Genomic DNA, 113,242 nt, shown 5'->3' on the forward strand with positions numbered 1-113,242 from the left:
GCGGCCGCCGGAACCCGCCCCGCCCTCCCGCCGTCCCCGCCCATTTATATCCCAGTGCGCGGTCTCGCAGTGTATGACGACGCTCGCCTCGGTCCTCGGCGTGACGACCGTCGCCGGGGTCGCGACCGGGATCGGGGCCCTCCCCGTCTTCTTCCGGCATCGCGTGACACACCGGATCTACGACGGTGCCCTCGGGCTGGCGGCCGGGCTGATGGTCGCCGCCAGCGTGTTCGGCCTCGTGATCCCCGGCATGGAGGAGGGGACGCTCCGCGCGGTGATGGCGGGGGTGCTCCTCGGCGGGGCGACGCTGCTTGGCGGGAACTACCTCATTCCGCACCTCCACGCGGAGTACCGGGCGTGGTTCGTCGAGGGCGGCGCGACCGCAGACGACGCCGCGGTCATGGAGCCGCCGACCGGGGACTCTGTCGCCGAGGGTGTCGCCACCCGGGGCTCCGCCGCCGAGGGAGGCGACGCGGAGCCGGAATCGGTCGACGAGGACGCCGGGACGCTCGCCGAGCGCGAGTCCTCGCTCCGGAAGGCGCTGCTCATCGGCGGGGCGATCACCCTCCACAACGCCCCCGAGGGGCTGGCGATCGGCGTCGCGTTCGCCTCCGGGCTGGAGGAGGTCGCGCTGTTGCTCGCGGTCGTCATCGGCCTTCAGAACGTGCCCGACGGGTTCGCGTTCGCGGTGCCGATGGCGGAGACCGGGATGTCGAACCTCCGGGTGGTCTGGTACACGACCCTCTCGGGAGTGGTCCCGCAGGTCGTCGCCGCGGTCTTCGGCTTCTCGCTCGTGTCGGTCGGGGCCGGACTGTTCCCGGTGTCGTCGGGGTTCGCCGCGGGCGCGATGCTCGCGGTCGTCTTCCGCGAGCTGATCCCATCTTCGCACGGGCACGGGCACGCCGATGCCGCGACCGGCGCGTTCCTCGTCGGCTTCGTCCTGCTCGTCGTCGTCGACGCCGTCGTCGTGGTGTGAGCGGGCGCCGGACGCTGGAAGCGCACGACCGCGGCACAGGCCCGGGTGCGGGCGTCGGTCGCTACTCGTTGCGCGGGCTACTCGGGTGGTAATCGGTGTCGTACTGTCCCGGGTTGCCGTCGACGCGGTCCGGGTTGATCCGGCCGCCGAGCAGCATGAAGTCGAGCACCGTACAGTACAGCATCGCCTCGACGACGGGGACGGCCCGCGGCGGGAGGACGGGGTCGTGGCGGCCGACGACCTGGACCTCCTTCTCCTCGCCGGTCTCCCAGTCGGCCGAGCGCTGCTTCTTCGGGATCGAGGTCGGCGCGTGCCACGTCGCCTCGCCGTAGATCGGCTCGCCCGTGGTGATCCCGCCCTGGAGGCCGCCGTGGTCGTTGCCCACGGGGACGGGGTCGCCCTCCTCGCTCTCGACGTGGTCGAACGACTCGCCGTCGTCGAACGTCCAGTCCTCGTTGCGCTCGCTGCCCGCCACGTGCGTTGCGTCCTTCCCCAGCCCGTACTCGACGCCGGTGGTCGCCGGGATGGAGAACATCGCCTGCCCGAGGCGGGCGGGGAAGCTGTCGAAGCGCGGCGATCCGAGCCCCCGGGGGACGCCCCGGCACTCGAAGTAGATCGAACCGCCGATCGAGTCGCCCTCCTCCTGGTACTCCTCGATCAGCTCCTGCATCTCCGCGGCCGCCTCGGGGTCGGCGCAGCGCACGTCGTTCTCCTCGCTGTGTTCGAGGATCTGCCCGAAGCTCACCGGGGCGGCCTCGATGTCGCCGATGCGATTGACGTGCGCTTTGATCTCGACGTCGTGGTCAGAGGCGTCGAGCACCTGTTCGGCGACCGCGCCGGCCGCGACCCAGTTCACCGTCTCGCGCGCCGAGGAGCGCCCGCCGCCGCCCCAGTTGCGTGTGCCGAACTTCGCGGAGTAGGTGTAGTCGCCGTGCGAGGGGCGCGGCGCGGTGACGAACGGCTCGTACTTCCCCGAGCGGGCGTCCTTGTTCTGGATCACCATTCCGATCGGGGTGCCCGTGGTGTAGCCGTCCTGGACGCCGGAGTTGACGACGACCTCGTCGGGCTCGCCCCGCGAGGTGGTGATCATCGACTGGCCCGGCTTGCGCCGGTCGAGCTGCGCCTGAATCGCCTCCTCGTCGAGCTCGACGCCCGCTGGCACGCCGGAGACGGTGACGCCCATCGCGTCGCCGTGGCTCTCGCCGTAGGTCGTCAGCTGGAAGAGTCGGCCGAACCGGTTCCCGTTCATACCGGTACGTGTGGCCGGGGGCTTATAGGGGTTGCAATCCGCGCAACGAGCGGCGCTCGCCCGGACTTCGAGACGACGCGCCGACCGGCGCGCGACCGACGGCGGTATGTAAGGGGAACGCGTTGGTGGGTGCGTGCGCGACCGCTTCACCTCCGACCTCGGCGTGTACGCCCTTTCGGGGCTGTTCTCGCTCGTCGTCTTCGCCCTCGCGCTCGGCATCCTCTCGCGGACGCTCCCCGGCGGGCTCGCGAGCCGCCAGCTCGGGGGACTGATCGTCGGCTACCTGCTGTTCGTCGGCGTGTACACGACGGCGTGGTTCATCTACACCGGGATCGACAGCCGCGAAGAGGTCTGACCGTCGAGTCGCCGCCGCCCGCGGAGCCCCGCCTCCGACCGAGTCGGATCCGCCTGCCGAACCGTTTTCACGTCGCCGCGAGACGGGGCGGGTATGAGTTGGGACACCATCGCCTTCGACGTCGACGACCGCGGAGTCGCGACGATCACCGTCGACCGACCGGAGCAGCTCAACGCGCTCACCGCCGAGACGCTCGAAGCGATCGAGGACGCGCTCGACGAGGCCGCCGAGCGCGACGCTCGCGTCCTCGTGATCGCCGGTGCGGGCGACGAGGCGTTCGTCGCGGGCGCGGACATCTCGCACATGGTCGACCTCTCGACGCCCGAGGCGCAGGCGTACGCCGAGCTTGGCCACCGCGTCGCGGACGCGATCGAGACGTTCCCCGCGCCGACGATCGCCGCCGTCGACGGTTACGCCTTCGGCGGCGGGTGCGAGCTCGCCCTGGCCTGTGACCTGCGGGTCGCCGCCGAGAGCGCCGTCCTCGGGCAGACCGAGATCGATCTGGGGATCATCCCCGGCTGGGGCGGCACGCAGCGGCTCCCGGCGCTCGTCGGCGACGAGGTCGCCCGCCGGCTGATCTTCCTCGGCGAGCGCATCGACGCGACCGAGGCGGCCGAGGTCGGGTTCGTCGGCGAGGTCGTCGCGGACGACGACTTCGAAGACCGGATCGACGACCTGGCCGGCGAGCTGGCAGCGAAGCCGACGACCGCGCTGCGCGCGGCGAAGGAGGCGCTGAACGCGGCCGGCGAGGGGTCGGCGGCGACCGGGCTCGCCTTGGAGCGCCGTGCGTGGGCCGGCCTCTTCGGGACGCACGATCAGCGCGAGGGGATGACGGCTTTCTTGGAGAAGCGCGATCCGGAGTTCGAATAACGCGGTAGCGGATCGCTGTCGGTGCTGTGCCGAGGTGTGGTGGCGCGCGCCGTCGAGCGGCTGCCCTCGGCGGCCGCGAGAAGCGCGTGCGAGGGACGCCGCGAACCGCCAACAGGCCGTGAGCGGCAGCGAGGCGCGACGCCTCTGGCAGCCGGCGGCGTGGCCGCCGGCGACGAGGCCGGGGAGCCGTGAGGTGCGGTCGCTGTGCGGGGCGGGACTCGAAGGGGCGGGCGCGAGGCGGGCGCAGGCGACAGAAGGACCGCAGGCCGGGAGCGAGTGACACGAGCGACTGACCGAGGACCGCAGCGAGCGTGCGCCCGCCTCGCGGCCGGGGGTTCGGTGGTGATCGTGTCGATCAGCTGCTTATAAATGATGTTGTCGTACGGCCTCGGAGCCGGGGTTTCGAGCCGATCCGGCGTTGGGTCTCGACCGCGTCTCGCCCGCGGAGAGTCGTCGTGCGATCGACTCACACCGCGATCCCGCAACCGCCACGCTTTATTAATCCGGCCGAGTACCCGCGACATGGACCAGTTGCGGCAGTCGCTCCTCGACGCGCCGATCATCGAGAAAGGCGAGTACCAGTACTTCGTCCACCCGATCAGTGACGGCGTCCCCATGCTCGAACCGGAGCTGCTCCGGGAGATCGTCATCCGGATCATCCGGAAGGCGGAGCTGGAGAACGTCGACAAGATCGTCACCCCCGCGGCGATGGGGATCCACATCTCCACCGCGCTCTCGCTGATGACCGACATCCCGCTCGTCGTCATCCGGAAGCGCCAGTACGGCCTCGACGGCGAGGTCCCGCTGTTCCAGGAGACCGGCTACTCCGAGTCGGAGATGTACATCAACGACGTGGAGGAGGGCGACCGCGTCCTCGTCCTCGATGACGTGCTCTCGACCGGCGGCACGATGAAGGCCATCCTCGACGCGCTCACCGACGAGGTCGGCGCGGACGTCGTCGACGTCGTCGCCGTGATCAAGAAGGCGGGCGAGAACGAGCTCGACGAGACCGACTACAACGTGAAGACGCTGATCAACGTCACCGTCGAGGACGGCGAGGTCGTCGTCGTCGACGCGCAGGGCGACGAATAGGTCGGTAACTGTCGACCCGGGGGGACCACCTCGAAGTTTCTACTCGCAGGTTTATTAGTAGTCGACGACGGACCGGCGGTTAACACCTCCAGAGCCCCGCCCGGCACCGCACCGCGCCTCACGCCTCCCCAGCCCCGTCGGGCGCGTCTGTCGGACTCCCTTCGGTCGTCCTCGTCGCGCCAGCGACTCCCTCGCACGCGCTTCTCGCGGCCGCCGAGGGCGGCCGCTCGACGGCGCGCGCCGGCCGAGACTGTGACGTTTGCTTATAAACCCGACGCCGCCCTTTGGCGCTGCCGGGCGCGGGCGTCTTTTATATCGAGGTCCTCAATGGCGGACTACACATGACTGACGCGTTGTTCGTCGTGAGCGAGGAGGGGTACTGGGCCGAGGAGTGTATCGAGCCGCTGACGACGCTCGAATCGGAGGGCGTCGACGTGACCGTCGCGACGCCGTCGGGGTCGCCCCCGGTCGTCGACGAGCGCTCGCTCGACCCCGAGGCCGCGGGCGGCGAGGAGCGAGTCGCGGAGCTCCGCGAGGTCGACGAGGAGCACCCCGAACTGAACGATCCGGAACCGATCGCGACCGTCGACGCCGACGGCTACGAGGCGGTCGTCTTCCCCGGCGGCCACGGCACCGTCTGGGACGTGAACCAAGACCGGCACGCCCGGCAGTTGCTGCTCGACGCGGTCGCTGGCGACGACGGCGTCGCCCTCGTCGTCTGTCACGCCGTCGGCATCCTCGCGTTCACGCGCGAGGCCGACGGGACGCCGCTCGTCGAGGGGCGCGCCGTCACTGGCTTCCCGAACGACTGGGAGGACGGGATCGTCGACGACCACGACGTGATGCCGGACGGCCGGAAGCTCCCGTACTGGGTCGAAGACGAGGTCCGGCTGGCGGGCGCGGAGTGGGACGCCGAACTCGACGCCGACACCAGCGTCACCGTCGACGGCGACCTGATCACGGCCCGCGGCCCGGGCTCGTCGGCCGAGGCGGCGGAGACGCTGCTCGGCGAGCTCTGAGCGTGCCCGATGCGATCACGCCGAGCCGAGCCGGTCGGTGTCGGCCAGCGACACCGCGACGAACGCGGCGGCGCTCGCGATGACGCCGGGGACGACCGGGTCGACCGCGGTCAGCGATCCGAGCCTGTCGACCGTCCACACTTCGGTGAGGACCTGCCACGCCGTTGCGGTGACGAACCCGACCACGACGCCGGCGAAGGCCCCGTCGCCCGTGGCCGCGTCCCAGTGAAGCCCGCCGAGGACGGGAACGAACAGGGTCGACCCGAGCACGGACGTGTAGAGCGCGACGATGAGCTGGACCACCCCGCCTAACGGACCGGGGTTGACGGCGAGAGCGGCGGGGACGACCGCCGCGCCGACGGTCGCGATCCGGCTGACTCGCCGCACGCGCGCCGGCGTCGGCTCCGGGACGAGGCCCAGGGCCGGCAGCGTCCGCTCGTAGATGTCGTGGGCCACGGCCGCCGACGTGACCAGCAGCACCGAGTCGACGGTGCTGAGCACCGCCGCGACGACCGCACCGAGCAGCAGCAGCCCCACCGCGGGACCGAACAGGTCGAGCGCGAGCCGGACGACGGACGCGTCCGGGTCGGCCAGGCCGGGGAACCGGACGCGCGCGAGCAGCCCCAGCGTCAGGATACACACGGCGATGACGGCCTGGATCGCGATGGAGATCGGGATCGCCCGCTTGACCGTCTCCGGGTCTCGCATGGCGTAGACCCGCGAGAGTTCGTACGGGGCCACCGCGATACCGAACCCGAACGACAGCGCCAGCCCGGTCGTGAGCGCTGGCGCCGAGGTGCCCGACAGCAACGCCGGGTCGATAGCCGCAGCCGCGTCGATGAGCGCCCTCGCGCCCCCAGTCTCGGCGACTCCGACGACGGCCGCCGCCGCGACGCCGAGGAGGAGGGCCGTGACCTGAACCGCGTCCGAATAGATGCTCAGCCGCATCCCACCGACGAGCGTGTACGAGAGCGCGACTGCGGCGAACACCGCGATGCCGAGGACCCGCGGCACTCCGAAGACGGCGTCGAGGATGACCGCCCCGGCGACGTACTGGGCGGTCGTGTACACGAGGTAGATGACGCTGACGAGGGCCGCGGTCGTCCCGCCGACCACCTCGTTGTCGCCGTCGAAGCGCGCCGAGAGGAACTCCGAGACGGTGATCCCGCCGCGGGCGCGCAGGTGCGGCCCCACGAACAGCAGCGACGCGACCCAGCCGGCCCAGATGCCGAGCCACACCAGGCCGAAGCTCACGCCCACGGCGTAGTGGATCCCGATCGTGCCGATGAGCGTCCCCGCGCTGACCTGCGTCGCGGTCAACGACATTGCACCGAACACGCCCCCGATCCGGCGGTCGGCCGCGTAGAACGACTCGGCGTTCGACGCGTCGGCCTCGCTGTGCGCCTCCGAGGAACCGATCACGCTACCAACCTGCCCGAGCGAACGAATAAGCGATGTCCTCAGTTTCGCGGCAAAAGCATCCGATATTATATACAACAGTTATTATGCGATCGCGTCTCGTGTGAACGCATGTCTATGGCCGACCGGCCGCCGATACGCGTCCTCTGCGTGGACGACGAGCCGGGGTTCGCGACGCTCACCGCGGACATCTTGGACCAACAGCACGATGACATCAGGGCCGTCGGCGTCACCTCCGCCGAGGCGGCGCTGGACCGGCTCGACGAGTCGACGTTCGACTGCGTGGTCAGCGACTACGACATGCCCGACGTCGACGGCCTCGAACTGCTCGACGCCGTGCGCGAGCGCTACCCGTCGAAGCCGTTCATCCTGTTCACCGGGCGCGGCAGCGAGGCCATCGCGAGCGAGGCGATCTCGTCCGGCGTCTCCGACTACCTCCAGAAGAGCGGCGGCCAAGAGCAGTACGAGCTCTTGGCGAACCGGATCCGAACGTGCGTCACGCGGCTCAGGGAACGACGGGACCGCGAGCGCGTCGAGGACTGGTACTCGCAGCTGTTCGAACAGCGGCTGATCGGCGCGGGGCTGTCACAGGACCGGAGCTTCGAGCTGGCGAACCGCCGCCTCGCCGAGATGCTCGGGATGCGGCGCGACGAACTCGTGGGCGAGCCGGTGTCGTCGATCGTCGCCCCGCACGATCGGGACCGAGTGGTCCGGGCGATCCGACGGCGAGAGTCCGGCGACGACGACCGCGTCAGATACACGATCGACCTCCTAGCGGCGGACGGCTCCACGTTTCAGGCGACGGTGGTCGGGAGCCGCGTCACCTACCGGGGCGAGCCCGCGATCCTCGGGCTCATCCAACCGACCGGCGCGGACGAGGCGGCGGCCTCGCAGGCGGTCCGCGGCCGCATCGAGGCCGCGAGCCGGATCCTCTCGCGCCCGCCGTCGGAACTGGACGCGCCGCTCCTGTCGACCGCGAACACGCACCTCGCCGAGGTCCTCGGAGCGCTCGACACCGGCGACTCGTCGCCGACTACCCCCGATCCGACCCGCCCCGTACAGCTCTCCGACGCCGTCGGCGAAGCGGTGTCACAGGCCGGCCTCTCGGCGACGGCGACCGTGACGGTGGACCCGGACGGGCCCATCGACCGCGACCGCGGGACCGTCGTCCTCGCCGTCCGGAACATCCTCCAAGCCGCGCTCGACGAGGCGGTCGACGCGGTCGCAGTCGACGCGCGAACGACGGCCGACGGCTTCCGAGTGCTCGTCCGCGACCCGCGGTCCGAGTCCGCCGAGGAGTGCTGCGTCGCCGAACTACCGTTCGACGTCGGCCTCGCCGGCGACGCGATGTACGGGATCGACCTCTTCATGCGGCGGATCCCGGGTGGCGTTCGCTGCGACGCGGTCGTCGCGGAGGGGTGAGTCGCCGGGCGACCGCTCAGCGGATCACGAACGCAGGCTCTTCGATCCGTTCGCTCTTACACTCGGGGCACCGTGACGGCTCGTTGACCGGATCGTCGAAGCCGTCGAACCCGCACTCGCGACAGGTCGGCGGCGCGACGAGAAACTCCTCGTCGGCCCCGCCGTCCCTTTCTTCGGATCCGCTCTCGTCGGTAACGGACCGCGAGACGTGTTCGAGGTGTTCGTACACCGTCGGCGTCGGCAGCGACAGCGTCGCCGCGAGGTCGCTCGCGGTCCGCGGTTCCTCACGGAGGGCGTCGGCGATCCGCTGGCGAGTCGTCTCCATACCCGACGTTCGACACGGGCGAGTAAAACCGCCCGGTCGGCGTCCGACGCCGACACGGGCACAAGAGGTATGTCACCGGAGTGAGAGCGGGAGAGTATGAAAGCCGTCGTACTCGCGGGTGGCTACGCGACCAGGCTCTGGCCGATCACCGAACACCGGCCGAAAATGTTCCTCCCGGTCGGGGAAAACACCGTCATCGACGAGATATTCGAGGACTTGGAGGCCGACGACCGGGTCGACGAGGTGTTCGTCTCGACGAACGAGCGCTTCGCCGACACCTTCGCGGAGTACCTCGACGACAGCCCCTTCGAGAAGCCGACGCTCTCGGTCGAGGAGACGGTCGAGGAAGACGAGAAGTTCGGCGTCGTGGGAGCGCTCGAACAGCTCGTCGAGCGGGAGTCGGTCGACGACGATCTGATCGTCGTCGCCGGCGACAACATGATCAGCTTCGATCTGGGCGACTTCGCCGACTTCTTCGAGGACAAGGGAACGCCGACGCTGGCGGCCTACGACGTGGGCGACCGCGAGCGCGCGAAGTCGTACGGCCTCGTCCAGCTGGACGGCGACGAGGTGGTCGACTTCCAGGAAAAGCCCGACGACCCGGAGTCGACGCTCGTCTCCATCGCCTGCTACGCATTCCCCGCCGAGACGCTCCCGAAGCTCACCACCTACCTCGAAGACGGTGAGAACCCCGACGAGCCCGGCTGGTTCCTCCAGTGGCTCCAAGAGCGCGGGGCGGTCAACGCGTACACCTTCGACGGCGCGTGGTTCGACATCGGCACCGCCGACAGCTACCTCGACGCGGTCGAGTACGCGCTCGACGGCGGGACGCTCGTCGACGACGACGCGACCGTCGAGGGGAGCGACCTGGGCGACGTGGTCCACGTGATGGGCGGCGCGACGGTGACCGACTCGACGCTCGACCGCGCCGTCGTCTTCGGGGACGCGACGATCACCGACTCCGAGGTCCGCAACTCCGTGATCGACACGGGCGCCACCCTGGAGGGAGTCGACCTCTCTGGCGCGCTGATCGGCTCGCACACCTCCATCACCAAGGGCGACGAGTTCTGACCGCTTCGGGGCGACCGCCGTCTCAGTCGTCGACGCCGGCCTGCGCGTGCGTGTGGTGATAGCAGTCGAACGCGGGGTCGCTGCCGTCGGTCGCGGGGTAGAAACAGACCCGTTGGTAGCGCTCGTTGTCGAGCAGGTTCGCCACGAACCCGCCGGTGTGTCGGGAGACCGAGTCGTACGGGTCGCCGCAGGCGGGACAGTTCGCCGGCGGATCCTCGGGAACGTACATGCGGCGCGGTGGTCGGAAGTACGTCCCCGAGCCGGAAAACGACCGCGCCGAGCGGCGGCGGTCGGAGCGGCTCAGGACCCGTTCGAGGAGTCGCCGCTCCCGCCCTCGACGCCGAGCGCGTCGAACAGCTTCCGCCGGACCGCCTCCTCGGTGAGGTGGAGGAGCGTGTCGCGCTTGTCGCCGCTCGCCTCGATGCCGGTGAAGATCCCGAGCGGGATCTCGAGCGACCCCTGCGTGGAGTGGCCGGCGGCGTCGCCCATCTCCGAGAACGCCTCGTCGAGCACGTTGCCGATGTTCAGCCGGATGTCCTTCGAACGCGCCGCGAGGTAGATCTTCTCGTCCGCGATGCCCAACACGGCCGTCGTCGTGATCCCCTCTAGGTTGAGGAGGTGTTGCGCGGCCTGCGCGAGCGCCTCGCGGTCGCGGATGAACCCGGCCGTCGAGAAGAGGTGGCTCCCCTGGACCTCGCGGTTCTGGATCGCCTCCGCGAGCACGTCCAGCGTCTCCGGACTCATCGACGGCGACTCCACCTGTTCGAGCGTGTCGTGGTTCGCGAACGGGTGGAGGTACGCCGCCGCGGTCAGGTCGGCGGGCGTCGTGTCCCGCTTGAAATCCAGCGTCTCGGCGCGGATACCGTAGAGGAGCGCGGTCGCGACCGCCTCCGAGGGCGACTGGTCGAACTCTTGGAGGTACTTCGTGAGGATCGTCGACGTCGAAGAGACGTTGGTCCGCACGTCGACGAAACGGGCGTCGAACGGCACCTCGGCCTCCAAGTGGTCGAGGTAGATGTCGACCGACACGTCGAGATCGAGGTCCTCGGCGGCGGCCTTCGCGAGGTCGACGGCCGCGATCGTCTCGTACTCGGAGAGCGGCGAGGCCTCGCCGCGGGCGAGCAGGTCGATCCCGAGGAGGTTGACGAACGCCCGGTTCTCTTGGTGGCCCACGTCGCCGGAGTAGATGATGTCGGCGTCGACGCCGAACGCCTCCGCGATCGCCTGGAGCGCGGTCGCGGACGCAATCGAGTCCGGCTCGGGGTTGTCGTGCGTGAGGATGGCCATCCGGTCGCCGCCGTCTTCGATGATCTCCGCTAGCTGGCGGGCCATGTACTCCAGCTCGCCGGTCTCCAGCGACTGGAGGGCACTGTCGGCGATCACCGTCGAGGGGTTGATCACCACGTCCGCGCCGCGCTCGCGCAGCTCGTCCTCGCTGACGGGGTCGGAGGCCCGGGCCACGAGGTAGTGGTCGCCGCCGGTCTCTCTGACCGCCGAGACGGCGGCCTTGTTCGCTTCCACGTCGCTGGCGAGGATCAACACGATGTCGCGGTCGGCGAGCTCGTCGACGACGTCCGGCTCGGCGATGTCTTGGACGCGCGCGTTGAGGTCCTGGTCGCGGAGCGCCTCGACGCGGCTCTCGTCGCGGTCGAGGATGAGGACGTCCTTCCCGCGCTCGGTCAGTTCCTCCGCGACGGCGTGACCGACGCTTCCACAGCCGAGGATGGCGTACCGGGTCCGCGCGGATCCGGATGCCCCACTACTCATTGGAGGGATTTCCGCGGCACGACACTTAACGAGTGCGCTCTCGGCGTCGTCCCCCGGCCACGAGGTCGCCGAGTCCGGCGGCTTCGCTCCCGAGAGACGCGGTCGGGTCCGAACGCGATACCGTCGCTTTCGTGCGATTGTACCGGCGTCCGCCGAGCGCCGACGGGGTCGAATGAAAAGGCCTTTTAGCGTGACCCGGGTACGAACTTGTGAGGGCCGGTAGCTCAGTTAGGGAGAGCGACGGACTCTTAATCCGTCGGTCGCGTGTTCAAATCGCGCCCGGCCCGCTTCTCATAACGGTTCACCGTCTACTGACGAGTTCCCGCGTTGTGCCGCCGTCTCGAAAGGCGGAATCACGAACGGGGTAGAACGCCAGATCGGCGCCATCGAGGTGGCCGACGGCTCGGAGAACTAGCCGAGGGGGAAGAGTCGTGCCGAGACGGTTGATACGAACGTTGAATGGACGGCTCTGCCCGTCGACGGGACTCCTGGCGGACCGCACGGACAAACGGACGAGGGATCGAGCGCCACAGGACCGGCACTCGATTCCGGCCCGCGGGGTGGCCGGAGTCAGACTGCGTGTGACACTCCTCACCCGTCTGGGAACTCAACGCCCGTGAACGCGAAGCGAGCGCCGCCCTCGGCGCTCTGCTCGACGCCTATCTCCCACCCGTGAGCGGTGGCGATCTGCTTGACGATGGTCAGTCCGAGGCCCGCGCCCCCTTCGCCCGTGGTGACTCCGTCTTCGAACAGTCGGTCGCGAAGGTCGTCTCGAATCCCCGCGCCGGTGTCTTCGACGTAGAACCCGTTCGGAATGGCTCCGACCCGCACGGTCACGTCCTCGCCGCCGTGTTCGACCGAGTTGCGGAACAGGTTTTCCAAGATCTGTCGTAATCGGCTCTCGTCGGCGGAAATGGCTATCTCTGTCTCGACGCGCAGCGACGCGTCGCCCGTGTCGACGCTCCCCCACGCCGACCGGCTGACCGCTTCGAGATTCGCGGGGGCGACTTCGTCGATCCGGTCGCCCGCCTTCGTCAACGAAACGAGGTCGGTGATCAGGGCCTCCATGCGAGTGAGGGCGGCGTCCGCCGTTTCGAGGTGTTCGCTGTCGGACTCCCTGCGGGCGAGTTCGATCCGCCCTTTCGCGACGTTCACCGGGTTTCGGAGGTCGTGACTGGCGACGTCGACGAACTGATCCAGCTGCTCGTTCCGCATCGTCAGGCGCTCGTTCGCCCGTTCGAGTTCGGAGACCGTCTCCGCGAGCTCCTCGTTCGTACGACGAAGCCGCGCCGCGTACACGCCGATGACCGTGCCGAGCGCCGCGCCGACGCTCAGCGATCCGGTCATCGAGAGCAGGATCGACGAGTCCGCTCGGGAGGCCATCTCCCCGAACCAGGCTCCGAGAATCACGAACGCGAGAAATCCGGTGACAGTCCATTTCAACACCGTCCGCTGGCTCGTCGCGGCGACCCCGTCCGATCGGAGCCGCCCGTACGACACCAATCCGACTCCGATGAGCATCGGAACCGCGGCCTGGAGTGCGAGTATCCCAAAGTCGACGTCCACGAGCACACTCATCACCCCTGTTACGACGATGATCGCCGCCCCCACGATAACGACGGGATTCATCTGAGTGTCGGGAGCCATTTTCGGATGTATTCCAGTATGCGATATTTAAATAATTTCGATATGTACGAGAGCCCTCGGCGCTCCGAGCGCCGGTCGAGGCCGTGATCGAGGGTCGAAACGAGCCCATGTGGCGCACTTATCCGGGCATTCAGCACGGCAGCGACCGAACAGATTATCCCGGCTACCCGCGCTGTGTTCGACGAAACACCCAGAAATAATCAATATAACGTCATTTCATCGAGGCTGACCTCCGGCGCGCGGAGCGGTCGGTCGAGACGGCCGTCTCGCTCGTCGAGGACCTCACGACCGTCCACCCGTTCTTCGTCGAGCCGAGGCGGCTCTCCGAGTCGATGCGCGAGTCGAGCGCCGCGCCGACGGAGCGCGATGAGTGACGCCACGCCGCGGCCGGTCGGGCGGTCGCGCCGAGCGGCCCGCGGTGGGTGATTCCCGTTGCGCTTCTCGCCTCGTCGGTCGTCGTCTGCGAGGCGAACAAGACCCGGGCCGACCTCTCCGGGCTCTGGCTCGACGAGTACGCCCCCGCCGAGGGCTGACGACCGCCCAGTTCGCCGAGGCGTTCGACGGCGGGGTCGCGGTCCTCGTGCCGGACGAGTCGCTCGGCGACGGGGCGGCCGAGGAGATACTGGAACGGTCGCGGTCGGAGGCGTCGCACTGTCGCGTGCTCTGCGTCAGGGAGCGGTCGGCCCCGGACGCGGAGGCGCCGTACGGCCGCGACATCGAACGCCCGGTGTTCGAGGCGGACCTCGTCGACACCGTCGAGACGCTGTTCCACCGGGCCGACTACCACCTGCTCTTGGACCAGTACTACCGGACCACCGTGCTTATCTCGGCGTACGAGTGGCGGGACGGCGGCGATCCGACGGACGACGGCCGGTACGACCGACTCGTCGGCCGGACCGAGCGCTTCCGGAAGTAGCTGACTCGGCTGCGACGACGGATGAGCGGCGAGGACGTTCGCGCCGGCGCCGAGGGGATCGCGGTCGGCGACGGCGACGGCGTCGCCGAGGAGGAGTCCGTCGAGAGCAAGTACCGCCCCGACGAGTGCGCCCGGCGCGGGAGCGACTGGACCGAACGGGTCGACGGCGAACGGGCGGCGGTGAAGACCGGCGCGTACGTGTGGCGGTGCGAGCGCTGCGGCCACGTGGACATGCGGGCGGGCGCGAACCACCGACGCGTCACCTCCTCCAACCGCTGAGGCGGTCGGCGAGCAGTTCGTTCAACCGCCCCTGCGCCGCTCGCCGCGGCGTGGGTGATTTATGTGCTTCGCCGACGACGACGCTGCGTACATGTCGAGTCTCGACGACGCGGCGGCGGTGATAACGGGAGCGAGTTCGGGAATCGGTGAGGCGACGGCGCACGCGCTCGCCGAGCGCGGGGCGAACGTCGTCCTCGTGGCGCGGCGGCGCGAGGCGCTCGAATCGGTCGCGGACGACGTGCGGTCCGAGCACGGCGTCGAGGCCGTGGTCGCGGACGGCGACGTGCGCGACCCAGCGACCTCGCAAGCGGCGGTCGAGGCCGCGGTCGACGAGTTCGGCGACCTCGACGTGGCCGTCGTCAACGCGGGCGTCGCCCGCGGGAGCGACGTGGCGACGATGACCGACGAGGAGTACTCGGTGATGCAGGAGACGAACGTCGACGGCGCGTTCTTCCTCACGCGCGCGGCGCTCCCGCACCTCACGGAGAGCGAGGGGAGCCTGATCGCGGTCGGCAGCTTCGCCGGGGAGTACCCGCGGTCGTTCAACCCCGTGTACGCCGCGACGAAGTGGTGGGTCCGCGGGTTCGCGCACAGCGTCGCGGCGCAGGTCGGCGACGAGGGCGTGGCCGTCTCCGTGGTCAACCCCTCGGAGGTCCGGACGGAGTTCGGGAGCGAGGACGGCGAGCCGTTCGAGGAGCGGTTCGAGCCCGGGAGCGTCACCGAGCCCGAGGAGGTGGCTGAGGCGATCGCCTTCGCCGCGTCGCGGCCCGGCTCGACGGCCCAGGAGATCGACCTCTTCCGGCGCGACAAGTTCGCCGACGCGCTGTAGCCGCCCCGGTCCGGGCGGACGAGCCGTCGAGCGTCGGGCCCCGGCCTTCGAACCGTAACCCCTTTTGAATCACCGGACGGCGGACGCGTGTGAGCAACGCGACGGACGGACCGAAGCGATCGCAGTTCTGGGCGCTGTACCTCACTCGGTTCGCGGAGGGGTTCGGCTTCATCACGTTGCTGACGCTTCTGCCGACGTACATCAACGCCTTGGACCCGCAGGCGGTCACCGTGTTGGGCGTCACGGTCTCGGCCGGCTTCGTCATCGGGATGTACACCACCGGGTTCACGCTCGCGCAGACGGCCGCGGTGGTCCCGCTCGCGTGGGCCGGCGACCGGTTCGACAAGCGGCGCGTCCTCCTCGCCGTTCTCGTGGCCGGTGCGGGCGTGTACGCGCTGTTCCCGCTGGTCGACTCCTCGGCCACGTTCGTCGCCGTGCGCGCGCTTCAGGGGTTCGTCGTCACCGGCGCGGGGCTGATGACGCTCTCGCTCGTCGGCCAGATAGCCGAAGCGGGCACCCGGGCAGACAAGATCGGGAAGGCGAACGCCGCCTCGTTCGCCGCCTCGATACTCGGCTCGCTCGGCGCGGGCGCCATCTACGACGCCGTCGGCTTCGGGCCCGTCTTCGGGGTCATCACGGCGCTGATGGTGGCCGCGTGGCTCGTCACGTGGGGCGTGCTCGACGACGACCCGACGCGGATCGAGGGGTTCCCCTTCACCGACCTCGCGGTCAACCGCAAGCTCCTGACGATATCGACGTTCCGGGCGCAGTACGCCTTCGCGGTGACGATGGTCCGGACGTGGGTTCCCATCTACGCGGGGACGGCGGTCGGCGGCGGGGGGCTCGCGGTCGGGGCGACCGCGGTGGCGGTGACGGTCACCGCCGAGAAGGCGACCAACATGGTCGGGCAACTGTTCACGGGTCGGCTCTCAGACGCCTACGGGCGGTCGCTGTTCGTGTTCGGCGGCGGCGGAGCCTACGGGGTGATCGCGATGGCGATCCCGTTCTCGGCGCCGATCGGTGCCGCCCTCGGTAGCGGCGTCACGGTCCCCGTACTGGGCGCGCTCCCGCCGGCGTACCTTCCGCTCGTCTGCCTCTCGGGACTCCTCGGCGTCGCCGACTCGTTCCGGGAGCCGGCCAGCATGGCGCTGTTCGCCGACGAGGGGACCGACGACGGCGGCGTCGCCTCCAGTTTCGGCATCCGAGAGCTGGTGTGGCGGCCGGGGTCGGTGGCCGGCCCTCTCATCGCCGGCTGGCTCATGGTCGAGGTGAGCATGGCGTCCGTCTTCTACGTCGGCGGCGCGTTCGCGGTCACCGGCGTCCTCGCGTTCCTCGCGATCCTCGCGCGGGACCACGGTCGCGCGGCGCTGACGACGTGGTAGGACCGCGTGCGGCCCGCACACCGAGCGGCCACGTCCGCTTACCGCTTCCGCAGCGCGGCGCGGTAGTGCGGGCCGTCGCCGGAGCCCTCGCGGTCGACCGCGTCCACGACCCAGTCGGTCCCGACGGCGGCCTCGCGGAGTCGGTCCGGCGAGAACAGCCGGAAGTGGAGCGTCGGGTCCGTCTCCCCGTCGTACCGGAACCACATGAGGCGGTGCGCGAGCCCCGGCGTCGGGTCCGCGCGGTAGCCGAACAGGTCCGCCGCCTCGGAGTGCTCGGGATCGTAGCAGTCGACCACCGCGGTCGCGTCGGGCGTCGTCACGAACGCGAGGTCGCTGAGGAACGCCGAGAGCCCGCGCATCGACCCCGCCAGCCCGATCTGCGTCCCGATCGCGAGCGCCGACGCGAATCGGTCGCGCTCGAACGACTCGCGGAGGGCGAACATGTCGCCCTCCCTCGCGTCGGCGACGCCGCGGTTCCGCATTGTCTCGACGAGCGCCGGGCTGGCTTCGACGGCCACCGTCTCGAACCGCTCCTGAAACCGCAGCGCGTGGCGGCCAGCGCCGGCGCCGAGGTCGACCAGCGGGCACTCCAGCCGGGACGCTAGCCACGACCCCGCCTCGTCGTCGGGGTCGAACTCGGTGAAATAGAACGCCTCGATCGGATGTTCGCGGACCGCCTCGCCGTCTCCCTGGTAGAGCGGCTCCGTCCGGTCGCCACGGTTGTGGTCGCGGAGCGCGCGTCCGAAGGCGTCGGCCATACGCCGGACTGTCCGCTCACGGTGAAAAGCGGTCCGTGATATCGTCACGCAGTGACGCACCGGGTCGCACCTCGTGTCCGCCGGCGACGGGACCGGACGCAGTTGACCGTTCAGTCGTCGCCCTCGGCAGCCGACCCGCCGGTCGAGTCGGCGACCCGCTTCGTCTCGCTGTCCACGCTGATCCCCTCCCAGTCGTCGTCGGTGTGGAACCCCTCGCGCTCCTTCGCGCCGGGGGCGACGCGCATGAACTCGGCGCGCTCCCGGGCGCCTTCGAGCGTGTGCCCGCCGCAGTACGAGAGGCCCGAACGAATCCCCTGGCAGAACTCCTCGGCGACCGTCCCCACCGGGCCCTTGAAGGGCGTCAGCGCCTCGACGCCCTCGTCGGCGCCCACGTTCGCGCCTTTGTCGTCCCGGTCCTCGGCGGCGGCGGTCGTCGCCATCCCGCGCGACCGCTTGTACCGCGTCCCGTCGACCTCGACGACCGCCCCCGGGGCCTCCGCCGTCCCGGCGAAGAGGCTCCCGAGCATCACCGTGTCGGCCCCCGCCATCAGCGCCTTCGCCGCGTCGCCGGAGGTCCGAATGCCGCCGTCGGCGCAGATCGTCACGTCGAGGTCCGCGGCCGCGGTCGCGCAGTCGTCGACCGCGGTGAGCTGTGGGACGCCGGCCCCGGCGACCTTCCGCGTCGTACAGTGCGAACCCGGCCCGATGCCGACCTTCACGCAGTCGGCCCCGGCCGCCGCGAGGTCCTCGACGCCCGCCGGCGTGGCGACGTTGCCGGCGACGAGGTCCGTCTCCGGGAACTCCGCCGCGATCTCCTCGACGGCCGCGATCGTCCGGTCGAGGTGGCCGTGCGCGACGTCGACGACGATCGCGTCCACGCCGGCGTCGACCAGCGCGGCGCTGCGAGCGAGGTGGTCCTCGTTGATGCCGACCGCGGCCGCGACCCGCTCGCCGGCCGCGGCCACCCGCTCGACCTGCGCCGACTGCTCGTCGACGGTGAGGAAGCGGTGGAGGACGCCGAGCCCGCCGGCCCGCGAGAGCTCGATCGCCAGTTCGGCCTCCGTGACGGTGTCCATCGCCGCCGAGACCAGCGGGGTCTCCAGTTCGACGTTCGGCGTGAACCGCGTCGACAGGTCCACGTCGCTCCGGCTGTCGACGGGCGACCGCTGCGGGACGAGCAGCACGTCCCCGTAGCTCAGCCCGGTTCGTAGATCGTTCATACCCTTAGCGGGACGGGGGACGGACGGTAAAAAACCTCTCGATAGCCGGAGCGGGCGCGGTCGCGCTGCCGCGACGCGTCAGTACCCCTGCTCGGCCAGGGCGCCCTCGAGCGCCGCGAGGACGTACTCGACGTTCTTCGGGCGGGCAGAGTGCCCCATACAGCCGATGCGCCAGATGTCGCCCTCCAGGTCCCCGAGCCCGGAGGCGATCTCCAGGTCGTACTCGTCGAGCAGGCGGTCGATGACGGCGGCGTCGTCGACCCCGTCGGGCACCCGGACCGCGTTCAGACTTGGGAGCCAGTACTCGTCGGGAGCGTTCATTTCGAGGCCCAGATCGCGGAGCCCTACCTTCAGGTCGCCGGCGACCTCGCGGTGACGCGTCCACCGCTCTTCGATCCCCTCCTCGGCGACGAGGCGGAGCGCCTCGCGGAGCGCGTACACGTTCGTGATCGGCGCGGTGTGGTGGTACGCGCGCTCGTCGCCCCAGTACCCCTCCAACAGCGAGAGGTCGAGGTACCACGAGCGGGCCGGCTCCTCGCGGTCGAGCACCTTGTCCATCGCGCGGTCGTTGAGCGTGAGTGGGCTCGCCCCCGGCGGACACGAGAGGCACTTCTGCGGGCCGGAGTAGGCGGCGTCGACGCCCCACTCGTCGACGCGCATCTCGACGCCGCCGAGCGAGGTGACGCAGTCCGCGATCACGAACGCGTCGTGAGCGTGCGCGATGTCGGTCAGTTCGGAGACGTTCGGCTGGCGGACGCCCGTCGACGTCTCCGCGTGGACGAACCCGAACACGTCCGGCTGGTGTTCGTTGAAGGCGCGCTCGACGTCGACGGGGTCGAGGGGCTCGCCCCACGGGGCGTCCACCTCGACGACCTCGCCGCCCGCGCGCTCGGCCATCGACTTCATCCGGCCGCCGAAGTAGCCGTTCGTCGGTACCAGCATCGTGTCGCCCGGCTCGACGAGGTTGCCGATGGCGGCCTCCATCGACGCCGACCCGGTCCCGGAGACCGGGATCGTCCACTGGTTGTCGGTCCGGAACGTGTAGCGCAACAGCTCCTGGACCTCGTCCATGATCTCGACGAACGACGGGTCGAGGTGGCCGACGAGCGGCGTGCTCATCGCCTTGAGGACGCGCGGGTGGACGTCGCTCGGACCGGGGCCCATCAGCGTGCGGTCCGGCGGCGTCAGCTCCCCCACGTCGGGCGCTTTCTCGTCGACGCCGCGTTCGGCGTATCGCTCTGACATGCGCTTGAGTCCAGCCAGCGGTGACAAAAACCCGACGGAACGCGCGGGCTCGCCGACGCAGTGACGGCCGACGACGACGGCCGGCCGCTATCGCTGCGCCGCGAGCGGGTGCCCGGCCGATCGAAGTCGCCGCACCGCGAACGGGCGCCCGGCCGATCGAACTCCGTCGACCCGCGCAGACGCTCGGTGGTCCGGGGCGGTGACCACCGGTACCTAAATCCCCGTGACGCGTATGACGCGACATGAGCGACCGCGCGGGCGAATCGAGCGCAGACCAGGACCTCCAGACCGTCATCGACCGGATGGCCGACGGGTTCTTCGCCCTCGACGCGGACTGGAGAGTCACGTACGCCAACGAGGAGGGACGGCGGATCCTGCGGGCCGCGATGCGCGACGACGCGGTCGATCCGAGCGAGACGGTTGTGGGGTGTCACCTGTGGGACTCGATCCCGAATTCGACCGGGACGGAGTTCTACGAGCGGTACCACCACGCCATGGACGTCCAAGAGTCCGTCTCGTTCGACTCGTACTACGAACCGCTGGGCGTCTGGTTCGACGTGCGCGTGTTCCCCTCCGACGAGGGGCTCTCGGTGTACCTCCGGGACATCACCGAGCGACGCGACCTAGAGCGGCGCCAGCGGGAGAGCCTCCGGGCCATCCAGCGCCTCTACGCGGTCTCCTCGGACCAGGACCGCACCTTCGAGGAGAAGGTCGAGGCAATACTGACGCTCGGCTGCGAGTACCTCGACGTGCCGAACGGCTTCCTCACCCGGATCGAGGACGGCACCCAGCACGTCGAGATATCGCACGCGGAACACCCGCTGCTACAGGCCGGCGAGACCTGCCCCCTCGACGAGGCGTACTGTAAGCGGACCATCGAGCGCGACCGGCTGTTGACAGTCGTCGACGCCTCCGAGAACGGGTGGAACGACGACTCGGCCTACGAGACGTTCGGCCTCGAGACGTACATCGGCGGACAGGTCGAGATCGACGGCGAGCAGTACGGGACGCTCTGCTTCGCCGCGACCACGCCGCGCGGCGAGCCGTTCACGGACACGCAGCGGACGTTCGTCGAACTGCTGACGCGGTGGGTGAGCTACGAACTGGAGCGACAGCACGCGGCGGAGCAGCTCGAACGCGAACGCGACCGGCTCGACGAGTTCGCCAGCGTCGTGAGCCACGACCTCCGGAACCCGCTCACGGCCGCCCGGGGTCGGCTGGACCTCCTCGCCGAGGAGTCCGACAGCGACCACATCGCCCCGATCGAGCGGTCGCTCTCACGGATGGAGACGCTCATCGACGACCTGCTGGCGCTCGCGCGCGAGGGGAGCGACGTCGAGGACCCGGACCCGGTCGACCTCGCGGCGCTCGCGACCGACGCGTGGAAGACGAGCGACAGTCGGGGCGGGACGCTCCGCGTCGCGCTCGACGACTCTGAAGTCCTCGCCGACGAGGCGCGGCTGCGACAGCTGTTCGAGAACCTGTTCCGGAACGCCGTGGAACACGGCGGCGAGGACGTGACGGTCACCGTCGGACCGCTCGCGGACGGCGCCGGGTTCTACGTGGCCGACGACGGAGAAGGGATCCCCGAAGCGGAGCGGGACCAGGTGTTCGAGACCGGCTACACGACGACGACGGACGGGACGGGGTTCGGGCTGAACATCGTCGCCGAGATCGCCGACGCGCACGGCTGGGCGGTGCGAGTGACGGCGTCCGAGGCGGACGGCGCCCGGTTCGAGATCACCGGCGTCGAGGCCGCCTGAGCCGTTCGGTCACTCGGCGTCGACGAAGTCCGGCTCCGTCCGCTTCTCCGCGCGCTCGTCGACGAGGTGGTCGACGAACGTGTCGAGGTCGACGTCGCCGCGCTGGTTCTCGAAGCGGTCGCGCACCGAGACCGTGCCCGCCTCCTGCTCGTCGTCGCCGACGATGACCATGTACGGGAGGCGGTCGTCGTGACCCGCGCGGATCTTGCGGCCGACGGTCCAGTCGCGGTCCTCGACCTCGACGCGGAAGCCCGCGTCTTCCAGCTCGTTCTTCACGCGGTGGGCGTAGCCCAGCGTCTCGTCGGAGACGGGGAGGATCCGAACCTGCTCCGGCGCGAGCCACAGCGGGAAGTTCCCGTCGAAGTGCTCGATCAGCACCATGAAGAACCGCTCGTAGCTCCCGTACAGCGCCCGGTGGATCATCACCGGCTGGTGCTCCTCGTTGTCCTCGCCCGTGTAGGTCAGGTCGAACCGGTCGGGCATGTTGAAGTCGAGCTGGACGGTCGGACCGTCCCAGACGCGGCCGAGAGCGTCCTCGAAGCCGAAGTCGATCTTCGGGCCGTAGAACGCGCCGTCGCCGGGCTCGATGTCGTAGTCGTAGCCGCCCGATTCGAGCACGTCGCGGAGCTGCTCCTCGGCGGACTCCCAGATCTCGTCGCCGCCGACGGACTTGTCGGGGCGGGTCGCTAAGGCGACCTCGACCTCCAGATCGAGCGTCTCCACGACCTCGAAGATCATCTCGATCACCGACTCGATCTCCTGCCGGATCTGGTCGGGGCGGACGAACAGGTGGCCGTCGTCGATGGTGAACGACCAGACGCGCGAGAGGCCCGACAGCTCGCCGCGCTGCTCTTTCCGGTACACCTTCCCGTTCTCGAAGTAGCGCTGGGGGAGGTCGCGGTACGACCAGTTCTGCTGGTCGAAGATCGTCGCGTGGCCCGGGCAGTTCATCGGCTTCAGGCCGTACTCCTCGTCGTTCACGTCGAGGAGGAACATGTCGTCCTTGTAGTTCTCGTAGTGGCCGGACTGCTTCCACAGCTCCGTCCGGAACACGTGCGGCGTCTCGACCTCCTCGTACCCCTTCTCGCGGTTGAGCTCGTTCGCGAAGTCGGACAGCTCGCGCAGCACCGTCTTCCCCGGCGGGTGGTACAGCGGCAGGCCGGGGCCGGTCACCGTCGGGATCGAGAAGAGGTTCATCTCCTGCCCGATCTTTCGGTGGTCGCGCTCTTGGGCCTCCTCGCGGAGTTCGAGGTACTCTTCGAGGTCGGACTCGCTCGCGAACGCGGTGCCGTACACGCGCGTCAGCGTGTCGTTCTCCTCGTCGCCGCGCCAGTAGGCGGCCGACACCTCGAGCAGCGTCGCCGCGCCGATCTCGCCGGTCGACTCGACGTGGGGGCCCTGACAGAGGTCCTGCCAGTCGTCCTGGACGTAGAAGGTGACCTCCTCGCCGTCGGCCTCCTCGTCGAGTATCTGGCGTTTGTACTCGTTGTCGGCGTAGATCTCTTTCGCCTCCTCGCGCGAGCGGACCTCGCGCTCGATGTCGTAGTCGGCGGCGATTATCTCGTCCATCTCCGCCTCGACGGCGGCCAGGTCGTCCTCGTCGACGTCCACGTCGGTCACGTCGTAGTAGAAGCCGTCGTCGGTCGGCGGGCCGATCGTCAGCGTCGCCTCCGGGTGGAGCCGCTGGAGCGCCTGCGCGAACACGTGGGCCGCGGAATGGCGCAACACCGTGAGGTACTCGTCGGACTGGTCGGTAACGATCTCGATCCGCGCGCCGTCGTGGACCGCCGCGTGCTTCTCGACGAGTTCGCCGTCGATCTTCCCCGCGACGGTGTCGCGACCGAGCCCGGGGCCGATCTCGAAGGCGACGTCCTCGACTGTCGAGCCCGCCGGAACGGTGAGTTCTGATCCGTCCGGCAGGACGACCGTCACCTCGGCCTCCGCATCGGTCTCGCTCATACAGTGTCGGAACCGGACGACCGTCATAAGTGTGTTCGATCCGCGGCGCCGAGCGTCACGGTCGACCGGACATCGTTCGCCGCTCGCCGCCAGATCCCGGCAAGTCACGCCGCCGCTCTGGAGCCCCGGATCGGGAGCGAGCGATGGCAACACACAAATCACCCGGCAACGTTTGCCGCCCTATGACCAGTCATCGGGAGCCCCTGTCGTCGGTGTTGGAGGCGATCGGGGAGACGCCGCTCGTCGAGGTCCACGACGCGCCGACCGCGGTGCCGGTGTACGCCAAGCTGGAGTCGTTCAACCCGGGAGCGAGCATCAAGGACCGCATCGGGAGGTACATGCTCGAACGCATGCTGGAGCGGGGCGACCTCGGCGAGGGCGGCACCGTGGTCGAGCCGACCGCCGGCAACACCGGGATCGGGCTCGCGGTCGCCGCCAAGCAGCTGGGGTTAAACGCCGTCTTCGTCGTTCCCGAGCGCTTCTCGGTGGAGAAACAGCAGCTCATGCGCGCGCTCGGCGCCGAGGTGGTGAACACGCCGAGCGAGGACGGGATGGGGCTCGCGATCGACCGCGCCCACGAGATCGCGGCGGAGCTCGACGACGCGGTCGTCCCCCAACAGTTCTCGAACCCGCTCAACGCCGAGGCACACTACGAGACGACCGCCCCCGAGATCGACGAGGCCCTCGACGGCGAGGTCGGCGCGGTCGTCGCCGGCTGCGGCACGGGCGGGACGCTGATGGGGATCGCCCGCTACTTCCGCGAGGCCGACCCGGACACCCACGTCGTCGCGGTCGAGCCGGCCGGCTCCGCGTACCGCGAGTTCCTCGGCGAAGACGTCGACCACGAGGCGTACAAGACCGAGGGGATCGGCACCCACGACACCGGACGCAACGAGCTGTTCGACCCGGACCTCGTCGACGAGATCCAAGCGATAGACGACCGCGACGTCCACGAGGAGATGGGCCGGCTCGCGAGCGAGGAGGGCCACCTCGTCGCCTCCTCGTCGGCCGCGAACGCGATCGCGGCGAAGCGGGTCGCGCGGGAGATCCGCGACGGCAAGATAGACGCCCCGCACGACGCGGTCGTCACCGTCTTCCCCGACTCCTCCGAGCGCTACCTCTCGAAGGGCGTCTACCGGTCCTTCGAGGAGTGGGAGGGGTAGGTGGCGGAGCGGCGCGACGCCGCCCAGACACCGGCCGGTACCGCGGCCGCCGCCCGGTCCGTTATCCGCGCAGCCGACCGTGTTCGACCTTGAGACAGCGGTCCTGAACGACGTCGATCCCGTCCTCCTCCGCGGCCGCGGCCGCCTCGTCGTGGCTGATCCCGAGTTGGAGCCACAGCGTCCCGGCGTCGCCGCGCGACGCGTGTCGCTCGCGGACGGCCTCGGCGATCTCCGGGACCTCCTCGCTCGGCCGGAACACGTCAACGATGTCGATCTCTTCTTCCACGTCGCCGACCGCGTCGTACGCCGGTTCGCCGAGCACCTCGTCCGCGAACGGATTCACCGGGATCACGCGGTACCCCCGGTCCTGAAGATACGCGGGCACGTCGTGCGCGGCCTTCCCGGGCGTCGTCGAACAGCCGACGACGGCGATCGTCTCTGCGTCGAGCAGGCGGTCGAGTCCGGCGTCGTCCGTGACGGGCATGGTCGACGATTCGATCGCCATGCGATTAAACGGATCCCTAGCCGCTGTGAAGAGAAGCGTGGTCGTCGGCTCCCGGTCAGGGGAGTCGGATCTCGGGGTCGCCGTCCTCGGGGACGGTGACGATGCCGTCGAACAGCTGTTTGAGCGTGTTCATCGCCTGGTCGTCGTGGGCGGTCGAGTCGATGCTGTACAGTCCCAGTCCGTCGACGCTCTGGACGCGGCCCGTGAACACGTGGAGGAACCGGAACACCGTCTGGAGGTCCGAGTACATCAGCAGCGTCGACAGCGAGTGGACCATCACGCGGTTCTGATCGATACCGCGGTCGCCGAACGCCTGGAGGAACTCGGAGAGCTTGATCCCGATCCCGGTCATGTCTACCGGCGAGGAGGCGTACTTGATACGGTCGGACTCGCGGGTCTCGCCCCCCTGCTGGCGGGTGACGCAGTCGACGACCGCGACGGGCTTCCCCTCGTAGGGCGTCCGCTCCTCGTAGTCGCGGAGCACCCGATCGGCGCCGTCCTTGGTGGTGACGACGATGGCCCCCTCGTCGCGATCGGTCCCTGCGGCGAGGACGTCCATCATGATCGACCGCTTCCCGCTGAGCGGCGGGCCGGTCAACAGAATGTTGGTCCCGGGATCGACCTCGGCGTCGAAATGCGGCGTCAGCTCATACATGGACGCACCTCGGGGGCGGCGACGTCGGCGCGATCCACTCGTTCGGCCGCGAGGCCGTGCGACCAAGACACATCTACTACCTGAACATGCCCGCTCCGAATAATATTCTTTTTGATCGGCCCCTGCGACGCGACGGCGCGTCTCGATCGGGCCGTGGACCCGATCGGACGGCGAATGCGGCCGCCAGTGGGGGGCCGAACGCCGCCGGACCGTGGAAATCTATCACGCAGGCGAATCGACCGATCGGCGACGCCGGGCCGGAACCGACGGACTGCGCGGCGCCGGTTTCGAATCGCGGGACTTAACACGCTCTCGGAAGTAAGCCGACGTGAGGGCGCTTAGCTCAGTTTGGACAGAGTGCTTGGCTTCGGACCAAGTTGCCACGGGTTCAAATCCTGTAGCGCCCACTCACTCGCGGTCCGTTGCCGAACTAGTCCCAACTCTACTGTAGAGTCTCGGATCGAATGATGGGTGTAGAGAGCTTGCCGGATTCATCCCGCGGCTAAAGGCGCGGGTATTCTCCTTGCGTTTTATACACTGGCGTCACTCGCTTACCGTTCCGATCGGTTGCCGGTTACTAGAGACGGTGCGGAGCGCACACGAGACTCACAATTTCGGCCGCCGCTCGCGAGCTCGGTGTCGAGTAGCGACGGGAACCGGACTCAGTCGGCTTCGAGGTGCTCTCGTCGCGTTCGCCAATGAGGGAGACTCGACCGCGATCGTGATACGACTGTCCCCCTGCGGGTCGTAGCGGTCCACGAGCCCCGCGTCCTCAAGCTTCGGAAGCCGTCGATCGATCGTCTGATCGGAGTCGAATACGTCGCACAACGGCGCCTCCGGATGCTTCCGGACTCGGCGAACCGATCGGCGTCCCCGCTATCTTTTTGTGACTCGTCCGGCTCCCCATAGTCGTGCCTATTCGGAGCGCGAAAGACGCGGCGTCGCTCTACGCGGAGGTCCGGGACTACGACCTCGTCGTGACGCCCGACGCCCCGCTCGCGAGCGCGATCAACCGCCGCCTCGACCGCCCGCACTTCGGAACGTTCGCGACCACGCCGCGCCGCCTCGCGGCCGGTCGCCGCGAGCAGGCGGAGGACCGCCGGGCGTTCCTCGAGATCGTCCGACAGACCGACCACGACTGGAAGGCGGTCGCGTACGCCGTCGGGAACGTCCTCCAGTGTTGGGAACACACCGGCCGGCTCGGCGCGGTCTTAGAGTACGACGCCTACGTCGACGACGCGACCCGCGAGGTCGTCGAAGTCATGCGGACGCTGCGGACGACCTCGAAGCGGCTCACGGAGTACGCGATCGACGACGGGGGGTCCGTCGCCGTCGTCGGGTACGACCAGCTGACCGAACTGGAGCGCGGCGTCCTCCCGGAGGCGTTCGATCGCGTCGACCTCTTCAGCGGGGAGGCGTTCGATCCCCCGCCCTTCCACGTCTTCGAGTCGGCGACCGACATCGTCGCCGCGCTCCGCGATACGATCACGACGCACAATGCGGACCGCGTCGCCGTCGTCCTCGACGGCGGCGGGAAGTACTCCTCGCTCGTCGAGTCCGCGTTCGAGGCCGCGGGCATCCCCTTCTACGGCGGGCCGGGGTTCGCGGACGACCCGCACCACCGGACGTTCGTCCGGCTCCTCCGGCTCTGTTTCCGGGGGAGCGACGCGACCGTCGGCGACGCCGCCCCGATCCTCGCGCAACTGGGGATGGACGTCCCGACCGCGGACCGGGAGCGGCGGTTGGCGGCCGTCGACCACCCCGCCACGGAGTGGCTGCGGACGTTCCGCGACGGCGTCGGCGACCGGACGTTCGCGGCGGCGCTCGACGCCTACGCGACCGAGGCCGGCGTCGAACTGGACCGGCTCGACGAGGAGCTGCGGAACCTGGGGCTCGCCGACGCGCAAGTGACCGCCGGCGCGGTCGACCGGCTCGCCTACTACCTCCAGACCTACGAGGTCCCCGTCGACAGGGAGAACGAGGGCGTCCTCCTCGCCGACGCGAAGTCCTCCGCGTACGTCGACCGCCCGGTCGTCTTCCACCTCGGAATGGGAGAGGAGTGGACGCACTCGGCGCCCCAGCGGCCGTGGGTGGACACCGAGACCCAGTTCGCGCGCTACGTCGGCGACTTCCAGCGCCTGCTCCAGAGCGGCGACCGACGGTACTACCTCGTTCAGGACGCGGCCGGCGGGGAGCCGGTCACTCCGTGCCTGTACCTCGGCGACCTCCTCGACGAGGAGTTCGAGCGGTTCAGCGACCTCGACTCGGTCGAACACCGGCCGCGACCGCGGTCGACGGGCGCGGGCTTCGACCGTGAACCGACCGGAGTGGACCCCGAGACGGTCGGGACGGTCAGCCAGTCGACCCTGAATAGCTACGTCAACAGCCCCCGGGACTACCTCTTCGGGCGGCTCCTCGACACTCCGGATCGGGAACGGTTCGTCGAGGGGACCCTCTTCCACGACTTCGCGGAGTTCTACGTGAACCACCCCGAAGCGGTCGCCGCGGCCGACACCGACGCCCTCGTCGACGCCATGCTCGCGGAGACCGAGGCGTTCGCCTCGGCCGCCGACGAGCCCCTCCGCCGCCGGAAGTACCGCATCGGACTGGAGCTGATCGCGGAGTATCTCGACGAGGAGGGGCCGGAGTCGGACGACTTCCTCACGGCGGCGTCGGGGTGGGGAACCAATTTCTTCGCGGAACACTTCGACGAGCCGGTCGACTCGCCGCTCACCGAGCGCTGGTTCGAGGACGATGCCCTCGGCGTGAAGGGGAAGATCGACCTCGTGCGGGCGCCGACCGCGCTGCTCGATTACAAGAGCGGACGCAAGAAGCGCACCGCACAGGTCGTCGGCGACGCGGCGGTCGACCCGCCGGCGGACGCGCCGAACTTTCAGGCGGCGCTGTACCTGACGTACTACCGGTCGGTCCGTCCGAATGAGCGGCTGGAGTTCACGTTCTTCCACTTCCTCGAGCCGATGGCCGACGTGATCGCGGGCGACGCCGACCTCGGCGACGCGCTCACGACGGTCACCTACCACCCGGTCGCCTTCGACGAGTACGTCGGCTCCCGGGATGCGTACGAGCGGCTCCTCGACGGCTACACCGACTGTCGGGAGACGTTCGAGGACCTCGGCTACTCGGCCTACGAGCAGGTTGTGGCCCCGCTGACGTTCCCCGAGACGACCGACAAGGGCGAACTCCGCGACTCCGAGTTCGCCGAGCGGTTCACCGCCGCGGTCGACGCGGAAACGTCCGCGGCCGTCGACGCCGAGAAGGGCGCGGACCAGGCGATCCGAGAGCTCAACGGCGCCCGCAGGCGGGCCTTCTTCCGCGAGGACCTCGACGCCTTCGAGGCGTTCGTCGACGAGCGCCTCGACGAACTCAACGCCCGGCGCGCCGGCGAGGAGCGGTTCCCGGTCGACGGGCTCGCCGGCGAGCCGAACTACCGGCGCGTGGACAACCGCGACCTGCTGTTGGAGGGGGACCGATGAGCGAGCCGACGCCGAACGAGGCCCAGCGGGAGCTCATCGAGAGCACGGCGGGGACGCACCTGGTCGACGCCGGTCCCGGGACGGGGAAGACGTTCGCCGTCACCCGGCGCTACGGACGGATCGTCGACCGGCCGGACGTGGAACCGGACGACGTGCTGCTGGCGACGTTCACGCGGAGCGCCGCGACCGAGATGCGAGAGCGGATCGTCGACCACAGCGCGTACGGCCTGCGGGAGCTGGCCGACGCCCCGATCCGGACGTTCCACTCGCACTGCCACGAACTGCTTCAGGAGCACGGGTACGCCGCGCCGACACACCTCGGCCTCGACGAGCGGATCACGGGGTCGACGCGGATCCTCGAAGACGAGCTGATCGAGGCCGAGCGGTTCCGCGAGTTCTTCGGCGGCTTCCGCGACGACCACCCGGAACACGCGGCGTTTTACCGCGCGCTCGCCGAACCGGGCGAGCTGCTCGACCTGATCGGAGAGCTCGCGTCGAAGGGGATCTTCCCCACTGCCGACGGGTGGTATCGGGGCGGCGAATCATACCTCGACGGCGACTTCGAGGCGTTCAGAGCGCGGTTCGACGCGGCGAACCGACCCCGGAACGACGGCCGGAAACAGTCGGCGCTGCGCGAGGACCTGAGCGACTTCGGCCGCCACAAGACGTACCGCTCGGACGCCCCGTCGAAGTCGGAGCTGCGCGGCGGCCGCGGGACGAAGCGCCTCGACGACGACGTGGCGCGCGCGGTCTTCGACGAGGACCGCGACGGGCTCAAGACGTTCGTCCGCGACGTGTACTTCGAGTACCTGCGATTTGCGCTGCGCCGCAACTACCTATCCTTCAGCTTCCTCCAGCTGTTCGCGTTCGTCCTCCTCTGCGAGGACGAGCGCGCCCGCGAGGCGGCGCAGTTCGAGTACGTCATGGTCGACGAGTTTCAGGACACGAGTGAGCTCCAGTTCAAGCTCGCGCTGCTTCTGTCCGGGACCGAGAACTTCTGCGCCGTCGGCGACTGGAAGCAGAGCATCTACTCGTTCCAGTACGCGGACGTGCGCAACGTCACCGAGTTCGAAGCGCGGCTGGAGCGGTTCGCCGCCGAACTCAACGACGACGCCGACCGGGTCCCGTTCGACGCGACCGACCCGACCCGGATCGAACTGCGGGAGAACTACCGGTCGACGGCGTCGGTCATCGACCTCTCGGAGCGGGCGATCGCGGCGCCGGCTGCGAGCGGAGATACCGTCGCGGTCGACCCCGACGACGTCGTCGGGCTCTCCTCGAACGCTCCCTTCGACAACACGGTCGTCGAGGGAATCCGCCACGAGGACGAACACGAGGCGGTCCTCTCGAAGGTTCAGGCGATCGTCGGCAACGACGACTACGCCGTCGAGGGGGCGGACGGCGAACCGCGACCGCCGGAGTACGGGGATATCGCGGTGTTCACCCGGACCCGGGACTACGGGCGGGAACTCCTCGCCGCCGCCGGCGAGTACGACTTCCCGATGGCCTACGACGGCGGGATCGAACTGTTCCGGACGGATCCGGCGAAACTGCTGCTCGCGTGGCTTCGGATCCTCGAAACCGACGCCGACCGCGGCTGGGCGGTGGTCCTCGAACGGGCCGGGTACGCGTTCGACGAGATCGGTCGCTTCCTGGAGACGGGGTCGTACCCTGACGACCCGGCGGCGTTCCGCGACGGGCTCCACGATCTGGAGTCGGTCGGCGCGGTCGCCCGCCGCGTCCTCGACCGCTACGGCTTCGCGGGCGACGCGGCGGATGTGCTCCTCCACACGGTCCAGTCGGTCCACGACGCGACGACGGCGACTCGCGGCGAGCTGATCCGGTTCATGGAGCGCGGCGTCGAGACCGGCAGCACGGTCGACGTCGCCGCGTCCGCGGGCGACGACGCGGTGACCGTCCAGACGATTCACGCCGCGAAGGGGTTGGAGTATCCGATCGTCGTCATGGCGAACATGAACGCGGGGCGCTTCCCGCCTCGAGCCGGCGGATCGAGCGTCATCGAGTACCGGGACCCGGTGGGGCTCCGACAGCAGAAGGTGTACTCGGCGGAGCGGGCCCACCCGCACGTGTACGACAACTGGCGGCACGACGTGATCCGGCGCTGCCTACCGCGGGCGTACGACGAGGAACGCCGGCTGCTCTACGTCGCGGTCACGCGCGCGGAGAGCCACGTCGTGTTCGCGGCCGGCGAGGACCCGAACACGTTCCTCGAGGAGCTTCCCGTCGCCGTCGAAGAGATCGAACCAGCGGTCGAGTCGCTCGACCGCGAGGAGCCCGCCGATGCGGAACTGCCGTTCTCGGTGACGGCGCCTGACGGCCCGATCGGTCACAGCCCACACTCGCTGATGGACGAGACCGTGTTCGAGGCGGCGGACGAGCGGTCGGAGGCGGGCGCCGAGGCGGCGCCCGAGACTCGCGGCATGGACTTCGGCTCTCGGGTCCACGACTTTGCGGAGGCGTACGCGCTCGGCGACGACGTGACGCCGTCGAACGACCACGAGCGGCGAGTCGTCGACCTACTCGACGGGCTGTCGGGAGAGCGGTACGTCGAGGAGCCGGTGACGCTCCCGCTCGAGGTCGACGGCCGCCGCGTCACGGTCTCGGGGATCGCGGACCTCGTTCACGTGACCGACGACCGGGTCGCGGTCGTCGATTACAAGACGGACTCGACGCGGCGCGCGCGGGCGGAGTACCGGAAGCAGCTCAGCGTCTACTACCACGTCCTCGACGAGTGGTTCGCCGAGAAAGCGGTCGAAACGAGCCTGTTCTACACGAGCGATGGGACGCGCGAGCGGGTCGAGCCACTCGCCGTCGAGGAGCTGCGCGCGCTCGTTCGAGCGACCGAGTCGCCGTCCGGGTGAGGCCCCGACCGGTCCGACTGGCGCTCCCGACTTGCTCCCTCGCTGGCGCCACCCGAGGTGAGTGACCGTCTCGCGCCGGCTCCGTGACGGGGTGGAATTTTTGTCGACGCGAACCGGACGACGCGTATGGCGCTCCCCGAGGCAGGACCGACCCGCGCCGGCGTCGACGACCGCGACCGCTCCGGAACACCGGGGGCGCCCCCGTGAGCGCCGGCGGCGACGACGCGGACGCAGAGGCGGATTCCGGGGCGCTGGACGGGTTTCGGCGACTCTTCGCGCTGGAGCGCGACGTGTTCGTGCTGTCGATCGCGATGTTCGCGTTCAGCTTGGGGTTCCAGATGACGAACCGGTACCTCCCGGAGTACATGGTCGCGCTCGGGGCGTCCGGGTTCGTCGTCGGGCTCTTCGGCACGTTCGGCAACGTTATCTCGGCGATCTACCCGTACCCGGGCGGCGCCGTCTCGGACCGTATCGGCTCGCGGTACGCGCTCACCCTCTTCGGGCTGCTGTCGACGCTCGGCTTCCTCGTCTGGCTGGTCGCGCCCGGGGTCGGCCCGATCGCGGTGGGCGGACTCATCGTGGAGCCGTGGGTCTGGATCTTCGTCGGACTGGTCCTCGCGCAGGCGTGGAAGTCGTTCGGGCTCGGCGCGACGTTCGCCGTCGTGAAGCAGGCGACCGACCCCTCGCGACTGGCCGCCGGGTTCGCCAGCACGGAGACGTTCCGGCGGACGGCGTTCCTCGTCGGACCCGTGCTGGCCGCCGTCCTCATCGGACTCCGCGCGGAGTTCACCGTCAGCTTCCAGTTCGTCCTCGCGGTCGCGGTCGCCTTCGGCGTCCTCGGCACGCTCGTCCAGCACGTCCTCTACGACGCGAGCGGCGACTCCTTCGGCGACTCGTTCGCGGGGCTCGACCGGGTCCGGCGCGACCTGCGGGAGATGCCGGCGCCGCTCCGGCCGCTGCTCGTCGGCGACACGCTCGTCCGGTTCGCGAACGGGATGGTGTACGTGTTCTTCGTCCTCGTCGTCACGCAGTTCTTCCAAGTCGGCCTCGACGCGACCGTCGCGCTGGGCGGGTTCGCGTACGACGTGGACCTCTCGCCGCAGGCGTTCTTCGGCTACCTCCTCGGCGTCGAGATGCTCGTCGCGCTGTTGATCATGGTCCCCGCTTCGCGGCTCGCGGAGCGCATCGGCCTCAAGCCGGTCGTCGCGGTCGGGTTCGCGGTGTACGCCCTCTTCCCGGTCGTACTGATCTACGCGCCGGCCCTCGCGGGGTCGGCGCTGCCACTGTCGGCCGTGATGATCGCCGTCTTCGCGTTCTCGGGGCTGCGGTTCGCGGGCCTGCCGTCGCACAAGGCGCTCATCGTCGGCCCGGCGGAGCAGGGGGCCGGCGGCCGCGTCACCGGGACGTACTACCTCCTCCGGAACACGGTCGTGATCCCGAGCGCGGCGGTCGGGGGGTACCTGTGGGACTTCGTCAGCCCCGAGGTCGCGTTCACCGTCGCGGCCGTCGTCGGGCTCGTCGGCACCGGCTACTTCCTCGCGTTCGGCAAGGAGTTCGAGGCGTACGCGTGAAGCGAGACGCCCCGGATCGGGAACCGGGCGCGGGCGGCCATCGACCCCGGTGCGGGCGACCACAGACCCCGGCGCCGGACCCCGCCCGGTGGCTCGGGTGGCCGGCTCGCGTAGGTTTATTGGAGCGGCGACGCTCGTCGATCCCATGCCGACACCGTACGGCGAGTGGCCGTCGCCGGTCGCCCCGGAGGACGTCGCCGCCGACGTCAGGTCGTTCGCGTCCGTCGTGACCGACGGAGACCACGTCTACTGGATCGAACGCCGCCCGTCCGAGGGCGGTCGCGGCGTCGTCTGTCGCGCCCCGGTCGACGACCGCGGCGCCGATCCGACAGAAGTGACGTCGGAGGAACTCGACGTGCGCACGCTCGTCCACCAGTACGGGGGCGGCGACGTGCTCGTCGCGGACGGGACGGTGCTCGCGGCGAGCATGGACGACCAGCGGCTCTACCGACTGCCCGCGGACGGGAGCGCTGCCGGGGGCGACGCGGAACCGACCCCGGTCACGCCGGAGCCGCCGGAGCCGATGGCCCACCGTTACGCCGACATGCGGCTCGCTCCGGACGGGGAGACGGTCTATGCCGTCCGCGAGCGTCACGTCGGACCCGGCACCGACGAGGAGCCCCAGAACGAGCTGGTCCGCTTCCCGCTGTCACCCGACCCGGCTCCGGAGACCGGCATCTCGGACCCGGTCGTCGTCGCGGACGGGCACGACTTTTACGCGGCGCCGCGGCCGGCCCCGGGCGGGGACCGGATCGCGTACCTGCGGTGGGATCACCCGAACATGCCGTGGGATGGGACCGAACTCGTCGTCGGCGCGGTCAACGAGACGGGCGACATCCGCGACGAGCGCGTCGTCGCGGGCGGCGCCGACGAGTCGGTCGTCTCGCCGAAGTGGTCGCCCGACGGCGTCCTCCACGCGGCGGCCGACCCCACCGGCTGGTGGAACCTCTATCGGTTCCCGGTCGCGTCCGGGACCGAGGAGGGGGAGCGCGGAGCCGGCGTCGCGCTCCCGACGACATCGGACGCGGAGGTCCTCCGCGAGATGCCGGCGGCGTTCGGCGTGCCGATGTGGACCCTCGGCGTGTCGACGTTCGCGTTCCTCGGCGACGGGCGGATCGCCACGCTGGTCACCGAGGGCGGCGACCCGAGCCTGCGCCTGCTCGATCCGGAGACGGGCGACCTCGTCGACCCGGGCCTCCCGTACAGCTCCTTCCGTCCGGCCTCGGTCCGGTCCGACGGCGACCGTGTCGTCTTCGCCGGTCACCGGACGGACGCGCCGAGCGCGGTCGTCGCGTGGCGACCGGGGTCGGCGGGGACCGGAGCAACTCGGCTCCGCGAGTCGACGGAGGACGCGCTCGACGCCGCGTACGTCTCGGAGCCGGAGTCGATCGCCTTCCCGACCGGCGACGCGGTCGGCGCCGACGACGCGACCGCGTACGGCCACTACTACCCGCCCCATAACCCCGATGTCGAAGCGCCGGCCGACGCGGCACCGCCGCTCCTCGTCAGGGTCCACGGCGGGCCGACGAGTCGGTCCGAGGCGTCGCTGTCGTCGACGGTCCAGTTCTGGACGACCCGCGGCGTCGGGGTACTCACAGTGAACTACCGGGGATCGACGGGGTACGGCCGCGCCTTCCGCGAGTCGCTGAAGGGGGAGTGGGGCGTTCGCGACGTCCTCGACTGCGTCAACGCCGCACGGTACGCCGCCGACGAGGGGTTCGCCGACCCGGACCGGCTGGCGATCTCGGGCGGGAGCGCGGGCGGGTTCGCGGTACTCGCCGCGCTCGCGTTCCACGACACGTTCGACGCGGGCGCGAGCTACTACGGCGTCGCCGACCTCCGCGCGCTGGCTGCGGAGACCCACAAGTTCGAGTCGCGCTACCTCGACGGGCTCGTCGGCCCGCTCCCCGAGGCCGACGACGTCTACGAGGCGCGGTCGCCGGTCGCGCACGCCGAGGGGATCACCGCGCCGCTGCTGCTGTTACAGGGCGGCGAGGACGAGGTGGTCCCGCCCGCGCAGGCCGAGGCGATGATCGACGCCCTCGTCGCGAACGAGACGCCGTACGCGTACGTGGAGTTCCCGGAGGAGCGCCACGGGTTCCGCGACGCCGACAACGTCGCCCGGGCGCACGCCGCCGAACTCGCGTTCTACGGCGCGGCGTTCGACTTCGACCCGGCCGGCAGTGTCGCCGACCTCGACCTCCTCGTCGGCGAACGGCCGGAGTGAGTCGCCGGCGACGCCGGGATCAGTCGGCGGATTCGGACCGCCCCCCGTCGGCCCCTCGCTGGCGCTCGGGCAGCGGTCCGTCGTAGCCGTCCGGGACGTACGGGCAGAGTGGGTCGCTGTCGGTCGGATCGCCCGTGACGGCGTAGGCTCGCGACCGACTCCCGCCGCAGACGTGGCGGAACTCGCAGGCGCCGCACTTCCCCGAGAAGCCGTCCGGGTCGCGGAGCGACTCGAAGAGGTCGGCGTTCCGGTAGACGTCGACGGCCGACCGCTCGCGGACGTTCCCCGCCGACTCGGGCAGGAACCCGGACGGGTACACCTCACCGGTGTGGCCGACGAACGCGAAGCCGCGCCCGGCCGTGATCCCGCCCCGTCGGTCGGCCCCCGCGTCGGCGCTGCCGGCCTCGGCGCGCTGGATCCCGACACGCCGGTAGAACGGGGCCTCAGTGGTCTTGACGCCGAACCGCTCCTCCTCCGACACCTCGTGGAGCCACGCCATCGCCGCCTCGGCGCGCTCGGGGGAGACCGGGTCGAGGACGCGGCCGCGACCCACCGGAACGAGGAAGAAGACGCTCCAGAGGACGGCGCCGAGGTCGCGGACGCGGTCGCGGATCGCGGGGAGGTCCTCGACCGTGTCCGCGCAGACGGTAGTGTTGATTTGGAGCGGGATCCCGGCGTCGCGGGCGGCGCGCGCGGCCGCGACGGTGTCCGCGAAGCTCTCCTCGCCGCGGAACGCGTCGTGGCGCTCGCGGGTCGACCCGTCGAGGCTGAGCGCCATGCGGGCGATCCCCGCGTCGCCGAGGTCGCTGACGCGCTCGGGCGTGAGCGACCGGGTTCCGCTCGGCGTGATCGTCATCCGGAGGCCGAGGTCGTCGCCGTGCGCGACCAGCTCCGTGAGGTCGTCGCGCGCGAGCGGGTCGCCCCCGGAGAGGACGACCAGCTGTCCGTCGCCGAACGCGGCGGCGTCCGCCAGCAGCCGCTTCCCCTCAGCGGTCGTCAGCCCGTCGGGGTGTCGCTGCGGCCGCGCGTTAGCCCGGCAGTGGCGGCACGCGAGCCCGCAGGCCTGCGTGACCTCCCAAACGAGGACCAGCGGCCGCCGGTCCGTGTCGAGGTCGTCGAACATCGCTCACGTCCGGCTACGACCCGGACCCGTTTGGGGTCGTTCCCGAACGTGTTCACCGGACGTAACGGCGAGCGACGGCGGGAGGGACGAGTCGGATCGACAACTGCGATGCGGGATTTAAATACACGTGAGCGACCCCGACAATCGATTATAGATGACAGAGTGGTCGGCGCGTGCCTGCGCGCGGCCGCCGCAGGCGGCCGCGAGGAGCACGCGCGAGGGAGTCGGCCGACCGAAGGGAGGGCGACGAGGCTGGGGAGGCGTGAGGCTGCGGCGCTGTGCGGTCGGGTGGGACTCAAAGGGGCAGTCGCCGGCGGCTTCGCCGCCTGCTGCCAGTGGCGCGTCGCGCCACGCTGCCGCGAGGGCGAAGCCTGACGACGCACGCACCGCAGTGAGTGGAGCGAACGAGCGAAGAGCGCAGCGAGCCATGCGAGCCGTCGCGGTCGGGATTTGTGTCATTCGTCGTTGGAATACCGCCATGGTTGTTCGTACTGTACTCGACTGAGCGAGCGATAACCCTGCTCACGAGCCCCGGGGTCTGGATCGCCTGTGCCGCGATTTGGACGGTTATGTCACTCTCACGCGTACTGGCGGATTCGAAGTAACTCAGGTCGCGTCGCCTTCGCCGGACCGCTCCCTCGCGTCGGTCTGATCGCCCTCCCCCGCTCGCTCGTCCGAAACGGTCCACTCGCCCTCGCCCGACCAGATCGCCGTGACGACCGCGGTGGGCGCGTCGGTCCCGACCGCGGCGTAGGCGTACCAGTGGTCGTCGAGCCGCGGGAAGAGGGACTGCGGCGTTCGGTCGTTGTACTGGACCAACACGTCATGACCGCCGAGCGGCTCGGCGCGTTCGAGCGTCTCGCGCAAGGTTGCGGCGGCGCGAGGTCCCGCACGTCGAGCCCTCCACCGCCGCCGATTCGTCGGGCCTGGAACTCATATCCGGTGGTACGGACCCGATCTCTGGGTCCGTTCCGCCGAACATGTTCCGACGCCGACCGCGGAGCCGAAGCTACTTCCACGCCGGCGTCGAAGCCTCCGGCATGGCACAGGCACGTCTCCGCGTGACGATCCCGGACGGTCCGTGGGTCGGCGAGGTCTCGCGTGAGTTCCCCGAGGCGCGGTTCCAGGTGTTGACCGCGACGCCGGACGACGGCGCGGGGTTCGCGCTGGTCCGGATCACCGCGGACGAAACGGACCCGATCCTCGACGCGATCGACGACCACGAGACGATCACCCACTCGTCGGTGATGGCCGCGGACGACGGGATGGTCACCGTTCAGGTCGAGGCGCTCGTCCCCCTGCTACAGACGGTCGCCCGCCGGGCGGGCGTCCCCATCGAGATGCCGGTCGAGATCCGCGACGGCGTCGCGCGCGTCGACGTGACGGGCAATCACGAGCGCGTCGCGGAGTTCGGCGACGCCCTCCGCGACGTGGGCGCGGCGTTCGAGGTCGAGTACGTCCAACAGCGGATCAACCCCGGCGGGTCGCTCACGGAGCGCCAGCGCGAGGTCCTCTTCGAGGCGGTCGACCGCGGCTACTACGACGTGCCCCGAGAGACGACGCTCACCGAGGTGGCTGACCATGTCGGCATCGCGAAGTCCACGTGTAGCGAGGTGCTCCAGCGCGTCGAGCGCACGATCGTCCGGGAGTTCGTCGACGACCTCCCGCGCCGCCCCCTCGACTTCGAATCGCCGGAGGAGGACGGTATCGAGCGGATCCAGTAGCGGCGATCGAAAAAGTCCGACCGGTCGCCGCGCCCGGTCTCGCCTCGCGCCAGAGCCGACGGCGACGGACCAACCGCGCCGCGACGGCGGCTTGGACCACGCACCACGCGACGAGCGACGCCGCCAGCGTGACCGTCGAGAGCCCGCTCCCGGCGAGGGCGGCGGTGAACCCGCCGCCGGTGGTCGTCCCGAGCCCGCTCAACACGAACACCCGGAAGGACTCACCGGATTCGACAGCACCAGCGCCGACAGCGCGGCGTCCGGCGGCTCGGTCGCCGCGACGGTTCCGAGCGCGAGCAGGTCGTGGACCAGCACGAACCAGACACACACCAGCAGCGCCGCGCCGAGACCGGATTCCGCCTCCGGACGCGAGCGGTCAGCCCCTCAGGCGAGCCACAGCAGGCGCACGTTGCTCGCGGTGAGGTACGTCCCCGTGAGCGTGAGCAGCACCGGCGGGAAGTAGTAGAGGAGCCCGTCGCCCTCGCGCGCGCCCTCGACGCTGATCCAGAGCATCACGAGGTAGACGGCGATCTTCAGCGCGACGAGCCCGGAGAGCCCGAACGACTCCAGGGCGAACCGCACGACCGGGTTCGCCTCCTCGATCGTCGGGACGTACCGGAGGAAGGCGACGGTCGACACGATGTCGCCGACGCCGTACGTCGCCGTCGCCGCGATCCACAGCCAGTAGAACTCGTTGGGGCGCCGGCGGTAGGCGAGGCGACGCCGAGACCGATCGCGGGATCGAACCACGGGCGAAACTGTCGGGCGGCGAACGTGAATGTGCCGATCCGCTGGGGCCGGCGCGCGCTTTGCGGACGGAGACCGACCGGCGTCCGGCCGACTTAATAGGGATCGCGCCGTCTCGGCGGCCGTGACGGGGCCGTCGACCCGCGACGAGAAGCTGGAGCTCGGCGTCGAGCTGCTGGCGCACCTCGAACGCGAGGAGCTCGACCTCGCCGCGGCGGTCGACCGGATCGAGACGATCACGACGAGCCCGGCGCTCACCCGCGACATCCTCGACGCCGCGGAGAAGCGCGGCGTCATCGACCGCGAGGGCGCTCGGCTCCGGGTCAACACCGGCGGCGCCTACGTCGAGTACGAGCGCCAGGTCGTCGCGCGCGAGGGCGACTTCGAGTGTCGGCGCTGCGGCGCCTCGGTCTCGACGGGCCACTTCGTCGAACTTGACGCGGGCGAACTCGGCCCGTTCGGCTCCTCGTGCGTCCGCAAGGTTACGGGCCGCGAGTCGGAGTCGGCGTCGGACGCGGCGTGAGGGCGGCGCCGAGAGCGGCCTCCGGCCGGTCGAGCGTCCACCGCGCTCTCCCGCCGCCCGAGCGTCGACCGAACTCGCCGGAGTATTTACGTCCGCGCCCGAAGCGACGGTAATGACCGCGCCGAACCGGAACGCCCTGTGGGCGAACGCGCTCGTCGACGAGCTCGTCGCCGCGGGCGTCGACGCCGTCGTCGCCTCGCCGGGCAGCCGCTCGACGCCGCTGACCGTCGCCGCCGCGGGCCACGAGGATCTCCGCGTGTTCTCGCAGCTCGACGAGCGCTCCGCCGCGTACTTCGCGCTCGGGCGCGCCCGTCGGACCGGCCGCGTGACGCCGCTGATCTGTACCTCCGGCACCGCCGCCGCCAACTACCACCCGGCCGTGATGGAGGCGAGCGAGGCCTGCGTCCCGCTGCTCGCGCTCACCGCCGACCGGCCGCCCGAACTGCGCGACTCCGGCGCGAACCAGACCGCGGATCAAGAGAAGCTGTACGGCGACGCGGTTCGATTTTATAAAGACCTCCCAGAGCCGGCCGCAAACGACCGGGCCCTCCGGTCGCTGCGCACGACGGTCGCCCGCGCCGTCGCGACGGCCGAAAGGGCCGACCCGGGCCCGGTCCACCTCAACGTCCCGTTTAAGAGGCCGCTGGAGCCGACGCCGGTCCCGGGCGACGTGCCCGACGACCTGCCGGAGGCGGCCGAGCGCGGGCGCGACGGCCCCTACGTCGACGTGACTCACGGGGCCCCCGAACCGGGCGACGACAAACTCCGGGCGCTCGCGACCGCGCTCGGGGAGGCGGACCGCGGCCTGATCGTCGCCGGCCCCGCCGACCCGCCGGGGATCGACCCGGAGTCGGTCACGGCGCTCGCGCACGCCACCGGGTTCCCCGTGCTGGCCGACCCACTTTCCGGACTCCGGTACGGCGGTCACACGCGCGTCGCGCCCGTGATCGGCGCCTACGACGCGTACCTCTCGGCCGACCTCGCGGACGGCGGAAGCGACGCGGGCGACGCCGCCGCGGCGGGCGACGCGTGGGCCGACCCCGACCTCGTCCTTCGGTTGGGTGCCTCGCCGACCTCCAAGCGGCTCCGGAAGTACCTCGCCGCGACCGGCGCCGACCAGTACCAGGTTGACCCCGCCGGCCGCTGGCGCGAGGCCGAGTTCGCCGCGACCGACCTCGTCGTCGCCGAGCCGAGCCGGCTCTGCGCCCGACTCTCGCGGCTCGTCGGCGGCGGGAGCGGAGACCAAGGCTGGCGCGCGCAGTGGGAGGAGGCCGACCGGGTCGCGGAAGCGGTTCACGCCCGCGAGGCCGACGCGCTTGACGGCGAGGGGGGCGGCGAGGAAGACGCGGAGCCCGCTGCCGACGAGGGTGACGCCGGGTTCCACGAAGGGGACGCGCTCCGCGCGGTCGCCGGGGCGCTCCCCGATCCGGCGACGCTGTTCGTCTCCAACTCGATGCCCGTCCGCGACCTCGACCGGTTCGTCGGGCCGACGACCGCGAACGTCACCGCGCTCGGTAACCGCGGCGTCTCCGGCATCGACGGGATCGTCTCCAGCGCGCTCGGCGCGGGGAGCGGGACGACCGACGACCTCACGCTCGTCGTCGGCGACCTCGCCCTCTACCACGACTCGAACGGGCTGCTCGCGGTCGACCGGTGCGACGTCGACGTCACGGTCGTCGCGGTCAACAACGACGGCGGCGGCATCTTTCACAAGCTCCCGATCGAGGAGTTCGAGCCGCCGTTCACCGAGTCGTTCAAGACGCCGCACGGGCTCGACTTCGGGTCGCTTGCGGAGCTCCACGGCCTCGAACACGTCCGGATCGATGCCCGGCCCGACGCGCACGCCGACCGCGGCGACACCCCTGCGGAGCGCGCGGATGTCGTCGGTGAGGACCTCGCCGCCGCCGTCAGCCGGGCCCACGAGGCGACGGGCTCGCACCTGATCGAGGTCGACACGGACGCGGAGGCCAGCCACCGGACGCGCGAGCGCTTGGCGGCCGCGGTCGACGCCGCGGTCCACGGCGGCGCGGCGGGCGAGGCGGACGAGTAGGGTCAGGGGCGCGTCGAGATCGGCCCGTCGCCGCGGCTCTCGCCGAGCGCGACCCCGGCGTACGCGACGACCGCGAACTGGATCCCGACGCCGAGGCTCGCGCCGAGGGCGAAGACGGCGGTGGCGACCGGGCCGCGCTCCGGACCGAGGTACCAGAGGACGGCGGCCGAGCCGAGCAGGAACGCGGCGGTCGCGCTCGCGCCCGTCGCCAGCGCGGTCGACGCCGCGGAGGCGTCCGCGTCGCGCAGTCCTGCGAGGAAAGCGACGCCGAACAGGAGCCCGTACACCAGCAAAAACGCCGTGAACCGGGCGCTCAGGAGGTACGTCGAGAGCGCCTCGGTCGACGGCAGCGAGACCGACGACTCGAGCAGTATCGGCGCGAGGCGCCTGATGCCGCTGACCGCGAGCGCGACGACCGCGGCGACGACGGGGGGGAGGGCTGCCGTGCGCATGCCCGAGAGGCGACGCCGAGTTCACTTATAAAATCCGATTCGAGGGGGTATCGGGCCCGACGAAGCTCATAAGCCTCGGCTTCGCGTACCGCTCGGCGTGCAGGTCGTCGGCTACGAGACGGACGTCGCGCGCGACTCGGCCGAGTCGGGGGCGGACGGCGCTCAGACGGTCGAGACGAGCGGCCCGATCGGCGGCGGACTCTACGTCGCGAGCGGCGGGAGCGTCGAGTACGTGGACGCGAGCCCGGGCACCGAACTCGCGTTCGGGCTCGGCGAGCGCCGCTGCGCGGGAACGGTCCACGATGGCGACCACGTCGCCTGCGACGCCGCGGACGTGCCGTACTGCGACGACCACTCGGGGGTCTGGGTGTGTGCCCGGTGTACCGGGACGTGTCTGAAAGACGAGATGGACTGCCACGAGACGCACGCGATGTACCTCGCGGCGTTCGCGCCGGACGTACTGAAGGTCGGCGTCACCCGCGAGTGGCGGCTCGGGACCCGCCTCCGGGAGCAGGGCGCGGACCGCGCGGCCCACATCCGGACGTTCCCGAACGGCCGGATCGCGCGCGAGGTCGAGGCGGAACTGGCCGCTGGGGACGACCTCGTCGACCGCGTCCGCGTCCCGACGAAGCTCGACGGGTTCGGGCGCGCGGTCGACGAGGCGGCGTGGGAGGCGCTCCTCGACCGGTTCGATCCGATAGCGCGGTTCGACTTCGACTACGGGCTCGGCCTCGACGACCGGCCCGTCGCCGAGACGATGGCGGCGGGGACCGTCCGCGGCTGGAAGGGGCGGGTGATCGTACTCGACCGCGGCGGCTCCACGTACGCCGTCGACGCGCGCGACCTCGTCGGCTACGAGCTGACCGACGCCGTCCCGGAGCGCGAACTCCAGTCCAGCCTCGGGGCGTTCGGCGGATGACGGGCGGCGCTCTCGCGGTCCTCTTCGGCGACCCGTTCGCGGTGATGAACACGGTCGGGCTCGTCGCGTTCGCGCTGGTCGGCGCGAGCAAGGCGGTCCGCGAGGAGTTCGACCTCTTCGGCGTCGCCGTCGTCGGGCTGGCGATGGCGTTCGCCGGCGGCGTCACCCGCGACCTCCTCGTCGCGCGCGTCCCCCTCGCGCTGCGCTCGCCGACGGAGATACTCCTAGGACTGATCGGCGTCGCCCTCGCCGTCGGGCTGAGCGCGTGGCTCGCCTCGCCCGACGAGCACCCGGTGACGGTCGTCGCGGACGCGGTCGGGCTCGCCGCGTTCGCCACCGCCGGCGCCATCGTCGCGACGGACGCCGGGGTGTCCGCGTTCGGCGTCGTCGCCGTCGCGACGATAAACGCCGTCGGCGGCGGCGCGCTCGCCGACATCCTCCTCGACCGCTCGCCGTTCATCCTCTTCGAAGACTTCTATGCGAGCTGCGCCGTGTTGGGCGGCGCGACGTACTGGGCCGTCGGCACGCTCGGCGGGCCCGCGGGACTGGCCGCTGCGGCGTGCGCGGCGGTGACGGTCGGCCTCCGACTCGTCGCCGTCGCCCGCGGCTGGCGGCTCCCGACAGCGAAGCGGTTCGGCGATCGCTTCGCCGACTGATCGATTCGGGGGGCGGGCCGCACAACGGGCCGAGCCCGAAGCGATCCGCCCCCTCAGCGTCCGAGCCCGTCGACCGAGACGACGCGGCGGACGCCGAGGTACGCCGCCGCGGCGATGGCGGCGTACGCAACCACGAGGACGCCCGTCGTCGCGCCCGCGCTGTCGATCGCCAATCTGGCGACCGCGTTCGCGGGGCCGCCCGCCATCGCCGTCGCGCCGCCGAACAGCACGAGGACCGCGACCGAGTAGAGCAGCTGCGCCGCCCGCCGGTCGGGCGCGACCGCCGCGATGCCCACCGCGACGGCGACGACCAGCGTCGTCAGCGCGGTCATCAGCGCCAAGATCGGGCCGACGTTCGCGACCGCGGTGCCGTTCGCCTCCAACAGCAGGAGCCACAGCAGCGCCTGCGCGGGGGCGATCCCGATCGCCGCGGCCGCCTTCCCGTCGACGATCTCGGCGAGCGTCACGGGCGCGACCCGGAGCAGCTCCATGGTCCCTTGATCCAACTCCTCGGTGATCGAGTCGACGACGAGCGAGCCCGAGATGAACACCGGGAGGAAGACTAAGAGCGGGATCAACACGGTGTAAGTGAAGGTGAAGTACGGGCTAGTGTCGCTCCGGTCGGGCAGGGGCAGCGGCGACTCCTCCAGGTACGAGGCGCGGCGCTCACGCTCGTTCAGCTCGTAGGTTCGCAGCAGCTCGCGCAGCTGTACCACGATCACGGTCGTCTCAACGGTGGCGTCCGGGGCGGTGACGGCGGCGGACACCCGTCCCGACTCCGTGCGAGTTGCGACCACCACCGCGTCGGCCGCGTTCCGCTCGAAGGCGCTTCGCGCGGCGTCAGCGTCGTCGTAGGGCGTGACCGAGGCGCCGGGGACCTCGCTCGCGGCGCGCTCTAGGTCGTCGACCGCGTCGCCCGCGGCCGCGACTTCGATCTGCGCGCCGTCGAGCGCGCCCGGGTCGTACATCGAGACGAGCCCGACGACGAGGAACGACGAGAACGCGGCGATGAACAGCTGGATCCCGATCGCCAACAGGATCGTCTTCTCGGCGCGGAGCCCCGCGAGCTCCCGGCCGGCGATCGTCACGCGGCTATCCAAGGCTCACCACCCCGACGTTGTACGCGGCGTGCCCCAGCGTGGCCAGCGTCAGCGCCAGGGCGTAGGCGGTCCGGCCCCTCCTCGCGCCGAGGCTGGCCGCACTCGTCGCGGTCACGTGGAGGACGAGCGGGGCGAAGAACAGCGCCACGAGCGCGATCGGCGGCAGCCCGGAGAGCCCGGCCACGTCGGCGAACGCGGCGCGGCCGAGGAAGAGCTCGGTGAGCCCGACCGCTTGGACGACCGCCGTGGCCTTCTCCGCGAGGAAGAAGCCGGTCCCGGACGCGACGCCGACCGCGAGCGCGACGCGGTCGCTCCGCTCGAAGACGCCGCGCTCGAACCCGGCGTACAGGGCGACGCTCTTCGCGACCTCCTCGATGAACGCGATCGTCACGAGCAACACCGGGATCGACACGGTGACCGGCAGCGCGAACAGCACCGCGACGGCCAGAAGCTCCGCGACGAACACGAAGGGAATCGTACAGGCGGTGAGGAACGCGACCGAACCGAGCGCGCGGAGCCGCTCGCGGTCGAAGAGCGCGCCCCCGACGCCGCCGGGTCCGCCGCCGGTCCGCACCGCCGAGAGCCGGACCGCGAGCGCGTCGAGGAATTTCCGCGTCACGGGCTTCTGGGAGAACATGTCCTCCTCGCGGTAGACGCCGAGCCCGAGGCCGAAAAGCAGAGTCGCCCCGACCGCCATCGGCGCGGTCGAAAAGAGAACTTGGCCCGCCGACACCGCCTCGCCCTGAAGGTCGAAGACAACGAGGGTCAGTGGCGAGACGAGCGCGACGGGCGTCACGTTCGTGAAGATGGCCGGGACGAACGCGTAGGTCGTCAGGAGGACGCTCACGCCAACCGTGACGAAGGTGAGTTCCTTGAACGACCGCGCGAACATCGCGCCGACGAAGGTGGCCCCGAGGAACGTCGCCGCGACGGGCGCCACCGCCACCACGGAGAGCGGTCCGCCGCCGATCACGAGCGCGATGAGGGTCGTGACGACCGCGGCGGCCGCCGCGTACGGAAGCGTCTTGCCCGCGACGATCTCCGCCGGCGCGAGCGGCGTGACGAGCAGTGGTTCTCCGCGACGGTTCGTCCGCTCGTCGAGGATAGAGGAGCCGTACGCCTGTATCAGGAAGTTTATCGGTACGAGGAAGGCGAACGCCAAGAGCAGCGAGGTGAACGGGAACGGCGGCGTGATCGAGGCGGGCGAACCGGTCGTGTCCGCGCCGAACGCCCCGCCGCCGATCGACGGGATCGCGAAGCCGCCCTCCCCGTCCGATCCCGTCTCGCCGCCATCAGAGCCCGGGTCGGCGGTTCCGCCCGCTCCCGAGTCGGGAGCGGACCCGCCGCCGGACTCCCCGTCGGTCGACGCGTCTCCGGAGGAACCGTCGCCCGAGTCGGCCCCACCGGAGTCGCCGGCGGAGTCCCCGTCCGACCCGGAACCGCTCGTCTCCGTGCCGTCGCCGTCCGTTCCGCCGTCGGCCGCGGTGCCGCCGTCGTCCCCGTCGCTCGCGCTGCCGCCGCCCGGATCGCCCGTCCGACTGCCGTCGCTCCCGCCGAGCGTCGCGCCGTCGTCGAACCCGGTCGTCCTGCCGACGTACCGGAGCGTAACGGTGACCGGGAACGCCGCGGTCCGGTTCGGCTCGGCGCGCAGCAGCCGCTCGTTGTGCGCCTCGACCGCCTCGCGAACCGACGCGGCGGCCGCCTCGCCCTTCCGCGTGTCGGTCGCGCGGACGACGACCGAGTCGACGTCCGCCGGATCGATCGCCCCGTCGTCGACGGAACCGGGCCGCACCACGGTCACCACCACCGCGTCGGCGGAGTCGCCGAGCGACGCGGTCTCGGCCGGGACCGGTCGCAGCGACGCTTCCTCCTCGATCGCCTCCGCGTACGGCGAGCCGGCGTCGACGCCGACCCGGTACACGTCTTGGTCGACGTCGAGGCCGGCAACGCCGGTGGCCACGCCAACCCCGACGACGCCGCCGGCGACGAGAAGCAGGGCGACGCCCGCGGCGAGCGTCCGGCGGTCGACGCCGCCGGACGCCCGCGCCGACTCCCACTTGGCGACGCGAAGCACTCGGCGGCCGGCGACGGCGAGCCGTCGACCGAGGCGACGCAGCCGGTCGGTCACTCGGTGGCCTCCGTCGCGGTCGCCGCCGTCTCCCGCTCTGCTCCGTCGGTCGATCGGTCGTTTTCCGGCCCGTCAGGCTCTTGCCCGTCGACCTCGCCGTCGTCGAGCCCGTCGCCGGTGTAGCGGCCGGGCATCGGCCGGCCGACGATGTCGAGGAACACGTCCTCCAAGCTCGGCTCGCGGCTCCGGATGTCGACGACCTCACCGCCGGCGTCGGCGGCAGCCTCGCGGACGGCCGCGACCGCGTCCATGCTCGGGACCGCCGTGCGGTACCGGTCGCCGACCTCCTCGGGCGTCGCGTCGAGGTCGTCGAGGGGCGGCGTCGCGGTCGGCTCGACGTCAGTGAACACGCGGTAGGTCGTCTCGCCGTGTCGCTCGCGGATCCCGTCGACGCTCCCGCGGGCGACGATCCGCCCCTCGTTCATCACCACGACGCGGTCGCAGACCGACTCGACGTGGTAGAGGTTGTGCGCGGAGAAGACGACGGTCTTCCCCGTCTCGCGGAGTTCGCGGGTGAACGCCAGCACGGAGTTGGTCGTCACCGGGTCGAGCCCGGACGCGGGCTCGTCGTACACCAGCACGTCCGGGTCGTTGACCAGCGAGCGCGCGATTGCGACCTTGCGTTTCATTCCCTTCGAGACGTCGCCGAGGCGACGCTCCCGGTGGTCGAGTTCCAGCCGGTCGAGCGCGGCCTCGATCCGCTCGTCGGCGACCTCTCGGGGCACGTCGTAGAGGTCGGCGAAGAAGCGGAGGTACGACCGCGCGGTCATCTCCTCGTACAGCGGCGAATCCTCGGGCAGGAACCCGAGGTGGCGACGCATCTCGGGGTCCGAGGCGTCGAACCCGGCGACGGTCACCTCGCCGTCGGTCGGTTCGACGAGACCGGCGATCACCTTCAGCGTCGTCGTCTTGCCGGCCCCGTTCGGGCCGACGATCCCGAACACCTCGCCGTCGTCGACGGAGAAGTCGCTGTCGACGACGGCCGCGAAGTCACCGTAGGTCTTCCGCAGCCCCGACACCTCGATCATGCCTGCGCCTCCGCCGGCGCGTGGGTTAAAGCCACGCCCGCGGTTATCGGCCCCGAGAACGCGGCGACGGCGAGGACACCGGAGGGCGAGCGAGCGCGACGAACGACGGTCGGCCGAGCCCCCGACTCCGTTCGGTAGCCGATCGCTCCGTCCGGTAGTCCGTCACTCCGTGTAAGGTTTCTCGACGTTCCCGTCGCCGCTGATGTACGCGTTCATCCGACGGGTGATCCCGTCGAACAGCGTACTGAGCGGCGAGAGGACGCGCTCAACGAGTCGGACCGGCGACGAAGACCGGGACGGGCCGGCCCGACGAGAGAAAACGGTCGACTCGCGCTACTCTTCTTCCTCTTCCTCGACCGGTCCTCGCCCTCGTTCCCAGACCGCGTCCGCGGAGGTGTCGTTCGGTGCTGTGTGCGAGACGTCTTTCATCGTGTCGCGATCGCTTGCCATATTGACTCCCAATACCCCGGACCTCTGTATTAACCCTTCGTGGAAAGAGATAATGAGTCCTCATACCATATAAGGTATTAATATGGCTCTGTGCCACGATAGCGCAAAAAGTGGACGAATTGCGTATTGCCTCTGTTTTATGCCCCAGGTATCGGATGTGCGTTCGGATCTGAGCGGAGGATCACAGCGATGAGGGACGCCGCCGCCGGAGGACGCGACGTGTTGGGAGATTCCGATCGCGACAGCGAAACCGCGGTGGTCCGAGAGGGGACGACGCTCGCGGTCGGCCGCGACATCGACGCCCCGCCTGAGCGGACCGCGACGGCGCTCCGCGACACGCGACGGTGGCCCGACTGGAGCCCGTCTGTGGGGGGCGTGGAGAGCACCGATCGGTACGTCGAGACCGGGACGACCGGACGGGTCCGGGTCGCGGACGCTTGGGTTCCGTTCCGGGTGACGGCCGCGACGCGCCTCCGCTGGGACTGGCGGGTCGCCGGGGTTCCGGCCACGGGCCACCGGGTCGACCGCTATCCGGAGGATCCGGGTCGGTGTCGAGCGGTGATCGAAGTCCCGCTCGTCGCGGCCCCGTACGTTCCCGTCTGCCGACGCGCGCTCGACAAGTTCGCAGCGCTCGTCGAGGGAGAGTGATCCGGGCGGCGCCCGTGCCTCAGTTCTCGTAACCCGCTTCGAAGGGGTCGATGACCTCGCCGCCGGGGTCGTCCTCGTCGCGGGTGACTCCCGGCCCTCGCGTCGCGAGTTCAAAGACGAGCCCGTCGGGGTCGGTGAAGTAGACGCTCTTGAAGTAGGTCCGGTCTTTCACCTCGGAGACGCGGACGTCGTGGGCCTCGAGGTGTTCCCTCCACTCGCGGAGCGTCGCCTCGTCCTCGACGCCGAACGCGAAGTGGTGGCTCGCGCCCGGGCCGGGCGTCCCCTGCGAGTTCGGGTACTCGAAGTAGGTGACGTTGGTGCCCGGCTCGCCCTCCGGAGTCGACGAGAAGTAGTAGTGCGGCGTCCCGGGGTCGTCGTAGTTCTGCGTCCGCTTGACCGTGTGCCAGCCGAGCACGTCCTCGTAGAACGCCGCGGTCTCCTCGATGTCGGTACAGATGTTCGTGACGTGGTGGAGTCCCGTCGTCGGCGGCGCGTCGGTCATGGTCCGCGTGATCGGTCGTCGGGAGAGTAGTTAGTCGTACTGGGGGTTCGAAACGCGGATACGCCAGTCGCCGGACGATTCGGTTGGGGGTCGGCTCGGTCAGTCGGTTCGAACGGCGCTCAGAACAGCCCGACGCCGACCGCGTACGGCCACGCGGCCCCGCCGACGGCGAGCAACGCCAGCGCGGCGCCGGCGCCGTAGACGTTCTTCAGGAAGCTCGTCATCTCATTCTGCCGCTCTTCGGGGTCGTCCACCGACCAGAAGTCGTGCATCGTCACGGCGGAGACGAGGAGGAAGAACGCGAGCGAGCCCCCGGCGAGGACCGGGAACGCGCCCGCGGCGACGGCGAGTCCGCCGAGGACGAGGACGGCGCCCGAGGCGATCACCGAGAACTGCGGCGCGGGGAGGCCCTTGAACTCGGCGTAGCCGGCCATCGTCTCGAGGTCCATGAAGTGGTTGAGCCCCATGAACGCGAGCGTCGCGCCGAACAGGATCCGGCCGAGCAGGAAGAGTTCGCCCGCGAGGGGTGTGTCGAACTGGAGCGGTAACGTCGCGGTTTCAGCTAACATCGTGTAACCTGCTATACGGACGTAACCTATTTATCGCTTCCCGGACAATAGAGTTAGTAGGTAACACCGATGTCATCACAGGACCTTTCCGCGGCGGAGTCGGCGGAGACGGCGGATTCGGGGGCTGAAGCGGCTGGCGAGGCGACGGCGCCCGAGACCCCATGCCCCGTCATCGACTCCATCGAACAGATCGGCTCGCAGTGGCGGCTCGTCGTCCTCCACGAGCTGTTGAACGGCGAGGCGCGGTTCAACGAGCTCAAGCGCGAGACCGACGCGAACGCCCGGACGCTCTCGCGCGTGCTCGACGACCTCCAAGAGACGGGCTTCGTCGACCGCCGGTTAGAGGAGGACGCGCCGGTGGCGACGTACTACAGCCTGACCGCGAAAGGCGAGTCGCTCGCCCCCGTCTTCGAGGAGATCGACGAGTGGGCCCAGGAGTGGCTCGCCGAGTGCGACGCGTAAGCGTGCGTTAGCAGGAGTGGATTTCGTTTATAAACAGACATCCGTTCCCAGGCTGTTTGTTTATAAACTACCAACAGCGAATCGTCGATGAAGGCCTCCAAAGCCCCAGCCGCGAGGGCGGCGCAGGCGACGCAAGCACCGCAGGGAGCGAGCAGCGCGAGCGACCGAGGAGCGCAGCGAGCGTGCGCCGCCCTCGCGACTGCCCCTTTGAGTCCCGCCCCGTACAGCACCGCAGCCTCACACCTCCCCAGCCTCGTCGGCCGGCCTCCGCTTCGCTCCGGCCCGCCGACTCCCTCGCGCGTGCTCCTCGCGTCCGTTGGACGCTCGGAGGCACGCGCCACCGCCTCACAAATCGATGAGCGGCGCTGGCAGGCCCATCGGTTTGTAACTCGTGCCGCCGCGTCGCGCAGCCGCTGCGTCGCTCTCACACGTACTTTCGCGCGAACGCGTACAGGTCCGGGATGATGTACGCTACCCCGCCCACCGCGAGAGCGATCACGAGCGGGACCCCCCATGGGGTGTACCCGTCAAGTCGTATCGACCACCTGAGCAGCCCGGCGGCCTCCACGAGCGGCGGCACGAGGTACACGCTCGCACCGACCGCCGCGGCCGCCGGCGCGTGGACCGCCGAGACCCGATAGCCGTAGGCGCTGCCGGCGATGAGGGCGAGGCCGAGAGCGATCACGAAGGCGGCGTAGATGAGCGCGCCGAACCCGCCGAGCGGACCCGGTCCGTAGAGCGTGAACTCGTAGACGCGCTCGTCCGCGAACACGTAGTACAGGCCTCCCTCCTCGGGAGCCTCCTCGATGTCGATCCCGGTGTCTCCCGGAGCGACGTCCAACCCCGAGGGAACCGGTTTCGAGATCGAGACGCTGCCGTCGTCGGAGTCCGCCGCCACCGTGAAGAAGCGCTGTCCCCGTTCGGAGAGGTCCTCGTATTCGAAGGCGAACCCCTCGCAGTCGGCGAACGCGACGCTGACGTCTCCGGAGTCGGCGTCGTCCGTCGGGAAGAAACACGCCAGTTCGCCGCCGTCCCTGACGAAGTTCCAAGCCCCCGACCGGAACTCGGACGGGAGGTCGTCGACGGCGACCTCGTCGCGATCGCCGGCAGCCTTGACGGAGGCTTCACCGCGATCAGAGCCGGCGTCGACGACGTCCCGCGCCGCCCCGGAGAGGTCCGCGTAGCGGTGGACTTCGCTGTCCGTTCGATCCACCGAGTACGTAACCGGGGCCGGGTCCGTCGCGCCCGCGACAGCGCCGGTGACGACCCCGACTCCGACGACGAACAGGCAGAGGGCCGCGAGGAGTTCGGGTGACGGGCGATTCATCACCTGTTCCGATCCTCCGACGGCGTATGTGTTTTGTGTGACCTCGATTCGGCGACGGCGCTCCCGGCGCGGGCAAAAGGTGCTTCGCCGCCGAAACGCACACCATTCTCCGGCGCGTATGTGACACCGTGTACGCCGGACTGAAGAACACCCCCTGTTGCCTGTGCGGCCGGGACGACACCCACACCCGGATCGCCGTGCCGCCGCGGGCGCTCCGGCTCATGGAGAACGGCGAGCCGATCGCGTGGCGCGACGTGGTCGGCACCGTGACGCTCCGCTTCTGCGCCGACGACTGGGACCTCGTGAGCGACCTCGCCGTCGAGATGGACGCGCACCCGCTCTCGCGGTGTAACGCGGCGCACGTCTCCCTCGACCTCCGCGAGGACCACGAGGCGCTGCTGTCGGCGACGAAGGCCGAGACGGACCAGACGGAACTGGAGACGCGACTGGCATCCGAGGCCGAGGCGACGCTCGATGCGGTCGACGATCCCTACACAGAGGAGCGCGACGTGGTCGAGGCGATCGTGGTGTTGCGCGCGTTAGAGGAGCTCGGCGTCCGGGAACCCCCCGGCGACGCCGCCGCGCTGGCGCGCGACGACTGAGACGGTCGGGCGGCGCCGACGCCCGCTCACCGCCTGACCTCGAACCCGTCTTCCCCCTCCGGCCCGCCGTACTCGGCGTCCACGTCGTCGACCTCGGCGGCCCGGCTCCCGGTCTCACACCACGCCACCATGTCGCGAACGGCTCCCTCCGGACCCTCGAAGACGGCCTCGACCCGGCCGTCGTCGAGGTTCCGCACCCAGCCGTCGACGCCCTTCTCGCGGGCGGCGTCGCGGGTGCTCGCCCGGTAGTAGACGCCTTGGACGCGGCCCGAGACGAACACGTGCGCTCGAACGCGGTCGGTCATCGGTCGGTGGTGCGGCGCGCTGCCTGTTAAACGACCCGCCCGCGACCGACCGGCCGCCGACCGACCCGCGCCCGCAACCGACGCCTACTAACTCCCGCGCGCCGACGTGGGCGACATGGACCTGTTCGGAACCGCCGGGATCCGCGGCGGCGTCGAGGACCGCGTCACCCCGTCGCTCGCGCTCGCCGTCGGGCGGGCCGTGGGCGCCGAGATCCGATCGCGTACCGACGATTCGACCGCCGCGTCGACGCCCGAGCCGACGGTCGTCCTCGCCCGCGACGGGCGGGTGACCGGCCCGGCGCTCGCGGCCGCGATGGAGGCCGGTCTCTCCGCCGGCGGCGTCGCCGTCCGCCGCGCCGGGCAGCTCCCGACCCCGGCGCTCGCGTACGCCTCGCGGGGGCGCTACGGCGTGATGCTCACCGCGTCCCACAATCCGCCGACGGACAACGGGATCAAGCTGTTCCGCGACGGGACGGAGTTCGACCGCGACGCGGAGCGCGCCGTCGAGTCGCGGGTCGCCGACGAGGAGCCGGTCGCTCCGTGGGACGAGTGGACCGAGCCGACTCGAACCGACCCGCTCGGCGACTACCTCGCCGCCGTCCGCGAGTACGCCGCGGGGTTCGGCGCGCCCCTCGACGGGCTCCGGGTCGCGGTCGACTGCGGAAACGGGATGAGCGCGCCCGCGACGCCGACCGTCCTCCGCGAACTCGGCGCCGACGTGGTCACGCTCAACGGGAACGTCGACGGCCACTTCCCCGGCCGCGGGAGCAAGCCGACCCCGGAGACGCTCGCCGACCTGCGCGCGTTCGTCGCCGACGCCAACGAGGGCGTCGAGGACCCCGGACGGCCGGCCGACGACGGGAGGGGAGCGGGAGGCGACGGCGACGCGGACGAGACCGAGGGGTTCGCCTTCGGTATCGGTCACGACGGCGACGCCGACCGGATCGTGATCGTCGACGCGGACGGCGAGGTCGTCCACGAGGACACGGTGCTCGCGGTGCTCGCGGAGCGGTACACCCGCGCGAGCGACGCCGCTGACCCCGTCGTCGTGACGACGCCGAACGCCTCCGGTCGGATCGACGAACGCGTCCGCGACGCCGGCGGGCGCGTCGAGCGCGTCCGGCTCGGCGCGCTCCACGAGGGGATCGCCGCGGTCCGGGAGGACGCCAGCGCGGCCGGCGCCCTCGGTGAGGCCGGCACGGTCGGCGAGGCGGGCGCCGCGGGAGAGGTGGGCGCTGACACGCGCGTCGTCTTCGCGGCCGAACCGTGGAAGCACATCCACGTCGCGTTCGGCGGCTGGATCGACGGCGTGACCTCCGCGGCGGTGCTCGCGCGCCTCGTCGCCGACGAGGGGCTCGACGCGCTCCGCGGCCCGGTGACCGAGCGCCCGTACCGAAAGGTGAGCGTGGCCTGTCCCGACGACGCGAAGGAGCCGGCGATGGACCGGTTGGCGACGGCGTTGCCGGACGCGTTCCCCGACGCCGCGGTGGACACCGACCACGGCGTCCGCCTGGAGTTCGACGACGCCTCGTGGACGCTGGTTCGGCCCTCCGGCACCGAGCCGTACGTCCGCGTGTACGCCGAGAGCGACGATGTCGACGCCCTCGTCGCCGAGGTCGAAGCCGTGGTCGAGGACGCGGTCGCGGACGCGTAGGGCCGGCCGGTCCGACCGCCGACGCCCCGTCGCGGACGCGTCGGCGACCCCGCGTCACCCCGTTCGGAACCGTGAGAGATTCGGGTTCGTGGATCAGACGGCGGCGATCGGGCGACTGATACCCCGGAATCGGGCCGCTTCTCTCCACGAACGTGCCACCTCGACACCGCGAGAACGACGAATTTATGCCGCGTTCCGACGGGGGTACGAGTGAGATGGCATCCGACTTCGATCGGCGGCGGTTCATCAAGGCGGCAAGCGCAGCGGGCCTCGTCGGCCTCGCCGGGTGTAGCGGCGGCCCGAGCGGTGACGGGGGCGACGGGGGCGACGGCGACGTGCCGGCGCGGATCGGCATCGTCTATTCCGACGGCGGACTGGGGGACAACTCGTTCAACGACGCGGCCCAGCAGGGGATCTTCCAGGCGGAAGAGGAGTTCGGCATCGCGTACGACGAGTCGGAGCCCGACGGCGCCGGCGAGTTCGAGCAGTTCCAGCAGCAGTACGCCGGCTCGACCGACCCGGCCTACGACCTGGTCTGTACGATCGGGTTCAATCAGGGCGACTCGCTCTCGCAGACCGCGCCCGAGTACCCCGACCAGGACTTCATGATCGTCGACACCGTCGTCGACGAACCGAACGTCGCGAACTACCTGTTCCGCGAGCACGAGGGCTCGTTCCTGATGGGCGTGCTCGCCGGCCGCCTGACCGAGACCGAGTTCTCGGCCGGCGCCGGCGAGACGGACCCGGACTCGACGACCGTCGGGTTCGTCGGCGGCGTCGACAGCCCCGTCATCCGCCGGTTCCAGGCCGGGTTCGAGGCCGGCGTCGACTACGCGACCGACAACGTCGACGTCACCACGAGCTACGTCGGCAGCTACGCCGACCCCACCGGCGGGCAGGAGGCGGCGCTGTCGATGTACCAGAGCGGCGCGGACGTCGTCTACCACGCCTCGGGCGCGACGGGCGTCGGCGTGTTCCAAGCCGCACAGGAGGAGGGGCGGTTCGCCTTCGGCGTCGACCAGGACCAGTCGGTCTCCAACGAGTCGTTCTCGGACGTCATCCTGGCGTCGATGGTGAAACGCGTCGACACCGCGGTGTACGAGTCGATCTCGAACGTCATCGACGACAATCACCAGGGCGGGTCGACCACCGCGCTCGGCTTGGAGTCCAACGGCGTCGAGTGCGTCTACGGGCAGGAGATCGGCGACCAGGTCCCAGACGAGATCGCGACCGCCGTGGCCGACGCGCGCGACGAGATCATCGCCGGGAACATCGAGGTCCCGGAGACGACGAGCAACTGAACGCGGCGCCGCCGACTCGGAACCGAACCCCGCCGGCGGAATTTTTTTGCTTCCGGTCGGGCGACGGAGTGTCCCTCGTTCCGGTTGGACGACGAACAGGACCGGGCGCAGTAGCTCGGAATCCGGGCGCTTTTAGGCTCCGGCGCGGAGTTACGGGTGAATGAACCCGGCGGTCCACTTGGACGGTATCACGAAGCGATTCCCCGGGGTCGTCGCGAACGACGACGTCGATCTCGCGGTGGAGCGCGGGAGCGTCCACGCCCTCCTCGGCGAGAACGGGGCCGGCAAGACCACGCTGATGAACGTCCTGTACGGTCTCTACCGGCCGACCGAGGGGACCGTCCGGCTCGACGGCGAGCCGCGGTCGTTCGACTCGCCGCGGGACGCGATCGACGCGGGCGTCGGCATGATCCACCAACACTTCATGCTCGTCGACCCGATGACGGTGTGGGAGAACGTCGTCTTAGGCAACGAGCCGACGACTTGGGGCGGACTCCGCGTCGACAGGGAGGCGGCGCGGGAGGCCGTCGTCGAACTGAGCGAGCGGTACGGCTTCGACGTGGACCCGGACGCGACGATCGCGGACATCTCGGTCGGAGAGCAGCAGCGCGTCGAGATCCTGAAGGCGCTGTACCGCGGCGCCGAGGTGCTCATCATGGACGAGCCGACCGCGGTGCTGACGCCGCAGGAGGTCGAGGAGCTGTACGGCGTCTTCGAAGAGCTCACCGAACAGGGGAAGACGATCATCTTCATCTCGCACAAGCTTGGCGAGGCGCTGTCGGCGGCCGACGACATCACCGTCCTCCGCGACGGGGTCAACGTGGGCACCGTCGCCGCGGCCGACGTGACGCGCGAGGAGCTCGCGGAGATGATGGTCGGCCGGGAGGTGCTGATGGACCCCGCCACGTCGCCCCGAGAGACGGGCGAGCGCGTGCTGGAGGTGACCGACCTGTGCGTCGAGGACGACCGGGGCGTCGAGGCGGTCTCGAACCTGTCATTCGAGCTCCGGGGCGGGGAGATCCTGGGGATCGCGGGCGTCGACGGCAACGGACAGTCACAGCTCGCCGAGGCGATCACGGGTCTGCGCGAGACGGCGTCCGGGGAGATCCGCTACCGCGGCGAGTCGATGGTCGGGCAGACCCGCCGCGACCGGATCGACCGCGGGATGGCGTTCATCCCCGAAGACCGACAGGAGCGCGGCCTGGTGATGTCATACGACCTCACCGAAAACGGGGTCCTGGGGAGCCAACACGACCCGCCGTTCGCGCGCGGCGGACGGCTCGACTGGGGCGCGGCGCAGGACCACGCCGAGTCCGTCATCGAGCAGTACGACGTCCGGCCGCCGGACGCCGACGCGGAGGCCGAGTCGCTGTCGGGAGGGAACCAGCAGAAGTTCATCGTCGGGCGGGAGTTCGAGCGCGACCCTGAGCTGGTCGTCGCCGCCCACCCCACCCGCGGCGTCGACATCGGCTCCACGGAGTTCCTCCACGACCGGCTGCTCGAACTGCGCGCCGAGGGGAAGGCGGTCCTGCTCGTCTCCTCGAAGCTCGACGAGGTACAGGGGCTCTCCGACCGGCTCGCGGTAATTCACGAAGGAGAGTTCACCGGAGTCGTCGACCCCGCGACCGTGACCGAAGAGGAGATCGGGCTGCTGATGGCGGGCGAGTCGCTCGACGACGACTCGGTCGAACGGGCGGCGATCCACGACGCCGGCGGCGCGCCGGACGAGGTCGACGGCGGGGCGGCCGACGACGAGGGGGTGGACGCGTGAGCGATTCGGCGCCCGACGGGGACCGTACGGAGTCCCTCCTCGCCCGCGTGGTCGCCCCGTTCGTCGACCGGAGCGTCGCCGAGCGGCTCGTCATCAGCGTCGCCGCGATCCTCCTCTCGATCGTCGTCGGCTTCGCGCTCGTGCTCGTCTCCGGCCGGATCGCGCAGTGTTCGACCGCGGCGTGGACGATGCCGCTCACCGGGATCGGCTTCTGTTACGACCCGATCGAGGTGTACGTCGTGCTGTTCAACGGCGCGCTCGGGTACCCGTTCGCCGTCGGCGACCCCGGGCTGTTCAACCCCGCGTGGACGCCGTTCAACCTCTCGTTCGGTCTGACGCTCTCGGAGACGACGCTCCTGATCTTCACCGGGCTCTCCGTCGCCGTCGCCTTCCGCGCCGGCCTGTTCAACATCGGCACGCAGGGGCAGCTCGTCGTCGGGGCGCTCTCGACCGCCCTCTCGGTCCTCGCGCTCGCGCCCCTGCTCCCGGCCGGCCCGGTCGCCGGTGCCGTGCTGATCGTCGTCGGGACCGCGGCGGGCGCGGTCGGCGGCGGACTCTGGGGCGCGATACCCGGCGCGCTCAAGGCGTACGCCGACGCCAACGAGGTGATCACGACGATCATGCTCAACTTCGTCGCCGCGAACGTCGCGTACGTGCTCGTGTTGGAGGTGTTCCGCGCCGAGGGCTCCTCGGTGGTCGCCACCCGCTACGTCCCAGAATACGCGCAGTTCCCGTCGGTGCTATTCCCCCCGTCCACCGACTTCGCGCTGCTCGCGCTGGCAGGGGGCATCGCCTTCATCGGCGCGCTCTACTACTTCGTCGAGCACACGTCGCTCGGGTACGACCTCCGGACGAGTGGCGTCCAGGCGGCCGCGGCCGAGTACGGCGGTGTGAACGCGAAGCTCACGACCGTGCGGGCGATGACGTTGTCCGGCGCGCTCGGCGGTATCGGCGGCGCGGTGTGGGTGCTGATGTCCGAGGGGCGGTGGATGGCCTCGATCCCGGACCTCGGCTTCGACGGGATCACCGTCTCGATCCTGGCCGGGAACAACCCGATCGGCGTGCTGCCGGCGGCGTTCCTCTTCGGGGTCCTGAAGGGCGGCGCCTTGGAGATCGGCTTCCGGACCGACGTTCCCACGGAGCTCGTCGCCGTGCTGCGCGGGCTCATCATCCTGTTCGTCGCGATGCCGGAGTTCTTCCGGATGATCGGTCGATACACCGGCGTCGGGGGGACTGCCGGCGGCCCGGGCGGCGCGGCGTCGGCGGAGTCAGATGCCTCCGCCGGCGGCGACGGGGGTGAAGCCGATGCGTAACCCGCTCTCGCCGGCGTCGCTCCTCGAAGGCGCGAGCGAGTCGGGGTACGTCCGTTCGCTTATGGCCGGCACCGTCGGAGTGCTCGCGCTGCTCGGCGTGTCCGGGCTCGCGTTCCCCGACTCCGTGGCGGGCGACCTCGCGGGCATCGTCTTCTCGACGAGTACCGCCACGTCGACGGCGCGGCTCGCGGCGCCCATCGTGCTCGCCGGACTCGGCGGCATCTTCGCCGAGAAGTCCGGCGTCATCAACATTGGCCTAGAGGGGCTCCTCATCATCTCGGCGTTCGTGTCGGTGTACGCCGCGTCGGTCGTCGGCGTGGGCAACGCCGTCCTCGGCGTCCCGGCGCTCGCGATCGCGTTCCTCGCCGGCATCGCGGCGTCGACGTTCCTGTCGGCGGTGTTCGCGGTGGTCTGTATCGAGTTCAAGGCCGACCAGATCATCGCCGGGCTGGCCGTCTGGCTCATCGCGTTGGGGCTCGCGCCGTTCCTGTCGACCGTGTTCTTCGGCGGCGTCAACACGCCGAACCTCGGCGTGAGCGTCGGCTGGCAGTACTCGGCGACGATGGTGGTTTTCGCGACCGCCGGCTCGTGGTGGCTGTTGAACAAGACCGCGTTCGGCAAACACCTCCGCGCGGCGGGCGAGAACCCGAAGGCGCTCGACACGGTCGGCGTCTCCGTCTCGAAGGTGCGCTACGCCGGGGTGCTGCTCTCGGGCGTCCTCTCCGGAGTGGGCGGCTCGGCGCTGGCGCTGTCCATCGGGCAGTTCGTCGGCTCCGGCGAGACGATGGTCCAGGGCAAGGGGTTCATCGCCATCGTCGCGTACCTGTTCGGCAACTACAATCCGCTCGGGACGCTCGGCGCGGGCGCGCTGTTCGCCGGCCTCGACGCGATACAGATCCGGCTCCAGCAGCTCGGGTACGCGATCCCGGACACGCTGGTCCAGACCATCCCGTACGTCGTCGTGATCGTCGTCCTCACGCTGGTCGGCCGGACGCAGATCCCCGAGGCCGCGGGCGAACACTACGAGACCGAGGAGTAGCTCGCGCCCGCTGACGACCTCCCGGGTCCGGACGGTCAGTCCGACGCCTCGGTCTCCTCGGTCGGCGAGGGCAGTCGCAGGTCGGCGAACGCCTCGGTGTCGCCGATCCCCGTGACGATCTTGACCTCGTCGGTGATCGGGACGCCGACGCAGGAGAGGCGGGCGTTCGCCCCGCGGATCTGCTCATTGGAGAGGATCGACTGCCCCGGCATCGCCACGTCGCCCTTCACCACGACCACGGCGCAGTTGGAGCAGGCGCCGCCGCGGCAGGCGTACGGCCACGACCGGCCGCCGCGCTCCGCCGCTTCCAGGATCGACTCGCCGGGCTCGACGAGGAAGCGGCCGTACTCCGGGAGGTCGAGGTCGGCGTTTGCGGCCTTCTCGAAGAGGTCCTCATCGTCGAGCGACCAGCCGTGCTCGGTCAGCGCGTCGCGGTCGAGGTGATAGACGGTAGACGGCGACCCGGTGCGGACCGGTTCGACCGACCCCTCCGCGTACCGCCGAACCACGTCGGCCGCCTCGCCGACCGGCTCGTCGCCGAGGTCGTCGAACCAATCGCGGACCGTCGCGGGCGCGAGGTTCGACTCCGCGGCGACCGCCCCGATGTCGACCCCTTCGAGCCGGGCGACCGTCGAGACGAGCCCCGGCGAGTCGAGGGCCGTGATCGTCTCCTCGACCCACTCCTCGGAGCGGTCGTACCACGAAGCGAGTTCGGCCGTGCCGATACCTCGGTCGTACGCGACGGCGGTCATCAGCGCCGCGGTCGCCTCCGCCGACCGGACCTCCGAGAGCCACGCCCGGAGCCGGTCGGCGTCGACCCGTTCGAGTTGCCCCATGTCCGTATCGTTCGTTTCGAGGCCGTTAAACGACGAGCCTGAACAGTTAGGCTCCGGACGCGCCCCGGCTCGCCCCGGCCATCGCGAAATTCGTCGGCGCGCGGCCGACCGAAACGGGAGCAAAGAGTTTTGCCCGGCGCACGACACGGTCCGGTAATGGATATCGACGAGTACGACGTCGTCGTGGCGGGGGCCGGGACCGCCGGCTGCTACGCCGCCGCGACGATCGCGAACGAGGGGCTCGACGTCGTCATCGTGGAGCGGAAGGACGCCGAGGAGGCCGGCCACATCGCCTGCGGCGACGCCCTGAAGGGCGCCGACGCCTTCCCCGAAGCGATCCCGAAGGACCGACTCGAACCCGCGTTCACGAACACCGGCGTCGACCACGGTCGCTTCGAGATCCCGCAGGAGGACACGGTCCTAGAGATCCCCGTCCCCGGCGAGCTCGCCGTCATCGATCGCTGGGAGTACGGCCGCCAGCTCATCTCCGGGGCCGAGGACGCGGGCGTCGACTTCCACTACGACACCGTCATCAACGACGTGAGACAGAACGAGAGCGGCCGCGTCACCGGTATCCACGCGGTGCGGAAGGGCGACCCGCGGACGTACGAGGCGGACGTCGTGATCGACGGTGCCGGGTCGCTCTCGCTGCTCCAAGACAAGGCGGACTTCGAGGAGACGACCTTCGACACGAACGTCCGGTACTCGCAGTTCTGCTCGGCGTACCGCGAGATCGTCGACGTGCCGGAGCCGGTGGAGTGGGACGACGCGCTGGTGTTCAAGGCGACCGACCGCGCGGCGGGCTACCTCTGGTACTTCCCGCGGACCGCGACGGAGATCAACGCCGGCCTCGGCTTCCAGATGACGGAGGAGCCGATGAAGCTCGTCGAGTCGCTGAAGAAGGACCTCCGCGACCGCCCCGAGTTCGAGGGCGCGGAGGTCCGCGACAAACTGGGCGCCGCCCTGCCCACCCGACGCCCCTACGACTCGGCGGTCGCGCCGGGGTACATGGCGGTCGGCGACGCGGCGGGTCACGTGAACCCGACGACCGGAGGGGGAATCGCCGGCGCGGCGTACGCGGGCAAGTACGCCGGCGAGCAGGCCGTGAAGGCCGTCTCGGACGACGACGTGAGCGAGGAGAACCTCTGGCGGTACAACACCCGCGTGATGGACCACTTCGGCGGCCGGTACGCCGGCCTCGACGTTTACAACGTCCTCGCGACTTCGGTCGACGTGGACAACCTCATGGGGCTGCTCGCGTCGCTGCCGGGCGAGAAGCTCGCGGAGGCGCTGTACGAGGGGTCGACCTCGATGTCCTTCGGGCTGAAGCTGAAGGCCGCGGTCAAGTCGTTCGGCTACTGGGGGACGATCCGGAACTTCTACCAGACGAAGTCGCTGGCGGACGAACTGATCGGCCACTACGAGGAGTACCCGACGAGCCCCGCCGCGATGGCGAACTGGACCCGCCAGCGCGACGACATCATGGACCGCGTCTACGAGACGACCGGCGCCGACGCGAAGTACTGAGGCCGTGAGCGGCTACCGGCTCACTACCGTCGAGACGGTGCGCGAGCAGGGCTCGTGGGCGTTCACGGCTCGTGAGGGCGACGAGGACCGCGAGGTGTTCCTCGTGCCGTGCGCGGACGAGTCGGATGAGCGCGACGACGAGGACCCACCGGTGCGTGCGTGGATCAACCGCTGTACCCACGAGGACCAGCGGCTTCACCGCGAGGCGGTGGGCGCCGTCACCCGCGGCGGCTCCGTCGTCTGTCCGAAGCACGGCTCGGCGTTCGACGCGTGCGACGGCGGCTGCGACAACGGCGAGGCGGCGGGCACGACGCTCCGATCGGTGGACGTGACCGTCCGCGACGGCGCGGTGTTCCTGACCGACGACGACCTCAGCTACCTCCGCGAGGGGTTGCCGGACGAGGACGACGACGGCGCGGGGCCGTCGTCGAGCTCGCACCTCACCTTCTGAACGGGGCGAGATTCGGCGGACCGGCGACGTCTACGGCTGCGCCTCCGCGACTCGCCGGATCGCGCCGGCGATCACGTCGATGCCGAGCGACAGGTCGTCCTCGACCACGTCGAAGTCGGTGGTGTGGTGCCCGCCCGGGTGGTCGGTGCCGACGCCGAGGTAGCAGGCGAGCCCGCCCTGATCTTGGACGCGGTTCATCAGGTACGTAGCGTCCTCGGAGCCGCCGAGGTCGTCGCTGTCGACGACGTTCGTGACGCCCTCGACGTCGCCCGCGGACTCCCGGACGAGGGCGGCGAGCGCGTCGTCGCTCGTCGCGCTGGGCGCCTCGCCGAGCGTCGACACCTCGACCTCGCAGTCGTGCATCGCCGCGGCGGAGTCGAGGATGCGGTCGGCGTGGTCGGACATGTACTCGGCGAGCTCCGTCGTCTGTCCGCGGAGCTCGCCCTCGATGTGCGACTCCTCGGGGATGATGTTCGTCGCGGTGCCGCCGCCGACGAGCCCAGCGTTCACGCGCGTGGGGCCGTCGGCGTGCCGCGGGATGGCGTAGAGGTTCTGGACCGCCGCCGCCATCGCCTGAACCGAGTTCCGACCCTGCTCGGGGCGCGCGCCGGCGTGCGCGGGCTCGCCGGAGAACTCCGCGAGGAAGTGCCGCACCGCGAGGAATCCCTCGACGCCGCAGACGACCTCGCCGGACGGGTGATCGAGGCCGACGTGGACCGCGTAGAGGTAGTCGACGTCGTCGAGGTGGCCCGACTCGGCCATCGGCTTCCCGCCGGCGACCTGCTCCTCGCCCGGCTGGAAGAACACCTTGAGCGTGCCGGAGAAGTCGGAGTCGAGGACGGCGTCGAGCGCGCCGAGCCCCATCGTCGCGTGGGCGTCGTGGCCGCAGGCGTGCATGAACCCCTCGTGCTCGGAGCGGAACCCCTCGGCGGCCGGGACGTGCTCGGCCGACTCAGACTCCGTGATCGGGAGCGCGTCGATGTCGACCCGCAGGCCGATCACGGGGCCGTCGCCGCGCTCGACGACCGCGACGCAGCCGGTGTAGCCGCCCGAGAGCCGGTCAAGGATATCCGGGTCAGCGCCCGCCTCGCGCGCCTGCTCCTCCCACTCCGAAAGCTCCTCGTCGCCGGGGACGTTCAGTCGCTCGTCGGTCGCCAGCGCGTCCGGGCCGACGTGGAGCTCCGTCAGGTCCCGCTCGCGGAGGGCCTCGACGATGCGGGCGGTGGTGTAGAACTCGCGCCACGCGGGCTCGGGGTGGCGGTGGAGGTCGCGGCGGAACGCGCGGTACTCGTCGTCTTCGAGAACGCTCATACCCGTGGGTGGCCCGGGGACAGGTTAAAACGTCGGCTGCCGGAGAGCGACGGGGACCGCATCGGAGCCGACCGCGGGCGGCTCACTCCTCGGCCGTCCCCATCCGCTCAGAGTAGTCCCACGCGTGGATCCGCTCCGGTTCGATCCGGATCTCGACCTCCTCGCGCTCGGATCGCAGGAGCCGGTCGGCGGTCGGGTTGTCCGTGCCGCCGAGGTACTTCGTCAGGAGCGACCGCAGGAGCCGCTTCCCATCGTCGGGTCGGACCGTCGCCCGGCCGCGGCCGCGGACCCCCTTGTACGGCGGGTCGTTCGTCGACACGTCGAAAGAGACGCTGTCGTCGTGGTCGACGAACTCGACCAGATCGGCGTTCGCGCTCGTCGCACAGCGGATCGCGCCGGGCGGCCGCGCCGCGCCGTCGCCGTCGTCTCCACCGTCGGCGCTCCCCCCGTCCGGGTCCCACGCGAACCACAGCGAGACGATCCACGGACGGTCGCCCGGGGTACGGCAGCCGAGGCGGACAGGGACGGACGCGGCGGCGAGGAACTCGTCGACGCGGTCGCGGTCCCACGGGCCGGTCGGGTCCATACCGATCCCACGCCCGCGCCCCGCCTAACAGTTGCGCCGCCCGGACTCGATCGAGGTCGGCGGCCGAACCACTCGGAGCCCGGCGGCTCCGGAACACAAGAGAATTGACGGTCCCCCCGCGAGAGGTGGTATGACCGACTACTTCGAGGTCCACGAGCGCGACGGCGCCGCCCGGCTCGGGGAGGTCCGCCTCGCCGAGCCCGTGTCCACGCCGGCGCTGGCGGACCCGTTCCTCGACGACGCCGGAAGTCTTTGGGCCGGTGACCGCGAGGTCCCAGACGGCGACGAGACCGCGCTGACGGTGCTTCCCCACAGGGCGTTCCCCGCGGGGACCCGCGACGAGGTGCGCGAGTCGTTCGCGGTCGACCACCCCGGCGTCGCGTTCCCCTCGGCCGCGGTCGTCGACAGTCGGAGCGCCCGCGACCTCGGCGCCGACGCGTACCTGCTCTCGGACGCGCAGGGGTTCGTCGGCCACGGCGAGGCGTTCCGGGACGCGATCCTCCGCGCGAAGTCGGCGCTGCCGCCGGACGCCGCGCTCGGCCTCTCCGGCGTCGCGACCCCGCGGAACGTCGCGCTCCTCGCGTACGCCGGCGCCGACCTCGTCGACGCGACGCGCGCCCGGACGAAGGGGACGCAGGGGATGTACCTCACCGCCGACGCGGAACACTTCCTCGAAGACTTGGAGGAGCTCCCCTGCGCCTGCCCGGCCTGCGCGAAACCCCGGAGCGAGTTCACCCGGGACGACTGCGCCGACCACAACGCCAACGCGCTGCGGGCCGAGCTTCGGCGGGTCCGCGAGCGGATCCGGAGCGGCCGCCTGCGCGATTACATCGAGGCGCAGGCCCGCCACGAGGGGTGGCTCACGGCCGCGTTCCGCGAGTTCGACGACCAGTGGGGGTACTTGGAGGAGCGGACGCCGCTCATGCGCGACGCGGAGGTGACGGCGGCGTCGGCGGAGACGCTCGACCGCGTCGAGATCCGTCGGTTCGCCGACCGCGTCACGAGCCGCTACCGGAACCGGTTCACCGACCAGCCGCTCGTGTTGGTCCCCTGCTCGGCGACGAAGCCGTACAGCGACTCCCAGAGTCACCGCCAGTTCCACGACGCGATCAAGTGGCGCGGCCACACCGTCTCGATTACCTCCCCTATCGGCGTGGTGCCGCAGGAGCTCGAGACGACCTACCCCGCTCAACACTACGACTCGGTCGTCACGGGCGACTGGAGCGAGGACGAGATCGAGTTCGTCGCGGAGGTCCTCCGGCGGTATCTCGAACGCAACGACTACTCGCGCGTCGTCGCGCACGTCCCCGAGGACGGGTACCGCGAGATCTGCGAGCGCGTGGAGAGCGACCCCGCGATCGACGCCGACTTCGAGTACACCTGCGTCGACCACCCGACGACCGACGAGTCGCTCGGCGAACTGAACGCCGCCCTCCAGGGCGAGCCGGCGTACAGCAAGCGGGAGCGCGAGCACAACACGGTTCGCGCCATCGCCGACTACCTGCTCGGCGACGGCGCGGGCGACGACCTGTTCGGCGGTCTCGGCGCGAGCGGCGGAGGCGACCGATACGGCGGCGAGGCCGACGTCCGCACGACCGGCCGCTACCCCAAGCTCCAGGTGTGGGGCGACGAGCCCGACGCCGGCCGCGAGGGCGAGCCGGGCGAACAGCTCGCGACGATGGTCCCGCAGTACGGCACGCTCTCGTTCACCCTCGCCGGCGCGCGCCGCTGGGTCGAGAGCGACGCGCCGACGAAGCGGGTGGAGATCGATCAGTTCGTCCCGCGTGGCTCCGTGCTCGCGCCGGGCGTCGTCGACGCGGACGACGATATTCGGGTCGGCGACGAGGTCGTCATCGAGGGGCCGAAGGCGTTCGCGGTCGGCCGCGCGGCGATGTCTGGCCCAGAAATGGCGGGATCGACCCGCGGCGTCGCCGTCGAGGTGCGGCACGGAGAGGAGAAGTAACTGGACGGCTCCGGTGGACTCCTCGGCGGACGATCGCCTTCAGTTGTCGCGCCGGACCCGGAGCCCGTTTCGATGTCGGCCCGCTACGACTCGGGAGCGCTCCGCGAGAAGCCCCCCGAACTATCGGCGTTGCGAGCGGTTCACTCGTCGGCCTCGGATCCCTCCGCGCCGCCGAGTTCGGACAGTTCGGTTTCCAATTCCTCGGAGTCTTCGAGGAGCAACCCCGTCCCGCCCGCGGCGATCATACCGACGCCGATCGCACGGAGCTGCCGGAGGTACGCCGGCTTCGCTTCGAGCTCCGACGCGTTGTCGAAGTTCTTCCCGATCATCTTCTTGCTGAGCCTGACGCTCGCCCGCGGGAAGAGCGCGGTGACGACCCCTTGGACGAGTATCATTGCGGACCCGAATAGACGGCCTTTCTCACAGCCTTTCATACACGGTAGTACGTCTCGCCGCCGGATAACTATTGCCCCTAACACGCAATACCGCCACGTCAGTTTTCTTTAGATGCGCATTTCCAGCTACTTCCCCCGTATATATTGTGAACTATTTACAACACTATGTTTATCCGTAGGGCGCCTGTATACGACCTATGACGAGAGACGCTGAGGCGGCGGACCGATGTGGTGGAACCGCCGTCGCTGCGACCGCGAAGCAGCGCCCGACAGACTCGCCGCTCGGAGCCGACACCCCGTCGCGCGTCGGGCCGTCCCCGGACGGGAGGTCGGCATGACCGCACGGAATCCGATAGCCGCTCGGACGCTCGCCGTCCGCGGGGCCGGGACGTTCCTGATCGGGGTCGCCGTCAATCTCGCTCTCGGGTGGATCGCGTTGACCGGGGGTCTCGTGGCGTCGACGGAGTTCTTCCGGTACCCCCCGATCGTCGTCTGGACGCTGTTGGGAACGATCGGTGCGGCCGTTATCTACGGGGCGCTCACGCGTTTCTCCGCGACGCCGGACCGGACGTTCGTCCGCGTCGCCGTCGCCGCGCTCGTCTTGTCGTTCGTCCCCGATGTCGGCCTGCTCGTCGCCGTCGAGGGCGTGACGACGAGCGAGGCCGTCGCGCTGATGGCGCTTCACGTCCCGCCGGCGATCACCGCGATGATCGCGCTCCCGAACACTCCGTTCGGGCGTTAGCCAGCTTCCGGAGTTTACACCTTCGCGAGGCCGGCCGAACCCGCACTCCTCAGTCGTCGGCGGTCGCCTCGGGTCGGTACGCCTCGCTGATCTTCTTCCACTTCCCCGACCGGAACCGGAGGTAGTTGATCGCGGCGGGGATCGTCGTCTCGGCCATGAACGCGAAGTAGAGTCCCCACAGCCCGATCGCCGGGAGCGCCACCTCGGGGACCGTGAGACCGACGAGCGGGAGCTCGATCGCGGGTGTCGCGTCGTGTGCGCCGACGTACGCGAGCGGGATCGACACGCAGAACATCCCGAGGAACTGGCTCGCGAAGGGGATCTTCGTGTCGCCGGCGGCGTCGAGGGGGCCGGCCGCCCCGCCGGAGACGCCTTGGAAGATCACCGCGGCGCAGGCCGCGTACACGAGGTTGACGGCGATCGGTATCTCCGGGCTGTCGGGCGACTCGGCGAACAGCGAGACGATGTCGGTGGCGAAAACGGCGATCAGCACCGCGGAGACGGCGTACGTCGCCACCGAGAAGCGGATGATGTCGCGGGCGTACGCCTCCGCTTCGTCCGGGCGCTCGACGCCGAGCTCCTGCCCGACGAGGCTGGAGGAGGCGAGGCCGAACCCCCAGCCGGGCGTGTTCATGATCCCCCAGATGCGGCGGGCGATGACGAACGCGGCCACGGTGTTTTCCCCGAACACGTCGAGGATGGCGAGCATCGGGAACTCGGCGGCCGTCCACACGAGGTTGCGCGCCCCGACCGGGACGCCGATCTCGACGAGGTCGCGGAGCATGCCGGGGTTCAGGTACGAGCCGGTCGGTTCGATCGCGACCGGGAACTCGCCGATGAGGGGGGCTCTCCCGCGCACGAGGCCGACGGTGAAGCCGCCGACCGCGAGCACGTTCGAGAGGACGGTGCCGACCGCGGCCCCCTCGACGCCCCAGCCGAACCCGAAGATGAACAGCGCGCTGAGGGCGATGTTCGCGACCGCGCCGCCGGCCCGGACCTGCATCGCGGTGTAGGCGTCGTCGCAGCCGACGAGGATGCGGCTCCCGACGAGGTTGAGCGCGGCGAACGGGACGCCGAGGCCGACGACGCGGAGGTAGTCCGCGCCGTATGCGATCGCCGCCTCGTTGCTGCTCAACACGTCGATGAGCGCGGGGGCGAACAGCCAGAACGCCGCGCTGACCGGCAGCGTGATCGCCACCGCGAGGAGGACGCTGGAGCGCACCGCGTCCCCCAGTTCGCCGAACGCCTCGGCGCTGTACCGCTGGGAGACCAAGGCGATCGTGCCGCCGGCGACGCCGCCGCCGAACGCGAACGCGAGCCCCCAGTAGGGCCCCGCGAAGCCGACGCCGGCGACGGCGCTCGTGCCGACCGCGACGCCGACCATCGCGACGTCGACCGCGTTCTTCGACATCCGGGCGATCCCGGTGACGATCCGGGGCCACGCGAGGTCGGTGGTCCGCACCACGCGGTGACGGTCGATCAGCCCGGCCCTCGCGAGGGCGAAGCCGATGTAGAGGATCAGCGCGCGGAAGGGGTTCGGCAGCCGAGAGATCAGCTCGCGGAGGGAGTTCGGAAGGCGAGACACGGCAGATGCCCGCCTTTTCCGCTGGCGGCTAAAGGAGTTTCGTCACGCGGCAGGGGGTTCCGGATCGAGCGGGGGTCGCGGGCCGAGCCGTCGCCCGATCAGGCGCCCGAGACGAGGTAGACGGCCGCGGCGGCGAAGACGATCCCGAGCCCCTTCCGAGCCGTGAACGACTCACCGAGGAAGAGGAAGCCGATCACCGACGAGAAGACGAGGAACATCGCGAAGATGGGCGTCACGACGCTCACCGGACCCGCGGAGAGCGAACGGTACAGTGCGAGGATCCCGATACCGAGGAACACGCCCGCGGCGAGCACGTGCGCCAGCTTCGGCGAGGCGAGGTGGCCGGTGAACTCCTGTCCGGTGTACGCGATCACGCCGAGCGCCATGGCGACGAGCAGCGTGTTCGAGACGACGACGGCGACGTCGCTCGGGATCGCGTTCGGACCGGTCGTGGCGACGCGCATCAGCGGCGAGACGAGCGCGTACGCACCCATGGCGAGCAGCGCGTACGGGAGGTAGGTCGTGGCCGTAGCGTCCATACCACGGGGTCACCGCCCGGAGGCAAGTGCCTATCGACCCGCGTTCGGCGGCGGCCCCAGCGGGGCCGACTCGTCGGCCGACCGCGAGTCGTCGGGAACGTCGCCTTCGCGGTCGGCGTCCGAACCGCCCCGGTCGTGAACCGGGACGCAGACTGTCACCGCCGTCCCCCTCGGCTCGCGCTCCGCGAACGATATCCGGCCGCCGAGGTGGTCGACGCCCCACTTGACGATCCACAGGCCGATCCCGCTCCCGTGGCGCAGCGGCGTCTCGGTGCCGCGGTCCAACACGCCGTACTCCGCGGGGTCGATGCCGGGACCGTCGTCCGCGACGGTGACCTCGACCCAGCCGTCCTCGACGAGGGCGTCGATCCGGGCCCACGGCTCGTCCGCGTCGTTGTGTCGGACCGCGTTCGAACAGAGGTTCTCCAAGACGACCCGCAGCACCACCGACACCGAGACGGACGGCACCGTTCCGACCTCGATCCGCGCGTCGGGATCGATCTCCCGCGCGTCGGCGACGGACGTGCGTCGTGGGGTATCGATCTACACTTACCCACGCCGTGAGGCGTTAACAAAACGCGAGCGCTCGCGGTATCAGCGGGCTCGGTCGAACGACGCGGGCACCTTCGGGGTTCAGTACGCTTTTGACACGAGCGGCCGATAACTCGCGTATGGACGGAACCTTCGATCACGTGATGATCCGCGTCGAGGACTTAGAGGAGAGCCTCGACTGGTACCAGACCCACCTGAACTACGAGGAGAAGGGCCGCTGGGAGGCCGACACCTTCACCAACGTCTTCCTCGGTCCCGAGGACGTTCACGAGGACGGCGCGCTCCTCGAACTCACGTACAACCACGACGGCCGGAGCTACGAGCTCGGCGACGCGTGGGGTCACATCGCGGTTCGCGTCCCCGAGGACGCGCTCCAGGAGTCGTACGACCAGCTGATGTCGGAGGGCGTCGACGACTACCGCGACCCCGAGTCCTGCGGGAACCGCTACGCGTTCGTGAAGGACCCGGACGGCCACGAGATCGAGATCGTCAAGCGCGACCACGGCGCGAAGTGGAGCATCGACCACACGATGGTCCGCGTCGAGGACGCCGACGAGGCGCTCGGCTACTGGACCCGCAAGTTCGAGTACACCGAGTACCCCGGCCGCTGGGAGGCCGACACCTTCTCGAACTACTTCGTGGCGCCCGAGGACGCGCCGGAGGAGGCGATGAAGCTCGAACTCACCTACAACTACGACGGCCGGGAGTACACGATGGGCGACGCGTGGGGCCACGTCGCGGTCCGCGTCGACGACCTCGACGACGCGTGGGACGCGCTGATGACCCGCGAGGCCCCCGACTACCGCGACCCCGCCTCCTGTGACCACAACTACGCGTTCACGAAGGACCAGGACGGCCACGAGGTCGAACTGGTCACGCGGGACTGAGTCCGCCGCCGTCCGACTCCGTTTCTCCTCCGCGGTCGCCGTCAGTCTGCCGACTCGACCCCGGTGATCTCGAAGCGCGCCCCCCCGGCCTCGCTCTCGACGGCCCGCACCGACCAGCCGTGCGCGTCGGCCACCTGCTCGACGATCCGCAACCCGAATCCGGTCCCCGACTGCGATGTGGAGTAGCCGGCGTCGAACACCGTCCCGCGCAGGTCCGGGTCGATCCCCGGGCCGTCGTCGGCCACGTAGAAACCGTCCGGCAGCGATCCGACCGTGACGGTCAGGTCCTCGCCGCCGTGTTCTATCGCGTTCCGGATCAGGTTCTCTAACAGCTGTTTGAGTCGCCCCTCGTCCGCGACCACCGTCCCCTCGACTTCGGTGCGCAGCGTCGCGTCGCTGGTGTCGACGGTCCGCCAGCAGGCGCCGACGACCCGTGCGATGTCGACCGGCTCGGCGTCGGTCACAGGGTCGCCCTCGCGCGCGAGCGTGAGGAGGTCGTCGATCAGCGCGGTCATCCGGTCGTGGGCGCGCTCGACCGCCGCCAGGTGTTCGCTGTCACACTCCTCGCGCGCGAGTTCGGTCCGGCCCCGCGCGACTTCGAGCGGGTTCCGGAGGTCGTGTGACACGACGCCGGCGAACTCCTCTAGTCGGTCGTTCTGCCGCTCCAACTCCGCAGTCCGATCCGCGAGGCGACGGGTGCGCGCCTCGGCCTGGAACGCCGTCTCGGCCGCGGTCGCCAGGATTCCGGCGAGGTACTCGTCGACGCTGCCGAGCATGCCCGGCTCCGTCTCGCCGATCGATATCGTCCCGAACTCGCCGATCGGAACGATGAGCAGGCTCCGGAGCGGCGTGTCGACGTCGAGCGCGTCGGTCGTCCGGATGTCGTCGAACTTCCGGAGCTCGCCCGCCTCGAACGCCGCCCAGTTGAGGCTCCCGCCGTCCGGCGTGAACGTCTCCCGCTCGGGCAACACCTCCGTCGCGCGGTCGGAGACGGCGACCGGGACCAGCCCGCCGGCCGCCTCGTCGTAGAGCCGGACGGTAACGATCGAGAACTCCAGGACGTCGGTGGCGGCCGCGACGGCCTGCTCGGCGATCGCTTCCCGCGACTCCGCGCGGACGAGCGTCCGCGTGGCGCCGTGGAGCCGCTCGACGCGGCTCTCGCGCTCGATCCGGTCGAGCGCCGCTTCGAGGTGGTCGGTGAGGATCTCCGCCACGAGGACGTCGGTGTCGGTGAACTCGTGCGGGTCCGGGGAGGAGACGACGAACAGCCCGTGGTCGCCGATCGGGCCCAACACGAGGCTCTCCGCCGGCGAGGGCTCGTCCAACCGATCGGACGACGAGAGCTCGTCGATGACGACCGACCCCTCGCCGCGGAAGGCGCCCCACGCCAGCGCCGCGCGCGATCCTGCCGGCGCGTCGCGGTCGTACGACGGCTGCTCTTCGAACAGCATCGGCACAGAGTCGCCGAGCGCGGCCGGCTGGAGGCTCTCGCCGTCCTCCGAGAGCAGGTGGATCCCGCTCAACCCGGCGTCGATCAGGTCGTCGACCGCCTCGACCGCCAGCTCGGCCGCCTCGTCGGTGGTTCGCGTGTAGTTGAGCTCCCGCGTCCACTCCCGGAGGCTCGCGAGCGTCCGCTCGCGCTCCTTCCGCTCGGAGATGTCGCGCGTGGTGACGACGTACCCCTCGATGCCGTCCGTCTCGATCCGGTCGCTGCCGACGGACTCGAGCCAGCGGTAGCCGCCGTCGGTCGTTCGGAACCGGTACTCGGCGGTCGGGGGGTCCCCGTCGCCCTCGAGCGCGCCGAGCGCCTCACTCACGGCATCTCGATCCTCCGGGTGGATGTACTCCAGCGCCCGCTCGCCGAGGAGGTCCGACGGCGCGTAGCCGATCACGCTTTCGCACGACGGACTCAGGTACCGGAATCGCCAGTCGCTCGACAGCACCGTGACCACGTCGCCGGCGTGTTCGATGAACGCCCGGTGTCGCTCGCGCTCGCTGTCGTCGCGGACCACGCCGACGAACCGCCGCTCGCCGTCCGCGGTGAACTCACCGTACGAGATGGAGACGGGGACCTCGTGGCCGTCGCGGTGGAGCGCGTTGAACCGGACGTCTGACCAGTCGACGCTCCGCTCGCCGTCGGCGAGATACCGATCGACCGCCTCGAGGTGGTCGTCGCGGTGTCGTTCGGGTATCAGCGTCGTGAGCGGTTCACCCTCCAGATCGGCCGGTTCGTACCCGAACATCGGCTCGACGGCGGCGTTCGCGAACCGGATCACGCCGTCGGTGTCGACCGACAGGATCGCGTCCGACGCCCCTTTTGCGACCGCGCGGAACTGTCCGACGGCCTGCTCGGCCTCCCGCTCGGCCCGCCGCTGCTCGACGGCCTCGACGATCCGGTCCGCCAGCCGCTCGCACTGCTCCGTGTCGCCGGACTTCCGCATGTAGTCGGTGACGCCCGCGGATATCGCCTCGCTCGCGACCGCCTCGCTCCCCCCTCCGGTGAACAGGATGAAGGGAAGGTCCGGGTCGCGCTCACGGACCTCGTCGAGGAGATCGAGGCCGTCTCGACCGGACAACTCGTAGTCGGAGACGATACACTCCACGTCGCGCTCCGACAGCGTCTCGAGTCCGGCGGCCGCGTCGGGCGCCGTCTCGACCGCGATCCGGTCTCGCTCCTCCCGTAAGAACGACGCGACGACCGCACGCAGGTCCGGGTCGTCGTCGACGAGCAGGACCGGGATGCGGTCGGTCATACACTCGGATTACTTACCATTCGGGTATAACGGTTTTGCCCCGCAGGCGTCGAGCGGTCGGCTCCGTCCGAGCGGTCAGCGGTCGCCGGCCGCGATCGCCCGGGGCTCCCGAACCGGTCCGTCAGCCCGCCGCTCGCGGCTCACTCGTCTTCGGCCGGGGTCTCACCGGCGGCCGGACGGAAGGCGACCAGCCGCTCGCCGTCGGTGGCCCGCTCGCCGATATCGACCGTCACCGCGTCGCCGATCGCGACCGCCGGGGCGGCGTCGTCTCCGTCTCGCTCCGCGTCGCCGTCGCGGACCACGCCGGTGAGCCGCGTCGGGCCGAAGTCGACCACCGCGGTCGCGTACGGCGCGTCGTCGGCGAAGCGCGGCGAGGGGACGTGGACGACGCTGTACGTCTCGACGGTCCCCGTCTCGTCGAGGGGCTCCCGCGAGAGTTCGGGGGAGCCGCACTCGGGACACACCCGCCGCGGGGGAAGGGAACCGTGCCCCTCCGGGCAGACGACCGCGAACCCGTCCCCGTCTGCGAGCGCGTCGAGCCACTCGGCGTACTCTCGGTCCGTCGGCGACGAGGCGTCCGCCGCGTCCGCGCCGTCGTCGCTCATTCCGCCACCTCCAGCACGTGGACGACCGCGCTCGCGACGGTCCCGCCCGCATTGTGCGCGACGCCGACCTCGGCGTCCGGAACGTGGTCGCTGTTGGGGTGGTCGCCCCGCAGTAGGCGGGTCAGCTCCGCGATCTGCGAGCCGCCGGTCGCGCCGACCGGGTGGCCCTTCGCTTTCAGGCCGCCGGAGAGGTTCACCGGGAGGTCGCCGTCGGCGGTCGTGACGCCCTCTCGGGCCGCCGCGATCCCCTCACCCGGCTCGAACAGTCCGAGCGACTCCAGCGCCAGCACCTCGGCGATGGTGAAGCAGTCGTGGACCTCCGCGACGTCGACCGCGTCGGCACCGATGTCGGCGTCGGCGTAGGCCGCGTCGGCCGCGTCGTCCGCGGCGGGCGTCCGCGCGAGGCTGTCGCGGTCGCCGAGCGCCATCCGGTCGGTCCCCTGTCCGGTCCCCGTCACCGCGACCGGCGCGTCGAGGTCGCGGTCGGCCGCGTACTCCTCGGAGACGAGCACGAGCGCGCTCGCGCCGTCGGTGATCGGACAGGCGTCGTACAGGTGGAGCGGCTCCGCGACCGGCGGGGCGTCCATCGCCTCGTCGACGGACACCTCCTTCCGGTACTGGGCGTACTCGTTCGGCACCGCGTTGGCGTGGTTCTTCGACGCGACGTGCGCGAGGTCCTCGCGGGTCCCGCCGTAGGCGTCGAAGTACGCGTTCGCCATGAGCGCGTACGCGCCGGGGAACGTCACGCCCGACCGGACCTCGAATAGGTCGTCGGCGGCGATGGCGAGCCCCTCCGTCACCTCGTCGGTCGGGAGGTTCGTCATCCGTTCCATTCCGCCCGCGAGGACCACGTCGGCGTCACCGGCCGCCACCGTCCGGACCGCCTCGCGGACCGCGACCCCGGCCGACGCGCAGGCCGACTCGTAGCGCGTCGCCGGGCAGCGGACCCCGGCGGCCTCGGCCATCAGCGGCGCTTGGTGGCCCTGGTGCTCGGCGAGCGAGCCCATGAAGTTCCCGTAGTTCAGCTCCTCGACGTCGGACCGAGCCACTGCGGCGTCCTCGAACGCCCGGAGCGCGGCCTCCGCGAACAGATCGCGGCCGGTCCGTTCAGGGTGGCTGCCGAAGGGTGTGAGCCCGACACCGGCGACGCGTACCTCAGACATACACGAACGATGATCGGGGATGCGGTTTAGCTCTGCCGGAAGCGGGAGTCCCGGTCGGCGGACGGCGGAGCAGCGCGTGGGCGAGGAAGAGAAAAATTGCCGGACTGCGTCGAGGGTCTGCCCGCGCTCAGCCGATGTACCGGAGGTCGTCGTCCGGCACCGCCGGCCCCTCCTGCATCTCACGGATCTTGCCGACGACCTCCTCCATCTCCTCGGCGCGGTCCTCGAGGCTCTCGTAGTCGACGCGCAGATCGAGGACGGCTTCGAGGACCTCCAGCACGGCCCGCGCGCTCTTCGGGTCGACGAGGTAGCCGCTCGTCTCGCCCATCAGGCACGTGGCGTCGAAGCCGCGGCGACCGCCGAGCCCCAGCACGAGGCCGGAGACGCCGACGATGCCGCCGGCCGGTTCGTCCGCGCGGAACTCGACGCCCGCGTCCTCCAGGTCGGCGGTGAGGTCGCCGTCGGAGACCGCGCCGAGGACGGTGTACTCCTCGACGAGTTCGCCGGTCGGGACGCCCCCGAGGGCGAACGCGCGCTCGGCGCCGAACTCCGCGGCGACGTCGAGGAACGTCGAGGTGAGCCGGTAGTGGCCCGCGTTCGACCCGGCTTGGTGGTCGCCGGTCAGCACGAGCAGGTCGGCGCCGTCCGTCTCGACGGCGTGGAACTCCGCGCAGGTCAGCTCCGCGACCCCCTCGTCGTCGACGCTCACCTGCGGGGGGAACTCCGTGGCGTACACCCGGCGGACCAACTCCCCGTCGAACTCCTCTAAGATGTGTTCGGCCGCCAGCTTCCCCACGTGGCCGACGCCCGGCAGCCCCTCGATCAACACCGGGTCGTCCAGCTCCGGCGTCGCGACCTCGTCGATCTCGATGTCCTCCATGTCCCGTCCGTCCGGGCGGCGGTCACAAGAGCGTGGCTATTCGCGCGTCGGTACCGTCCTCGCGACCGACCGAGGGGTCACTCCGTCCGTCGTCGCGCCCGCCGCCGGTACTCGCCGTACGGGTCCTCCGGCCCGAACGGGGCCGGCGCGCTGTTCTCGGTGGGACCGTCGCACTCCGGGCAGCGATCGCCGAGCGCGTACACCGGTCGGTCGTGGACGCGCTCCCAGTTCGCGCAGACGCGGATATCTGATTTCACGGATAGAAGGGTCGTGTTACGGGAAAACGGTCGTGTCCTCGGCCGATCGGCGCTACTCGTCGTCTTCGCGGCGCTCGCGGTGGAACTCGCCGGCGCCGCCGGCGGCCTCGATCGACTCGCGGGCGCGCTCGGCGGCGGCCTCAAGCTGCGACTCCGCCGTCTTGTAGTTCGGCGCGCGGACCTTGATCCGGTACTCTGGTGAGCCGACGTAGCCGACGTCGAGGTCGACACCGTCCGGGATCTCGCCGTTCCCCTCGGCCGCCGCGAGGGCGTCGCGCACGTCGTCGACGCCGTCGGGGGCCGCGGACTCGAGGTCGACGTACCCGGTCACGTCGACGTACGGGACGGAGACGTTGTTGCGGGCGGCCGTGACGATCGCGTCGACGGTGTCGCCGTCGACGTCGACGTCGTCGAGCGCCTCGTCGCCGCTGATCGCGGCCGCCTCGAAGGCGTCGTAGAGGCTCTCGTACTCCGCGAGGAGGGCGTTCGCGACCGTCGTGTAGCGGTCGTCGTCGACGTCCTCGCCGAGCGCGATCAGCATCCAGTTGTCGGCCTTCTGGGCGTTCTTCCAGTCTTGGATCGTCTCCTTGCGCTGGTGTTCGTTGACGTCTTTGATCGAGAGGTCGATCTGGTTCGACGACTCGTCGATCTCCAACACCTTCGCCACGACCGTCTGTCCCTCGCGGACGTGGTCGCGGACGTTCTTGATCCAGCCGGAGGCGACCTCGCTGATGTGGCAGAGGCCGCGCTTGTCCTCGTACTCGTCGAGGTCGACGAACACGCCGAAGTCGGCTATCTCGTCGACTTCGCCAACCACTAGTTCGCCGGGTTCGGGCCAGCCGCTGTACTTCATGACGGAGATGCGAGGCGGTTACCGCGCCTCAACGGTTTCGACGATCTCGCCGTGAAGCTCGGCCTCACCGCCGGTCGGGGTCGCGAGGGTCGTGCCGCAGACCGCACACGACACCGTGGAGGAGGCCTTGCCGAAGACGACCTGTTCGTTCTCGCAGTCGCCGCAGGCGACGCGGTGGAAGTCTCCCGCCATGCTTACTCCTGGAACGTGAGACGGCCGGCGCGCCATCCCTCGCGCATGTGAGCCTTCCCGCAGTCGCCGCAGCGGTACTTCAGGTGGGTCTTCTTCGTCGGCTTGTCGCCGCCGGGCACCTTCGAGTACCCGCCGGCGTTGCCGATGGTCGCGAGCGCGCGGCGTCGCTGCCGAGCGTCGCGTTTCATTCCGGTCGCGCGACCCGATCGAACCTTCTCCACCTCGTGTTCGTGGTGGGAGTCACAGTGGGGGCAGTACGTGTTGAAGCGGCGTGGCATTTCCATGGATATCGACCTTGAAACGCGGTTCGTCGCCGACGCTTAAAACGGGTTTGGTCTGGGGCGCCGGCGAGGCGCCGCCCCTGACCGAGCGTCCGATGCGCCGCTCAGTCCGCCCACTCCGCCACCGCGCGCACCGGCGACCCGTCGGCGCCGCGAAGGCGGAGCGGGAAGGCGTACAGCCGAAACCCCGACGGGAGGCCGTCGAGCGCGCGGAGGTTCTCGACGATCGGGAGCGAGTCGCCCAAGAGCGCGTCGTGAGCGGGGGTCCCGTCCGGCTCGTTCCGTTCGGACGACCGCGCGTCGGCCGCGCCGCTCGCCGCCGGCGTCGGATCCGGTCCGAAGGTGTCGAGGCCGACCCCGACGCCCGCGGCCCGACAGCGCTCGACGGCCGCCGCGGTGAGGTACGGGTGGTCGCGGTACCGGTCGCTCCCCCAGTGAGACGCCCAGCCGGTGCGGAGGACGAGGAGGTCGACGCCGGGGTCGAGGTCGCTCGGCTCGGGCAGCACCTCGGGCGGAATCGCCGCTCGCGGTTGCAGCGGTCGAAGGTCGACGAGGCGCGCGTCGAAGACGAACCGACCGACCGGCTGGTCGTCGATCGCCTCCCCCTCGGGGAGCGTGTGGCGAGGCGCGTCGACGTGGGTTCCCGCGTGGGTGCCGGTCCGGAGTTCGCTCGTCGCGTACCCGTCGGCCTCGTGGGTCGCGTCGGGCGCGAGCGTCACGTCGGGGTCGCCCGGGTACGTCGGCATCCCCGTCTCGGTCGGTCGCGAGAGGTCGCGGAACACGGTCGGCGGTCGGACCGCGGCGCGGTTAAGTCGGTCGCCGTCAGTGCCCCCGACACGACGGGGTCGGCCCGCCGTCGTCCGCGGGGTTCCGCGGCCCGAACGTATTTCCTGCGCCCGCCGCTGGGTGGTTCCATGTCGGAACTGCCGCTCGACGCCTACTACGACCTGACCCAGATCGGCGAGGTCGCCGTCTCACCGGCGGGCGACCGCGTCGCCTTCACCGCGACCGAGTACGACCAGGCCGCGGACGAGGCGGTCTCCTCGCTGTTCGTCGTCCCGACCGACGGCTCCCGCGAGCCCCACCGCATGACGAGCGCGTCGGGCGCCGCCTCGCCGACGTGGGGACCCGACGGCGACCGCCTCGCGTTCGTGGCCGCCCGCGATCGCGACGCCGAGAAGCGGGTCGGCTGGCGGGACCGCGACGATGAGGACGCGGGCGACGCGGAGGGCGACGCGAGCGAGGACGACGCGGACGACGAATCGGCCGACGGTGAGGGCGAGAACCACCTCGGCAGCGACGACGAGCCCAAGCCGCAGGTGTGGATCTTCGACCTCGCCCTCGGCGGCGACGCGCGACAGGTGACCGAGCGCGACGAGGGCGTCGCCGGGTTCGACTGGTCGCCCGACGGCGACCGACTGGTGATCGAGTCGCGCGACCCGACCGACGAGGAGTCCGAGTACCTCGACCAGGTCCGCGAGGAGGGCGGCCCGATCGAGACGACCCGCCTTCAGCACAAGGTGAACGGCGCCGGGTGGACCGACGACGTGACGCGGTACCTCTTCGTCGTCGACCTCGACGACCCCGAGACCGACCCCCGGCGGCTCGACGACGCGCACGGCGGCGGCGCGTTCGAGGACGTCGCCGGCATGGACCCGACGTGGGGGCCGGGCGACCGGATCGCGTTCACCTCCTGTCGGCTCGACCGCCCCGACGACACCACCGTCCGCGATCTCTACGCGGTGTCGGCCGACGGGGGCGACGCGGAGCGGCTCACGGGCGGCGACCTCGCCCACGGCGCGCCCGCGTGGCACCCGGACGGCGACCGGATCGCGACGACCGCGAGCGACCCGGACGACCCGCCCGCGCCGGCGGAGGTGTACCTCGTCGACGCCGCCGAGGGGGAAGGCGACGACCCGGATGCCGACGACCGCGACGCCCCGACCTCGGTCACTGCCGCTCTCGACCGGACGATCGCCCGCGGCGGCGGGGTCGAGTGGGTCGACGGGTCGATCTACACCCGGATCGCCGACGAGAGCCACACCCGGTTGGTCCGCGTCGAGACCGACGGCAGCGCGGAGCGCGTCTTCGAGGCGCAGGGCCGCGACCGGGCCATGGTCGGGTTCGACGTCGCCGACTACGGGGCGACCGCGGTGACGGTCCTTTCTGAGCCGGAGTCCGGGACCGACCTGTACGCGGTCGACGTCACCGACCTCGACGCGGCCGCCGAACCCGACTCCCTTCGCCGCCTCACGAGCGTCAACGAGTCGCTGACCGACGAGTTCCCGATGCCGGAGGCCCGCCGCGTCGAGTGGGAGTCTGACGGCTGGACGCTCGACGGCGTGCTCTACCACGGCCCCGACGTGGATCCGGACGACGGCGACCACCCGCTGGTGGTGGCGATCCACGGCGGCCCGATGTCGTACGACGAGCCGGTGTTCAGCTTCGGCCACGCCGCCCTGACGAGCCGAGGGTACCTCGTGTTCCGGCCGAACTACCGCGGCGGTACCTCCCGCGGCCGGGAGTTCACCGCGGAACTGAGCGGAAAGTGGGGCACCGCAGAGGTCGACGACATCGCGGCGGGCGTCGAGTCGCTCGCGGACCGCGGGTGGGTCGACCCGGACCGCGTGTTCGGCCACGGCTTCTCGTACGGCGGCATCGCGCAGGGGTTCCTCGTCACGCAGGAGCCGGACCTGTTCACCGCCGCGGCGCCGGAGCACGGCATCTACGACCTCCGTTCGGCGTTCGGCACGGACGACACCCACGTCTGGCTGGAGGCGGAGTTCGGGCTCCCGTGGGAGGACCCCGAGGCGTACGCGTCGTCGACGGCAATGTTGGACGCCGGGAACATCGAGACCCCGCTGCTCGTGATGACCGGCGGCGAGGACTGGCGGTGTCCGCCCTCCCAGTCGGAGCAGCTGTACGTCGCCGCCCGCAAGCAGGGGGTCGACGCGGAGCTGGTCGTCTACCCCGACGAGCACCACAACATCGGTGACCCGGACCGCGCGATCCACCGGCTAGAGAAGATTCTCGGCTGGTACGAGACGCACGACCCGGCGATCGAGGCGGCGGACTGAATCGCGGCGGCTCCCTCCGGCGGAACCGCTCTCAGTGTTCGACGAACTCGACGAGGACGCCGCCGGTGGACCGCGGGTGGCAGAACGCGACCTCGTGGCCCCACGCCCCCGGGCGCGGTTCCTCGTCGACGAGGTCGATACCGAGGTCGCGCGCGTGGTCGAGCGCCGCCGGCAGGTCGTCGACCGCGAGCGCGACGTGGTGAACTCCCGGTCCCTCGCGGTCGAGATACTCCGCGATCGTCCCGCCAGCGTCCGGTTCGAGCAGCTCGAAGTACCCACCACCGTCGAGTTCGAGAAAGACGATCCGCATGTCGTCGAACGTCTCCTCGTGGGCGACCGGGGCGTCGAGCAGGCCGCCGAACAGGTCGGCTAAGTCGGTCGCGTCGCGGGTCGCGACGCCGACGTGGTCGAAGCGCATACGGTTCAGTTCCGGCGGCGTCGACTTATAATGACCGCGCGGTTCCCGGTCGCCCTGCCCCTATCCCAAGGTTTGGGTGCGTCCCTGCCGTACCCCGTATCATCACCCAGCCGTGAGCGACTCAGAGACAGGCGGCTCGACGGAGCAGATGACCTCGCGGAACATCCTCGGGTCGCTGCTCAAAAGCGGGCTCCACGAGATGAACCGCGAACGGTCCGGGCTCCTCCTCTCGGGACTGTCCGCCGGGCTCGACATCGGGTTCGGACCGCTGATGATGGCAGTCGTGTTGACGCTTTCTCCGGGGACCTTCGGCGATCTGACGACGGAGCTCCTGTTGGCGTCAGTCTACTCCGTCGGCTTCATGTTCGTGATACTGGGGCGCTCGGAGCTCTTCACCGAACACACGACGCTGGCGGTCATCCCGGTGATCGATCGGCAGGCCTCGGTCCGCCAGCTTGGCCGGCTCTGGGGACTGGTGTACGCGGGGAACATCGTCGGCGGGCTGCTGTTCACGCTGCTCGTGACGCTGCTGATGCCGGAACTCGGCGTCGTCGACCCGACTTCCTTCGAGACGATCGCGTTGAAGCTGGTCGACCACGACCTCCCGTGGCTGTTCGTCGGCGGCGTCTTCGCCGGGTGGCTCATGGGGCTGCTGGCGTGGCTCGTCGCGGCGGCGCAGGACACGACCGCTCGGATCCTCCTCGTGTTGATAGTCACCGGAACAATCGGTCTGCTCCACCTCCCGCACTCGATCGCGGGCAACGTCGAGGTACTGTTCGGGCTGATCGTCTCCTCGGCGATCACTCCGATGGACTACGTCGCGTTCCTCGCGCTGGCGACGGTCGGGAACGCCGTCGGCGGCGCGGTGTTCGTCGCGCTGCTGAAGTACGGTCACGTCGTCCGCGGCGCGGACTGAAAACGCCCGGACAGGGGCGACCGCGGATCGTCTCCGACCTCACCGCCCCGGCTTGTACTCCCCGAACTCGTCGCGGAGCACGTCCGATATCTCCTGGACCGTCGCGTACGCCTTCACGGCGTCGACGACGTGCGGCATCACGTTCTCCGTCCCCTGTGCGGCCTCGCGCAGTCCGGCGAGCGCCTCGTCGACCGCGTCGTCGTCGCGCTCGTCCTTGACCCCCTTCAGGCGGTCCCGCTGGTTCTGCTCCTGATCGGGGTCGACCTCTTCTAAGTCCATCTCGGGCTCCTCGTCGACCTCGAACTCGTTGACGCCGACGATGATCCGTTCGCCCTCCTCGATCTCCTGCTGGCGCTCGAAGGCCACGTCCTGAATCTGGCGCTGGACCCAGCCGCTCTCGACGGCCTCCAGCATGCCGCCGCGTCGGTCGACCTCCTCGAGGATCTCGAACGCCTCCTCCTCGATCCCGTCGGTGAGGTCCTCGACGTAGTACGAGCCGGCGAGCGGGTCGATCGTGTCGGCGGCGCCCGACTCGTGCGCGAGGATCTGCTGGGTGCGGAGCGCGGTGCGGACGGACTTCTCCGTCGGCAGCGCGAGCGCCTCGTCCTTCCCGTTCGTGTGGAGGCTCTGGGTGCCGCCGAGGACCGCGGCCAGCGCCTGATAGGAGACGCGGACGACGTTGTTCTCGATCTGCTGGGCGGTGAGCGTCGAGCCGCCGGTCTGGGTGTGGAACTTCAGCTGCTTCGACTTGGGGTTCTCCGCGCCGAACCGCTCGTCCATGATCTTCGCCCACATCCGGCGGGCGGCGCGGAACTTCGCGGCCTCCTCGAAGATGTTGTTGTGGGCGTTGAAGAAGAAGGAGAGCTGCGGGGCGAACTCGTCGACGTCGAGCCCGGCGTCGAGGGCCGCCTCGACGTACTCGATCCCGTCGCCGAGGGTGAAGGCGATCTCTTGGGCCGCGGTCGACCCCGCCTCGCGGATGTGGTACCCCGAGATGGATATCGTGTTGAACTTCGGGGTCTCCGCCGCGCAGAACTCGAAGATGTCCGTGATCAGCCGCATCGACTCCTTCGGCGGGTAGATGTAGAGGTTCCGCGCGATGTACTCCTTCATGATGTCGTTCTGGATCGTCCCGCGGAGCTGCTCGCGCGGGACGCCCTGCTTGTCCCCCATCGCGACGTACATCGCGAGCAGCACCGCGGCGGGCGCGTTGATCGTCATCGACGTGGACACCTCGTCGAGGGGGATCGAGTCGAAGACGGTCTCGAAGTCGTCGAGGGTGTCGATGGCGACGCCGGAGCGCCCGACCTCCCCCTCGGCCATCGCGGCGTCGGAGTCGTACCCCATCTGCGTCGGGAGGTCGAACGCCATCGACAGCCCCGACGAGCCCTCGTCGATGAGGTAGCGGAACCGCTCGTTCGTCTCCGCCGCGGTGCCCATCCCGGCGTACTGGCGCATCGTCCAGAGCCGCCCGCGGTGCATCGTCGAGTAGACGCCGCGGGTGTACGGCTCCTCTCCGGGGTAACCGAGGTCCTCGCGGTAGTCCAGGTCGACGTCCGCCGGCGTGTACAGCGGATCGACCTCCTGCCCGCCGGTGTCGGTGGTGAACGTCTCCTCGCGCTCGCCGAACCGGTCGACCGTCTCGCCGTAGGTGCCCGCCTCCCACGACTCCTTGCCCTCCCGGATCTCGGCGAGTTCCTCAGGGTCGTACATTACTAAATCGGTCGACCGAACGGGACTTAACAGTTTTCAGGGACGGGCGGGCGCGGGCCGCGCGACCGGCGGCGCCACGGCACCCCGTCCTCGCGGGGGCGATTTAAGTATCCCGCGTTCGACACGGCCGCATGGACGTACTCACGGACCCCGCGCGCCGCTTCCTCGCCGCGACCGCGCCGGACCACACCGCGGTCCAAGCGGAGATGGCCGACCTCGCCGACGAGTGGGGGTTCCCGATCATCGGTCCCGAGGCGGGGGCGGTCCTCCGGCTGCTCGCGCGGCTGACGGACGCCGACCGCGTCTTCGAGTTCGGCTCCGGCTTCGGCTACTCGGCAACGTGGTTCCTCCGCGGCGGCGCCGAGAGCGTGGTCTGTACCGAGTTCGACGCCGACGAGGCCGAGCGCGGCGTCGCGTTCGCCGCCGACCACGGCTACGCCGACGGCGTCACCTTCGAGGTCGGCGACGCGATGGAGACGGTCGACCGCTACGACGGGCCCTTCGACGTGGTCCTCATCGACCACCAGAAGGGCCGGTACGCCGACGCCTACCGGACCGTCCTGCCGAAAGTCCGGTCCGGGGGCGTGATCGTCGCCGACAACATCGCCCGGGGGCCCATCGACTTCGAGACCCTCGTCGCACACTTCGAGGCGGGCGAGCCGCTGCCGGACGACGCCGTCGACGGAGCGACGCGCGGCATCGGCGAGTACGTGGGGACCGTCCGCTCCGACGACGCGGTGGAGACGGCGATCCTCCCCGTCGGCTCCGGAATCGCCGTTTCGACGGTCGTTCGATGAGATCGAACGGAACGGTCATCATATCGAGTTACATATATTACTCCGGGTGTGCGGACCGTACGGGACCGACGGGACGGCGGGGCGAACGCACCGTCACCGGTTCGCGTACTCGTCGGCGCCGGCGCTGCTCCCCGCTGGCTCCGGTATCTCCGTTTCGGCGGTTATTCGGTGAAACCGAACGAAACGGTTATCATGTCGAATAGAAAACATCAGTCCGGATGAGCGGAGCGAACAGAGCCGACGGGACGGCCGGAGCGAAAGCGGCGTCGCCGGTCCGCGTGCTCGTCGTCGACGGGGGACTGGGATTCGCAGAGGCGGCCGCCTCGCGGCTCGAGTCGCGCGACGACCGGATCGAGGTGCGAACGGCGGTCGACGCCGACGCGGCGCTCGACGCACTGTCCACGGCGACGTTCGACTGCGTGGTGTCCGGCTACGAACTGGCGGAGACCGACGGGGTCGACCTGCTCGAAACGGTCCGTGACAGACACGGCGACGTGCCCTTCGTCCTGTTCACCGGATCGGGGTCCGAAGCGGTCGCCAGTGAGGCGATCTCCGCCGGGGTCGACGAGTACGTCAGGCGGAGCGAGCCCGCCGACCAGTACGCGCGGCTCGCGGGCGCGGTGACCGAACTCGTCTCGGAGACGCGGGACGACCGTCGGCTCGCCACGCACTTGGAGCACACCAGCGACGCCTTCTGCGAACTCGACGCCGAGTGGCGGCTGACGTACCTCAACGGGCGGGCCGCCGAGTTCATCGAGCGCGACCCGGATGAGGTGCTCGGCGAGCGGATCTGGGACCTGTTCCCGGAGATCGTCGGCACCGACGCCGAGACGGCGCTGCGCGAGGTCGCCGAGACCGGCGAGGGGAAGCGGTTCGAATACCACGTCGACCGGCTCGGCGCGGACCTCGTGGTGAACGCGTACCCGGCCCCCGGCGGGCGGGCGCTGTACTTCCGCGACGTGACCGAGCGGCGAGAGCGGGAGCGAGAGCTCCGCGAGCTCTCCGAGCGCCTTCAGCTGGCCGTGGAAGGCGCCGACATTGGCGTCTGGGACTGGAACGTCCGGACGGACGAGGTCCGGTTCGACGAGCGGTGGGCGGCGATACTGGGGCACGAGCGCGACGAGTTGGCGTTCGAGCTCGGCACTTGGGAAGAGCGGGTTCACCCCGACGACATCGACGCCGCGTGGAGCGCCATCGAGGCTCACTTCGCCGGCGAGTCGGACCTCTACCAGTCGGACTACCGGATGCGGACGGAGTCGGGCGACTGGAAGTGGATCCGCGACCGCGGTCGTGTCGTCGAGTGGACCGACGACGGCGAGCCCCGGCGGGCCGTCGGGATCCACATCGACGTCACCGACGAGAAGGAGCGCGAACGCGACCTCGAACGGTACCGGCGGATCGTCGACGAGCTGCCCGAGTCCGTCTGTACATACGACGCGAACGGCCGGTTCGCCCTCGTCAACGACCACCTCGCCGAGGTGTACGACGCCGCTCCGGAGGGGCTCGCCGGCGAGCCGAGTCGCCTCGTTGAGCGTGTTCGAGCGGCGAGCGACGGGGACCCGTGGCGGGCGCTCGTCGAGGGTGACCGCGACTCGCTGACCGGGACGACGGAAGTCGACTTGCCGACGAAGTCGGACGCCATCGTCGACTACGACTTCAGCCGGCTGGTCATCGACGGCGAGCTCGACGGCGTCCTCGGCATCTCTCGGGACGTGACCGAGCAGCGACGGCGCCAGCGCCGGCTCGAACGCACCTCGGCGCGCCTCGAAGCGCTGTTCGAGGGGTCTCCCGACATGATCGACATCCACGACGAGGGGGGAGAGATCGTCGACGCCAACCGGGAGATGACCCGAGAGCTGGGGTACGACCGCGACGAGGTCGTCGGGATGGACGTATGGGAGGTCGACGCGGAGCTGGAGCCCGACGAAGGGATACGGCTCTGGCAGGGGTTGGAGATGGACGAGACGGTGCGGCTGGAGACGACGTTCACCCGCGCGGACGGGTCGACGTTCCCCGTCGAGGTCCACGTGCGACGCATCGACGTTCGGGGGGAAGACCGGTTCCTCGCGAGCAGCCGGGACATCTCCGAGCGGAAGGCGTACGAGCGCCGGATCGAACGGGAGAACGAGCGGCTCGACGAGTTTGCGAGCATCGTCTCACACGACCTCCGGAACCCCCTCAACGTCCTCTCGGGGTACCTGCGTCTCGCCCGCGAGACCGGGGACGACTCGTACTTCGACCGGTGCGAGCGCGCGCTCGACGAGATGGAGCGACTCATCGAGGACGTCCTGACGCTCGCCAAACAGGGCGAGGCGGTCGGCTCGTTCGAGCCCGTCCACCTGGGCGAGCTGGCCGCCCGGTACAGCGACGACGCGTTCGGGTCGGCCGAGGGCGAGGACCCCTTCGGCGGCGACGAGACGGAGGGAGAGCCTCGCGTCACGGTCGCGGTCGAGGCCGACGGCGAGATCTGCGCCGACTCCGGGCGGGTCGGCCAGCTGCTCGGGAACCTGTTCCGCAACGCCGACGAACACGGCGGGGACCGCGTCGTCGTCGGCGACCTCCCGGACGGGTTCTACGTCGCGGACGACGGCCCCGGGATCGACGCGGACCGCCGCGACGAGGTGTTCGAGAGCGGCTACACGACTTCGGAGACCGGCACCGGGTTCGGGCTCTCCATCGTCCAGCGCATCGCCGAGGCGCACGGCTGGGAGGTCACGGTGACGGAGGGGGAACGCGGCGGCGCTCGGTTCGAGTTCACCGGCGTCGACCGGCCGGAGTCGCCCGCGGAGACCGCCGAGTCGTCGGGCTGAGCGTACGGCGCGGGAAAGAGAAGACCGCGTTGACCCGGCTCAGAACGCGCCGGTGTAGACGCTGACGTCGGCGTTCAGCTCCTCGCGGAGAGCGCTGTGAACGTGGCAGATACCCTCGGCGCGCTCGGCGATGTCCGCGGCGGTCTCGTCGTCGAGGTCGGCCTCGACGTGGACGTCGAAGGCGATCGACTCGAGGTCGTCGTGGTCGTCCAGCTCGGCGCTGGCGTCGATCTGGATCTGCCCGAGCTCCTCCTCGCCGCGCTGGCTGCCGCCGACGCGGAACGCCGGGAGGTAACAGGAGGCGTACGTGGCGACGAGCGTCGCGTTCGGGTTCGGTCCCGTCTCGTCGGTCGCGTCGATCTGGAGGTCGAACTCGCCGACCTGACTCGTGCTGGCGTATCCGGACTCGGAAACTGTGGATGTCTCGATGTCTGCCATAGTCGTCTCGCAGTTCGGACTCGCGGGGATAAAAGTTACCGCCATCGGCACGCCGACACCGCCGCGACCCGTCGCCGAGGGCGGCGGACCGGCCTCAGTCGTCTTCTGACGCGTCGGACCCCAGTCCCGTCGCCCCCCGGAGGTCGGCCTCGATCGCCTCCAGCGTCCGGCCGTTCGTCTCGGGCACGACGCGGTAGGTGAAAAGCAGCGCGACGAGGCTACACGCGCCGAACAGCCAGAACGTCATCGGCGTGCCGATCCCGTCGAGCAGCACGGGGAACGAGAGCGCCACCACGAGGTTCGCGAGCCAGTTGGCGACGGTCACCAACCCCATCGCGCTCCCCCGGACGGCGAGCGGATAGATTTCGGAGATCAGCAGCCAGAACACCGGACCGAGCCCGATGGCGAAGAACGCGACGAACGAGACCAGCGTCAGCGTCGCCAGCCACCCCATTCCGCCGGTCGGGTCCGCGAACTGGAAGACAAGGCCGGCGACGGTGAGCGACCCGATCATCCCACCGGTCCCGACGAGCAGGAGGGGCCGCCGCCCGACGCGGTCGACGAGGAGGATCGCGACGACGGTCATGACGACGTTGACCGTCCCGATGGCGACCGAGGCGAGGATCGACTGCGAGCTGCCGAGCGCGGTCGACTCCAGTATCGTCGGCGCGTAGTACATCACGGCGTTGATCCCGGTGACCTGTTGGAAGACTGCGAGCCCGAGGCCGACGATCAGCGCCGGGCGCATCCACGGGCTGAGCAGGTCGCGGACCCCGTTCCCGGACTGGGCCTCGACGGTCGCTTCGATCTCCGACAGCTCCGACTCGATATCCCCGTCGCGCGTGCGACGGAGGACGGCGCGAGCCTCGTCGGTCCGGCCCCGCTCGTAGAGCCACCGCGGGCTCTCCGGCATCCGGGACATCCCCGCGGCGAGCACGAGGGCGGGGACCATCCCCGCGCCGAGCATGATCCGCCACGATCCGGAGCCGGAGAAGGCGTAGTTGACGAAGTACGACGAGAGGATCCCCACGGTGACCATCAGCTGGTTCAGCGAGGTGAGCCCCCCGCGGACGGCGGGGGGCGCAATCTCGGAGATGTACAGCGGGCCGACGATCGACGCGAACCCGATGGCGATCCCGTCGATCATCCGCCCCGCGACGAGCACCTCGACGGTGGGCGCGACCGCCATGAGGAACGAGCCGAGGAAGAACACCCCGGCCGACAGCAGGATAAAGCGCTTGCGGCCGATTCGGTCGGACAGCTGCCCGCCGACGGCCGCGCCGGCCGCCGCGCCGACCATCGCGCCGCTGACCACGATCCCCTCCACCAAGGGACTCAGCTCAAAGGCGGTGTCGATGAAGAGGATGGCTCCGGAGATGATCCCCGTGTCGAACCCGAACAGGAGTCCGTTGAGCGCCGCGAGCGCGGAGACGATGTACACGAACCGTCCCCCGTCTCCGCGTATCGCGGCCCGCATATCGGCGGTTGACATGGTGTACCGATCCGGCGCTAATCATCTTTTATTTAGAAGACTTCTGATTTATTATTAATTTACGTATATCCAATATATTTCTGTCAGCGGAGCGCGACGAAATCTACCACTGGGACGGCTTATATTTATTCGGATCCGAATAGTATCTTATTACCGGTCCGCCCGGCAGTCGGGACTCGACGCGTGACAGTGGTACGCCGAACGCGGGCTCGAAACGGTGCCTCGCGCGGCCCTCGCGCTCCGCGGACGCGTCGTCGTTTCGCGAAAAGAGCCCGGTCGGAGCCCCGTCGCCGTGGGCACGGGACGCCCCTCGCGCTACTCCAGCGTGTACGTCTCGTCGCCGTCCAGGACGACGGGCTCGGCGGCGGCCCCCGCCGCCTTCACCTCGCTGACGAACTCCTGCGTCTCGATCTCGATCGGGCCGAACGAGTCGTAGTGCATCGGGAAGACGACGTCGGCGCCGACCCAGTCGGCGGCGATTCCCGCGCCGGCGGGCCCCATGGTGAAGTGGTCGCCGGCGGGCAAGGCGGCGGCGTCCGGCTCGAGGTACGGCGCGATCACGTCGACCATCTCGGACATCAGGCCCGTGTCGCCGGCGTGATAGAAGGTGGTACAGTCCGGGTCGGACTCCTGGGTCGGCTTCTTGTCGCCCACGACGAAGCCGGTCGGCATGCCGCCGGCGTAGTCCGGGTCGTTCTCGATGCCGTTCGAGTGGTCCGCCCGGACCATCGTCACCCACGCGTCGCCGCACTCGACGGTGCCGCCGATGTTCATCCCCCCGGCCGGCACGGTGTTCTCGAGGCCGAAGTTCTCTTGGACGTAGGCGGTCAGCTCCGGGGTGGCGACCACGGTGGCGTCCTCGAACTCGGCCGCGTCGGCGATGTGGTCCGCGTGGCCGTGGGTCAAGAGCAGGTAATCGGGGTCGAGGTCCGCGGGATCGACGTCGGTCTTCGGGTTGTCGAAGAACGGGTCGATGAGCAGCTCCGTGTCGTCGACGACGACGTGCCACGTGGAGTGGCCGTGCCAGGTGAGTTCCATGGTCCGTTCGATGCGTCTCGGCGAACGGTAATAAAACTCGACGCTGCGGATCCCAATCGGCGCGCGATAGAGAGCGGGGCCACGGCGAACCGGTCCGCACCGCGACCGGCGGTGTCTGTTCGTCTCGTCTTCGCAGTTTTTCCGCAGACTGATCAGTTCGAGCGGCGGCCTGCGCAATATCTTCCCGCGAATACAGCCTTAACAATCGGATCGTCCTACGACGCCCGTGACAGTGGAGCCTCGACATGGCGGGTGAGCCGACCGACGAACGCGTCGAGGACGGCTCGAATGACGGCCGATATCGTCACCTCATCGAACACGTTCAGGACGCGGTCGTTGAGTTCACGCTCGCCGACGGAAAGCCAACGGTCAGCGACGTCAATCGGGCGTTCGTCGACGTCTTCGGCTACGAGGCCGACGACATTCGCGGCGAGTCGCTCAACGAGTGGGTCGTCCCCGACTGGAAGCTCGCGGAGGCGAGGGAGTTGGACACGAACACCGCCTCCGGCGCGATCAACTACCAGCAGGTGACCCGTGAGACCGCGACCGGCCTCCGCGAGTTCCTCTACCGGGGTATCCCGTACGCGACCGGCGACGCGGACGACGACACCCCCGACGGCGGCTTCGCGGTCTACACCGACCTCACGGAGGTGTCCAGAAACGAGCGGCGGCTGGAGGTGTTGAACCGGATCCTCCGGCACAACCTCCGTAACAACGCAAACGTCGTCGCCGGCCACACGACGCGGTTGCTGGCCCAACTGGAGGATCGACGCGGCGAGACGGTCGACGTGGCGGCCACGATCGAGCGCGCCGCCCACGAGCTCGAACAGCTGGCCGACGAGGCCAACCACATCCGTCAGGTCCTCGAACATCCGACCGACGAGGTGGCCGACATCGACCCCGAACCGACGGTGCGCGCCGTCGTCGACGACCACCGAGAGCGGACGCCGAGCGCCGACATCGAGATCGAGACCGGCGAGACGGGTCGGGTGATGGCCGACAGCCGGCTCCGGTACGCGGTCGACAGCCTCGTCGACAACGCGATCGAGCACAATCCGAGCCCGGAGCCCCGGGTCCGTCTCCGGATAACGAGCGCGGAGGGCCTCTCGGGCGCGGCGTCCGGGGAGTGGGTCGTGATCCACGTCGAGGACGACGGCCCCCAGATCCCGGCCGACGAGCGGGACGTGATCCGCGACGGATCGGCGATAACGCCGACGCACCACGGAAGCGGGCTCGGGCTCTGGCTCGCTGAGCTGACCGTCGAGACGTTCGGCGGAGAGCTCTCGTTCGGCGCGAGCGACCTCGGCGGGAACGACGTGTCGATCCGGCTCCGCCGGCGGTGAGGAGAGGAGTTAACACGCCTCCGCGCGAACCAACTGTCGATGCCCTCCAAGCGGACCGACGCCCCGCCGCCGACCGACCGGTGTCACGAGTGTGCTCAGGCGGTTCCGGCCGGGGCGAGCTTCTGCCCCGACTGCGGCGCCGACCTCGACGGCCCCGCCGCGTACTGCGCCGAGTGCGGCGAGGCGTTCGACGAGGACGACCGGTTCTGCTCGAACTGCGGCGCGTCGCGGTCGGGCGACGGGTCCGCCCCGGCCGCGTCAGAGAGCCGGACCGACGCGGCCGAGCGCCCGAGCGATGCGGAACGCGCCTCTCGCTCGGAGCCGTCCCCGGGCGAGAGCGAGCGCGCCTTCAGGCGCCGCGTTCAGGACCACCTCGACGCCGGGTGGGACGTGGAGCGGGACGACGGCGACCGCGTCGTCCTCGTCGACAGGGGGATCGGCTCCGTCGGCGTCCACATCCTCCTGTTCATCTTCACCAGCGGCATCGGCAACCTGCTGTACGGCTGGTGGCACTACTCCAAGCTGGCCGAACGGCGCCGACTCGTCCGCGGCGACGAGACGACCGCGCGCGCCCCGTCGAGCGTCGACGGTGGCGGCGGTCGGGTCGAGACCGCCTCCGCGTACGTCCTGACCGCGCTGCTGCTGCTGATCGGCGGTTGGATCGCGTTCCTCTCGGTCGAGTCTGGCTCCCCGCCGGCCGCGCTGATCGGCCTCGCGTTCGCGGGGCTCGGCCTCGGCGTCGCTCCGCCAGTCCGCCGACGGCTCGACCGCCGCCACGGGATCACGCGGTTCGGTCGGCAGCGGACGGTCGACCACCGGATCGTCCGACCGCCCGAGTCCGTCGACGATCCCTGCGTGGTCTGCGGGCAAGAGTTCGACCGCGGACTCGTCAGGCGGCGCCGCGACGAGACGCTCGTCGCCGGCGTCCCCGTCCGCACCCACTCGGTCCGCCACAACCACTACTGCGTCGACTGCGCGCGCTCGGAGGTGTTCGGCGACCGCGTCGACTCGCCGTCGCTCGGCGGCCTCGCCGACGAGAGGGTCGCGGTCGACGACGAGGCCGCGGACGGCGGCGCGGGCCGTCCCGCGGACGACGCCGTGGGCGACGGTTCGAGCGCGGAGTCAGCGACTGACTCGGTCCGCGAGTCGGCTGACTCCGCCGAGTGAGTCGGGGCCCCTCCGCCGCGGTCGTCGCTTCCTTCGATGGGTCGTCGCTTGCCCCTCCGCGAACGCTTTTCGGGCGGCCGCCCGTTTGGCCTCGTATGTACCACGTACGGTTCCGCGATCCGGCCGGATCGATCCGCGACGGCGAGTACGACCCGGCGACCGACACGGTCGCCTTCGGCGGCGAGGCGTACGCGCTCTCGGACCCCGCGATCGACGTGCTCGCGCCGAGCGAGCCCTCGAAGATCGTCTGTATCGGCCGCAACTACGCCGACCACGCGGAAGAGCTCGGGAACGACGTGCCCGACCGCCCGCTGCTCTTCCTCAAGCCGCCGAACGCGGTGGCGAGCCACGGCGACACCGTGACCGTCCCGGCCGGCAAAGACCGGATCGACTGGGAGGCGGAGTTCGCGGTCGTGGTCGGCGAGCAGTGTAAGGCGGTCGACGCCGCCGACGCCATGGAGGTCGTCGCGGGGTTCACCTGTATGAACGACGTGTCGAACCGCGACGACCAGAACCGCGAGCAGAACTGGGTGCGCGGGAAGGCGTTCGACGGCGCCGCGCCGCTCGGCCCGGTCCTCGCGACGCCCGACGAGGTTCCCGCCGACGCGAGCGTCGAGCTCCGCGTCAACGGCGAGACGAAGCAGTCGAGCGACCGCGAGCACATGATCTTCGACGTGCCGACGCTGATCGAGGAGATCACGACGTACCTCACGCTCGAGCCCGGCGACGTCATCGCCACTGGCACGCCGGAGGGGGTCGGCGCCCTCTCTGGCGGGGACACGGTGGAGATCGAGATCGAGGGCGTCGGCACGCTCGAACACGACGTTCGCGTCCCCTGAACGCCCGGACCGACCGACCTGTCCGGCCGTTCCTGTAGCTCGGTACCACACCTCGTTTCCGGTGAACGCTTATATGCCAGCCCCCGGAGTCGGAGGTATGGAGACCAGTTCGTTCGTCGCCGAACCTTGACGGCACCGTCGCGGCGCGATCCGACGCCGGCCGGCCCCGTCGGACGCGGGACAACCGGTCCGAATCGGATCGACCGATCGGACGCGCCGCCGAGACCGCACGCGGAGCGGAGACGCTCCCCTCTCCGGGCCGACGCGAGCGCCCGACCGAATGTCACGAGACGACGACGCGACGAACGAACGCGACGAATCGAGCGGACCGAGCACAACCGAGACCGACGCCGCACACAGCGATGCGACCCGAGCGATAGTCGCGGCGCGGTCCGAGGACGACCCGCCAGACACAACGGAGATCCGCGAGCTGGCCGCTGCGGCCGGCTACGCGGTGGTCGGCGAGGTCACCCAGCGACGGCGCGAGGACCCGACCTACGACCTCGGGCGCGGGAAGGCGGAGGAGCTGATGCGGCTCGCGGCCGACGCCGACGCCGAGGCCGTCATCTACGACGGCAGCCTGTCGCCGGGACAGACGTTCTCACTCGGCGACCTGCTGCCGACCGGGACAGCGGTCGTCGACCGCCCGCGATTGGCCTTGGAGCTGTTCGCCGACGCCGCCGACTCGCGGGCCGCCGACCGACAGCTGGAGCTGGCGCGGCTCCGCTACGAGCTGCCGAGACTCCGGGAAGCGGTCGCCCGCGACGCGAGCGAGGACGTGCGCCTCCGGCCGGAGGGCGACAGCCGCGTCCTCGACGTCGAGAAGCGGATCGAGTCGGCCGAGCGCGCGCTCGACGAGATCGCCGACGACCGCGCGGCGCGCAGGGCGGAGCGCCGCGACGCCGGGTTCGACCTGATCGCCCTCGCGGGCTACACCAACGCCGGGAAGTCGACGCTGGCGCGGCGGCTCGCGGACGAGGTCGACGACCCCGATTTCGGTGCCGAGGCCTCGGATCGGCCCGCAGCGCGCGCCGACACGGCCGCGGGGGACCCGGCGGACGACGCCGGTGCGCTCGCGGTCGCCGACCGCCCGTTCGAGACGCTCTCGACGACCACGCGCCGCGCGACCGTCGCCGGACGGCGCACCCTGCTCACGGACACCGTCGGGTTCCTCGACGGGCTGCCGCACGAGGCGGTGCGCTCGTTCCGCGCCACCATCGACGCGGTCCGGGCCGCCGACTGCGCGCTGCTCGTCGTGGACGCGAGCGACGCCCCCGCGGCCCTCCGTCGGAAGCTCAGCGCGTCGCTGTCGGCGATCGAAGCGACCGACGGCCCGGTCGTCCCCGTCTTGTCGAAGGTCGACGAGGTCGATGCCGACGGGCTCGCGTCCGCCGTCGAGGCGTACGAAACCGTCGTCGCCGAACTCGGCCCGCGGGACGCGCCCGTCGCCGACGCGCTCCGGTCGCCGGTTCCGGTGAGCGTCCGGGACGAGTCGGGGCTCGGCGACCTCGCGGACGCGGTGGCGGACGCGCTGCCGACGGCGACGGCGACCGTCGAGGTCCAGAACGGCGGGGACGCGCAGGCCGCGCTCTCGTGGGCGTACGACCGAGAGGTGGTCGCGGGCGTCGAGTACGGCGGCGAGACGATGGCCGTCGACCTGGCGGGACGGCCCGACGTCGTCGCCGAGGCGGAGCGGCGGCTGCGCGGCGCGGGTTCGCCCCCGTGAGCGCTCCCGACACCGACCCGGGAGCGCCGTGACCGGCGTCCGTCAAGACCACCCTTAAGCCCGACCGCCCCCGACCTCCGGGCATGCGACCACGGGATCTCTCCGATCACTCGCCGTACGTGCCCGGGCGGGGCGTCGAGGAGGTCGCCCGCGAGCGCGGGATCGACCCCGACGACCTCATCAAGCTCTCCTCGAACGAGAACCCGCACGGCCCGAGCCCGGCGGCCGTCGAGGCCATTCGCGACCACGCCGACCGCGTGAACCAGTACCCGAAGTCCTCGCACACGGACCTCACCGCGAAGATCGCCGAGAAGTGGGGCGTCGACGACGAGCAGGTGTGGGTCTCGCCCGGCGCCGACGGCTCGATCGACTACCTCTCTCGGGCCGCGCTGGAGCCGGGCGACGAGGTGTTGGTGCCGAGCCCCGGCTTCGCGTACTACGCGATGTCCTCGCGGTACCACCACGGCGAGGTGACCGAGTACGAGCTCTCGACCGCCGACGGCTTCGCACAGGACGCGGAGACGGTGCTGTCCGCCTACGGGGGCGAGCGCATCGTCTACGTCACCTCGCCGCACAACCCCTCTGGCTCGACGATGCCGCTCGACGAGGTCGAGGCGATCGCCGACGCGACCGCGCCGGAGACGCTGGTCGTCGTCGACGAGGCGTACGGGGAGTTCTCGGACGTCGACAGCGCGATCCCGCTCGCCGACGAGCGCGACGACGTGGCGGTCCTGCGCACCTTCTCGAAGGCGTACGGGCTCGCCGGGCTCCGGATCGGGTACAGCGTCGTCCCCGAGGCGTGGGGCGAGGCGTACGCCCGCGTCAACACGCCGTTCGCGGCCAACGAGCTGGCGTGCCGGGCCGCCCTCGCCGCGCTCGACGACGAGGACCACGTCGAGCAGTCGATCGAGTCCGCCCGCTGGGCCCGCGAGTACATCGCGGACGAGCTCGACGCGCCCACCGTCGACTCCGCGGGGAACTTCGTCCTCGCCGCGGTGGGCGACGGCGAGCGCGTCGCGGAGGCGGCTCAAGAGCGCGGCGTGATCATCCGCGACTGTACCTCGTTCGGGCTCCCCGAGCACGTCCGTATCTCGACGGGGACCCGCGAGGAGACCCGCGAGGCGGTCGAACTGCTCAACGAGACGCTGGCCGACCTCGACCTCGGTGTTCGGGCGTGACGGCGGGGGCCGACGACGCCGACGCCACCCCTGACCGCGACCGCGCCGACCGCGTCGCCGTCACGGGCACGCCCGGGACCGGGAAGACGACCGCGACGGCGCTGCTCGAAGGGGAGTACGACGTGATCCACCTCAACGACCGGATCAAGTCCGACGACGACCTCTGGACCGAGCGCGACGACGAGCGCGACACGCTCGTCGCCGACCTCGACGCGGTCCGCGAGGACCTCGGCGGCTGGTCCGGGGTCCTCGACTCGCACCTCGCGCACCGGTTCGCTGTCGACCGCGTCGTCGTGTTGCGCTGTCACCCCGAAACGGTCAAGTCCCGACTCGAGGCGCGCGGCGAGACGGCCGAGACGGCGGCCGAGAACGCCGAGAGCGAGGCGCTCGACGTGATCCTCTCGGAGGCGGTGGCCGAACACGGCGCGGAGAACGTCTACGAGGTGGACGCCACCGACCGCGACCCCGAGGCGGTCGCCGATGCGATCCGGGCAGCGATCGAGGGGGAGCGCGAGCCGAGCGCCGGCACCGTGGACTTCATCGATTATATATGAGCCGGCCGCGAGCGTCGAGACGGTAGATGACCCTCGACCAGTACCGCTCCGTGGCCGACCGGCTGCTCGGCCCGTGGGTGTCCGCGGCCGACAGGCTCGGCCTCTCGCCCGACCAGGTGAGCGTGATCGCCTTCCTCGTCGCGGTCGGGGCCGCCGCGGCCTTCGCCGCCGGGTCGACGCCGCTGTACGCGGCCGGCGCGCTACTCGTCCTCCTCAACGGCTGGCTCGACCTCGTCGACGGCGCCCTCGCGCGCCACCAGGAGATCGCCTCCGACGGCGGGGACTTCCTCGACCACGTCCTCGACCGCTACGCCGACGTGGCGGTCATCGGCGGGCTCACGGCCGGCGTGGAGGCGTACGCGCTGGGCTTCGCCGCCGTCACGGGCGTCCTGCTCACCTCGTACCTCGGCACGCAGATCCAGGCGGTCGGGATCGGCCGCGAGTACGGCGGCCTCCTCGGCCGGGCCGACCGGCTCGCGCTGATGGGCGTCGTGGGCGTCGTCGCCGCGGTCTACTCGGCGCCGATCCTCGCCGGACTGAACGTCGTCGGCCTGCTGCTCGCGCTGTTCGCCGTCGTCGGTCACCTGACCGCGGTCCAGCGGTTCCTCGGCGCGTGGAGCGACCTGTAGCCGCTCGCGGTTCCCTCCCCCGGTCCGGTCCTGCCCAAGAGCGGCGCCTGAGCAGATGTTCGGATCGGCGGCGGCGATGGGTTCTCAGCCGTTCTCGCCCGCCCGTGAGCGCAGTTCCGACCCCCGCGCGTGGACGTCGTCGACGGCGTCGCGGACGATCGACTCGTCGACGTCGAACGCCCGGGCGGCGTACGCCACCGACAGCCTGACGGCGAGACACGTCATCCGGACCTCCTCGTCGGCTCGGACGACCGAGGGCGGGGTACCCCGTCTGCCGGTCTGTCTCTCGTCGAACCCGCCGGCGATAGCGTACAGATCGGCGTACAGCCGGGCCGCCTGCGGGAGGTTGGACGGCGCGATGCGCCCGTCGGGGCCGTCGAAGTGGTACGCGTCGGGGCGGACACGCTCCTCGCGGACGATCCGATGGCCGTCGTCGTACGTTTCGATGATCGTCTCGGCCGAGTCGCTCACTGGAACCAGCCTCTCCGAACGCCTCGCGAAACGAGGGAACAATTTAAAAGCGTCCGGTCGATACGGGAGGTATGCCCACTTTCGAGCTGAACCTCTCGGACGACGTGTACGCGGAGTTTCAGCAGCTGGCCGATGAGGAGTTCGTTTCCGAGGAGCAGGCCGCCGAGGACCTCATCGCGTCCGGCATCGAGGCGTACAACGTGAGCGTCGTCGACGACGATCCCCGCGACGAGATGCTCGACGGCGCCGAGAACAACATGTTCGACACCGCCGAAGACCCCGGAAGCATCGAAGACGACCGGCTGTAAGGGTCGTCTCGACGCCTGACCCGGCTTCTTCCTAGAAACGCACCACGCCGACAGCGAGCGGCGTCCGGCGGACTACGGCCGCCGCGTGTGAGTCAGAAGCGGGAACTCCGTGCGAACGGTGAGCCGAAGGTCCCCGGCCAGCGGTCGCGCCTCGGCGGGCGCTTCGCTCTCGTCGATCAGGAGGCCGCCGCTCTCGGAGAGTCCGACGAACAGCACGTCGCCGACCGAGAGCGGCTCCGAAAGCCTGCTGCTGGCGCTCCCCCGTTCGTCTCGCAGACGAATACGTGCGTCTCGGGACACGTCGTCGCCGCCCGTCATCTCCACCCGGAACGCGGTGCCGTCGTCGGTGAACGCGACGTCGAACCGGACGCCCTGCTCTCGCGCCGCGTCCGCCCAGTCGGGCTCGTCCACGCTCGTGTCGCCGACCGCGGTTATCGCGGCCGTAACGTCGAACGCGATCGTTTCGCCGCCCTGGAGCTCCGTCTGATCGTACTCCAGCTGGCTCACGAATCCGGACTCGCTGACCGTTATCGAAGCGTCGAACTCCCGCATCTCCCCGAAGCTGAGTCGCTCCGAGTAGCCGACCGACTCGTAGACGACCCCCAAGCCGCCCGCGGTCTCGACCAGTTCCGTCGCCGCTCCCCACTCCACCTCGGAGATGTACCGCCTGAACTCGCTCAGCCCGGTCACCTCGTCCGTCGGCGGTGCGCGCTCGTCCACCCTGTAGGCCTGCTCGAACCCGGACTCCATCCTGACGTACGCCACGTCCTCGTCGGCCGGCGACCAGACACGCTCGGTCTCCCCGTTCTCCGTTACCTCACGCGAGACGGCGTTGTCGTCGAACTTGCTCGTCTGCGTCTGGGAGAACTCGTTGTCGTCGAACACGTCGGTGCGCTCCCCCTCGTGCGTCAACGACCCCGCCTCGACCAGGGTCGATTCGTGCGTGCCGAACAGCGTCGCTCCGTCGACACCGTCCTGACGTGCCCCGTCCGGGTAGTCGAAATCGTCCAGTGTCGGCGCCGCGTCTTCGGTGCTTTCCGTCTGATTCTCCGAGCCGTTGTCGTCCCCGTCGTCCCCGTCGGACGCTTCCTCGGACCCGTTCGGCGGCGCCGACTCGTCGGGGGTCGAACCGCTACAGCCCGCAAGTGGAAGAGAGACGGCCGCCGCGCTGGTGAGAACGTATCGCCTGTTCATATGTGGTCTACGGTACCCTCCAGACACGTACGTAAATACGTGCTGACTTGTTTTGTATATTATATTCTGGCTGGCGTTCGAATCGGGGTTCAGTCGACCGAATCTGTGTGTAGTAACTCTACAACAGGCATGTAACTGACATACCTGCGGCGAGTCAGTACCCCAAGCCAAACAGCCGGTTCGCCGACAGCGTGGCCAGCCCGAGCGCCATCACGCAGGCGAGCAGCCCGAACGCGACTGGCCACCCCGCGGCGTCGGAGACGGCGCCGACGACGACGCTGCCGGAGGCCCCCGTGACCATGTACGCCGTCCGGACCAGCCCGAACCCGGCGCCGCGCTCGGCGTCGGAGAGGAGGTCCATGAACCGCGACTGTACCGGCGCGCCCCACGACATCGCGAGGCCGACGAGGCCGACGCCCGCGACCGTGACCGGCAGCCCCAGGTCGAGCGTCGCAGTCGCGACGAGGGCCCCGTACCCGACGACGCCGGCGCTCATGGTCACCATCGCGGTGGCGTCGCGGCCGATCCGGTCGGATATCGACCCGGTGACCGGCTGTGTTCCCCCGTGGACGAGGAAGTACGCCGAGAACAAAAGCGCCGACAGCGCGCTCGATAAGCCGGTCCCGACCTCGAGGAACGTCGGCAGGAAGGATGCGGTCGCCTGCCACGTGAACGCGCCCATCGTCGCCAGCGCCGTCGTGTAGAGGATCTCGGGCCGCGAGAGCAGCTCGGCGAGCGGACCGAACGCGAACCGCTCGCCCATCGGCTGGTCGGGGCGGAGCGGTTCGGTCGGCCGGACCCGCCACGCGAACAGCGCGAACACGGGGACCGCGACGGCAGCGCCGAGGAGGACCCCGGCGCGCCACCCGTACCGCGATCCGACGAGCGCGGCCGCCGGCGGCGCGGCGAGTCCCGCGAGCGGTCCCCCGGCCACGTGGACGCCGATGGCGCGGCCGGTGTCGTCGAACTGCCGCGTGAGGAACGTCGTCGCGACCGAGTAGTGGAGCCCCGCCCCGACGCCGAGAACGGCCGCGAACAGTCCGAACGCGAGCATCGAGGGCGAGGCGGCGAGGAGCACCGACGCGATCGCGGTGGCCCCCACCGCGGTGAGGATGACGCGGCGCTCGCCGTAGCGATCGCCGAGGACGCCGGAGGGGAACTGCGCCAGCGCGTAGGTGAGCCACATGCCGCTGAGCGCGAGCCCGACGGTGCCGTTGGTGACGCCGAACTGCGTCGTGATCTCCGGGACCAGCGGGCTGACGACCAGCCGCGCCACCATGGTGCCGGTGAACGCGAGCGTACAGAGCGCGAGCGCCGTCTGTTCGTACCGCCAGTTCACGGTCGCCGTACCGGACACGGGTCAAAGCGGCTTCCGATCGCGGTCAGACGAACCGGAGCCTCTCCGGCCGGACCGCCCGAGAGCTCACTCGGCCGCGAACCGGATCGGGTAGTCGGTGAGGTTCTCGTAGCCGTCCTCGGTGACGACGACGAGGTCCTCGATCCGGACGCCGCCCACGTCGGGGTCGTAGAGGCCGGGCTCGACGGTGATCACGTGGCCCGGCTCCAGCTCTCCGCCGCCGCTCGCGAGCCGCGGCGACTCGTGGACGTCGAGACCGATGCCGTGCCCCGTCGAGTGGATGAACCCGGTCTCCGTCTCCGGGTCGGTGCGGAAGGTCGGCTCGCCGGCCTCCTCGTACACCTCGCAGGCGGCGGCGTGGACGTCTTCCCCGGTCGCGCCCGGCTCGACCGCGTCGAGCGCGGCGTCGAGGGCGCGCTCGGTGAGTTCGTACCACTCGCGGAGGGTCTCGTTCGGCTCGCCGACGCAGAACGTCCGCGTCATGTCGGCGTTGTACTTCGTCGCCTTCGACCGGGGGAAGATGTCGACGATGATCGCCTCGTCCGCCCGGAGCGGGCCCGAGCCGCGGTCGTGGGGGTCCGCGGCCTGCGCGCCGCCGGCGACGATCGTCTCGTCGAGCGCGCAGCCGTGCCGCAGGAGGGTGACCTCGATCTCCTCGGTCACCCGCTCGCTGGTGAGCGGCTCGCCGTCGCGGAGCAGGACGCCCGTCTCCGCGTCGTCGCTCTCGGTCGCCACGTCCGCGCCGGCGATCAGGTCCTCGGCGGCGCGCATCGCCGCCTCGTTCGCCGCCTGGGCCTCGCGGATCGCCTCGATCTCGTCGTCGGTCTTGACCGCCCGGACTTCCCGGAGCCGGTCGTCGGTGTCGACGGTCACCGCCACGCCGCGCTCCCGGAGGGCGTCGGCGGTACCGACCGGGGCGCGGGGCGGCATCGAGACGGACTCGACGCCCTTGTCGCGGACGAACGCGGCGTACATGTCGTTTCGCGCCTCGCGCCCGCCGTACTCGTAGTCGTAGTCGGCGTGGCGCTCGACGCCGTCGGCCGTCGCCTCCTTCTTCGCCCGCCCGTACTCCAGGCCGCCGACGAGGACGTGGACCGCTCCGTCGGCGTACAGCGTGAGGAACGGGTCGGGCCCGGTGAACCCGGAGAGGTACAGCTGGTTGGCGTCCTCCTGCGAGGCGTCAATCAGGTAGCCGTCCGTCTCGAGGTCGGCGAGGCGGTCGTCGAGCCGCGGTCGGTTCATACGTGCCCCTGTTCGGGGAAGGGCAAAGCGGTTGTCCTCTCGGAACCGGCGAGACGGTGAGGGGCCTCGACGACCCGCGACAAAGCATATGCCCGCCAAGCCGGAACGACCGGGGCGTGATGTCGACGGACCGACGAACTACCCTCCTCTCGCTCGTACACCTCCCGTCCGGCTGGCTGCCGGTCGCCGTCGCCTGCGGGAGCGCTGCGGCGCTGCTCGGACTGGCGCTCACCTGGATCGGGCTCGCGGTCGCCGGCGTCTCGCCGGGGGAGTCCGAGGTCGCCCGGTGGATGGTCGGCGGCCCGATATCCGCGGTCGAGGGGTCGATCTGGTTCCTCCTCGACGCCCACTGGGTCCGGGTCCGGACGGGACCCGGGCTGTCGAACCACGTCATCTTCGGGCATCCGCTGATACAGGCCGACGCCGCGCTGTGGCCGCTCCGCGCGGTCCCGCTGACCTTCGCTCTCGGCGCCGCGGCCGCCGTCCGATACCTCGGTATCGACGACCTGCTCGCCGGCGCCGTGACCGGCATGGGCGCGACCCTCGGATACCTCCCGACGATGCTCGCGCTGCGGGCGGTCTCTCGGGTGCCGTTGACGCGTCACGCGACCGACGGGACGGTGCCGATCTCCGACGCGGACGGGATACCTGTGACGGAGGCGGCCGGCGTCACCGCCGGTCCGGACTTCGCCGCGACAGTGCTACTGGTGACCGGACTGGGCGTCGTCGTCGGCCATCTCGTCGGTGCGAGCGCGACCTTCGCGACCGGGGACTGACGGCCGGATCGGTCGCCGCGAACGCCGTCCCGTCACCGCGAAACGCCTATATACTATATCCCGGGGAGAGTCCGTCTGTTTCGCTCGTGACGTGGTTTCGCAGGAGGCATCTCGAATACCGAATCTTACAGGGTTGTACACTCCGTTTTCGGGCGTGTCTCAGAGGGACCAACCACACAAACATTTAAGTATTTGGCTCACTTACCCGAAGGTGAGGAAAACACCGAGATCCGTCTCTCGGTTTCGTTGTTCCCTCCACGTACCAAACCAATGAGCGAGAACCTTCGAACGTACACGACAGAGACGGCCGACGACGAGCGCGAAACCGAGTCGGAGAGCCAAGAGGAGGAACTGCGGTGTCCCGAGTGCGGCGGTCAGCTAGCGACGGACACGGAACACGGCGAGACCGTCTGCGTCGACTGCGGACTGGTCGTCGAAGAGGACGAGATCGACCGCGGGCCGGAGTGGCGCGCGTTCGACTCCAAGGAGAAGGACAACAAGTCCCGCGTCGGTGCCCCGACGACGAACATGATGCACGACAAGGGGCTCTCGACGAACATCGGCTGGCAGGACAAGGACGCTTACGGTAAGTCGCTGTCCAGCCGCCAGCGCGAGAAGATGCAGCGGCTGCGGACGTGGAACGAGCGGTTCCGCACCCGCGACTCCAAGGAGCGCAACCTCAAGCAGGCGCTCGGCGAGATCGACCGCATGGCCAGCGCCCTCGGCCTCCCCGACAACGTCCGCGAGACCGCGAGCGTCATCTACCGCCGCGCGCTCGACGAGGACCTGCTTCCCGGCCGCTCCATCGAGGGCGTCTCGACGGCCTCGCTGTACGCCGCAGCCCGGCAGGCCGGGACGCCGCGGAGCCTCGACGAGATCGCGGGCGTCTCCCGCGTCGAGAAGGACGAGATCGCTCGGACGTACCGCTACGTCGTCCGCGAGCTGAAGCTGGAGATCCAGCCCGCCGACCCCGAGAGCTACGTCCCGCGGTTCGCCTCCGACCTCGGCCTCTCCGACGAGGCCGAGCGCCGCGCCCGCAGCCTGCTCGACACGGCGAAGGAGCAAGGGATCCACTCCGGCAAATCGCCGGTCGGGCTCGCCGCCGCCGCCGTCTACGCCGCCTCGCTGCTGGTCAACGAGAAGGTGACCCAGAGCGAGGTCAGCGAGGTCGCGAACATCAGCGAGGTCACCATCCGGAACCGGTACCACGAGCTCCTCGAGGCCGAGGACTCCGTCGCGCTGAACTGAGCCGCTTTTCTGCCCGCCGCCGCGTCGGTCGCCCTCCGTCCGGGTCGAAACCGCGAAGGTGACGCGTCGCCACCCGCACGTATGGAGACGACCCGCCACTTCACGGCGACGACGTACATCGTCAACGACGGCGCGACGGCGCTTCACGACCACGAGCGGCTCGGCATCCGGCTGCCGCCCGGCGGCCACGTCGACCGCGACGAGCTCCCGCACGAGGCCGCTCGCCGCGAGGTCCGCGAGGAGACGGGGCTGACGCCGGAGCTGGTCGCCGCCGAGTCGCAGATCACGGGCCCGAACACCCGCGGGCTCCCGGAGCCGGCCCACCTCATGCTCCACGACATCAACGTCCACGAGGACGGGTCGGTGGGCCACCAGCACGTCGATCACCTCTACTACGCCCGCGTCGGCTCCCGAGAGATCGCTCCCGTCGGCGACGACGAGGTCGACCCGGACCAGTGGCGCTGGTACACCCGGTCTGAACTCGCGGCGAGCGACCTCCCGGAGGACGTCGTCGACCTCGGTCGGGAGGCGATCGCCGCCGTCGACGAGGGGTGAGCGGGACGGGCCGTCGAGAGCGCTCTCGGGGCCGCCGCCGTCGGCCGGTCGGAGCGGTGGAGCGGGGCGTCAGACGGCCGTCTCACGCTCCGGAAGGTATTTGAGTCGGTGTTGGCGACGTAAACGCAAGGATGGACGCACAGCGAAGGGAAGCGATCGCCGAGTGGGACGAGCGCTCGTTTTCCGACGGGCTCGCGGGGCTCGGGCGGATCGTCGACGACGGGTTCTCCGGCGCCGCGACCGACGGGGTCGGGTGGGTGTTCCTCGTCGACGGGCGCGTCGTCGGCGTGGTCGACGCGACGCTCGACGCCTTCGCCGACGCCTCGGGGACCGTCTACCGGGCCCCCGACGACGCGCTCCCGGTGCTCTTCGCGATGCAGGAGCTCGGCGGCGAGCCGCGGGCGAAGTACTACACCAATGACACGCCGCTCAAGGAGGCGGACCGGAAGCTCTCGCAGGGCGGATTCACCGGCTACATCGAGCTGTCGGAGAACGTCCTCTCCGGCGACTACTACGTCGCGTACACCGGCGGCGAGTCGATGGCCGCCGCGTACGTCGGCAACGCGCGCCGGCTGGAGACGGGGGACGACGCCTTCGAACTCGCCGCGGACGAGGTCGGCATCTACACCGTGTACGAGGTCGATCTCGACGTCCGCCCGCTCCCGGACGACGCGGGGACGGCGGACGCTACGGACGACGGGACGACCGACGAGACGGAAGACGCGGGGAGCGACCCCGACTCGAGGGGCGACGACGGGAGGGACGCGCCGGGCGGAGCCGATGAAGCTTCCCCCGCGGACGCCGTTGATCCCGCGCCGAACACCGGGCGGGACGACGGCTCGGCGGCCCGGCCCCGAGACGACCCGACGACCGCCGCTCGCGACTCAGATTCGGACGGGCCCGACGCGGCCGAAGCGGGCGGTGAAGCGACGACGGGGGAGGGCGAAGAGTCGCCCGACGCGGTACAGATAGGAGCCGCCGACGCCGCGGAGATAGACGCCGCGGAGACGGACGTCGAGGCGGCGGGGGTGGCGGACCGCGAGCGCCGGCCACCGACCGAAGCGACCGGAGACGGTGCTTCGCGGGACACCCGGGGAACGCCGGACGCGGGAGACGCATCGAACGCCGAGGGCGCGTCGGGCACCGGGAACGCGTCGAGCGACGAGGACGTCTTCTCGGAGGAGGCCGAGTGGCGGGAGCAGAAGTCCATCCCGGCGCTCGACCCGTCGGAGGCTGGCGACGAACCCCGCGGGGCCGACGAGCGTCCCGACCCGCCGTCGCAGCGTTCTCGTTCGGCGGCCGACCCCGGGCGGGCCGAGCGGAGCGGATCGAACGCGAACGGCGGGTCGCCGTCGCCGCGCTCCACCGAGCGGTCCGCGTCGACGCCGTCGGCGGTCTCGAAGCGCGACGCCCGCGACGCGACGGGCGACGCGAGCCCGGAGCGGCTTCGGAAGCTCGAGGCGGCCCTCGAGGAGACGGAGACGAAGCGCCAGTCGCTGGCCGACGAACGCGACCGGCTGGCGGCCGAGCGCGACGAGGTCGCGACCGAACGCGACGAGTTGGTCGACGAGGTCGAGCGGCTCGAGTCCGAGGTCGGCGACCTCCGGGAGGAGCGCGACCGGCTCCGCCGCGAGCTCTCCGAGGCGAAGGACCGGCTCCCGGACGCCGAGCGGACGCTCACCCCCGCGAAGGCGCGCAGCGGAACGAACCTGTTCATCAGGTACGAATCGAAGGAGGGCGCGACGCTGGCGGACGCCCACGACGGGAGCGTCGACCGCGAGGCCCTCCGCGAGAACCTCCGGGTCGAACACCACACCAGCTTCGAGACGGAGGGCCTCGCCGTCGACGGGCGGCCGTTCGAGGAGTTCCTCGGGGACACCATCGAGTACGGCTTCACCCGCTGGCTCGTCGAGGACCTCCCGTTCGAGGTCCGCGGTACCGGGAACGAGGGGACGCTTCGGGACCTCTACGACGCGCTCCCGGACATCGACCGCGCCGAGATCGGCGGGGCAGTGTCGGTCGAACTCCGCGAGGGCGGCGAGGAGGTCCGCGAGCAGCGGTCGTTCGACCTCGTGTTGCGCGATCGCATGGGGCACCCGCTGTTCGTCGCCGACCTGAACGACAGCCGGGACCCGACGCCCGAGGGGACGCTGGAGTCGCTCGTCGAGAACGGGCGCGACATCGCCGCCTCCAACCAGACGTTCGCCGGGGCGTTCGCGGTGACTGAGAGCTTCTTCGAGCCCGGGGCCTTAGAGACCGCGAGCGATGCGGTCGGCGGCGGCCTGTTCAGCCGGTCCAAGCGGGCGAGCTTCGTGAAGCTCTCGCGCAAGCAGGGGTTCCACCTGTGCCTCGTCGAGGCGCGCGACGGCGGGTTCCACATGACGGTCCCGGACCTGTAGTCGGTCCGACCGCCGCGGCTCGCGAGCGCGGGCTGAGAGAGAAAACGCGGCACCTACGTCGGCGGGCCAAATCGGAATCGCAGTCAGTTCTGGAGTTCCGCGGCGTCGTCGATCCGCATCGACCCCAGCTTATCAACGGTCTCGTCGAGCTTCTCGTCGAGTTCGTCGACGAACTCGTGGGTCCGCTCCGTGGTGATCGCTCCCTGGCTGGACGGCTCGATGAGGTTCTCCTCTTCGAGGACGCGCAGCGAGTATCGGACCTTGTGGTGCGGGTACCCAGTCTCGTTCGACATCTTCACGATGCCGATCGGCTCGTTCTCGATGACCATCCGCAGGACTTGGAGGTGACGTTCCAGCATGTCTACCTCTTTCTCTAGTCGATCTATCATGCCACATGTTAACTTGTCATGCCCCCGTTTAAAAGTTGCTGTCGGCGACCGCGGTCACCCTGTCAGATCGCACCCTTTGACGTGGCAGTAATTAACGTGTTCGATTGCGGCGCAGCGCGCGGCTCGGACGCGGCGCGCCCGATCGCGACGGAGACCGCGAGAGTGAGTACAGGTCCGGAAACTGGGAAGATACACGAACGAGCCTATTTCCTGTGAGCCGTTTATTCAGTGATCCTCATTCGTGGTTATGTCGCAGTCACAGACCGTAATCGGTTTTACCCCCCGCCGGGAATCGGCAGGTCGTATGACACTCACCATCGTCGGCTCCCAACTCGGCGACGAGGGCAAAGGCGCGCTCGTCGACCGGTGGGGAGGGGACGCGGACGTCGTAGTCCGTTATCAGGGCGGCGACAACGCCGGCCACACCGTCGTCGAAGGCGGCGCGGAGTACAAACTCTCGTTGGTTCCCAGCGGCGCGGTCCGGGGGACCGTCGGTATCCTCGGCAACGGCTGCGTCGTCAACCCGAAGACGCTGTTCGCCGAGATCGACAACCTGCGCGAGCAGGGGCTCGACCCCGACGTGCGCGTCGCCCGCCGGGCGCACGTGATCATGCCGTACCACCGTGTGCTGGACGGGATCGAGGAGGAGGTAAAAGCCGACGACGACGCCGGCGACGCGGTCGGCACGACCGGTCGCGGTATCGGCCCCACCTACGAGGATAAGGCCGGCCGCCGCGGGATCCGGGTCGCGGACCTGCTCGACCCCGAGACCCTTCGCGAGAAGCTCGAGTACGCGGTCCCGCAGAAGCGCGCGCTCGTCGAGGACGTGTACGGGCTCGACCTCGACAGCGAGGCGCAACGCGCCTCTGGCAGCCGGACGCAGTCCGGCGACGACGACAGCGATGACGACCGCGCGGCCGCCTTCGACGTCGACGCCCTCCACGAGGAGTTCGCCGCGATCGGCGAGCGCCTCGCCGACGAGGGGATGACCGTCAACTGTTCCGACTACCTTCACCGCCGTCACGAGGCGGGCGACGAGATCCTCTTCGAGGGCGCGCAGGGGACGCACATCGACGTCGACCACGGGAACTACCCGTTCGTCACCTCGTCGAACCCGACCGCGGGCGGCGCGGCCGTCGGCTCCGGGCTCGGCGTCACGACGGTCGGCGACGGCGAGGTCGTGGGCATCGTGAAGGCGTACCTCTCGCGCGTCGGCGAGGGGCCGCTCCCGACCGAACTCGACGGCGACGCCGACGAGGAGGCGCTCGCCGACGAGATCCGCGAGAAGGGCGGCGAGTTCGGCACGGTCACCGGCCGCCCACGCCGGATCGGCTGGCTCGACCTGCCGATGCTCCGTCACGCCGCGCGCGTCTCCGGGTTCACCGGGGTCGCGGTCAACCACGTCGACGTGCTCGCCGGGCTCGACGAGCTGAAGGTGTGTACCGGCTACGAGCTCGACGGAGAGACGCTCGACACCGTCCCCACCACGACCGACCGGTGGGAGCGCTGCGAGCCGGTATACGAGACGCTCGACACGTGGGCGCCGTTCGACTCCTCGGCGGTCGCCGAGGCGGGCTACGATGCGCTCCCCGAGGCGGCCCGCGACTACCTGGAGTTCGTCGCCGACGAGATCGACACGCCGGTCTACGCCGTCGGCGTCGGCCCCGACCGCGAGGAGACGGTCGAACTGACGAACCCGTTCGACGAATAGGAACTCGCCCGTCTACCGTCGGATTTCGGGCCTATTCCCGCGGATCTATCGCGTTCAGCGCGGCCATGTCTTCCGCCGTCAGCGACAGGTCCGCGGCCGCGAGGTTGGATTCGAGGTGGTCGACGCTCGACGTGCCCGGGATCGGGAGCGTCACGTCGGAGTGATCGAGGAGCCACGCGAGCGCAACCTGCCGCGGCGTGGCGTCGCGTCGCGCCGCGACCTCGTCGAGCGCGTCGGCGGACTCGTCGTCGTCGACCGCGTACATCGGGCCCCACGGGATGAAGCCCACGCCGCGGCCCTCGCAAGCGCGCAGCACGGCCTCGTCGTCGCGGTGGCCGACGTTGTACCGGTTCTGGACGGTCGCGATGTCGACGATGTCCGTCGCGGTCTCCAGCTGCTCGGCGGTGACGTTGGAGAGCCCGACGTGCGCGATCTGCCCGGCATCTTTCATCTCCGCGAACGCGTGGACCGACTCCGCGAAGTCGGTGTCCGGGTCCGGGCGGTGGAACTGGTAGAGGTCGATCGTGTCGGTGCCGAGGCGGTCGAGGCTACACAGGACCTGGTTCTTGAGGAAGTCCGGGTCGCCGTGGGGGAGCCAGTCGCCCTCGCGGTTGCGGAGCAGCCCGGCCTTCGAGGCGATCACCACGTCGTCGGGATCGCCGATCGCCTCGCGGATGAGCCGCTCGGAGACGCCCGGGCCGTAGGAGTCCGCGGTGTCGACGAAGTCGACGCCGAGGTCCACTGCCCGCCGGAGCACGTCCCTCGCGTCTTCCTCGTCGGCGGGCCGGCCGATGACGTCCTCGCCGGTGACCCGCATCGCGCCGAAACCGAGTCGGTCGACCGTGAACGCCCCGCCGATGTCGAACGTGTCGCGTCCGCCGCTGGTGTCGGAAGCCATGGTCCGTCCGTCTCGCGCCACGCTGAAAGCGGTAGGGGTGGCGGAAGGGGACGCGACGAACGGGCGCGGCGCGGCGCGCCGCCGCCCGTCTTGCGCCCGTCGCTACTCATAAACCGCCCCCGAGTAATCGTAGGGTATGGACGCCGAGCGCGAGGTACTCGACGTGTTGGCGCGGAACGCCCGCGAGGACATCGACGACATCGCGGCCCAGACGGGCCTCGACGCGGCGGCGGTAGCTGACGCGATCGACGCGCTGGAGGGCGACGGCGTCGTCCACGGCTACCAAGCCGTGGTCGACTGGGACCGCGTCGAGGAGGGGAAGATCCGCGCCGTCGTCGAGATCAACGTGGAACTCGACCGCGAGACGGGGTACGAGCAGGTCGCGGACCGGATCGCGAAGTTCCCCGCCGTCGACGCCTTACACCTGGTCTCGGGCGACTACGACTTCGCCGTCGAGGTGCTCGGCGAGAACATGCAGGACGTCTCCGAGTTCATCTCCGAGCAGGTCGCGCCGATGCCGGCGGTCACCCAGACCGTGACCCACTACATCATGGAGACGTACAAGGACGGCGGGATCCGGTTCGAGGACGGGGACGACGACGACCGCCTCTCCGTGTCGCCATGAGGATCTCGGACCGCGCGCGCACCCTCCCGGAGTCGGGGATCCGGAAGTTCTTCGAACTCGCTGAGGCGCGCGACGACGTGATCTCGCTGGGGGTCGGCGAGCCCGACTTCTCGGCGCCGTGGGCCGCCCGCACCGCCGCGATCGACTCGCTCGAACGCGGGAAAACGTCCTACACCGCGAACCGCGGGATGGCCGCGCTCCGCGAGCGTGTCGCCGCGCACCACGAGCGCTACGACCAGTCGTACGACCCGTCCGAAGAGGTCCTGGTCACCACCGGCGCGAGCGAGGCGGTCGACCTCGCCTTCCGCGCGCTCGTCGACCCCGGCGACACCGTGGCGGTCCACGAGCCGACGTACATCTCCTACGGACCGGGGATCGAACTGGCAGGCGGCGAGCGGCTGACGGTCCCCACGCGCGCCGCGGACGATTTCGCGCTCACCCGGGAGTCGCTGGAGGCCGCGGGCGCGGCCGACGCTGACCTGCTCGTGCTGTGTTACCCGAACAATCCCACGGGCGCGACGATGACCGACGAGCAACTCGCGGAGGTCGCGGCGTTCTGCCGCGACAACGAGCTCCGCGTGGTGGCCGACGAGATATACGCCGCGCTCACGTACGGGGACGACCACGCCTCGATCGCGACCCAGCCGGGGATGCGCGAACGCACGATCGTCGTCAACGGCTTCTCGAAGGCGTACGCGATGACCGGACTGCGGCTGGGGTACGCGCTGGGGCCGACCGACGCGATCGACGCGATGAACCGGATCCACCAGTACACGATGCTGTCGGCGCCGACGACGCCGCAGTACGCGGCGATCGAGGCGCTCGACCGCTGCGACGACGAAGTGTCGGAGATGGTCGAGGAGTACAACCGCCGCCGGCGGCTGGTCGTCTCCCGGTTCAACGAGCTGGGCCTCGACACCTTCGAGCCGGGCGGCGCCTTCTACGCGTTCCCCGAGTGCGGCGGGGACGACGAGGCGTTCGCCGAGGAGCTGCTGGAGGCGCAGGGCGTCGCCGTCGTCCCGGGGTCGGTCTTCGGCGAGGGCGGAGAAGGGCACCTCCGGGTGTCGTACGCGACCTCGATGCGCGAGCTGAAGGAGGCGACCGACCGGATCGCGGCATTCGT

104 protein-coding genes, 2 tRNA genes and 1 pseudogene (1 of these 107 cut by a window edge) are annotated in these 113,242 nt (G+C 70.4%); 56 read left to right on the top strand and 51 right to left on the bottom strand.

The genetic code is table 11. From position 1 onward, the window contains the following. Positions 1–73: 73 nt before the first annotated feature. Positions 74–976, top strand: coding sequence for a ZIP family metal transporter (locus EXE51_RS00855; RefSeq protein WP_049929689.1), 903 nt, complete (start codon positions 74–76; stop codon positions 974–976). A 61-nt stretch (positions 977–1,037) separates the two neighbouring features. Here the strand turns inward: EXE51_RS00855 and aroC are convergent, their stop codons facing one another. Next, positions 1,038–2,225 carry a chorismate synthase gene (gene aroC, locus EXE51_RS00860; RefSeq protein WP_049929688.1) on the bottom strand — a complete coding sequence of 396 codons (1,188 nt, stop codon included), beginning with the start codon at positions 2,223–2,225 and terminating at the stop codon, positions 1,038–1,040. A gap of 133 nt (positions 2,226–2,358) precedes the next feature. On the opposite strand from aroC, the gene EXE51_RS00865 reads away from it, so the two are divergent. From EXE51_RS00865 to EXE51_RS00880, 4 genes are all read left to right on the top strand, one after another. Continuing rightward, a complete protein-coding gene (locus tag EXE51_RS00865; RefSeq protein ID WP_049929687.1) occupies positions 2,359–2,580 on the top strand; it encodes a hypothetical protein in 222 nt (73 codons plus the stop codon). Positions 2,581–2,673: 93 nt separating this feature from the next. Next, positions 2,674–3,450: an enoyl-CoA hydratase/isomerase family protein gene (locus EXE51_RS00870; protein ID WP_094552732.1), complete on the top strand. Its 777-nt coding sequence runs from the start codon at positions 2,674–2,676 to the stop codon at positions 3,448–3,450. Between the two features lie 522 nt (positions 3,451–3,972). Beyond that, positions 3,973–4,542, top strand: coding sequence for a hypoxanthine/guanine phosphoribosyltransferase (gene hpt, locus EXE51_RS00875; RefSeq protein ID WP_008446308.1), 570 nt, complete (start codon positions 3,973–3,975; stop codon positions 4,540–4,542). A 341-nt stretch (positions 4,543–4,883) separates the two neighbouring features. Next, complete coding sequence (locus tag EXE51_RS00880) at positions 4,884–5,561, top strand: type 1 glutamine amidotransferase domain-containing protein (protein ID WP_049929685.1); 678 nt, start codon at positions 4,884–4,886, stop codon at positions 5,559–5,561. Between the two features lie 15 nt (positions 5,562–5,576). On the opposite strand, the gene EXE51_RS00885 is transcribed toward EXE51_RS00880, so the two are convergent. Continuing rightward, positions 5,577–6,983 (bottom strand): sodium:solute symporter, encoded by a 1,407-nt coding sequence (locus EXE51_RS00885; protein ID WP_089307707.1) that lies wholly within the window; start codon positions 6,981–6,983, stop codon positions 5,577–5,579. Positions 6,984–7,091: 108 nt separating this feature from the next. On the opposite strand from EXE51_RS00885, the gene EXE51_RS00890 reads away from it, so the two are divergent. Beyond that, complete coding sequence (locus EXE51_RS00890; protein ID WP_094579845.1) at positions 7,092–8,402, top strand: response regulator; 1,311 nt, start codon at positions 7,092–7,094, stop codon at positions 8,400–8,402. Between the two features lie 16 nt (positions 8,403–8,418). Here the strand turns inward: EXE51_RS00890 and EXE51_RS00895 are convergent, their stop codons facing one another. Continuing rightward, entirely contained in the window at positions 8,419–8,727 is a 309-nt protein-coding gene (locus EXE51_RS00895; protein ID WP_049929682.1) for a transcriptional regulator, read from the bottom strand. A gap of 96 nt (positions 8,728–8,823) precedes the next feature. Here EXE51_RS00895 and EXE51_RS00900 point away from each other — a divergent pair, with 96 nt between their 5' ends. Then, positions 8,824–9,798: a sugar phosphate nucleotidyltransferase gene (locus tag EXE51_RS00900; protein WP_049929681.1), complete on the top strand. Its 975-nt coding sequence runs from the start codon at positions 8,824–8,826 to the stop codon at positions 9,796–9,798. 22 nt (positions 9,799–9,820) lie between these two features. On the opposite strand, the gene EXE51_RS00905 is transcribed toward EXE51_RS00900, so the two are convergent. Both EXE51_RS00905 and EXE51_RS00910 read right to left on the bottom strand, forming a co-directional pair. Next, positions 9,821–10,027, bottom strand: coding sequence for a hypothetical protein (locus tag EXE51_RS00905; protein WP_049929680.1), 207 nt, complete (start codon positions 10,025–10,027; stop codon positions 9,821–9,823). 71 nt (positions 10,028–10,098) lie between these two features. Further along, positions 10,099–11,565, bottom strand: coding sequence for a DHH family phosphoesterase (locus tag EXE51_RS00910; RefSeq protein ID WP_086220460.1), 1,467 nt, complete (start codon positions 11,563–11,565; stop codon positions 10,099–10,101). A gap of 213 nt (positions 11,566–11,778) precedes the next feature. On the opposite strand from EXE51_RS00910, the gene EXE51_RS00915 reads away from it, so the two are divergent. Beyond that, positions 11,779–11,852 (top strand) — tRNA-Lys (locus tag EXE51_RS00915). A 304-nt stretch (positions 11,853–12,156) separates the two neighbouring features. Here EXE51_RS00915 and EXE51_RS00920 read toward each other — a convergent pair. Beyond that, positions 12,157–13,212 (bottom strand): sensor histidine kinase KdpD, encoded by a 1,056-nt coding sequence (locus tag EXE51_RS00920; protein ID WP_241988236.1) that lies wholly within the window; start codon positions 13,210–13,212, stop codon positions 12,157–12,159. Positions 13,213–13,792: 580 nt separating this feature from the next. On the opposite strand from EXE51_RS00920, the gene EXE51_RS17870 reads away from it, so the two are divergent. The 4 genes from EXE51_RS17870 to EXE51_RS00935 all read left to right on the top strand — a co-directional run bounded on the left by EXE51_RS17870 (position 13,793) and on the right by EXE51_RS00935 (position 16,618). After that, a complete protein-coding gene (locus tag EXE51_RS17870; protein ID WP_241990573.1) occupies positions 13,793–14,128 on the top strand; it encodes a hypothetical protein in 336 nt (111 codons plus the stop codon). Between the two features lie 21 nt (positions 14,129–14,149). Further along, entirely contained in the window at positions 14,150–14,407 is a 258-nt protein-coding gene (locus EXE51_RS17875) for a hypothetical protein (protein WP_241990574.1), read from the top strand. A 91-nt stretch (positions 14,408–14,498) separates the two neighbouring features. Then, positions 14,499–15,236, top strand: a complete 738-nt coding sequence (locus tag EXE51_RS00930; protein ID WP_094494641.1) for an SDR family oxidoreductase — start codon at positions 14,499–14,501, stop codon at positions 15,234–15,236. A gap of 89 nt (positions 15,237–15,325) precedes the next feature. Continuing rightward, on the top strand, positions 15,326–16,618 hold the full coding sequence (locus tag EXE51_RS00935) for an MFS transporter (protein ID WP_086216275.1): 1,293 nt from the start codon (positions 15,326–15,328) through the stop codon (positions 16,616–16,618). A 38-nt stretch (positions 16,619–16,656) separates the two neighbouring features. Here the strand turns inward: EXE51_RS00935 and EXE51_RS00940 are convergent, their stop codons facing one another. From EXE51_RS00940 to EXE51_RS00950, 3 genes are all read right to left on the bottom strand, one after another. After that, positions 16,657–17,376, bottom strand: coding sequence for a class I SAM-dependent methyltransferase (locus tag EXE51_RS00940; protein ID WP_137691885.1), 720 nt, complete (start codon positions 17,374–17,376; stop codon positions 16,657–16,659). A gap of 110 nt (positions 17,377–17,486) precedes the next feature. Continuing rightward, a complete protein-coding gene (locus tag EXE51_RS00945) occupies positions 17,487–18,596 on the bottom strand; it encodes a guanosine monophosphate reductase (RefSeq protein WP_049929675.1) in 1,110 nt (369 codons plus the stop codon). Positions 18,597–18,674: 78 nt separating this feature from the next. Next, complete coding sequence (locus EXE51_RS00950; RefSeq protein WP_086219757.1) at positions 18,675–19,841, bottom strand: alanine--glyoxylate aminotransferase family protein; 1,167 nt, start codon at positions 19,839–19,841, stop codon at positions 18,675–18,677. Positions 19,842–20,083: 242 nt separating this feature from the next. On the opposite strand from EXE51_RS00950, the gene EXE51_RS00955 reads away from it, so the two are divergent. Beyond that, a complete protein-coding gene (locus EXE51_RS00955) occupies positions 20,084–21,604 on the top strand; it encodes an ATP-binding protein (RefSeq protein WP_049929673.1) in 1,521 nt (506 codons plus the stop codon). Between the two features lie 9 nt (positions 21,605–21,613). Here the strand turns inward: EXE51_RS00955 and thrS are convergent, their stop codons facing one another. Then, on the bottom strand, positions 21,614–23,590 hold the full coding sequence (gene thrS, locus EXE51_RS00960; protein WP_176450747.1) for a threonine--tRNA ligase: 1,977 nt from the start codon (positions 23,588–23,590) through the stop codon (positions 21,614–21,616). Between the two features lie 155 nt (positions 23,591–23,745). Here thrS and EXE51_RS00965 point away from each other — a divergent pair, with 155 nt between their 5' ends. Next, positions 23,746–24,726 (top strand): PLP-dependent cysteine synthase family protein, encoded by a 981-nt coding sequence (locus EXE51_RS00965; RefSeq protein WP_086219756.1) that lies wholly within the window; start codon positions 23,746–23,748, stop codon positions 24,724–24,726. A 61-nt stretch (positions 24,727–24,787) separates the two neighbouring features. Here EXE51_RS00965 and EXE51_RS00970 read toward each other — a convergent pair whose 3' ends face one another. Both EXE51_RS00970 and EXE51_RS00975 read right to left on the bottom strand, forming a co-directional pair. Continuing rightward, positions 24,788–25,210, bottom strand: a complete 423-nt coding sequence (locus tag EXE51_RS00970) for a CoA-binding protein (protein WP_049930089.1) — start codon at positions 25,208–25,210, stop codon at positions 24,788–24,790. A gap of 76 nt (positions 25,211–25,286) precedes the next feature. Further along, positions 25,287–25,886, bottom strand: coding sequence for a recombinase RecA (locus EXE51_RS00975; RefSeq protein WP_086219755.1), 600 nt, complete (start codon positions 25,884–25,886; stop codon positions 25,287–25,289). 332 nt (positions 25,887–26,218) lie between these two features. On the opposite strand from EXE51_RS00975, the gene EXE51_RS00980 reads away from it, so the two are divergent. From EXE51_RS00980 to EXE51_RS01005, 5 genes are all read left to right on the top strand, one after another. Continuing rightward, a tRNA-Arg gene (locus tag EXE51_RS00980) sits at positions 26,219–26,293 on the top strand. A gap of 504 nt (positions 26,294–26,797) precedes the next feature. Continuing rightward, positions 26,798–29,380, top strand: a complete 2,583-nt coding sequence (locus tag EXE51_RS00990; RefSeq protein ID WP_137691886.1) for a PD-(D/E)XK nuclease family protein — start codon at positions 26,798–26,800, stop codon at positions 29,378–29,380. Further along, complete coding sequence (locus EXE51_RS00995; RefSeq protein WP_137691887.1) at positions 29,377–32,262, top strand: exodeoxyribonuclease V subunit beta; 2,886 nt, start codon at positions 29,377–29,379, stop codon at positions 32,260–32,262. The genes EXE51_RS00990 and EXE51_RS00995 overlap by 4 nt, the downstream gene beginning before the upstream one ends. Positions 32,263–32,465: 203 nt before the next feature. Beyond that, positions 32,466–33,833, top strand: a complete 1,368-nt coding sequence (locus tag EXE51_RS01000; RefSeq protein WP_137690226.1) for an MFS transporter — start codon at positions 32,466–32,468, stop codon at positions 33,831–33,833. A 145-nt stretch (positions 33,834–33,978) separates the two neighbouring features. Next, positions 33,979–36,060: a prolyl oligopeptidase family serine peptidase gene (locus EXE51_RS01005; protein WP_137691888.1), complete on the top strand. Its 2,082-nt coding sequence runs from the start codon at positions 33,979–33,981 to the stop codon at positions 36,058–36,060. Between the two features lie 19 nt (positions 36,061–36,079). Here EXE51_RS01005 and EXE51_RS01010 read toward each other — a convergent pair whose 3' ends face one another. Next, positions 36,080–37,183, bottom strand: a complete 1,104-nt coding sequence (locus tag EXE51_RS01010; RefSeq protein WP_137691889.1) for a TIGR04053 family radical SAM/SPASM domain-containing protein — start codon at positions 37,181–37,183, stop codon at positions 36,080–36,082. Positions 37,184–37,789: 606 nt separating this feature from the next. After that, a complete protein-coding gene (locus tag EXE51_RS01015) occupies positions 37,790–38,050 on the bottom strand; it encodes a hypothetical protein (RefSeq protein WP_241990575.1) in 261 nt (86 codons plus the stop codon). A 173-nt stretch (positions 38,051–38,223) separates the two neighbouring features. On the opposite strand from EXE51_RS01015, the gene EXE51_RS01020 reads away from it, so the two are divergent. Further along, complete coding sequence (locus tag EXE51_RS01020) at positions 38,224–38,907, top strand: helix-turn-helix domain-containing protein (RefSeq protein ID WP_394296309.1); 684 nt, start codon at positions 38,224–38,226, stop codon at positions 38,905–38,907. Positions 38,908–39,105: 198 nt separating this feature from the next. On the opposite strand, the gene EXE51_RS18095 is transcribed toward EXE51_RS01020, so the two are convergent. After that, positions 39,106–39,237 carry a hypothetical protein gene (locus EXE51_RS18095; protein ID WP_255509788.1) on the bottom strand — a complete coding sequence of 44 codons (132 nt, stop codon included), beginning with the start codon at positions 39,235–39,237 and terminating at the stop codon, positions 39,106–39,108. Between the two features lie 54 nt (positions 39,238–39,291). Then, positions 39,292–39,657, bottom strand: coding sequence for a hypothetical protein (locus EXE51_RS01030; RefSeq protein ID WP_049929663.1), 366 nt, complete (start codon positions 39,655–39,657; stop codon positions 39,292–39,294). A 121-nt stretch (positions 39,658–39,778) separates the two neighbouring features. On the opposite strand from EXE51_RS01030, the gene EXE51_RS01035 reads away from it, so the two are divergent. Further along, positions 39,779–40,177 carry a DUF5830 family protein gene (locus EXE51_RS01035; RefSeq protein WP_049929662.1) on the top strand — a complete coding sequence of 133 codons (399 nt, stop codon included), beginning with the start codon at positions 39,779–39,781 and terminating at the stop codon, positions 40,175–40,177. A 112-nt stretch (positions 40,178–40,289) separates the two neighbouring features. Continuing rightward, the gene (gene menD, locus EXE51_RS01040; RefSeq protein WP_137691890.1) at positions 40,290–42,227 is read left to right on the top strand and encodes a 2-succinyl-5-enolpyruvyl-6-hydroxy-3-cyclohexene-1-carboxylic-acid synthase; all 1,938 of its coding nucleotides are present in this window, start codon (positions 40,290–40,292) and stop codon (positions 42,225–42,227) included. A gap of 2 nt (positions 42,228–42,229) precedes the next feature. On the opposite strand, the gene EXE51_RS01045 is transcribed toward menD, so the two are convergent. Next, on the bottom strand, positions 42,230–42,679 hold the full coding sequence (locus EXE51_RS01045) for a hypothetical protein (RefSeq protein ID WP_049929660.1): 450 nt from the start codon (positions 42,677–42,679) through the stop codon (positions 42,230–42,232). A gap of 97 nt (positions 42,680–42,776) precedes the next feature. Here EXE51_RS01045 and EXE51_RS01050 point away from each other — a divergent pair, with 97 nt between their 5' ends. Then, on the top strand, positions 42,777–43,598 hold the full coding sequence (locus EXE51_RS01050) for a DUF2797 domain-containing protein (protein ID WP_199234016.1): 822 nt from the start codon (positions 42,777–42,779) through the stop codon (positions 43,596–43,598). After that, positions 43,595–44,254, top strand: a complete 660-nt coding sequence (locus tag EXE51_RS01055) for a trimeric intracellular cation channel family protein (protein ID WP_049929659.1) — start codon at positions 43,595–43,597, stop codon at positions 44,252–44,254. Before EXE51_RS01050 ends, EXE51_RS01055 begins: the two co-directional genes overlap by 4 nt. 53 nt (positions 44,255–44,307) lie before the next feature. Here the strand turns inward: EXE51_RS01055 and EXE51_RS01060 are convergent, their stop codons facing one another. The 3 genes from EXE51_RS01060 to EXE51_RS01070 are packed head-to-tail and all read right to left on the bottom strand — an operon-like array spanning position 44,308 to position 48,510. Then, a complete protein-coding gene (locus EXE51_RS01060) occupies positions 44,308–45,354 on the bottom strand; it encodes an ABC transporter permease (protein ID WP_049929658.1) in 1,047 nt (348 codons plus the stop codon). Next, the gene (locus tag EXE51_RS01065) at positions 45,347–47,482 is read right to left on the bottom strand and encodes a PrsW family intramembrane metalloprotease (RefSeq protein WP_137691891.1); all 2,136 of its coding nucleotides are present in this window, start codon (positions 47,480–47,482) and stop codon (positions 45,347–45,349) included. Before EXE51_RS01065 ends, EXE51_RS01060 begins: the two co-directional genes overlap by 8 nt. After that, positions 47,479–48,510, bottom strand: coding sequence for an ABC transporter ATP-binding protein (locus EXE51_RS01070; RefSeq protein WP_049929656.1), 1,032 nt, complete (start codon positions 48,508–48,510; stop codon positions 47,479–47,481). The genes EXE51_RS01065 and EXE51_RS01070 overlap by 4 nt, the downstream gene beginning before the upstream one ends. 639 nt (positions 48,511–49,149) lie before the next feature. Between EXE51_RS01070 and EXE51_RS01075 the strand changes: the two genes are divergently transcribed. Next, complete coding sequence (locus tag EXE51_RS01075) at positions 49,150–49,608, top strand: SRPBCC family protein (RefSeq protein WP_137691892.1); 459 nt, start codon at positions 49,150–49,152, stop codon at positions 49,606–49,608. Between the two features lie 19 nt (positions 49,609–49,627). Here EXE51_RS01075 and EXE51_RS01080 read toward each other — a convergent pair whose 3' ends face one another. Beyond that, positions 49,628–50,110: a VOC family protein gene (locus tag EXE51_RS01080; RefSeq protein WP_137691893.1), complete on the bottom strand. Its 483-nt coding sequence runs from the start codon at positions 50,108–50,110 to the stop codon at positions 49,628–49,630. Positions 50,111–50,229: 119 nt separating this feature from the next. After that, positions 50,230–50,679: a DoxX family protein gene (locus EXE51_RS01085; protein WP_086220006.1), complete on the bottom strand. Its 450-nt coding sequence runs from the start codon at positions 50,677–50,679 to the stop codon at positions 50,230–50,232. Positions 50,680–50,748: 69 nt separating this feature from the next. On the opposite strand from EXE51_RS01085, the gene EXE51_RS01090 reads away from it, so the two are divergent. After that, positions 50,749–51,141 carry a helix-turn-helix domain-containing protein gene (locus tag EXE51_RS01090; RefSeq protein ID WP_089307691.1) on the top strand — a complete coding sequence of 131 codons (393 nt, stop codon included), beginning with the start codon at positions 50,749–50,751 and terminating at the stop codon, positions 51,139–51,141. Positions 51,142–51,565: 424 nt separating this feature from the next. Here EXE51_RS01090 and EXE51_RS01095 read toward each other — a convergent pair whose 3' ends face one another. Next, on the bottom strand, positions 51,566–52,468 hold the full coding sequence (locus EXE51_RS01095) for a hypothetical protein (RefSeq protein ID WP_049929651.1): 903 nt from the start codon (positions 52,466–52,468) through the stop codon (positions 51,566–51,568). Between the two features lie 128 nt (positions 52,469–52,596). Here EXE51_RS01095 and EXE51_RS01100 point away from each other — a divergent pair, with 128 nt between their 5' ends. Further along, positions 52,597–53,070 (top strand): hypothetical protein, encoded by a 474-nt coding sequence (locus EXE51_RS01100; protein ID WP_086215896.1) that lies wholly within the window; start codon positions 52,597–52,599, stop codon positions 53,068–53,070. A gap of 26 nt (positions 53,071–53,096) precedes the next feature. Here the strand turns inward: EXE51_RS01100 and EXE51_RS01105 are convergent, their stop codons facing one another. Continuing rightward, the gene (locus EXE51_RS01105; RefSeq protein ID WP_137691894.1) at positions 53,097–53,375 is read right to left on the bottom strand and encodes an acylphosphatase; all 279 of its coding nucleotides are present in this window, start codon (positions 53,373–53,375) and stop codon (positions 53,097–53,099) included. 115 nt (positions 53,376–53,490) lie between these two features. Here EXE51_RS01105 and EXE51_RS01110 point away from each other — a divergent pair, with 115 nt between their 5' ends. The 5 genes from EXE51_RS01110 to EXE51_RS01130 all read left to right on the top strand — a co-directional run bounded on the left by EXE51_RS01110 (position 53,491) and on the right by EXE51_RS01130 (position 60,453). Then, on the top strand, positions 53,491–55,029 hold the full coding sequence (locus EXE51_RS01110) for a phosphomannomutase (protein WP_089307690.1): 1,539 nt from the start codon (positions 53,491–53,493) through the stop codon (positions 55,027–55,029). A 215-nt stretch (positions 55,030–55,244) separates the two neighbouring features. Beyond that, entirely contained in the window at positions 55,245–56,330 is a 1,086-nt protein-coding gene (locus tag EXE51_RS01115) for a BMP family protein (RefSeq protein WP_137691895.1), read from the top strand. Between the two features lie 160 nt (positions 56,331–56,490). Beyond that, positions 56,491–58,101, top strand: a complete 1,611-nt coding sequence (locus EXE51_RS01120) for an ABC transporter ATP-binding protein (RefSeq protein ID WP_094494658.1) — start codon at positions 56,491–56,493, stop codon at positions 58,099–58,101. Next, positions 58,098–59,414: an ABC transporter permease gene (locus EXE51_RS01125; RefSeq protein WP_049929645.1), complete on the top strand. Its 1,317-nt coding sequence runs from the start codon at positions 58,098–58,100 to the stop codon at positions 59,412–59,414. The genes EXE51_RS01120 and EXE51_RS01125 overlap by 4 nt, the downstream gene beginning before the upstream one ends. After that, on the top strand, positions 59,407–60,453 hold the full coding sequence (locus EXE51_RS01130) for an ABC transporter permease (protein ID WP_089307689.1): 1,047 nt from the start codon (positions 59,407–59,409) through the stop codon (positions 60,451–60,453). The genes EXE51_RS01125 and EXE51_RS01130 overlap by 8 nt, the downstream gene beginning before the upstream one ends. Positions 60,454–60,488: 35 nt before the next feature. Here EXE51_RS01130 and fer read toward each other — a convergent pair whose 3' ends face one another. After that, positions 60,489–61,289: a ferredoxin Fer gene (gene fer / locus EXE51_RS01135; protein WP_137691896.1), complete on the bottom strand. Its 801-nt coding sequence runs from the start codon at positions 61,287–61,289 to the stop codon at positions 60,489–60,491. 156 nt (positions 61,290–61,445) lie between these two features. Here fer and EXE51_RS01140 point away from each other — a divergent pair, with 156 nt between their 5' ends. Further along, positions 61,446–62,816: a geranylgeranyl reductase family protein gene (locus tag EXE51_RS01140; RefSeq protein WP_089307687.1), complete on the top strand. Its 1,371-nt coding sequence runs from the start codon at positions 61,446–61,448 to the stop codon at positions 62,814–62,816. A gap of 4 nt (positions 62,817–62,820) precedes the next feature. Beyond that, the gene (locus tag EXE51_RS01145) at positions 62,821–63,267 is read left to right on the top strand and encodes a Rieske 2Fe-2S domain-containing protein (protein ID WP_137691897.1); all 447 of its coding nucleotides are present in this window, start codon (positions 62,821–62,823) and stop codon (positions 63,265–63,267) included. Positions 63,268–63,297: 30 nt separating this feature from the next. Here the strand turns inward: EXE51_RS01145 and EXE51_RS01150 are convergent, their stop codons facing one another. Then, positions 63,298–64,578, bottom strand: a complete 1,281-nt coding sequence (locus EXE51_RS01150; RefSeq protein WP_137691898.1) for an amidohydrolase — start codon at positions 64,576–64,578, stop codon at positions 63,298–63,300. 82 nt (positions 64,579–64,660) lie between these two features. Then, positions 64,661–65,164 (bottom strand): hypothetical protein, encoded by a 504-nt coding sequence (locus tag EXE51_RS01155; RefSeq protein WP_049929639.1) that lies wholly within the window; start codon positions 65,162–65,164, stop codon positions 64,661–64,663. Between the two features lie 130 nt (positions 65,165–65,294). Here EXE51_RS01155 and arcS point away from each other — a divergent pair, with 130 nt between their 5' ends. After that, positions 65,295–67,127 carry an archaeosine synthase subunit alpha gene (arcS, locus tag EXE51_RS01160; RefSeq protein WP_089307685.1) on the top strand — a complete coding sequence of 611 codons (1,833 nt, stop codon included), beginning with the start codon at positions 65,295–65,297 and terminating at the stop codon, positions 67,125–67,127. Positions 67,128–67,267: 140 nt separating this feature from the next. Here the strand turns inward: arcS and EXE51_RS01165 are convergent, their stop codons facing one another. Next, positions 67,268–67,561: a hypothetical protein gene (locus tag EXE51_RS01165; RefSeq protein ID WP_049929637.1), complete on the bottom strand. Its 294-nt coding sequence runs from the start codon at positions 67,559–67,561 to the stop codon at positions 67,268–67,270. Between the two features lie 295 nt (positions 67,562–67,856). Here EXE51_RS01165 and EXE51_RS01170 point away from each other — a divergent pair, with 295 nt between their 5' ends. Beyond that, positions 67,857–68,264, top strand: a complete 408-nt coding sequence (locus EXE51_RS01170) for a DUF6069 family protein (protein WP_129452380.1) — start codon at positions 67,857–67,859, stop codon at positions 68,262–68,264. A gap of 49 nt (positions 68,265–68,313) precedes the next feature. Here EXE51_RS01170 and EXE51_RS01175 read toward each other — a convergent pair whose 3' ends face one another. From EXE51_RS01175 to EXE51_RS01185, 3 genes and pseudogenes are all read right to left on the bottom strand, one after another. Next, positions 68,314–69,849, bottom strand: a complete 1,536-nt coding sequence (locus EXE51_RS01175; RefSeq protein ID WP_137691899.1) for an MATE family efflux transporter — start codon at positions 69,847–69,849, stop codon at positions 68,314–68,316. Between the two features lie 98 nt (positions 69,850–69,947). Further along, a complete protein-coding gene (locus EXE51_RS01180) occupies positions 69,948–70,388 on the bottom strand; it encodes an EamA family transporter (RefSeq protein WP_049929634.1) in 441 nt (146 codons plus the stop codon). Between the two features lie 30 nt (positions 70,389–70,418). Further along, positions 70,419–70,910 (bottom strand): annotated as a pseudogene (locus EXE51_RS01185) (sensor histidine kinase); the annotation flags it as partial. A 149-nt stretch (positions 70,911–71,059) separates the two neighbouring features. Here EXE51_RS01185 and EXE51_RS01190 point away from each other — a divergent pair. After that, entirely contained in the window at positions 71,060–71,827 is a 768-nt protein-coding gene (locus EXE51_RS01190; protein WP_049929632.1) for a VOC family protein, read from the top strand. A 41-nt stretch (positions 71,828–71,868) separates the two neighbouring features. Here EXE51_RS01190 and EXE51_RS01195 read toward each other — a convergent pair whose 3' ends face one another. The 9 genes from EXE51_RS01195 to EXE51_RS01235 form a co-directional block, all read right to left on the bottom strand. Continuing rightward, positions 71,869–74,580 carry a PAS domain S-box protein gene (locus EXE51_RS01195; protein WP_094494712.1) on the bottom strand — a complete coding sequence of 904 codons (2,712 nt, stop codon included), beginning with the start codon at positions 74,578–74,580 and terminating at the stop codon, positions 71,869–71,871. A gap of 140 nt (positions 74,581–74,720) precedes the next feature. After that, positions 74,721–75,185: a Zn-ribbon domain-containing OB-fold protein gene (locus EXE51_RS01200; RefSeq protein ID WP_049929630.1), complete on the bottom strand. Its 465-nt coding sequence runs from the start codon at positions 75,183–75,185 to the stop codon at positions 74,721–74,723. Continuing rightward, the gene (locus EXE51_RS01205) at positions 75,182–76,348 is read right to left on the bottom strand and encodes a thiolase domain-containing protein (RefSeq protein ID WP_086215881.1); all 1,167 of its coding nucleotides are present in this window, start codon (positions 76,346–76,348) and stop codon (positions 75,182–75,184) included. The genes EXE51_RS01200 and EXE51_RS01205 overlap by 4 nt, the downstream gene beginning before the upstream one ends. A 127-nt stretch (positions 76,349–76,475) precedes the next feature. Beyond that, positions 76,476–77,228, bottom strand: a complete 753-nt coding sequence (locus tag EXE51_RS01210) for a proteasome assembly chaperone family protein (protein ID WP_049929628.1) — start codon at positions 77,226–77,228, stop codon at positions 76,476–76,478. Positions 77,229–77,305: 77 nt separating this feature from the next. Beyond that, positions 77,306–77,485, bottom strand: a complete 180-nt coding sequence (locus EXE51_RS01215) for an RNA-protein complex protein Nop10 (protein ID WP_049929627.1) — start codon at positions 77,483–77,485, stop codon at positions 77,306–77,308. Between the two features lie 52 nt (positions 77,486–77,537). Further along, entirely contained in the window at positions 77,538–78,338 is an 801-nt protein-coding gene (locus tag EXE51_RS01220) for a translation initiation factor IF-2 subunit alpha (protein WP_049929626.1), read from the bottom strand. 18 nt (positions 78,339–78,356) lie between these two features. Further along, positions 78,357–78,530, bottom strand: coding sequence for a 30S ribosomal protein S27e (locus tag EXE51_RS01225; RefSeq protein ID WP_004595868.1), 174 nt, complete (start codon positions 78,528–78,530; stop codon positions 78,357–78,359). A 2-nt stretch (positions 78,531–78,532) separates the two neighbouring features. Beyond that, entirely contained in the window at positions 78,533–78,814 is a 282-nt protein-coding gene (locus EXE51_RS01230; protein WP_004595867.1) for a 50S ribosomal protein L44e, read from the bottom strand. Between the two features lie 101 nt (positions 78,815–78,915). Next, complete coding sequence (locus EXE51_RS01235; protein ID WP_137691900.1) at positions 78,916–79,593, bottom strand: cyclase family protein; 678 nt, start codon at positions 79,591–79,593, stop codon at positions 78,916–78,918. 132 nt (positions 79,594–79,725) lie between these two features. On the opposite strand from EXE51_RS01235, the gene EXE51_RS01240 reads away from it, so the two are divergent. Further along, a complete protein-coding gene (locus EXE51_RS01240; RefSeq protein WP_137691901.1) occupies positions 79,726–81,888 on the top strand; it encodes a S9 family peptidase in 2,163 nt (720 codons plus the stop codon). Positions 81,889–81,919: 31 nt separating this feature from the next. On the opposite strand, the gene mce is transcribed toward EXE51_RS01240, so the two are convergent. After that, positions 81,920–82,306, bottom strand: coding sequence for a methylmalonyl-CoA epimerase (gene mce, locus EXE51_RS01245; RefSeq protein ID WP_049929624.1), 387 nt, complete (start codon positions 82,304–82,306; stop codon positions 81,920–81,922). 112 nt (positions 82,307–82,418) lie between these two features. On the opposite strand from mce, the gene EXE51_RS01250 reads away from it, so the two are divergent. Beyond that, positions 82,419–83,222, top strand: coding sequence for a formate/nitrite transporter family protein (locus tag EXE51_RS01250; protein WP_049929623.1), 804 nt, complete (start codon positions 82,419–82,421; stop codon positions 83,220–83,222). A 39-nt stretch (positions 83,223–83,261) separates the two neighbouring features. On the opposite strand, the gene EXE51_RS01255 is transcribed toward EXE51_RS01250, so the two are convergent. Continuing rightward, positions 83,262–84,935, bottom strand: coding sequence for a methylmalonyl-CoA mutase (locus tag EXE51_RS01255; RefSeq protein WP_049929622.1), 1,674 nt, complete (start codon positions 84,933–84,935; stop codon positions 83,262–83,264). A gap of 131 nt (positions 84,936–85,066) precedes the next feature. Here EXE51_RS01255 and EXE51_RS01260 point away from each other — a divergent pair, with 131 nt between their 5' ends. Then, a complete protein-coding gene (locus tag EXE51_RS01260; RefSeq protein WP_049929621.1) occupies positions 85,067–85,732 on the top strand; it encodes an O-methyltransferase in 666 nt (221 codons plus the stop codon). A 218-nt stretch (positions 85,733–85,950) separates the two neighbouring features. Beyond that, on the top strand, positions 85,951–88,542 hold the full coding sequence (locus EXE51_RS01265; RefSeq protein WP_137691902.1) for a PAS domain S-box protein: 2,592 nt from the start codon (positions 85,951–85,953) through the stop codon (positions 88,540–88,542). 39 nt (positions 88,543–88,581) lie between these two features. On the opposite strand, the gene EXE51_RS01270 is transcribed toward EXE51_RS01265, so the two are convergent. The 3 genes from EXE51_RS01270 to EXE51_RS01280 all read right to left on the bottom strand — a co-directional run bounded on the left by EXE51_RS01270 (position 88,582) and on the right by EXE51_RS01280 (position 91,510). Further along, complete coding sequence (locus EXE51_RS01270; protein ID WP_086215873.1) at positions 88,582–88,980, bottom strand: OsmC family protein; 399 nt, start codon at positions 88,978–88,980, stop codon at positions 88,582–88,584. Between the two features lie 94 nt (positions 88,981–89,074). Next, positions 89,075–90,472 carry a sugar porter family MFS transporter gene (locus EXE51_RS01275; RefSeq protein ID WP_086215872.1) on the bottom strand — a complete coding sequence of 466 codons (1,398 nt, stop codon included), beginning with the start codon at positions 90,470–90,472 and terminating at the stop codon, positions 89,075–89,077. 315 nt (positions 90,473–90,787) lie between these two features. Next, on the bottom strand, positions 90,788–91,510 hold the full coding sequence (locus EXE51_RS01280) for a metal-dependent hydrolase (protein WP_049929617.1): 723 nt from the start codon (positions 91,508–91,510) through the stop codon (positions 90,788–90,790). A 245-nt stretch (positions 91,511–91,755) separates the two neighbouring features. Between EXE51_RS01280 and EXE51_RS01285 the strand changes: the two genes are divergently transcribed. The 7 genes from EXE51_RS01285 to EXE51_RS01315 all read left to right on the top strand — a co-directional run bounded on the left by EXE51_RS01285 (position 91,756) and on the right by EXE51_RS01315 (position 98,946). Continuing rightward, complete coding sequence (locus EXE51_RS01285) at positions 91,756–92,853, top strand: sensor histidine kinase (protein ID WP_137691903.1); 1,098 nt, start codon at positions 91,756–91,758, stop codon at positions 92,851–92,853. A gap of 39 nt (positions 92,854–92,892) precedes the next feature. Then, entirely contained in the window at positions 92,893–94,020 is a 1,128-nt protein-coding gene (locus EXE51_RS01290; RefSeq protein WP_094494706.1) for a zinc ribbon domain-containing protein, read from the top strand. 95 nt (positions 94,021–94,115) lie between these two features. Further along, complete coding sequence (locus EXE51_RS01295; protein WP_137691904.1) at positions 94,116–94,859, top strand: fumarylacetoacetate hydrolase family protein; 744 nt, start codon at positions 94,116–94,118, stop codon at positions 94,857–94,859. Between the two features lie 280 nt (positions 94,860–95,139). After that, complete coding sequence (locus EXE51_RS01300; protein WP_137691905.1) at positions 95,140–96,585, top strand: GTPase; 1,446 nt, start codon at positions 95,140–95,142, stop codon at positions 96,583–96,585. Positions 96,586–96,668: 83 nt separating this feature from the next. Further along, positions 96,669–97,763: a histidinol-phosphate transaminase gene (gene hisC / locus EXE51_RS01305; protein WP_089307673.1), complete on the top strand. Its 1,095-nt coding sequence runs from the start codon at positions 96,669–96,671 to the stop codon at positions 97,761–97,763. Then, complete coding sequence (locus EXE51_RS01310) at positions 97,760–98,317, top strand: adenylate kinase family protein (protein WP_137691906.1); 558 nt, start codon at positions 97,760–97,762, stop codon at positions 98,315–98,317. The genes hisC and EXE51_RS01310 overlap by 4 nt, the downstream gene beginning before the upstream one ends. Before the next feature lie 26 nt (positions 98,318–98,343). Next, positions 98,344–98,946 (top strand): CDP-alcohol phosphatidyltransferase family protein, encoded by a 603-nt coding sequence (locus tag EXE51_RS01315; RefSeq protein ID WP_137691907.1) that lies wholly within the window; start codon positions 98,344–98,346, stop codon positions 98,944–98,946. Between the two features lie 84 nt (positions 98,947–99,030). Here the strand turns inward: EXE51_RS01315 and EXE51_RS01320 are convergent, their stop codons facing one another. After that, entirely contained in the window at positions 99,031–99,417 is a 387-nt protein-coding gene (locus EXE51_RS01320; RefSeq protein WP_094579785.1) for a hypothetical protein, read from the bottom strand. Positions 99,418–99,488: 71 nt separating this feature from the next. Between EXE51_RS01320 and EXE51_RS01325 the strand changes: the two genes are divergently transcribed. Continuing rightward, on the top strand, positions 99,489–99,725 hold the full coding sequence (locus EXE51_RS01325) for a hypothetical protein (protein WP_008442562.1): 237 nt from the start codon (positions 99,489–99,491) through the stop codon (positions 99,723–99,725). A 72-nt stretch (positions 99,726–99,797) separates the two neighbouring features. On the opposite strand, the gene EXE51_RS01330 is transcribed toward EXE51_RS01325, so the two are convergent. The 3 genes from EXE51_RS01330 to EXE51_RS01340 form a co-directional block, all read right to left on the bottom strand. Beyond that, positions 99,798–100,919, bottom strand: coding sequence for a hypothetical protein (locus EXE51_RS01330; protein WP_094579786.1), 1,122 nt, complete (start codon positions 100,917–100,919; stop codon positions 99,798–99,800). A 154-nt stretch (positions 100,920–101,073) separates the two neighbouring features. Further along, positions 101,074–102,258: an MFS transporter gene (locus tag EXE51_RS01335; RefSeq protein ID WP_086215812.1), complete on the bottom strand. Its 1,185-nt coding sequence runs from the start codon at positions 102,256–102,258 to the stop codon at positions 101,074–101,076. Positions 102,259–102,342: 84 nt separating this feature from the next. Then, positions 102,343–103,518 (bottom strand): Xaa-Pro peptidase family protein, encoded by a 1,176-nt coding sequence (locus EXE51_RS01340; RefSeq protein ID WP_094494701.1) that lies wholly within the window; start codon positions 103,516–103,518, stop codon positions 102,343–102,345. A 119-nt stretch (positions 103,519–103,637) separates the two neighbouring features. On the opposite strand from EXE51_RS01340, the gene EXE51_RS01345 reads away from it, so the two are divergent. The 4 genes from EXE51_RS01345 (at position 103,638) to EXE51_RS01360 (ending at position 108,496) form a co-directional block, all read left to right on the top strand. Next, positions 103,638–104,294, top strand: a complete 657-nt coding sequence (locus EXE51_RS01345) for a hypothetical protein (protein WP_049929603.1) — start codon at positions 103,638–103,640, stop codon at positions 104,292–104,294. A 270-nt stretch (positions 104,295–104,564) separates the two neighbouring features. Continuing rightward, on the top strand, positions 104,565–105,542 hold the full coding sequence (locus EXE51_RS01350) for a transcription initiation factor IIB family protein (protein WP_049929602.1): 978 nt from the start codon (positions 104,565–104,567) through the stop codon (positions 105,540–105,542). Between the two features lie 81 nt (positions 105,543–105,623). Further along, the gene (locus EXE51_RS01355; protein WP_094494699.1) at positions 105,624–106,097 is read left to right on the top strand and encodes an NUDIX hydrolase; all 474 of its coding nucleotides are present in this window, start codon (positions 105,624–105,626) and stop codon (positions 106,095–106,097) included. Positions 106,098–106,228: 131 nt separating this feature from the next. Continuing rightward, positions 106,229–108,496, top strand: a complete 2,268-nt coding sequence (locus tag EXE51_RS01360; RefSeq protein ID WP_137691908.1) for a hypothetical protein — start codon at positions 106,229–106,231, stop codon at positions 108,494–108,496. Positions 108,497–108,579: 83 nt separating this feature from the next. Here the strand turns inward: EXE51_RS01360 and EXE51_RS01365 are convergent, their stop codons facing one another. Beyond that, positions 108,580–108,885 carry a hypothetical protein gene (locus tag EXE51_RS01365; RefSeq protein WP_049929599.1) on the bottom strand — a complete coding sequence of 102 codons (306 nt, stop codon included), beginning with the start codon at positions 108,883–108,885 and terminating at the stop codon, positions 108,580–108,582. Between the two features lie 304 nt (positions 108,886–109,189). On the opposite strand from EXE51_RS01365, the gene EXE51_RS01370 reads away from it, so the two are divergent. Further along, positions 109,190–110,596: an adenylosuccinate synthase gene (locus tag EXE51_RS01370; protein WP_049929598.1), complete on the top strand. Its 1,407-nt coding sequence runs from the start codon at positions 109,190–109,192 to the stop codon at positions 110,594–110,596. 31 nt (positions 110,597–110,627) lie between these two features. Here EXE51_RS01370 and EXE51_RS01375 read toward each other — a convergent pair whose 3' ends face one another. Then, a complete protein-coding gene (locus EXE51_RS01375) occupies positions 110,628–111,494 on the bottom strand; it encodes an aldo/keto reductase (RefSeq protein ID WP_137691909.1) in 867 nt (288 codons plus the stop codon). Between the two features lie 136 nt (positions 111,495–111,630). On the opposite strand from EXE51_RS01375, the gene EXE51_RS01380 reads away from it, so the two are divergent. Both EXE51_RS01380 and EXE51_RS01385 read left to right on the top strand, forming a co-directional pair. Next, on the top strand, positions 111,631–112,119 hold the full coding sequence (locus EXE51_RS01380) for an Lrp/AsnC family transcriptional regulator (RefSeq protein ID WP_049929596.1): 489 nt from the start codon (positions 111,631–111,633) through the stop codon (positions 112,117–112,119). Next, positions 112,116–113,242, top strand: partial view of a pyridoxal phosphate-dependent aminotransferase gene (locus tag EXE51_RS01385; RefSeq protein ID WP_137691910.1) — the 5' portion only. The gene runs 13 nt beyond the window's last position; 1,127 of the gene's 1,140 nt are visible here — the first part of the coding sequence; it begins with the start codon at positions 112,116–112,118; its stop codon lies beyond the right edge, outside the window. The genes EXE51_RS01380 and EXE51_RS01385 overlap by 4 nt, the downstream gene beginning before the upstream one ends.

The sequence above is a fragment of the Halorubrum sp. CGM5_25_10-8B genome (assembly GCF_005435095.1).
Lineage (GTDB): Archaea > Halobacteriota > Halobacteria > Halobacteriales > Haloferacaceae > Halorubrum > Halorubrum ezzemoulense.

Bases quoted from the DNA above. Each gene is read 5' to 3' on its own strand.
- EXE51_RS01170 (WP_129452380.1), top strand. From the start codon at position 67,857: ATGACCGCACGGAATCCGATAGCCGCTCGGACGCTCGCCGTCCGCGGG.
- EXE51_RS00890 (WP_094579845.1), top strand. From the start codon at position 7,092: ATGTCTATGGCCGACCGGCCGCCGATACGCGTCCTCTGCGTGGACGAC.
- EXE51_RS01330 (WP_094579786.1), bottom strand. From the start codon at position 100,919: ATGAACAGGCGATACGTTCTCACCAGCGCGGCGGCCGTCTCTCTTCCA.
- EXE51_RS01295 (WP_137691904.1), top strand. From the start codon at position 94,116: ATGTACCACGTACGGTTCCGCGATCCGGCCGGATCGATCCGCGACGGC.
- EXE51_RS01290 (WP_094494706.1), top strand. From the start codon at position 92,893: ATGCCCTCCAAGCGGACCGACGCCCCGCCGCCGACCGACCGGTGTCAC.
- EXE51_RS01210 (WP_049929628.1), bottom strand. From the start codon at position 77,228: ATGGAGGACATCGAGATCGACGAGGTCGCGACGCCGGAGCTGGACGAC.
- EXE51_RS01255 (WP_049929622.1), bottom strand. From the start codon at position 84,935: ATGTACGACCCTGAGGAACTCGCCGAGATCCGGGAGGGCAAGGAGTCG.
- EXE51_RS00945 (WP_049929675.1), bottom strand. From the start codon at position 18,596: ATGAACGATCTACGAACCGGGCTGAGCTACGGGGACGTGCTGCTCGTC.
- EXE51_RS01285 (WP_137691903.1), top strand. From the start codon at position 91,756: ATGGCGGGTGAGCCGACCGACGAACGCGTCGAGGACGGCTCGAATGAC.
- EXE51_RS00905 (WP_049929680.1), bottom strand. From the start codon at position 10,027: ATGTACGTTCCCGAGGATCCGCCGGCGAACTGTCCCGCCTGCGGCGAC.
- arcS (WP_089307685.1), top strand. From the start codon at position 65,295: ATGACCGACTACTTCGAGGTCCACGAGCGCGACGGCGCCGCCCGGCTC.
- EXE51_RS01190 (WP_049929632.1), top strand. From the start codon at position 71,060: ATGGACGGAACCTTCGATCACGTGATGATCCGCGTCGAGGACTTAGAG.
- EXE51_RS00950 (WP_086219757.1), bottom strand. From the start codon at position 19,841: ATGTCAGAGCGATACGCCGAACGCGGCGTCGACGAGAAAGCGCCCGAC.
- EXE51_RS01265 (WP_137691902.1), top strand. From the start codon at position 85,951: ATGAGCGGAGCGAACAGAGCCGACGGGACGGCCGGAGCGAAAGCGGCG.
- EXE51_RS01300 (WP_137691905.1), top strand. From the start codon at position 95,140: ATGTCACGAGACGACGACGCGACGAACGAACGCGACGAATCGAGCGGA.
- EXE51_RS01355 (WP_094494699.1), top strand. From the start codon at position 105,624: ATGGAGACGACCCGCCACTTCACGGCGACGACGTACATCGTCAACGAC.
- EXE51_RS01010 (WP_137691889.1), bottom strand. From the start codon at position 37,183: ATGTTCGACGACCTCGACACGGACCGGCGGCCGCTGGTCCTCGTTTGG.
- EXE51_RS00970 (WP_049930089.1), bottom strand. From the start codon at position 25,210: ATGCCCGTCACGGACGACGCCGGACTCGACCGCCTGCTCGACGCAGAG.
- EXE51_RS01380 (WP_049929596.1), top strand. From the start codon at position 111,631: ATGGACGCCGAGCGCGAGGTACTCGACGTGTTGGCGCGGAACGCCCGC.
- EXE51_RS00855 (WP_049929689.1), top strand. From the start codon at position 74: ATGACGACGCTCGCCTCGGTCCTCGGCGTGACGACCGTCGCCGGGGTC.
- EXE51_RS01165 (WP_049929637.1), bottom strand. From the start codon at position 67,561: ATGAAAGGCTGTGAGAAAGGCCGTCTATTCGGGTCCGCAATGATACTC.
- mce (WP_049929624.1), bottom strand. From the start codon at position 82,306: ATGCGCTTCGACCACGTCGGCGTCGCGACCCGCGACGCGACCGACTTA.
- EXE51_RS01220 (WP_049929626.1), bottom strand. From the start codon at position 78,338: ATGAAGTACAGCGGCTGGCCCGAACCCGGCGAACTAGTGGTTGGCGAA.
- EXE51_RS01085 (WP_086220006.1), bottom strand. From the start codon at position 50,679: ATGTTAGCTGAAACCGCGACGTTACCGCTCCAGTTCGACACACCCCTC.
- EXE51_RS01005 (WP_137691888.1), top strand. From the start codon at position 33,979: ATGCCGACACCGTACGGCGAGTGGCCGTCGCCGGTCGCCCCGGAGGAC.
- hpt (WP_008446308.1), top strand. From the start codon at position 3,973: ATGGACCAGTTGCGGCAGTCGCTCCTCGACGCGCCGATCATCGAGAAA.
- EXE51_RS01075 (WP_137691892.1), top strand. From the start codon at position 49,150: ATGAGGGACGCCGCCGCCGGAGGACGCGACGTGTTGGGAGATTCCGAT.
- EXE51_RS01280 (WP_049929617.1), bottom strand. From the start codon at position 91,510: ATGGAACTCACCTGGCACGGCCACTCCACGTGGCACGTCGTCGTCGAC.
- EXE51_RS01340 (WP_094494701.1), bottom strand. From the start codon at position 103,518: ATGAACCGACCGCGGCTCGACGACCGCCTCGCCGACCTCGAGACGGAC.
- EXE51_RS01195 (WP_094494712.1), bottom strand. From the start codon at position 74,580: ATGACCGACCGCATCCCGGTCCTGCTCGTCGACGACGACCCGGACCTG.
- EXE51_RS01080 (WP_137691893.1), bottom strand. From the start codon at position 50,110: ATGACCGACGCGCCGCCGACGACGGGACTCCACCACGTCACGAACATC.
- EXE51_RS00900 (WP_049929681.1), top strand. From the start codon at position 8,824: ATGAAAGCCGTCGTACTCGCGGGTGGCTACGCGACCAGGCTCTGGCCG.
- EXE51_RS01070 (WP_049929656.1), bottom strand. From the start codon at position 48,510: ATGATCGAGGTGTCGGGGCTGCGGAAGACCTACGGTGACTTCGCGGCC.
- EXE51_RS00895 (WP_049929682.1), bottom strand. From the start codon at position 8,727: ATGGAGACGACTCGCCAGCGGATCGCCGACGCCCTCCGTGAGGAACCG.
- EXE51_RS01270 (WP_086215873.1), bottom strand. From the start codon at position 88,980: ATGGCAGACATCGAGACATCCACAGTTTCCGAGTCCGGATACGCCAGC.
- EXE51_RS00880 (WP_049929685.1), top strand. From the start codon at position 4,884: ATGACTGACGCGTTGTTCGTCGTGAGCGAGGAGGGGTACTGGGCCGAG.
- thrS (WP_176450747.1), bottom strand. From the start codon at position 23,590: ATGACGGTCGTCCGGTTCCGACACTGTATGAGCGAGACCGATGCGGAG.
- fer (WP_137691896.1), bottom strand. From the start codon at position 61,289: ATGGGGCAACTCGAACGGGTCGACGCCGACCGGCTCCGGGCGTGGCTC.
- EXE51_RS01120 (WP_094494658.1), top strand. From the start codon at position 56,491: ATGAACCCGGCGGTCCACTTGGACGGTATCACGAAGCGATTCCCCGGG.
- EXE51_RS01230 (WP_004595867.1), bottom strand. From the start codon at position 78,814: ATGGAAATGCCACGCCGCTTCAACACGTACTGCCCCCACTGTGACTCC.
- EXE51_RS01090 (WP_089307691.1), top strand. From the start codon at position 50,749: ATGTCATCACAGGACCTTTCCGCGGCGGAGTCGGCGGAGACGGCGGAT.
- EXE51_RS01110 (WP_089307690.1), top strand. From the start codon at position 53,491: ATGGACCTGTTCGGAACCGCCGGGATCCGCGGCGGCGTCGAGGACCGC.
- EXE51_RS00995 (WP_137691887.1), top strand. From the start codon at position 29,377: ATGAGCGAGCCGACGCCGAACGAGGCCCAGCGGGAGCTCATCGAGAGC.
- EXE51_RS00910 (WP_086220460.1), bottom strand. From the start codon at position 11,565: ATGAGTAGTGGGGCATCCGGATCCGCGCGGACCCGGTACGCCATCCTC.
- EXE51_RS00870 (WP_094552732.1), top strand. From the start codon at position 2,674: ATGAGTTGGGACACCATCGCCTTCGACGTCGACGACCGCGGAGTCGCG.
- EXE51_RS01370 (WP_049929598.1), top strand. From the start codon at position 109,190: ATGACACTCACCATCGTCGGCTCCCAACTCGGCGACGAGGGCAAAGGC.
- EXE51_RS01130 (WP_089307689.1), top strand. From the start codon at position 59,407: ATGCGTAACCCGCTCTCGCCGGCGTCGCTCCTCGAAGGCGCGAGCGAG.
- EXE51_RS00965 (WP_086219756.1), top strand. From the start codon at position 23,746: ATGACCAGTCATCGGGAGCCCCTGTCGTCGGTGTTGGAGGCGATCGGG.
- EXE51_RS00940 (WP_137691885.1), bottom strand. From the start codon at position 17,376: ATGGCCGACGCCTTCGGACGCGCGCTCCGCGACCACAACCGTGGCGAC.
- EXE51_RS01240 (WP_137691901.1), top strand. From the start codon at position 79,726: ATGTCGGAACTGCCGCTCGACGCCTACTACGACCTGACCCAGATCGGC.
- EXE51_RS01350 (WP_049929602.1), top strand. From the start codon at position 104,565: ATGAGCGAGAACCTTCGAACGTACACGACAGAGACGGCCGACGACGAG.
- EXE51_RS01275 (WP_086215872.1), bottom strand. From the start codon at position 90,472: ATGTCAACCGCCGATATGCGGGCCGCGATACGCGGAGACGGGGGACGG.
- EXE51_RS01055 (WP_049929659.1), top strand. From the start codon at position 43,595: ATGACGGGCGGCGCTCTCGCGGTCCTCTTCGGCGACCCGTTCGCGGTG.
- EXE51_RS01375 (WP_137691909.1), bottom strand. From the start codon at position 111,494: ATGGCTTCCGACACCAGCGGCGGACGCGACACGTTCGACATCGGCGGG.
- hisC (WP_089307673.1), top strand. From the start codon at position 96,669: ATGCGACCACGGGATCTCTCCGATCACTCGCCGTACGTGCCCGGGCGG.
- EXE51_RS01105 (WP_137691894.1), bottom strand. From the start codon at position 53,375: ATGACCGACCGCGTTCGAGCGCACGTGTTCGTCTCGGGCCGCGTCCAA.
- EXE51_RS01020 (WP_394296309.1), top strand. From the start codon at position 38,224: ATGGCACAGGCACGTCTCCGCGTGACGATCCCGGACGGTCCGTGGGTC.
- EXE51_RS01345 (WP_049929603.1), top strand. From the start codon at position 103,638: ATGTCGACGGACCGACGAACTACCCTCCTCTCGCTCGTACACCTCCCG.
- EXE51_RS01155 (WP_049929639.1), bottom strand. From the start codon at position 65,164: ATGGACCCGACCGGCCCGTGGGACCGCGACCGCGTCGACGAGTTCCTC.
- EXE51_RS17875 (WP_241990574.1), top strand. From the start codon at position 14,150: ATGAGCGGCGAGGACGTTCGCGCCGGCGCCGAGGGGATCGCGGTCGGC.
- EXE51_RS01045 (WP_049929660.1), bottom strand. From the start codon at position 42,679: ATGCGCACGGCAGCCCTCCCCCCCGTCGTCGCCGCGGTCGTCGCGCTC.
- EXE51_RS00920 (WP_241988236.1), bottom strand. From the start codon at position 13,212: ATGGCTCCCGACACTCAGATGAATCCCGTCGTTATCGTGGGGGCGGCG.
- EXE51_RS01200 (WP_049929630.1), bottom strand. From the start codon at position 75,185: ATGAGCGACGACGGCGCGGACGCGGCGGACGCCTCGTCGCCGACGGAC.
- EXE51_RS01150 (WP_137691898.1), bottom strand. From the start codon at position 64,578: ATGAGCGTTCTCGAAGACGACGAGTACCGCGCGTTCCGCCGCGACCTC.
- EXE51_RS01365 (WP_049929599.1), bottom strand. From the start codon at position 108,885: ATGATAGATCGACTAGAGAAAGAGGTAGACATGCTGGAACGTCACCTC.
- EXE51_RS01360 (WP_137691908.1), top strand. From the start codon at position 106,229: ATGGACGCACAGCGAAGGGAAGCGATCGCCGAGTGGGACGAGCGCTCG.
- EXE51_RS01095 (WP_049929651.1), bottom strand. From the start codon at position 52,468: ATGAATCGCCCGTCACCCGAACTCCTCGCGGCCCTCTGCCTGTTCGTC.
- EXE51_RS01315 (WP_137691907.1), top strand. From the start codon at position 98,344: ATGACCCTCGACCAGTACCGCTCCGTGGCCGACCGGCTGCTCGGCCCG.
- EXE51_RS01180 (WP_049929634.1), bottom strand. From the start codon at position 70,388: ATGGACGCTACGGCCACGACCTACCTCCCGTACGCGCTGCTCGCCATG.
- EXE51_RS01205 (WP_086215881.1), bottom strand. From the start codon at position 76,348: ATGTCTGAGGTACGCGTCGCCGGTGTCGGGCTCACACCCTTCGGCAGC.
- EXE51_RS01260 (WP_049929621.1), top strand. From the start codon at position 85,067: ATGGACGTACTCACGGACCCCGCGCGCCGCTTCCTCGCCGCGACCGCG.
- menD (WP_137691890.1), top strand. From the start codon at position 40,290: ATGACCGCGCCGAACCGGAACGCCCTGTGGGCGAACGCGCTCGTCGAC.
- EXE51_RS00975 (WP_086219755.1), bottom strand. From the start codon at position 25,886: ATGTATGAGCTGACGCCGCATTTCGACGCCGAGGTCGATCCCGGGACC.
- EXE51_RS00955 (WP_049929673.1), top strand. From the start codon at position 20,084: ATGAGCGACCGCGCGGGCGAATCGAGCGCAGACCAGGACCTCCAGACC.
- EXE51_RS01140 (WP_089307687.1), top strand. From the start codon at position 61,446: ATGGATATCGACGAGTACGACGTCGTCGTGGCGGGGGCCGGGACCGCC.
- EXE51_RS01115 (WP_137691895.1), top strand. From the start codon at position 55,245: ATGGCATCCGACTTCGATCGGCGGCGGTTCATCAAGGCGGCAAGCGCA.
- EXE51_RS01325 (WP_008442562.1), top strand. From the start codon at position 99,489: ATGCCCACTTTCGAGCTGAACCTCTCGGACGACGTGTACGCGGAGTTT.
- EXE51_RS00930 (WP_094494641.1), top strand. From the start codon at position 14,499: ATGTCGAGTCTCGACGACGCGGCGGCGGTGATAACGGGAGCGAGTTCG.
- EXE51_RS01225 (WP_004595868.1), bottom strand. From the start codon at position 78,530: ATGGCGGGAGACTTCCACCGCGTCGCCTGCGGCGACTGCGAGAACGAA.
- aroC (WP_049929688.1), bottom strand. From the start codon at position 2,225: ATGAACGGGAACCGGTTCGGCCGACTCTTCCAGCTGACGACCTACGGC.